126 protein-coding genes, 2 pseudogenes and 3 riboswitches (2 of these 131 only partly in view) are annotated in these 113,130 nt (G+C 36.3%); of the genes and pseudogenes, 46 read left to right on the top strand and 82 right to left on the bottom strand.

All coding sequences use genetic code 11. The annotated features are described in order from the left end of the window. The 4 genes from ACFVR1_RS10035 to ACFVR1_RS10050 all read left to right on the top strand — a co-directional run. Window positions 1-693 carry the end of an ABC transporter ATP-binding protein gene (locus tag ACFVR1_RS10035; protein WP_387583661.1) on the top strand. Its footprint begins 711 nt before the window's first position, so 693 of the gene's 1,404 nt are visible here — the last part of the coding sequence; the start codon falls outside the window, past its left edge; the stop codon is at window positions 691-693. Then, a complete protein-coding gene (locus ACFVR1_RS10040) occupies window positions 674-1,429 on the top strand; it encodes an energy-coupling factor transporter transmembrane component T family protein (protein ID WP_387583664.1) in 756 nt (251 codons plus the stop codon). The genes ACFVR1_RS10035 and ACFVR1_RS10040 overlap by 20 nt, the downstream gene beginning before the upstream one ends. A gap of 36 nt (window positions 1,430-1,465) precedes the next feature. Further along, window positions 1,466-1,966 (top strand): DUF1697 domain-containing protein, encoded by a 501-nt coding sequence (locus ACFVR1_RS10045; RefSeq protein WP_387583667.1) that lies wholly within the window; start codon window positions 1,466-1,468, stop codon window positions 1,964-1,966. A gap of 295 nt (window positions 1,967-2,261) precedes the next feature. Next, a complete protein-coding gene (locus ACFVR1_RS10050; RefSeq protein ID WP_387583670.1) occupies window positions 2,262-2,630 on the top strand; it encodes a VOC family protein in 369 nt (122 codons plus the stop codon). Between the two features lie 58 nt (window positions 2,631-2,688). On the opposite strand, the gene ACFVR1_RS10055 is transcribed toward ACFVR1_RS10050, so the two are convergent. The 5 genes from ACFVR1_RS10055 to ACFVR1_RS10075 form a co-directional block, all read right to left on the bottom strand. After that, a complete protein-coding gene (locus tag ACFVR1_RS10055) occupies window positions 2,689-3,726 on the bottom strand; it encodes a ribonucleotide-diphosphate reductase subunit beta (protein WP_387583673.1) in 1,038 nt (345 codons plus the stop codon). 13 nt (window positions 3,727-3,739) lie between these two features. Then, entirely contained in the window at window positions 3,740-5,965 is a 2,226-nt protein-coding gene (locus tag ACFVR1_RS10060) for a ribonucleoside-diphosphate reductase subunit alpha (protein WP_387583675.1), read from the bottom strand. 282 nt (window positions 5,966-6,247) lie between these two features. Then, window positions 6,248-6,425, bottom strand: a riboswitch (cobalamin riboswitch). A 113-nt stretch (window positions 6,426-6,538) separates the two neighbouring features. Next, window positions 6,539-7,366, bottom strand: a complete 828-nt coding sequence (locus tag ACFVR1_RS10065) for an undecaprenyl-diphosphate phosphatase (protein ID WP_387583677.1) — start codon at window positions 7,364-7,366, stop codon at window positions 6,539-6,541. Window positions 7,367-7,375: 9 nt separating this feature from the next. Continuing rightward, a complete protein-coding gene (locus ACFVR1_RS10070; RefSeq protein ID WP_387583679.1) occupies window positions 7,376-7,978 on the bottom strand; it encodes a DedA family protein in 603 nt (200 codons plus the stop codon). Then, complete coding sequence (locus ACFVR1_RS10075) at window positions 7,978-9,066, bottom strand: metallophosphoesterase (protein WP_387583681.1); 1,089 nt, start codon at window positions 9,064-9,066, stop codon at window positions 7,978-7,980. Before ACFVR1_RS10075 ends, ACFVR1_RS10070 begins: the two co-directional genes overlap by 1 nt. Window positions 9,067-9,228: 162 nt before the next feature. Between ACFVR1_RS10075 and ACFVR1_RS10080 the strand changes: the two genes are divergently transcribed. The 5 genes from ACFVR1_RS10080 to ACFVR1_RS10100 all read left to right on the top strand — a co-directional run bounded on the left by ACFVR1_RS10080 (window position 9,229) and on the right by ACFVR1_RS10100 (window position 12,698). Next, complete coding sequence (locus tag ACFVR1_RS10080; RefSeq protein WP_387583683.1) at window positions 9,229-9,582, top strand: lmo0954 family membrane protein; 354 nt, start codon at window positions 9,229-9,231, stop codon at window positions 9,580-9,582. Window positions 9,583-9,595: 13 nt separating this feature from the next. Then, window positions 9,596-10,234, top strand: a complete 639-nt coding sequence (locus tag ACFVR1_RS10085; protein ID WP_387583686.1) for a PspA/IM30 family protein — start codon at window positions 9,596-9,598, stop codon at window positions 10,232-10,234. An 85-nt stretch (window positions 10,235-10,319) separates the two neighbouring features. Further along, window positions 10,320-11,021: a cell wall-active antibiotics response protein LiaF gene (gene liaF / locus ACFVR1_RS10090; protein WP_387583688.1), complete on the top strand. Its 702-nt coding sequence runs from the start codon at window positions 10,320-10,322 to the stop codon at window positions 11,019-11,021. Then, window positions 11,018-12,082, top strand: coding sequence for a sensor histidine kinase (locus ACFVR1_RS10095; RefSeq protein WP_387583691.1), 1,065 nt, complete (start codon window positions 11,018-11,020; stop codon window positions 12,080-12,082). The genes liaF and ACFVR1_RS10095 overlap by 4 nt, the downstream gene beginning before the upstream one ends. Next, window positions 12,057-12,698, top strand: a complete 642-nt coding sequence (locus tag ACFVR1_RS10100; RefSeq protein WP_387583693.1) for a response regulator — start codon at window positions 12,057-12,059, stop codon at window positions 12,696-12,698. Before ACFVR1_RS10095 ends, ACFVR1_RS10100 begins: the two co-directional genes overlap by 26 nt. 129 nt (window positions 12,699-12,827) lie before the next feature. On the opposite strand, the gene ACFVR1_RS10105 is transcribed toward ACFVR1_RS10100, so the two are convergent. From ACFVR1_RS10105 to ACFVR1_RS10130, 6 genes are all read right to left on the bottom strand, one after another. Continuing rightward, complete coding sequence (locus tag ACFVR1_RS10105) at window positions 12,828-14,291, bottom strand: M1 family metallopeptidase (protein WP_387583695.1); 1,464 nt, start codon at window positions 14,289-14,291, stop codon at window positions 12,828-12,830. A gap of 269 nt (window positions 14,292-14,560) precedes the next feature. Continuing rightward, complete coding sequence (locus ACFVR1_RS10110) at window positions 14,561-15,070, bottom strand: P-loop NTPase family protein (RefSeq protein WP_387583697.1); 510 nt, start codon at window positions 15,068-15,070, stop codon at window positions 14,561-14,563. A 3-nt stretch (window positions 15,071-15,073) separates the two neighbouring features. Then, a complete protein-coding gene (locus ACFVR1_RS10115; RefSeq protein WP_387583700.1) occupies window positions 15,074-15,538 on the bottom strand; it encodes a DinB family protein in 465 nt (154 codons plus the stop codon). Window positions 15,539-15,554: 16 nt separating this feature from the next. After that, entirely contained in the window at window positions 15,555-15,683 is a 129-nt protein-coding gene (locus ACFVR1_RS10120; protein ID WP_387583702.1) for a hypothetical protein, read from the bottom strand. A gap of 50 nt (window positions 15,684-15,733) precedes the next feature. Beyond that, complete coding sequence (locus ACFVR1_RS10125; RefSeq protein WP_387583705.1) at window positions 15,734-17,845, bottom strand: histidine kinase dimerization/phospho-acceptor domain-containing protein; 2,112 nt, start codon at window positions 17,843-17,845, stop codon at window positions 15,734-15,736. A gap of 141 nt (window positions 17,846-17,986) precedes the next feature. Then, window positions 17,987-18,679 carry a response regulator transcription factor gene (locus ACFVR1_RS10130; RefSeq protein ID WP_387583707.1) on the bottom strand — a complete coding sequence of 231 codons (693 nt, stop codon included), beginning with the start codon at window positions 18,677-18,679 and terminating at the stop codon, window positions 17,987-17,989. A gap of 438 nt (window positions 18,680-19,117) precedes the next feature. Here ACFVR1_RS10130 and ACFVR1_RS10135 point away from each other — a divergent pair, with 438 nt between their 5' ends. Then, complete coding sequence (locus ACFVR1_RS10135; protein WP_387583710.1) at window positions 19,118-19,813, top strand: BsuPI-related putative proteinase inhibitor; 696 nt, start codon at window positions 19,118-19,120, stop codon at window positions 19,811-19,813. A gap of 250 nt (window positions 19,814-20,063) precedes the next feature. Here the strand turns inward: ACFVR1_RS10135 and yhfH are convergent, their stop codons facing one another. From yhfH to ACFVR1_RS10155, 4 genes are all read right to left on the bottom strand, one after another. After that, complete coding sequence (gene yhfH, locus ACFVR1_RS10140) at window positions 20,064-20,186, bottom strand: protein YhfH (RefSeq protein ID WP_387583712.1); 123 nt, start codon at window positions 20,184-20,186, stop codon at window positions 20,064-20,066. 12 nt (window positions 20,187-20,198) lie between these two features. After that, entirely contained in the window at window positions 20,199-21,791 is a 1,593-nt protein-coding gene (gene aceB, locus ACFVR1_RS10145) for a malate synthase A (RefSeq protein WP_387583715.1), read from the bottom strand. Between the two features lie 19 nt (window positions 21,792-21,810). Continuing rightward, a complete protein-coding gene (gene aceA / locus ACFVR1_RS10150; protein WP_387583717.1) occupies window positions 21,811-23,103 on the bottom strand; it encodes an isocitrate lyase in 1,293 nt (430 codons plus the stop codon). 220 nt (window positions 23,104-23,323) lie between these two features. Further along, window positions 23,324-24,205: a DMT family transporter gene (locus tag ACFVR1_RS10155; protein WP_387583720.1), complete on the bottom strand. Its 882-nt coding sequence runs from the start codon at window positions 24,203-24,205 to the stop codon at window positions 23,324-23,326. A 103-nt stretch (window positions 24,206-24,308) separates the two neighbouring features. Here ACFVR1_RS10155 and ACFVR1_RS10160 point away from each other — a divergent pair, with 103 nt between their 5' ends. Next, complete coding sequence (locus ACFVR1_RS10160; protein WP_387583723.1) at window positions 24,309-24,539, top strand: excisionase family DNA-binding protein; 231 nt, start codon at window positions 24,309-24,311, stop codon at window positions 24,537-24,539. 49 nt (window positions 24,540-24,588) lie between these two features. Here ACFVR1_RS10160 and ACFVR1_RS10165 read toward each other — a convergent pair whose 3' ends face one another. Next, complete coding sequence (locus ACFVR1_RS10165) at window positions 24,589-25,575, bottom strand: homoserine dehydrogenase (protein WP_387583726.1); 987 nt, start codon at window positions 25,573-25,575, stop codon at window positions 24,589-24,591. Between the two features lie 128 nt (window positions 25,576-25,703). Further along, the gene (locus ACFVR1_RS10170) at window positions 25,704-26,996 is read right to left on the bottom strand and encodes an O-acetylhomoserine aminocarboxypropyltransferase/cysteine synthase family protein (protein WP_387583728.1); all 1,293 of its coding nucleotides are present in this window, start codon (window positions 26,994-26,996) and stop codon (window positions 25,704-25,706) included. 117 nt (window positions 26,997-27,113) lie between these two features. Further along, a riboswitch (SAM riboswitch) is annotated at window positions 27,114-27,229 on the bottom strand. A gap of 138 nt (window positions 27,230-27,367) precedes the next feature. Here ACFVR1_RS10170 and ACFVR1_RS10175 point away from each other — a divergent pair. Together ACFVR1_RS10175 and ACFVR1_RS10180 are read left to right on the top strand one after the other, a co-directional pair. After that, entirely contained in the window at window positions 27,368-28,018 is a 651-nt protein-coding gene (locus tag ACFVR1_RS10175; protein WP_387583730.1) for a glycerol-3-phosphate acyltransferase, read from the top strand. 9 nt (window positions 28,019-28,027) lie between these two features. Further along, the gene (locus ACFVR1_RS10180; protein ID WP_387583732.1) at window positions 28,028-28,615 is read left to right on the top strand and encodes a YdcF family protein; all 588 of its coding nucleotides are present in this window, start codon (window positions 28,028-28,030) and stop codon (window positions 28,613-28,615) included. Window positions 28,616-28,663: 48 nt separating this feature from the next. On the opposite strand, the gene ACFVR1_RS10185 is transcribed toward ACFVR1_RS10180, so the two are convergent. From ACFVR1_RS10185 to ACFVR1_RS10200, 4 genes are all read right to left on the bottom strand, one after another. Next, window positions 28,664-29,359, bottom strand: a complete 696-nt coding sequence (locus ACFVR1_RS10185; protein ID WP_387583735.1) for an SGNH/GDSL hydrolase family protein — start codon at window positions 29,357-29,359, stop codon at window positions 28,664-28,666. A 350-nt stretch (window positions 29,360-29,709) separates the two neighbouring features. After that, a complete protein-coding gene (locus tag ACFVR1_RS10190; RefSeq protein WP_387583737.1) occupies window positions 29,710-30,069 on the bottom strand; it encodes a GIY-YIG nuclease family protein in 360 nt (119 codons plus the stop codon). Between the two features lie 61 nt (window positions 30,070-30,130). Beyond that, window positions 30,131-30,427: a DUF2087 domain-containing protein gene (locus ACFVR1_RS10195; protein ID WP_387583740.1), complete on the bottom strand. Its 297-nt coding sequence runs from the start codon at window positions 30,425-30,427 to the stop codon at window positions 30,131-30,133. Window positions 30,428-30,445: 18 nt separating this feature from the next. Further along, window positions 30,446-31,201: a DUF2087 domain-containing protein gene (locus tag ACFVR1_RS10200; protein WP_387583743.1), complete on the bottom strand. Its 756-nt coding sequence runs from the start codon at window positions 31,199-31,201 to the stop codon at window positions 30,446-30,448. Between the two features lie 162 nt (window positions 31,202-31,363). Between ACFVR1_RS10200 and ACFVR1_RS10205 the strand changes: the two genes are divergently transcribed. The 5 genes from ACFVR1_RS10205 to ACFVR1_RS10225 all read left to right on the top strand — a co-directional run bounded on the left by ACFVR1_RS10205 (window position 31,364) and on the right by ACFVR1_RS10225 (window position 36,497). Next, the gene (locus tag ACFVR1_RS10205; RefSeq protein WP_387583745.1) at window positions 31,364-33,061 is read left to right on the top strand and encodes a M3 family oligoendopeptidase; all 1,698 of its coding nucleotides are present in this window, start codon (window positions 31,364-31,366) and stop codon (window positions 33,059-33,061) included. A 19-nt stretch (window positions 33,062-33,080) separates the two neighbouring features. Continuing rightward, window positions 33,081-33,488 (top strand): RDD family protein, encoded by a 408-nt coding sequence (locus tag ACFVR1_RS10210; protein WP_387583747.1) that lies wholly within the window; start codon window positions 33,081-33,083, stop codon window positions 33,486-33,488. A 126-nt stretch (window positions 33,489-33,614) separates the two neighbouring features. Then, complete coding sequence (locus ACFVR1_RS10215; RefSeq protein WP_387583749.1) at window positions 33,615-34,268, top strand: lysoplasmalogenase; 654 nt, start codon at window positions 33,615-33,617, stop codon at window positions 34,266-34,268. 36 nt (window positions 34,269-34,304) lie between these two features. Next, window positions 34,305-35,531 (top strand): peptidase T, encoded by a 1,227-nt coding sequence (gene pepT, locus ACFVR1_RS10220; protein WP_387583751.1) that lies wholly within the window; start codon window positions 34,305-34,307, stop codon window positions 35,529-35,531. Between the two features lie 12 nt (window positions 35,532-35,543). Continuing rightward, window positions 35,544-36,497, top strand: coding sequence for a DMT family transporter (locus ACFVR1_RS10225; protein ID WP_387583753.1), 954 nt, complete (start codon window positions 35,544-35,546; stop codon window positions 36,495-36,497). A 41-nt stretch (window positions 36,498-36,538) separates the two neighbouring features. Here the strand turns inward: ACFVR1_RS10225 and ACFVR1_RS10230 are convergent, their stop codons facing one another. Then, window positions 36,539-36,877 (bottom strand): DUF6054 family protein, encoded by a 339-nt coding sequence (locus ACFVR1_RS10230; protein WP_387583756.1) that lies wholly within the window; start codon window positions 36,875-36,877, stop codon window positions 36,539-36,541. A 115-nt stretch (window positions 36,878-36,992) separates the two neighbouring features. Beyond that, a complete protein-coding gene (locus tag ACFVR1_RS10235; protein ID WP_387583759.1) occupies window positions 36,993-38,186 on the bottom strand; it encodes an NAD(P)-dependent malic enzyme in 1,194 nt (397 codons plus the stop codon). A gap of 536 nt (window positions 38,187-38,722) precedes the next feature. On the opposite strand from ACFVR1_RS10235, the gene ACFVR1_RS10240 reads away from it, so the two are divergent. The 3 genes from ACFVR1_RS10240 to ACFVR1_RS10250 all read left to right on the top strand — a co-directional run bounded on the left by ACFVR1_RS10240 (window position 38,723) and on the right by ACFVR1_RS10250 (window position 40,002). Beyond that, entirely contained in the window at window positions 38,723-39,409 is a 687-nt protein-coding gene (locus ACFVR1_RS10240) for a hypothetical protein (RefSeq protein WP_387583762.1), read from the top strand. 79 nt (window positions 39,410-39,488) lie between these two features. Further along, entirely contained in the window at window positions 39,489-39,803 is a 315-nt protein-coding gene (locus ACFVR1_RS10245) for a DUF3243 domain-containing protein (RefSeq protein ID WP_387583763.1), read from the top strand. Beyond that, the gene (locus ACFVR1_RS10250) at window positions 39,793-40,002 is read left to right on the top strand and encodes a hypothetical protein (protein ID WP_387583765.1); all 210 of its coding nucleotides are present in this window, start codon (window positions 39,793-39,795) and stop codon (window positions 40,000-40,002) included. The genes ACFVR1_RS10245 and ACFVR1_RS10250 overlap by 11 nt, the downstream gene beginning before the upstream one ends. A 38-nt stretch (window positions 40,003-40,040) precedes the next feature. Here the strand turns inward: ACFVR1_RS10250 and ACFVR1_RS10255 are convergent, their stop codons facing one another. The 4 genes from ACFVR1_RS10255 to ACFVR1_RS10270 all read right to left on the bottom strand — a co-directional run bounded on the left by ACFVR1_RS10255 (window position 40,041) and on the right by ACFVR1_RS10270 (window position 42,604). Beyond that, on the bottom strand, window positions 40,041-40,580 hold the full coding sequence (locus ACFVR1_RS10255; protein ID WP_387583767.1) for a biotin transporter BioY: 540 nt from the start codon (window positions 40,578-40,580) through the stop codon (window positions 40,041-40,043). 63 nt (window positions 40,581-40,643) lie between these two features. Further along, entirely contained in the window at window positions 40,644-41,030 is a 387-nt protein-coding gene (locus ACFVR1_RS10260) for a DnaJ family domain-containing protein (RefSeq protein WP_387583768.1), read from the bottom strand. A gap of 12 nt (window positions 41,031-41,042) precedes the next feature. Next, window positions 41,043-41,495, bottom strand: a complete 453-nt coding sequence (locus ACFVR1_RS10265; RefSeq protein ID WP_387583769.1) for a PH domain-containing protein — start codon at window positions 41,493-41,495, stop codon at window positions 41,043-41,045. A 20-nt stretch (window positions 41,496-41,515) separates the two neighbouring features. Then, entirely contained in the window at window positions 41,516-42,604 is a 1,089-nt protein-coding gene (locus tag ACFVR1_RS10270; protein WP_387583771.1) for an AI-2E family transporter, read from the bottom strand. A gap of 170 nt (window positions 42,605-42,774) precedes the next feature. On the opposite strand from ACFVR1_RS10270, the gene ACFVR1_RS10275 reads away from it, so the two are divergent. Then, on the top strand, window positions 42,775-43,152 hold the full coding sequence (locus tag ACFVR1_RS10275; protein ID WP_387583773.1) for an NUDIX domain-containing protein: 378 nt from the start codon (window positions 42,775-42,777) through the stop codon (window positions 43,150-43,152). 143 nt (window positions 43,153-43,295) lie between these two features. Here ACFVR1_RS10275 and ACFVR1_RS10280 read toward each other — a convergent pair whose 3' ends face one another. The 3 genes from ACFVR1_RS10280 to ACFVR1_RS10290 form a co-directional block, all read right to left on the bottom strand. Next, window positions 43,296-44,942, bottom strand: coding sequence for an ABC-F family ATP-binding cassette domain-containing protein (locus ACFVR1_RS10280; RefSeq protein WP_387583775.1), 1,647 nt, complete (start codon window positions 44,940-44,942; stop codon window positions 43,296-43,298). 297 nt (window positions 44,943-45,239) lie between these two features. Then, the gene (locus ACFVR1_RS10285) at window positions 45,240-45,392 is read right to left on the bottom strand and encodes a hypothetical protein (RefSeq protein WP_387583777.1); all 153 of its coding nucleotides are present in this window, start codon (window positions 45,390-45,392) and stop codon (window positions 45,240-45,242) included. Between the two features lie 444 nt (window positions 45,393-45,836). Further along, entirely contained in the window at window positions 45,837-47,273 is a 1,437-nt protein-coding gene (locus tag ACFVR1_RS10290; protein WP_387583779.1) for a DEAD/DEAH box helicase, read from the bottom strand. Between the two features lie 173 nt (window positions 47,274-47,446). Here ACFVR1_RS10290 and ACFVR1_RS10295 point away from each other — a divergent pair, with 173 nt between their 5' ends. Continuing rightward, a complete protein-coding gene (locus ACFVR1_RS10295) occupies window positions 47,447-47,668 on the top strand; it encodes a DUF2187 family protein (RefSeq protein ID WP_387583781.1) in 222 nt (73 codons plus the stop codon). On the opposite strand, the gene recQ is transcribed toward ACFVR1_RS10295, so the two are convergent. Further along, window positions 47,653-49,419, bottom strand: a complete 1,767-nt coding sequence (recQ, locus tag ACFVR1_RS10300) for a DNA helicase RecQ (protein ID WP_387583783.1) — start codon at window positions 49,417-49,419, stop codon at window positions 47,653-47,655. The two genes, ACFVR1_RS10295 and recQ, sit on opposite strands and share 16 nt — an antisense overlap. 38 nt (window positions 49,420-49,457) lie before the next feature. Next, window positions 49,458-49,694 (bottom strand): hypothetical protein, encoded by a 237-nt coding sequence (locus ACFVR1_RS10305; protein WP_387583785.1) that lies wholly within the window; start codon window positions 49,692-49,694, stop codon window positions 49,458-49,460. 74 nt (window positions 49,695-49,768) lie between these two features. Between ACFVR1_RS10305 and ACFVR1_RS10310 the strand changes: the two genes are divergently transcribed. The 4 genes from ACFVR1_RS10310 (at window position 49,769) to ACFVR1_RS10325 (ending at window position 52,238) form a co-directional block, all read left to right on the top strand. Then, window positions 49,769-49,891 (top strand): hypothetical protein, encoded by a 123-nt coding sequence (locus ACFVR1_RS10310; protein ID WP_387583786.1) that lies wholly within the window; start codon window positions 49,769-49,771, stop codon window positions 49,889-49,891. 50 nt (window positions 49,892-49,941) lie between these two features. Then, window positions 49,942-51,132 (top strand): class I SAM-dependent rRNA methyltransferase, encoded by a 1,191-nt coding sequence (locus ACFVR1_RS10315; protein WP_387583788.1) that lies wholly within the window; start codon window positions 49,942-49,944, stop codon window positions 51,130-51,132. A gap of 132 nt (window positions 51,133-51,264) precedes the next feature. Continuing rightward, the gene (locus ACFVR1_RS10320; protein WP_387583790.1) at window positions 51,265-51,552 is read left to right on the top strand and encodes a hypothetical protein; all 288 of its coding nucleotides are present in this window, start codon (window positions 51,265-51,267) and stop codon (window positions 51,550-51,552) included. 344 nt (window positions 51,553-51,896) lie between these two features. Then, window positions 51,897-52,238, top strand: coding sequence for a zinc ribbon domain-containing protein YjdM (locus ACFVR1_RS10325; protein ID WP_387583792.1), 342 nt, complete (start codon window positions 51,897-51,899; stop codon window positions 52,236-52,238). Between the two features lie 87 nt (window positions 52,239-52,325). Here the strand turns inward: ACFVR1_RS10325 and ACFVR1_RS10330 are convergent, their stop codons facing one another. Genes ACFVR1_RS10330 through ACFVR1_RS10375 form a run of 10 tightly spaced genes read right to left on the bottom strand, consistent with a single transcriptional unit; the run spans window position 52,326 to window position 59,824 of the window. Next, entirely contained in the window at window positions 52,326-52,634 is a 309-nt protein-coding gene (locus tag ACFVR1_RS10330; RefSeq protein ID WP_387583794.1) for a CHY zinc finger protein, read from the bottom strand. Continuing rightward, complete coding sequence (locus ACFVR1_RS10335; RefSeq protein WP_387583795.1) at window positions 52,635-53,438, bottom strand: energy-coupling factor transporter transmembrane component T family protein; 804 nt, start codon at window positions 53,436-53,438, stop codon at window positions 52,635-52,637. Further along, window positions 53,431-54,288: an ATP-binding cassette domain-containing protein gene (locus ACFVR1_RS10340; protein ID WP_387583797.1), complete on the bottom strand. Its 858-nt coding sequence runs from the start codon at window positions 54,286-54,288 to the stop codon at window positions 53,431-53,433. Before ACFVR1_RS10340 ends, ACFVR1_RS10335 begins: the two co-directional genes overlap by 8 nt. Continuing rightward, window positions 54,273-55,073 carry an energy-coupling factor transporter ATPase gene (locus tag ACFVR1_RS10345; RefSeq protein WP_387583799.1) on the bottom strand — a complete coding sequence of 267 codons (801 nt, stop codon included), beginning with the start codon at window positions 55,071-55,073 and terminating at the stop codon, window positions 54,273-54,275. Before ACFVR1_RS10345 ends, ACFVR1_RS10340 begins: the two co-directional genes overlap by 16 nt. Further along, complete coding sequence (locus ACFVR1_RS10350) at window positions 55,074-55,895, bottom strand: SDR family NAD(P)-dependent oxidoreductase (protein WP_387583800.1); 822 nt, start codon at window positions 55,893-55,895, stop codon at window positions 55,074-55,076. It abuts the gene before it with no gap. Then, window positions 55,892-56,236: a MaoC family dehydratase gene (locus ACFVR1_RS10355; RefSeq protein ID WP_387583802.1), complete on the bottom strand. Its 345-nt coding sequence runs from the start codon at window positions 56,234-56,236 to the stop codon at window positions 55,892-55,894. The genes ACFVR1_RS10350 and ACFVR1_RS10355 overlap by 4 nt, the downstream gene beginning before the upstream one ends. After that, window positions 56,229-56,612 carry an FAS1-like dehydratase domain-containing protein gene (locus ACFVR1_RS10360; RefSeq protein WP_387583804.1) on the bottom strand — a complete coding sequence of 128 codons (384 nt, stop codon included), beginning with the start codon at window positions 56,610-56,612 and terminating at the stop codon, window positions 56,229-56,231. The genes ACFVR1_RS10355 and ACFVR1_RS10360 overlap by 8 nt, the downstream gene beginning before the upstream one ends. After that, window positions 56,609-57,760 carry a thiolase family protein gene (locus ACFVR1_RS10365; protein ID WP_387583806.1) on the bottom strand — a complete coding sequence of 384 codons (1,152 nt, stop codon included), beginning with the start codon at window positions 57,758-57,760 and terminating at the stop codon, window positions 56,609-56,611. The genes ACFVR1_RS10360 and ACFVR1_RS10365 overlap by 4 nt, the downstream gene beginning before the upstream one ends. Beyond that, window positions 57,757-59,238, bottom strand: a complete 1,482-nt coding sequence (locus tag ACFVR1_RS10370; protein ID WP_387583808.1) for an AMP-binding protein — start codon at window positions 59,236-59,238, stop codon at window positions 57,757-57,759. The genes ACFVR1_RS10365 and ACFVR1_RS10370 overlap by 4 nt, the downstream gene beginning before the upstream one ends. Window positions 59,239-59,272: 34 nt before the next feature. Then, window positions 59,273-59,824, bottom strand: coding sequence for a biotin transporter BioY (locus tag ACFVR1_RS10375; RefSeq protein WP_387583809.1), 552 nt, complete (start codon window positions 59,822-59,824; stop codon window positions 59,273-59,275). 181 nt (window positions 59,825-60,005) lie between these two features. Here ACFVR1_RS10375 and ACFVR1_RS10380 point away from each other — a divergent pair, with 181 nt between their 5' ends. After that, window positions 60,006-60,350: an AlbA family DNA-binding domain-containing protein gene (locus tag ACFVR1_RS10380; RefSeq protein WP_387583810.1), complete on the top strand. Its 345-nt coding sequence runs from the start codon at window positions 60,006-60,008 to the stop codon at window positions 60,348-60,350. Between the two features lie 205 nt (window positions 60,351-60,555). Here ACFVR1_RS10380 and ACFVR1_RS10385 read toward each other — a convergent pair whose 3' ends face one another. Further along, window positions 60,556-60,696 (bottom strand): hypothetical protein, encoded by a 141-nt coding sequence (locus ACFVR1_RS10385; protein ID WP_387583811.1) that lies wholly within the window; start codon window positions 60,694-60,696, stop codon window positions 60,556-60,558. A 78-nt stretch (window positions 60,697-60,774) separates the two neighbouring features. Continuing rightward, on the bottom strand, window positions 60,775-61,377 hold the full coding sequence (locus ACFVR1_RS10390; protein ID WP_387583812.1) for a TetR/AcrR family transcriptional regulator: 603 nt from the start codon (window positions 61,375-61,377) through the stop codon (window positions 60,775-60,777). 198 nt (window positions 61,378-61,575) lie between these two features. Here ACFVR1_RS10390 and ACFVR1_RS10395 point away from each other — a divergent pair, with 198 nt between their 5' ends. Beyond that, a complete protein-coding gene (locus ACFVR1_RS10395) occupies window positions 61,576-62,313 on the top strand; it encodes an SDR family NAD(P)-dependent oxidoreductase (RefSeq protein WP_387583813.1) in 738 nt (245 codons plus the stop codon). Window positions 62,314-62,473: 160 nt separating this feature from the next. On the opposite strand, the gene ACFVR1_RS10400 is transcribed toward ACFVR1_RS10395, so the two are convergent. From ACFVR1_RS10400 to ACFVR1_RS10420, 5 genes are all read right to left on the bottom strand, one after another. Further along, a complete protein-coding gene (locus ACFVR1_RS10400) occupies window positions 62,474-63,298 on the bottom strand; it encodes a squalene/phytoene synthase family protein (protein WP_387583814.1) in 825 nt (274 codons plus the stop codon). A 78-nt stretch (window positions 63,299-63,376) separates the two neighbouring features. After that, complete coding sequence (locus tag ACFVR1_RS10405) at window positions 63,377-64,108, bottom strand: SDR family NAD(P)-dependent oxidoreductase (RefSeq protein WP_387583815.1); 732 nt, start codon at window positions 64,106-64,108, stop codon at window positions 63,377-63,379. A 15-nt stretch (window positions 64,109-64,123) separates the two neighbouring features. Then, entirely contained in the window at window positions 64,124-65,302 is a 1,179-nt protein-coding gene (locus ACFVR1_RS10410; RefSeq protein ID WP_387583817.1) for an MFS transporter, read from the bottom strand. 65 nt (window positions 65,303-65,367) lie between these two features. After that, the gene (locus ACFVR1_RS10415) at window positions 65,368-66,201 is read right to left on the bottom strand and encodes a MerR family transcriptional regulator (protein WP_387583819.1); all 834 of its coding nucleotides are present in this window, start codon (window positions 66,199-66,201) and stop codon (window positions 65,368-65,370) included. A gap of 79 nt (window positions 66,202-66,280) precedes the next feature. Further along, complete coding sequence (locus tag ACFVR1_RS10420) at window positions 66,281-67,945, bottom strand: hypothetical protein (RefSeq protein ID WP_387583820.1); 1,665 nt, start codon at window positions 67,943-67,945, stop codon at window positions 66,281-66,283. Between the two features lie 235 nt (window positions 67,946-68,180). Here ACFVR1_RS10420 and ACFVR1_RS10425 point away from each other — a divergent pair, with 235 nt between their 5' ends. Beyond that, window positions 68,181-68,357 (top strand): hypothetical protein, encoded by a 177-nt coding sequence (locus ACFVR1_RS10425; RefSeq protein ID WP_387583822.1) that lies wholly within the window; start codon window positions 68,181-68,183, stop codon window positions 68,355-68,357. A 70-nt stretch (window positions 68,358-68,427) separates the two neighbouring features. On the opposite strand, the gene ACFVR1_RS10430 is transcribed toward ACFVR1_RS10425, so the two are convergent. The 3 genes from ACFVR1_RS10430 to ACFVR1_RS10440 all read right to left on the bottom strand — a co-directional run bounded on the left by ACFVR1_RS10430 (window position 68,428) and on the right by ACFVR1_RS10440 (window position 70,560). Then, window positions 68,428-68,742 (bottom strand): DMT family transporter, encoded by a 315-nt coding sequence (locus tag ACFVR1_RS10430; protein ID WP_387583824.1) that lies wholly within the window; start codon window positions 68,740-68,742, stop codon window positions 68,428-68,430. Then, window positions 68,742-69,083, bottom strand: a complete 342-nt coding sequence (locus tag ACFVR1_RS10435) for a DMT family transporter (protein WP_387583826.1) — start codon at window positions 69,081-69,083, stop codon at window positions 68,742-68,744. The genes ACFVR1_RS10430 and ACFVR1_RS10435 overlap by 1 nt, the downstream gene beginning before the upstream one ends. Before the next feature lie 68 nt (window positions 69,084-69,151). Continuing rightward, window positions 69,152-69,249: riboswitch (guanidine-I (ykkC/yxkD leader) on the bottom strand. Window positions 69,250-69,333: 84 nt separating this feature from the next. Then, window positions 69,334-70,560 (bottom strand): MFS transporter, encoded by a 1,227-nt coding sequence (locus ACFVR1_RS10440; protein WP_387583827.1) that lies wholly within the window; start codon window positions 70,558-70,560, stop codon window positions 69,334-69,336. 473 nt (window positions 70,561-71,033) lie between these two features. Between ACFVR1_RS10440 and ACFVR1_RS10445 the strand changes: the two genes are divergently transcribed. Next, window positions 71,034-71,450, top strand: a complete 417-nt coding sequence (locus ACFVR1_RS10445) for a hypothetical protein (protein ID WP_387583829.1) — start codon at window positions 71,034-71,036, stop codon at window positions 71,448-71,450. 52 nt (window positions 71,451-71,502) lie between these two features. Here ACFVR1_RS10445 and ACFVR1_RS10450 read toward each other — a convergent pair whose 3' ends face one another. From ACFVR1_RS10450 to ACFVR1_RS10460, 3 genes are all read right to left on the bottom strand, one after another. Continuing rightward, a complete protein-coding gene (locus tag ACFVR1_RS10450) occupies window positions 71,503-72,699 on the bottom strand; it encodes a hypothetical protein (protein WP_387583831.1) in 1,197 nt (398 codons plus the stop codon). A 308-nt stretch (window positions 72,700-73,007) separates the two neighbouring features. After that, window positions 73,008-73,697 (bottom strand): GNAT family N-acetyltransferase, encoded by a 690-nt coding sequence (locus ACFVR1_RS10455; protein WP_387583833.1) that lies wholly within the window; start codon window positions 73,695-73,697, stop codon window positions 73,008-73,010. Between the two features lie 11 nt (window positions 73,698-73,708). Further along, window positions 73,709-74,821, bottom strand: coding sequence for a mandelate racemase/muconate lactonizing enzyme family protein (locus tag ACFVR1_RS10460; protein ID WP_387583835.1), 1,113 nt, complete (start codon window positions 74,819-74,821; stop codon window positions 73,709-73,711). A gap of 90 nt (window positions 74,822-74,911) precedes the next feature. Here ACFVR1_RS10460 and ACFVR1_RS10465 point away from each other — a divergent pair, with 90 nt between their 5' ends. Continuing rightward, window positions 74,912-76,156 (top strand): transcriptional regulator, encoded by a 1,245-nt coding sequence (locus tag ACFVR1_RS10465; RefSeq protein ID WP_387583837.1) that lies wholly within the window; start codon window positions 74,912-74,914, stop codon window positions 76,154-76,156. A 519-nt stretch (window positions 76,157-76,675) separates the two neighbouring features. Here the strand turns inward: ACFVR1_RS10465 and ACFVR1_RS10470 are convergent. The 4 genes and pseudogenes from ACFVR1_RS10470 to ACFVR1_RS10485 all read right to left on the bottom strand — a co-directional run. Beyond that, window positions 76,676-76,867: pseudogene (locus ACFVR1_RS10470) on the bottom strand (Na+/H+ antiporter NhaC); the annotation flags it as partial. A 274-nt stretch (window positions 76,868-77,141) separates the two neighbouring features. Next, window positions 77,142-78,245 (bottom strand): amidohydrolase, encoded by a 1,104-nt coding sequence (locus ACFVR1_RS10475; protein ID WP_387583838.1) that lies wholly within the window; start codon window positions 78,243-78,245, stop codon window positions 77,142-77,144. A gap of 24 nt (window positions 78,246-78,269) precedes the next feature. Further along, window positions 78,270-78,464 (bottom strand): YwbE family protein, encoded by a 195-nt coding sequence (locus ACFVR1_RS10480; protein WP_387583840.1) that lies wholly within the window; start codon window positions 78,462-78,464, stop codon window positions 78,270-78,272. A gap of 653 nt (window positions 78,465-79,117) precedes the next feature. After that, window positions 79,118-80,698, bottom strand: a complete 1,581-nt coding sequence (locus ACFVR1_RS10485) for a PhoX family protein (RefSeq protein ID WP_387583842.1) — start codon at window positions 80,696-80,698, stop codon at window positions 79,118-79,120. A gap of 355 nt (window positions 80,699-81,053) precedes the next feature. On the opposite strand from ACFVR1_RS10485, the gene ACFVR1_RS10490 reads away from it, so the two are divergent. The 3 genes from ACFVR1_RS10490 (at window position 81,054) to ACFVR1_RS10500 (ending at window position 82,624) form a co-directional block, all read left to right on the top strand. Continuing rightward, window positions 81,054-81,494: a peptidylprolyl isomerase gene (locus tag ACFVR1_RS10490; RefSeq protein ID WP_387583843.1), complete on the top strand. Its 441-nt coding sequence runs from the start codon at window positions 81,054-81,056 to the stop codon at window positions 81,492-81,494. A gap of 118 nt (window positions 81,495-81,612) precedes the next feature. Continuing rightward, entirely contained in the window at window positions 81,613-81,936 is a 324-nt protein-coding gene (locus tag ACFVR1_RS10495; protein ID WP_387583845.1) for an ArsR/SmtB family transcription factor, read from the top strand. Further along, window positions 81,920-82,624 (top strand): SRPBCC domain-containing protein, encoded by a 705-nt coding sequence (locus tag ACFVR1_RS10500; protein ID WP_387583846.1) that lies wholly within the window; start codon window positions 81,920-81,922, stop codon window positions 82,622-82,624. Before ACFVR1_RS10495 ends, ACFVR1_RS10500 begins: the two co-directional genes overlap by 17 nt. 77 nt (window positions 82,625-82,701) lie before the next feature. On the opposite strand, the gene ACFVR1_RS10505 is transcribed toward ACFVR1_RS10500, so the two are convergent. The 8 genes from ACFVR1_RS10505 to ACFVR1_RS10540 all read right to left on the bottom strand — a co-directional run bounded on the left by ACFVR1_RS10505 (window position 82,702) and on the right by ACFVR1_RS10540 (window position 87,438). Then, window positions 82,702-82,935: a hypothetical protein gene (locus ACFVR1_RS10505; protein WP_387583848.1), complete on the bottom strand. Its 234-nt coding sequence runs from the start codon at window positions 82,933-82,935 to the stop codon at window positions 82,702-82,704. Beyond that, window positions 82,935-83,255 carry a YbjQ family protein gene (locus ACFVR1_RS10510; protein WP_387583849.1) on the bottom strand — a complete coding sequence of 107 codons (321 nt, stop codon included), beginning with the start codon at window positions 83,253-83,255 and terminating at the stop codon, window positions 82,935-82,937. The genes ACFVR1_RS10505 and ACFVR1_RS10510 overlap by 1 nt, the downstream gene beginning before the upstream one ends. Window positions 83,256-83,370: 115 nt before the next feature. Beyond that, window positions 83,371-84,477 (bottom strand): DUF1648 domain-containing protein, encoded by a 1,107-nt coding sequence (locus tag ACFVR1_RS10515; RefSeq protein ID WP_387583851.1) that lies wholly within the window; start codon window positions 84,475-84,477, stop codon window positions 83,371-83,373. Continuing rightward, window positions 84,474-84,863, bottom strand: a complete 390-nt coding sequence (locus ACFVR1_RS10520) for a GntR family transcriptional regulator (protein ID WP_387583852.1) — start codon at window positions 84,861-84,863, stop codon at window positions 84,474-84,476. The genes ACFVR1_RS10515 and ACFVR1_RS10520 overlap by 4 nt, the downstream gene beginning before the upstream one ends. Window positions 84,864-85,034: 171 nt before the next feature. Further along, window positions 85,035-85,724: an N-acetylmuramoyl-L-alanine amidase family protein gene (locus ACFVR1_RS10525; protein WP_387583853.1), complete on the bottom strand. Its 690-nt coding sequence runs from the start codon at window positions 85,722-85,724 to the stop codon at window positions 85,035-85,037. 248 nt (window positions 85,725-85,972) lie between these two features. Next, window positions 85,973-86,452, bottom strand: coding sequence for a phage holin family protein (locus tag ACFVR1_RS10530; RefSeq protein WP_387583855.1), 480 nt, complete (start codon window positions 86,450-86,452; stop codon window positions 85,973-85,975). A 184-nt stretch (window positions 86,453-86,636) separates the two neighbouring features. Further along, entirely contained in the window at window positions 86,637-87,113 is a 477-nt protein-coding gene (locus tag ACFVR1_RS10535) for a sigma-70 family RNA polymerase sigma factor (protein ID WP_387583857.1), read from the bottom strand. Between the two features lie 127 nt (window positions 87,114-87,240). Beyond that, entirely contained in the window at window positions 87,241-87,438 is a 198-nt protein-coding gene (locus tag ACFVR1_RS10540) for an XtrA/YqaO family protein (RefSeq protein ID WP_387583859.1), read from the bottom strand. A 295-nt stretch (window positions 87,439-87,733) separates the two neighbouring features. On the opposite strand from ACFVR1_RS10540, the gene ACFVR1_RS10545 reads away from it, so the two are divergent. The 3 genes from ACFVR1_RS10545 (at window position 87,734) to ACFVR1_RS10555 (ending at window position 89,347) form a co-directional block, all read left to right on the top strand. Beyond that, window positions 87,734-88,078, top strand: coding sequence for a helix-turn-helix domain-containing protein (locus tag ACFVR1_RS10545; RefSeq protein ID WP_387583861.1), 345 nt, complete (start codon window positions 87,734-87,736; stop codon window positions 88,076-88,078). Between the two features lie 12 nt (window positions 88,079-88,090). After that, window positions 88,091-88,546 carry an ImmA/IrrE family metallo-endopeptidase gene (locus tag ACFVR1_RS10550; RefSeq protein WP_387583863.1) on the top strand — a complete coding sequence of 152 codons (456 nt, stop codon included), beginning with the start codon at window positions 88,091-88,093 and terminating at the stop codon, window positions 88,544-88,546. Window positions 88,547-89,143: 597 nt separating this feature from the next. Then, the gene (locus ACFVR1_RS10555; protein WP_387583864.1) at window positions 89,144-89,347 is read left to right on the top strand and encodes a hypothetical protein; all 204 of its coding nucleotides are present in this window, start codon (window positions 89,144-89,146) and stop codon (window positions 89,345-89,347) included. Here the strand turns inward: ACFVR1_RS10555 and ACFVR1_RS10560 are convergent. The 3 genes from ACFVR1_RS10560 to trhO all read right to left on the bottom strand — a co-directional run bounded on the left by ACFVR1_RS10560 (window position 89,337) and on the right by trhO (window position 92,335). Further along, a complete protein-coding gene (locus tag ACFVR1_RS10560) occupies window positions 89,337-90,641 on the bottom strand; it encodes a D-serine ammonia-lyase (RefSeq protein WP_387583866.1) in 1,305 nt (434 codons plus the stop codon). The two genes, ACFVR1_RS10555 and ACFVR1_RS10560, sit on opposite strands and share 11 nt — an antisense overlap. 16 nt (window positions 90,642-90,657) lie before the next feature. After that, window positions 90,658-91,104 carry a GNAT family N-acetyltransferase gene (locus ACFVR1_RS10565; RefSeq protein WP_387583868.1) on the bottom strand — a complete coding sequence of 149 codons (447 nt, stop codon included), beginning with the start codon at window positions 91,102-91,104 and terminating at the stop codon, window positions 90,658-90,660. A gap of 274 nt (window positions 91,105-91,378) precedes the next feature. Next, a complete protein-coding gene (trhO, locus tag ACFVR1_RS10570) occupies window positions 91,379-92,335 on the bottom strand; it encodes an oxygen-dependent tRNA uridine(34) hydroxylase TrhO (RefSeq protein ID WP_387583869.1) in 957 nt (318 codons plus the stop codon). Between the two features lie 159 nt (window positions 92,336-92,494). Here trhO and ACFVR1_RS10575 point away from each other — a divergent pair, with 159 nt between their 5' ends. Next, a complete protein-coding gene (locus ACFVR1_RS10575; protein ID WP_387583870.1) occupies window positions 92,495-93,364 on the top strand; it encodes a glycerophosphodiester phosphodiesterase family protein in 870 nt (289 codons plus the stop codon). A gap of 2 nt (window positions 93,365-93,366) precedes the next feature. Here ACFVR1_RS10575 and ACFVR1_RS10580 read toward each other — a convergent pair whose 3' ends face one another. The 4 genes from ACFVR1_RS10580 to ACFVR1_RS10595 form a co-directional block, all read right to left on the bottom strand. Then, window positions 93,367-93,813, bottom strand: coding sequence for a YaiI/YqxD family protein (locus tag ACFVR1_RS10580; protein ID WP_387583871.1), 447 nt, complete (start codon window positions 93,811-93,813; stop codon window positions 93,367-93,369). An 87-nt stretch (window positions 93,814-93,900) separates the two neighbouring features. Further along, complete coding sequence (locus tag ACFVR1_RS10585; RefSeq protein ID WP_387583872.1) at window positions 93,901-94,986, bottom strand: ABC transporter substrate-binding protein; 1,086 nt, start codon at window positions 94,984-94,986, stop codon at window positions 93,901-93,903. Between the two features lie 12 nt (window positions 94,987-94,998). After that, the gene (locus tag ACFVR1_RS10590) at window positions 94,999-95,778 is read right to left on the bottom strand and encodes an ABC transporter ATP-binding protein (RefSeq protein WP_387583874.1); all 780 of its coding nucleotides are present in this window, start codon (window positions 95,776-95,778) and stop codon (window positions 94,999-95,001) included. Window positions 95,779-95,782: 4 nt separating this feature from the next. Then, a complete protein-coding gene (locus ACFVR1_RS10595; RefSeq protein ID WP_387583875.1) occupies window positions 95,783-96,604 on the bottom strand; it encodes an ABC transporter permease in 822 nt (273 codons plus the stop codon). A gap of 129 nt (window positions 96,605-96,733) precedes the next feature. On the opposite strand from ACFVR1_RS10595, the gene ACFVR1_RS10600 reads away from it, so the two are divergent. After that, on the top strand, window positions 96,734-98,056 hold the full coding sequence (locus ACFVR1_RS10600) for a M48 family metallopeptidase (protein WP_387583877.1): 1,323 nt from the start codon (window positions 96,734-96,736) through the stop codon (window positions 98,054-98,056). A gap of 430 nt (window positions 98,057-98,486) precedes the next feature. On the opposite strand, the gene ACFVR1_RS10605 is transcribed toward ACFVR1_RS10600, so the two are convergent. Beyond that, window positions 98,487-101,567 (bottom strand): AAA family ATPase, encoded by a 3,081-nt coding sequence (locus tag ACFVR1_RS10605; protein WP_387583878.1) that lies wholly within the window; start codon window positions 101,565-101,567, stop codon window positions 98,487-98,489. Continuing rightward, complete coding sequence (locus ACFVR1_RS10610; RefSeq protein WP_387583879.1) at window positions 101,564-102,730, bottom strand: exonuclease SbcCD subunit D; 1,167 nt, start codon at window positions 102,728-102,730, stop codon at window positions 101,564-101,566. Before ACFVR1_RS10610 ends, ACFVR1_RS10605 begins: the two co-directional genes overlap by 4 nt. Window positions 102,731-102,858: 128 nt before the next feature. Here ACFVR1_RS10610 and putP point away from each other — a divergent pair. From putP to ACFVR1_RS10640, 6 genes and pseudogenes are all read left to right on the top strand, one after another. Further along, window positions 102,859-104,343, top strand: a pseudogene (gene putP / locus ACFVR1_RS10615) (sodium/proline symporter PutP). 301 nt (window positions 104,344-104,644) lie between these two features. After that, window positions 104,645-105,697 carry a Delta(5) desaturase DesA gene (gene desA / locus ACFVR1_RS10620; protein ID WP_387583880.1) on the top strand — a complete coding sequence of 351 codons (1,053 nt, stop codon included), beginning with the start codon at window positions 104,645-104,647 and terminating at the stop codon, window positions 105,695-105,697. A gap of 92 nt (window positions 105,698-105,789) precedes the next feature. Then, complete coding sequence (locus tag ACFVR1_RS10625; RefSeq protein WP_387583882.1) at window positions 105,790-106,920, top strand: sensor histidine kinase; 1,131 nt, start codon at window positions 105,790-105,792, stop codon at window positions 106,918-106,920. A 3-nt stretch (window positions 106,921-106,923) separates the two neighbouring features. Continuing rightward, the gene (locus ACFVR1_RS10630) at window positions 106,924-107,523 is read left to right on the top strand and encodes a response regulator (protein ID WP_387583884.1); all 600 of its coding nucleotides are present in this window, start codon (window positions 106,924-106,926) and stop codon (window positions 107,521-107,523) included. A 119-nt stretch (window positions 107,524-107,642) separates the two neighbouring features. Beyond that, window positions 107,643-108,266, top strand: coding sequence for a hypothetical protein (locus tag ACFVR1_RS10635; protein WP_387583886.1), 624 nt, complete (start codon window positions 107,643-107,645; stop codon window positions 108,264-108,266). A gap of 62 nt (window positions 108,267-108,328) precedes the next feature. Beyond that, complete coding sequence (locus ACFVR1_RS10640) at window positions 108,329-108,517, top strand: CsbD family protein (RefSeq protein WP_387583888.1); 189 nt, start codon at window positions 108,329-108,331, stop codon at window positions 108,515-108,517. Between the two features lie 398 nt (window positions 108,518-108,915). Here the strand turns inward: ACFVR1_RS10640 and ACFVR1_RS10645 are convergent, their stop codons facing one another. From ACFVR1_RS10645 to ACFVR1_RS10670, 6 genes are all read right to left on the bottom strand, one after another. Continuing rightward, entirely contained in the window at window positions 108,916-109,713 is a 798-nt protein-coding gene (locus ACFVR1_RS10645; RefSeq protein WP_387583890.1) for a metallophosphoesterase, read from the bottom strand. Between the two features lie 24 nt (window positions 109,714-109,737). Further along, window positions 109,738-110,361, bottom strand: coding sequence for an NAD(P)-dependent oxidoreductase (locus ACFVR1_RS10650; protein ID WP_387583892.1), 624 nt, complete (start codon window positions 110,359-110,361; stop codon window positions 109,738-109,740). 127 nt (window positions 110,362-110,488) lie between these two features. Next, complete coding sequence (locus ACFVR1_RS10655; RefSeq protein ID WP_387583893.1) at window positions 110,489-110,773, bottom strand: hypothetical protein; 285 nt, start codon at window positions 110,771-110,773, stop codon at window positions 110,489-110,491. 88 nt (window positions 110,774-110,861) lie between these two features. Then, window positions 110,862-111,566, bottom strand: coding sequence for a CBS domain-containing protein (locus ACFVR1_RS10660; protein ID WP_387583894.1), 705 nt, complete (start codon window positions 111,564-111,566; stop codon window positions 110,862-110,864). A gap of 64 nt (window positions 111,567-111,630) precedes the next feature. Next, window positions 111,631-112,413, bottom strand: coding sequence for an ABC transporter permease (locus ACFVR1_RS10665; RefSeq protein WP_387583896.1), 783 nt, complete (start codon window positions 112,411-112,413; stop codon window positions 111,631-111,633). Further along, window positions 112,410-113,130 carry the 3' portion of an ABC transporter ATP-binding protein gene (locus ACFVR1_RS10670; RefSeq protein ID WP_387583898.1) on the bottom strand. Its footprint extends 182 nt past the window's final position, so the window shows 721 of its 903 coding nt (coding positions 183-903); the start codon falls outside the window, past its right edge; the stop codon is at window positions 112,410-112,412. The genes ACFVR1_RS10665 and ACFVR1_RS10670 overlap by 4 nt, the downstream gene beginning before the upstream one ends.

Below are 113,130 nucleotides of genomic sequence, written 5' to 3' on the forward strand. Positions count from 1 at the left end.
CTAATTAAAAGGAAAAGCACTAAGCAAACTGAAACTTCACTTGTTGTAAATAAAATAATAGCAAAGCCTTTTCTAAAGGAAACCACTTTTACGTTAAATCGTGGAGAAATTACTGTTCTTGCTGGTCCAAACGGTAGTGGAAAAACTACTTTATTGAGAGCACTATGCCAGTTAATACCTTCTAAAGGAACGGTACAGCCGGAGTTTTTGGGATATGTCCCGCAATCACCAGAGTTTTTATTTCTTACCAAAAATGTACGGGATGAAGTTGCTTATGGCGGTGGAAGTGATGTCAATGAGATAATGACACGGCTAAAACTCTTGCCTATAACTGATGCACACCCTTTTGCGGTAAGTCACGGCCAAAAGCGTCGAGTAGCAATTGCAGCTATGCTTTGTGATGGGAGAGAAGTTATTTTAATGGATGAACCCACTTCTGGTCAGGATGCTGCAGCTTTATTTGAATTATTTCAATTAATTGACGAGCGAGCTCGCGAAGGAACGACGTTTTTAATAGTTACTCATGACATGGAATTTACACATTGTATAGCCGATTCGGTTTTATTATTGAAAGACGGGTATTTAACTGGAAAGTTTGAAGCTGATGTTGTGTGGGACAATGAACAACTCCTGCATGACCACCACTTACTCTCCCCGAAAGGAGTGTTACGTCATGAAAAATGCTTTGCATAAGATGAATCCTTCGGTAAAGTTTTTAGTGATTACAGTTTGTATGTTTACAATGGCTTTCTTTTTTGATCCATGGACGCCACTTGTTTTTTGGGTTGGTGTAATTTTGTTGCAGCTGTTGTGTAGCCAGGTTAATTGGAAGAAATGGTTGTTATTTATGCTTCCATTTTTTATTACAGCATTCGGTTACTTTTGGACAACTATTGTGTTCGCGAAAGATCACCTAGGATCGGTTATTTGGTCGTTTGGATCTGTAGAAATTACTATGATTCAATTGGAGTATGCACTATCTTTAAGCTTTCGAGTATTAGCATTTTCCAGTTTGTCTCTATTATTTGCATTGACAACAAATCCCGTTACATTCATTTTAAGTTTAATGCAACAATTAAAACTATCACCAAAAATCGCATATGGTGTGATGGTTGGCTATCAGTTTTTACCTGTATTAAAAGATGAATTTGTTCATATTCAGCAAGCACATCGTTTAAGAGGAGTAACTAACAATAAAAATGCCTTGCAGCGGCTACTTGGCATTCGTCGAGTATTAATTCCTATGCTTGCCGGTGCTGTTAGAAAAGCAGAGCGTGCGGCCTTTGCAATGGAGGCAAGGGGTTTTACCGGAGAGCGGAGAAGTAGTTATTTCCAGGTGATTTCTATCGGAAAAGTGGACGCGGTTATGGCAGTTTTATTTTTATTCGTATTAGTTTTAAGCTGTACGAACCCGTTGTGGCTTCGTTAATATAGAACTAGATATATTAACTGAGGAGTGATAAAGATGTCATTTGTTGCTTTACTTCGTGGAATTAATCTAGGCTCTAGAAATAAAGTAGATATGAAGTCATTGAAGGCGCTTTTTGAAGAAATGGGCTATGAAAATGTGCAGACTTATATTCAGACGGGGAATGTTATTTTTGATAATGCAGCTTATGATGTGCCTGCGATTGAGACTGCGCTTCTTAAAAAATATGGTTTTGAAATACCGGTCATTGTTCGCACTAGAGAAGAGTTGGAAGAGATCCAAAAGCATCCAATCTTCTTGAAAGATCAAGTATATATTATGTTTTTGGCGCATGAGATTTCGGATGAACAACAAGCATTACTCGGTGAATTAGTCGAAGATGAATTTGTTGTGTGGAATCGTAAAAATATCATTATTAATCTATCGAAAAGCTATCACAAGACCAAGTTTACAAATAATTTTTTCGAGAAAAAGCTTGGAATGGGTTCCACTGCACGAAATCAGAACACAGTAAATAAAATATTGTTGAAAATGTGAATAGCTTCCGCTTTATCAAGAAGATTCGGATGCCATTTGAAAATATAGTCTACAAAGCGTAAAAGGTTTCCCTAGTAATGGAGGAAACCTTTTTTCGACCGATTATACCTATTATTCGACCGATGTTTGGGGAATACGACCGATTATGCTAACTATTCAATCGATTATCATGAGTTTTCGACCGATTGAAATTGTTTATAAGTATTTTTAATAGCAAATCATAATTACAATAAAATTTCCAAATACCTCTCTTTACGTTAAGCTTAAACTAGAACGAAACAAGGGGGAATTTATCATGTCATTTATTTTTAAATCGATCGACCATGTTCAATTAGCAGCTCCTAAAGGTTCAGAAACAATAGCGAGAAAGTTTTTTGGTGAAATACTAGGTTTTCAAGAAATAGAAAAGCCAGAGAAGTTAAGAAAAAAAGGTGGCGTATGGTTTCAATTCAATACTTATCAAATTCATATAGGTATTGAAGAACCATTCACACCTGCCAAAAAGGCGCACCCTGCATTTGAAGTTGAAAATCTAGACGCACTAAAAATGCATTTAAATCAAAACGAAGTTAACTTCATGGTAGACACTGATTTACCAGGAGCAAATAGAATTTATGTACACGATCCATTTGGCAACCGAATTGAAATTTTGGAATGGATTTAACAAAAAAAAGCGTTCAATTAGCCAAAATGACTAATTGAACGCTTTACTTTCTCTTTATTTATAGATCATCAAATCCGTTATCTTGTACATTCACTTTGACGTATTGGCGGGACTTTTGCTCGAAGAAGTCGGTTTTTCCTAAATCTACTTCTTCATAGGCTTTGATCCATTTCAATGGATTTTTGCGATACTCTGGGAATGGTCGATCATAGCCAAGTTGGTTGCAGCGCACATTGGCGTAAAAGTAGATGTATGCTTCGACATCTTCAACATCCAGACCATCTATTTTCTCTCCAATAACTTCACGTGCCCAATCGACTTCAAGCTGTGCAGCTTCTCGGAAAATTGCTTCTACTTCTTTACCTCGCTCAGGCGTATTATATTCTGGATATTCCTCCAACAATTCTTGATAAATCTTCACGAATAAATCAACATGAAGCTGCTCATCTCGATTTATATAGTTAATCATTGTACTTGTTCCTACCATCTTTTGATGTCTTGCAAGATGATAGAAAAAAGCAAAACCTGAATAGAAAAATAACCCTTCTAAAATAACATCATACACAATCGAACGCAGCATGCTGTCTATAGTAGGTTGCTCCGCAAACTCTTCGTAGCCTTTCAGTACGAAGTCATTTCGCTTTTGCAAAACTGGCTCAGTGCGCCAAAAAACAAATACACGATTTTGCTCATCTTTTGATACTAAACTAGATAACACATAAGAATAAGAGTGGTTATGAATTACTTCTTGCTGTGCCAAAATGATCATAAGTGCATTCAAGCTAGAATCAGTTAAAAAGTCAGCTACTTTTCCAGCAAAGTCCGTCTGTATACTATCTAAAAGCGCAAGCAGTCCGATTATTTTTAAAAATGCATCTCGCTCTGCTTCATTTAACTGTGAAAACTGCTTAATATCATTACTCATATTAATCTCAAATGGTGTCCAGAAGTTCCCGAGCATTTTTTTATATTTTGGATACGCCCAACTAAATTGTACATCGTCCCAGTTTAATATATTCGAGCTTTGGCCGTTAACAATACCTGTCGAACGGTTCGGTGCTTTTTTATCCATTAATTTTCTTTTTTCTAGTTCCATGATAGTTTCCTCCTTAGCTTGAACAAGAATCACAATCTACTAATTCAACCGAAGTAGAGCGGACGTAATAGGTCGTCTTTAGACCGCTGTTCCAAGCATCCAAGTGTAAATCTAATAATTCTTTTGCTTTAATTGTATTTTGTACGTATAAATTTAATGAAACACCTTGGTCAATATGACGTTGACGAGCGGCATTTTGTTTTAGAGTCCAGTGTTGATCAATGAAGTAAGCGGATTTATAAAACCAAGTCGTTTCCGAATTAAGATCTGGCACAGTTACTGGAATTTTGTAATCCTTCTTCTCTTCGGAGTATGATTTTTGGAAAATCGGATCGATACTCGCAGTACTTCCAGCTAAAATAGAGGTTGATGAGTTAGGTGCAACCGCCATTAAGTAGCCGTTACGGATTCCATTTTCGGCAACTTGCTCACGCAATTCATTCCACGCTTCGCTCTCGTATTGACGTTTTTCAAAATAAGCTCCTGTTTGCCAATCCGACCCTTCAAATAAAGGATATGCCCCTTTCTCTTTCGCAAGCTCTACTGAAGCTTGAATTGTTAAATAGGCAACTCTTTCATATAACTTGTCGGCGAACTCCACTGCTTCGTCCGCTTCCCATCGGATACTATTCAAAGCAAGCAAATGATGCCAACCAAATGTCCCTAGTCCAATCCCACGATATCTAGCATTTGTACGTTCCGCTTGTGGAATAGGAATCATGTTCAAATCAATCACATTATCGAGCATGCGCACTTGTATTTTAATTAAGCGCTCCAATACATCCTCAGGAACTGCTCGTCCTAGATTAATAGATGACAAGTTACAAACAACAAAATCCCCCGCTTTACGTTTCGTCACAATTACATCATCTTCTAATTGAATTGATTCAAATGAAGTGGCACTTTGATTTTGAAATATTTCGGTACATAAATTACTGCTATACACCATGCCAGCATGCTTGTTTGGATTACTACGATTGACTTCGTCGCGGTAAAACATATACGGCACACCCGTTTCTAGTTGAGAACGCATAATTCGTTTCATCAAGTCAATTGCAGGAACGGTTTCACGAGATAATCGGCTATCATACACGCATTCCTCATATTTTTCTCGGAAGGAGCCTTCTCCACGTTTTTCATCATAAAAATCCTCAAGTGAATAGCCTTTTAATTGACGAACTTCATGTGGATCAAATAAATGCCATTCTTCCCGTGCGCTCACTTTTTCCATAAATAAATCCGGTAAGCATACACCTGTAAAAATATCATGCGCACGAAGTCGTTCATCTCCGTTATTCAAACGTAAATCTAGGAAAGTGAAAATATCTTTATGCCAAACATCTAGATAAACAGCGATTGCCCCCTGACGCTGACCTAATTGATCCACGCTTACTGCTGTGTTATTTAGTTGTTTAATCCAAGGAAGTACACCACTCGAAGCCCCAACGAATCCTCGGATAGAAGATCCACGACTTCGAACTTTCCCCATATACACACCGATGCCACCACCAAATTTTGATAATGTCGCTACGTCTGTATTACTATCATAAATTCCTTGAAGACTGTCATCTACTGTGTCTATGAAACAACTAGACAATTGTCCATGAGGCTTCCCTGCATTTGAGAGTGTAGGGGTTGCTACTGTCATATACAAATTACTCATCGCCCAGTAAGATTCCTTAATTTTAGCAAGACGATTTTCTTTCTCGTCCTTCATAAGTGTCATTGCAATGATTAGCCAACGTTCTTGAGGAAGTTCTACAATCGATTTATCGAAGTCTTTTGCAACATAACGATCGAGTAATGTTTTTAATCCAATATATGTGAATAAAAAATCTCGTTCTGGCTCAATTATTTCCGCTAATTGTTGTAGCTCCTCCAAAGAATATGATTCTTTAATACGTTTGTCATACAGACCTTTTGCAACTAATGCTTGTACATTACTTGCAAACTTACTGTAAACTGCGTCTGGTGTTGTTTTTCTATGTACTGCTACCTTTTCATATACATCAGCTAAATGAATACGAGCTGCAACAAATGTCCAATAAGTTTCTTGCTCATCTAAAAAGCTTAATGCTTCAAGTGACATCGACTTGGACCAAGCAGAAGTAGCGCCCTCTGGGAACTTTTTCATCCATCTTTCATGCGATTTGATAAGTGGAGCAATATTATCCTCTCCAAATTCTTTAATTAGATTATGTAATACCTCTTGTTTTGTTGTATTTGAAATTATTGTCATATAAACTCCTCCTTTTTATGAATGTGGTGCTTGGGCTTGGTTATGTGGTGCTCAATACTATTTATGTGGTATTCGCACTGGGTTATGTGGCGCTCACACTTGACTATGTGATACTCGACCTGAGTTATGTGGTGCACGCACCTGAAAAAAAAACAAAAAAGCGATGCCCCAAGCCTCTTCGGCTGAGTCATCGCTCATATTAAAAAGTAGGAAACAACAAGACCTATCTATCGGCTGAAAGAGAGTCTATCGCCCCCACCTCTCAACCCCCGAAGAAAGTGTTGCTTCACCGATGAAGAGGCAGGTCTACTGGCTCGTGTTTCATCCTTCTGTCGACCTTCCCTCGATTGCTCGAAGTGGTTATTTCAACAGTTGTCCACACTTACAGTTGCGGGGACAGCTTCGGCTTTTACCGAATTCCCTTTTAAACCATAAAGGTACCAATTCATCGTTCACATACTATATATTGTGTTTTATGTACTAATACAATCTAACATATTGTGTTTAGTGTTGTACATAGGAACAAAGTCTACATACAAAAGGCAGACATAAAAAATGCCTGCCCACTCTTTTTTACATATATACGATGATCGCCAGCACTACCGCCAACACGATACGATAAATCGCAAATGGTACTAATTTGATTCGCGATACCAATTTTAAGAAAAACTTGATGGAGATAAGGGCGAATACAAATGCACTAATAAATCCTACTATATAAAACCCAATATCATCCATATTAATTTGTTCCCAGTTTTTCAATACAGAAACTAAGCTTGCTCCAGCCATAATAGGAACTGCCATAATGAATGTAAAATCTGCCGCTGTTTTATGACTCATCCCGAATAGTACACCACCGGAAATGGTAGCTCCTGATCGAGAGAACCCTGGCCATAAAGAAAGACACTGTACTAAACCCACTTTAAATGCTTGGCCATAAGAAATCTGATCCAAACTAACAATGGATGGTTTTTTCGGTCCAAACTTATCCGCAACTATCATTAAAATAGCTCCGGCCACAAGACTAATAATTACGTATTCTACGTGAAATAAATAATCATCAATAAAATTTTTAAAAGCAAATCCTAAAACAACTGCAGGAAGCATTCCTACAATCACATGTAACAAATTGAATTGCTTACTCGACTGCTCAGTTTCTATTTTATATAGTCCTACTAAACTAAACAGTCTTTTCCACATAACCACTACTACAGCTAAAATTGATCCTAGCTGTACGACAATTTTAAATGTATTTGCTGAATACATCCCTAAAAAAGTCTCTGTTTTGAGCCACATATCATCCACAATAATCATATGACCCGTGGAAGAAACAGGAGCAAATTCTGTCATACCTTCTACAAACCCTAATATTAATGCCTTTATTAACTCTAAAAATTCCATAAGATCTCCTTAGTCACGTTTTTTGAAATACCAAACTAAAAATATAATACCAACTATCGCTAAAATAATATACACTAAATTGGAGTAAATATCCATATACGCTACAATTTCATTCCAATTTTCTCCAACTGTTGCTCCCACCGAAACTAGCACCGTATTCCAGATTAGAGTCCCTAATGTTGTAAATAAAAGAAATAAGCTAAAGCTCATTTTCGACATCCCTGCAGGAATCGAAATTAGACTTCTAACAAGTGGAACTAATCTCCCGAAAAACACGGTCCAAACACCATATTTTTCAAACCACTTATTTGCTTTTCGAATATCTTTAGTCGTTAGTCGTAAAAGCTTACCATACTTCTGCACAATTTTCTCCAAACGATTTACATCTAATAGTGATCCAATCCAATATAAAATAGCTGCTCCACCAACAGAACCAGCAGTTGAAGCAATAACAATCCCTAACCTGGTCATTGTTGTAGTTGTCGTCATAAATCCACCTAGCGTTAAAATAACTTCTGAAGGAATTGGTGGAAAAATATTTTCTATTAGTATTAACAAAAATACGCCTAGATAACCAAACTGACTGAGCCAGTCCGAAATCCATGCTTCCATTATACTTTCACGTCCTCTAGGTTAATATGAACAGACCATAGTTCCGATTGACTACCTAAACGAATTGGAGGACCCCAAAATCCAAATCCAGATGAGACGATGGCGTGCAGGCTCCCTTTTTGTTTATAGCCATAATCCAGCTCGAATAACTTCCTTGTGAATAAATGATTTGGCCACATTTGTCCTCTATGCGTATGACCAGACACGTGAAAATCTACTCCTTCTTTTTCAGGAATAAGCAAATTTGATGGCGTATGATCCATCACAAACCAAGGAAGGTCACGTTGGTTTGGTACTAATTCGGAAAGCTGTTTTCTTTCTTTATTCGTCAAGTCTTCCCTACCCGTTAAATAAAACGAATCTTCCACTAAAATAGTTTCATCTAATAACATGCGGACATTAGATGCTTCCATCTCCTCCACTAAAAGTGGAATTTTTTTGCCATAGTATTCATGATTTCCGAGTACCCCATATACACCATACGTTGAAGTCAGTTGCTTCATCACTTCGGACATGCCATTTTTAACAAACCAAATTGGATCATCATCCACTAAATCGCCTACTAGTAATATTAAATCTGGTTGTTCTTCGTTTGCTTTTTTCACAAATCTTTTTAAATGTGTTTTATTGGATAATAAACCAAGATGAAAATCAGATGCTACGACTACTTTTAATAGGGTAAGATTTGAATCCCGTTTAGCCATTCTAATTGAAAGTTCACGGACTACTGGCGTATAAGCATTATACGTTCCTTTTATGAAAATAAGCGTCAGTAAGATAAAAACAATCCAACCTATCATTTTTAACTCACTTGGGAAAATCCACGTTATTAAAGTGGCTATAGGAAAAAGAATTAGCCCGTATTCCATAATTATCATCCAATAAGATCCCACTATACTAAAAAACCGCAGACTATGATTAATTCTTCCAATGATAAATCCATATGCAATAAGACCCCATACAATACCAAAGAGCCAGTAATTTATAGGAAAGAATACTTCTAGCCAGGTGACAACCGTCCAACCAAAATAAAATACAATTGCAGAATACAAAAGTATTGCTAATGTTGCAGCGCCGATTCTTTTCATTTTTCATTTCTCCAATTTATGTATTTTCTGTTAGTATAGCAGATTTTCTAGTACCACTCTCTCCTAAGCCTCAAGACCGAGACGAAAATCATGTTCTAGCCCGTTTGGATAAGTTGGTGAAATTGATAAGCTATGTATACAAACGAGAGGAGGAACAAACACATGAAAAAATTTGGTTTATTAGTACTTGGTATTATCGCTGGAATAGTAGCAGTTGCAAGCTTAGGTAATCTATTAGGTCTTGCCGTATCTGCGTTGGTCGTTTTCGCGGGGCTACATTTTTACTTGAAAAGCGATTCTACGTTTTTGAAAATCTTTTGGGCAATTGTAGGAATTTGCGGTTTATTTTCAGCAGTTGCAAACATACCTGGTTTCTTTGGAATACTAGCAATCGTTGGTGTTTGGTATGTTGTAAAAAAATGGAACAACCAATCAGTTAGTTTTTCGTCACCAATTGTAAAATCCGATGACCCATTTGTAAATTTCGAAAAGCAATGGAATGAACTTTCAAAATAAGGAGGAATATAACATGACATCACTATTTAAAAGACTTAAATATTCAGTAGAGGCGGACTTACACAAGTTATTCGATAAGAAAGAAGAGAAAAACCCTATCGCGATGCTCAATCAGTACATTAGAGAAGCCGAGAAACAAACAGAACAAACAGGTAAATGGTTAGAACGCCAAGGAAAATTAAAACAGGAGCTTGAAAAAGAACTTGGTGAAACGATGCAAATGGTTGAAAAACGCAAAAAGCAAGTTGAACTTGCTACCGCTAGTGGAGAAGAAGATTTAACAGCATTTGCCCAAGCAGAATTAGATGCATACAACGAAAGAACAACAGTATTACAAAATAGTATTCTTCAAACGACAGAAGAACTTTTCGGTCTAGAGCGTAAATACGAAGAGATGAAACATAAAATTAAAGATATGAAAGTACGCCAATTGCAATTAATGGGTAAAGAAAATGTTACACGTGCTCATCACCAAATGGATCGCTTTCTGCAACCAGAACAAAAAGAAAAAAACTTTGCTACATTCCAAGAAATGGAACACTACATTGAACGTCTTGGACAAAAAATAGAAAAAGAACATGAAGTCACTTCTATGGAAAAACGTTTAGAAATGTTAGAAAAAAATGCACAACCCAAAGCGGAAATTGTGTAAACTATAGATAAAGAGGAGAAGGCATTTGTCTTCTCCTTACGTTTTATAAAAAATACATACTCGCTAGGAAGGAGGAATACCTATTATGAAAGAAAACCAAACAAACAAGCTTGCGTTTATTCTCATTTGTTTTGTTTTTCTTATGTTCATAGAGGCTACAGTTTTTGGAAATGGAAGCATTGTATTAGTCCTTCTTGGCATTGGTTTGATTTATTTTAGTTTACGAAGACGTGCACGTTTTTTATTCTGGACTGGGTTTATTTTTATTCTTATAGCTATTTTTTCTATGTGGAGTCTACGTCTTTTGCTTATTGCAATTATGATTTATGTTCTTCATAAACTTTGGAAAAATGAACCAATACGTCAAATGATACGACCATTTGATACTGTTTATAAAGAAACTCCAAATAGCATTATTCAAAACAAGCTATTTTCTGCACAAACTACACCGTTTAATGCGTATGAATGGCAAGATGTTCACGTGCAAAGTTTCTATGGGGAGCATGTGATTGATGTAACAGAGACCGTTTTACCTAAGGGCACTTCCTTTATTTCCATTCGTCAATCACTTGGAAAAGTAACAATCTATGTTCCATACGAAGTACCTGTCAGAATTCATTATGCTACGATTATTGGAGAAGCGAATATCTTTGGTCGTGGAATTCAACGTTTATGGAATCAATCTGTCGTGTTAAAAGATGGTTATTTAGAGGATGTTACTTACGCTTCGGAGCTAGTTATCACCGTTTCCACATGGATTGGGGATATTGAGGTGATTCGTAAATGAAGATATTTTTTGGGCAAGGCTTTTCTTTTTTTCTTATTTTATCATTTCTTGCTGCGTTGCTTTTATATGCTCTTTGGGGTTGGCCAAATGATTCGGCATGGTGGTCGTTACTGGAGACTACATTCGCACAAGTCCCATTAGGTGCTTGGATTATTATTGTAATAGCATTTATAAGTTTTTCTTTTTCCACAAACACACTGCTAAAAGTGCGCGATCAAGAAAAGAAAATAGAAACTAGCTTAAGACCTTTATTAGAAGCAGAAACATTTAAACCGAGCAAGAAAAAATACGCTTATTCCAAGCGACTACATGTCACGACCAATCAATTAGAGCAGCTCATTTTGACACAGCGAAAGACATTGCAACGGATTACGAATGAAAAAGCAGAAGCACAAGATAAGCTTATTCAGGAACGAATCGTGCAAGAGAGACAACGCTTGGCAAGAGAGCTGCATGATTCAGTTTCACAGCAATTGTTCGCTGCTTCTATGCTCTTGTCTACTATGGTAGAAATAGAGGAGTCGCAGAATGGAGAAGCACCGAAAACATTACTTCAAACAGAAAAGATTGTACAACAAGCTCAGTTAGAAATGCGTGCTTTGCTGCTCCATTTACGTCCAGCTGCTCTACATGATAAGACGTTGAAGCAAGGGATGGAAGAATTGCTTTTGGAACTGCAGCAGAAAGTATTCTTTACAATTCGGTACCGATTAGAAGAAGTTTCATTACCAAAAGGGGCCGAGGATCATTTATTCCGCATTGCACAGGAAACATTATCAAACACATTGCGACATGCAAAAGCCACAGAAGTCGACATATTATTCGTTCAACGAGACAATCTCGCTATTTTCCGAGTACAGGATAATGGTGTAGGCTTTGATGTATCTGACGGGAAAACGGGTTCTTATGGGTTGGATAATGTAAAAGAAAGAGCTGTTGAAATAGGGGCTACTTGCAAAGTAGTATCTGTCCCATCACAAGGAACGATCGTGGAAGTGAAGTTGCCGATTGAGAAAAGTAGAGAGGAGCTAGAAAATGATTCGAATATTACTCGCGGATGATCATGAAATGGTGCGAATTGGCGTGTCTGCTTATTTGCAAGCACAACCTGATATGGAAGTCGTAGCGGAAGCAACGAATGGGCAAGAAGCTGTTGAAATGTCACTCATGCATAAACCAGATATTATATTAATGGACATGGTCATGCCCATTATGAATGGCGCTGAAGCTACGCGTGAAATTGTGCAAAAGTGGCCAGAAGCTAAAGTAATGATTGTGACGAGCTTTATCGATGATGACAAAGTTTATCCTGCCCTCGAAGCAGGGGCTATAAGTTATTTATTAAAAACTTCAAAAGCCACTCATATTGCAGAAGCTATTCGCAAAACATTAAATGGTGATGCGGTATTAGAGCCAGAAGTGACGAATAAAATGATGAAACGCATGCGCCAAGGCTCCACCATTGAACTACATGAAGATTTAACAGACCGAGAACTTGAGGTACTGCTACTCATGGCAGAAGGAAAAACAAATCAAGACATAGCGGACACCCTTTTTATTGCATTGAAAACCGCAAAAACGCATGTCAGCAATATTCTATCCAAGCTGGAAGTGAGCGACAGAACGCAAGCAGTTATTTACGCATTTAAACATCAACTCATACTGCCGAAAAAATAACATAGTAAATGCAGAGTAAGTTGGATTATAGGATGAATGAAAAAAGAGGATGACCTAATTAAGACTTTAGGTCATCCCCTTTTGTTTCAACATTGTTTGACTTATTAACAAATGAATCTTGAACAGTACTTATTGATTAATTTCTAACCAGCCTTCTAAAAATTCACTATAGTCCTCTAGAAAATAATTATTGAAGAAAACGCTAAAAATATAACTATCTACATATTTAAATTGAAATTGATTAAAATATGCTGATAAAAATTTTAATGCCTCTTCTTGTCCTCCATGCTCTTTAAAGAAGTCCCTTAATAAAATAGGCACTTTCCCGTAAATAGTAGCAACGTAACCATTTCCAAATTCCTCATGAGGAATATTTACAATTTTTTTATTAGACTGATTTGCGGATATACGGAGTGCACGGTCAAATCCAGTTGTCTCGTCCTTATACTTATCAAATAAGTACATAGACGTTAGAAATACAGTTAAACTTTCATCCAACCAGGCGTCATTATAGGGATTATTGGACACCATATAATAAAACCATTGATGTGCAATTTCGTGAACAAGTGTATTTTCGTAATATTGAGGGTTGCTGGGTACTTCGACAACGTTTGGATACTCCATTCCTCCACCTTCAGTATTAGCGATAATATCTAGCTCTTGAGTCGGATTGTCTCCTATATTTTCTTCAAAATAAGCGAAGGCATCACTAGCATCCTTAAGAAATTGTTCAGCAATTGCGGGTTCTTTACTTGGAAAAAATAATCTTAAAGTAGTGTCATTGACTACCAATGTCTTACTTATCCAATCTTTTGGATCTAACAATGCCAAATAAAAATCTTTAATATTATCTCCTTCAATTTTCCCTACTGAAGTCGGCTTTACTTCTCCCTCATTTCCTGAACTAGCAACAATAAATTCTTTTGGGAGATCATAACTCACTACATAACTTCCAAAGCCTGTGTCATACGATTCTCCTTTAGTGTAATAATCATATATATTCCATCCATTTTGGTAGTTGGCTAACATTGGATACCAATGGGCTAAGTAATAATTGTTATCCACTCTAGATAACCTAAAACCATTCTCAGGAAGCTCTAATATATACTCTATTTTTACTTGTGTTGATTTGCCAGGCTTTAAGTAATCATCGAGTTTAATTAAAAGCTTATTTTTTGTTAACTCATATTGTACTTCCTTTCCTGATTTAGTAATTGAAGTGATCGAGACCTCTCCTGCATTTGGTAGAGTATATGGTTTATTTTCTTTCGTTAGTGCATTTGGTATAAAATCGAAACCAATATCATTCCAAGATTCTTTCGACTCATTCTTCACTTTAATTTCTGCACTAATATGAAACTTTTTATCATTATCTAGCTTAACATCAATAACATAAGAACCTTTTGCACCTGGAAGAGTACTCTCTACCATTGAAAACTTGGAGGCTTTTATCTGTTCACTTTTTGTTTTCACTACTTCTGCCGTTCTCTTTTCTTCACTAGGAAGTGCGTATACCAACAAAATTAGAACTCCTACAAACAAAACTAACCCACCATAAATAAATGCCATTTTTAGTTGCTTTTTAATCTTCATGTAATTACACCCCCAAATCTAATTTTACATCCATTTTTGGAAATTTTTAATTCATTGTTACTTATATTCCACATATTCATGAAAATCCCTTTAATGTTTCTGGTGTGAGAGGAATAGATAAAAAGACTGCTCCCGAAATATTTCATTTCAAGTATCAGAAATAGATGAGTTGAAAAAAAGGGGGTGATCATCCTTATGGAGGACGTCCTCTTTTTAATTGCTCTCGCATGCAGTTATTTCTTCACAAAAAAAGAGAATGATCTATGTAATCATCCTCTTTCTATTTGCTGCAACCACTCTTCTACTTCTCTTTCCGTTATTAATCGGTGTACTTTATGATTAAATTTATTAAACTTCATTAGAAATACTGGTTTCATTTGTTCTTCAAAGTATTTATTCCATTTGAACATTCGAAGAAAAATAGTGAATGTCGGTTTATAATTTGCTTTTTCAACTTTAAAAATCTGGCGAATGTATCGTGTAATGATTCGCAGGTTTCTTCTTCTAACAGGAATATCTAGAAAGATAATTTGATCTGCTGCTTGCAATCCAGGATCTGTCCAATCTATATGAACTCCTTCAATTACCCAATCGTTCAGTGCGACTGCATCCTGTAGCAATTGATCGCGCACGTCGATTTCATTACGAATATCTTCTAGGGAATTTCGCTTCCACACGAAATTATCGGTTTCAAAGTGTGGTACTTGAAGCTTTCTAGCGACTTTTCTAGCAAGTGTTGTTTTACCACTTCCTACAGAACCTATAATATAAATTTTCATCATTTACTCTTGAGTAGCACGATTTATTGCATGAATAATTCCAGCATGGATCCCTTCATGCCAAACCATAAATTGCACAATGGCTTCGACAGTATCCATTTGATGAATTTTCCCGATTGCCATTGGTTCTTTTAATGGATTTTGCATATTATTTTCAAGTGCTTCCTTGATTCGTTCAGGCTGTTTTTCTAGCGCACTTATCAGCTCTTCTATTGTTGGGGGTTCTACTTCCCAGCTATCTGGATTTGTTCCAGGAACAAAAAGAGGTGCCCACTCCTGATGCACAATGTCATAAGAAGGAATTGCTCGCTTTGTAAGTGATTCCATTGTTGCAAACACATGCCCTATGTTCCACCGAATTGTATTATTGAACCCACTTGGCTTTATATCATAAGCGGCTTCATTGCTCTGTTTAACTTTCCCTAATGTATAAATTCGTGCGAAGTTTAATTGATTTAAAGTTTCCATTATATACATCTCCTTTTTATGTTCTTCCAACTATTTTATTCTTTATTCCAACTATACCATGAAAAATTCCAACTAAATGCTCTAAAACTCCAACTAAAGCATTCATTTTTCCAACTAACCCTCTCAAAATTCCAACTAAACTCATTTTCTCCCAAATTAAAAGCGAGAAACCCTAGGACAGGTTTCCCGCTTTTGTTACACTGTAGCTATCTTTACAGTTGCTTTAAATAAATCTCCGTCTACTTCCATTCGTAGACTGCCTCCATGTAAATCCACAATGGATTGTACAATTGCGAGACCAAGACCAGATCCATCTGTATTGCGGGATGTGTCTGCTCGTTTGAATCGTTCTGTTAGTTCGTTGACATCATTGCCTAGTTCATACTTCGCTATATTTTTAATAACGAAAACAGCTTCCCCGTCCACTTGATCTAAATTGATATACACTCGAGTGTTTGGGAGTGCATATTTCAATGTGTTGATGATTAAGTTGTCTAGCACTCGCCACCACTTTTGTCCGTCTACATAAGACATAATTGGTTTTGTACCGATTGTCACACGGTATTCAAGTCCTGATTTATCAATCTCCTCTTGGTGCTCTGCAATTGCTTGCTGTAGTAATTGCGTTAAATCCACTTTACGTTTATCCAGTTCCATATTGCCTGAAGCCATTTTGGAAACTTCAAATAAGTCTTCAATCAATGTTTTCAAACGCATTGACTTTTTATCTAAAATCGAAATGTAGGATGCTCGCTCTTCATCCGTAATACTTGGATTTTTCAATAAATCGGTATACGTTATGATCGATGTTAGTGGTGTGCGTAAATCATGACTGACATTTGTGATTAGTTCAGTTTTCAATCTCTCACTTTTTGCTTGTTCGGTATGAGAAGATTTTATTCGGTCACGAAGCTTATTTAAACTTGCTGCATGATCTGCAATCGGTGACTTTCCTTTTACGTCCACTTCATTTCCAATAAACCCTCTAGCCATTTCTTCCGTTTTTACGATGATTCGGTTTAGGTAGGACATTCTTGATAATAAAACAATAAGCACTGGAATGCCTATTAATAAAGTTGCCGGAATCCAAACAAGTATAATTGCTGGTTGCAAAAATACGAGCATTGTTCCGAATCCCCAGAAGAACACAACAATTAGCATGATTAACGTTTGAACACCGATGGAACGCTTTAAGAAAAATCCTTTCAGGGATTTTCCCCAGCTATATATCAAGCTCTGTTTCCAATTAATCTTTCCAAAACCAGATCGGAGCCATCTCCATTGATACAATGTGAAACCTGTAAAAAGAATTGCGAAAAGACTTGTGAAGATTGGAAGGTCCCATCCTTTATAGTAAAAAATATTCCCTATTAATTCTTTTGTAGCCGTAATAGCTACAAAAATACTTACGAAAAACAAAACTACACGAACATCTATCGGCAAGCTACTATACTTTTGTTCCCAATCCTCCTGTTGAAATTTCTCGCTACTTTTTCTCCATAGTAAAACAAAAGCGATAGCAGCAAAAATACCAGCTATTAGTACTCCATAAAAAATTCGTTGATTCGTTAAAAAATATTTGTATTGATAAGCCCTGTGTCCACTTAAAATACTATCGTTTGAAATTGCAACTGTTCCTTCAAAACGCGCCCATTGATTCCCCATTAGTTCTTGAACATCCCAAAAGTTATCAACATTTTCATACGTAATTCTTTCTTTTAAATAACCATATTTACTTGAGTACTCTTTATGAAATGCATTTTTTGAAGTTGTATCACCACTTGTATATCGCTCGCCTGTTTCCACATTTTTTAGGTCATAGTTAAAGTCATCATTGTCATTCAAGAAGTCATTTTTAGCTCTATCGATTGATTTATAATAAACGTCAACTTTAGCTTCCTTTTCTAATCGAATCTTTTTTTCTACATAACTATCATCATGAAAATTCTTCGTGATATCCTCTATTTTTTTATTACGCTCAGCAATCGATGCCTCATCGGTACTATTTTCATATTGTGATCTGATAGAATTTAATTGTTCATCCAAATTTCCATATCGATTTCGATATTCCTCAATCTCATCAGCTGTCACTGTTATATTTTTCTTTACCGCCTCTTTATCTGGAACCGCTATAACTAGAAGAACTATAGATCTTTCAAATTGGGATAACTCCGCTTGAAAATCGTTACTATTAAAGTAACTCGTACCTATAAAATTGCGGCTCTTATCTGTCAGAGTAAAAAGTGCAAACATCGTTATAACCGCTAATATGCTAAGTAAAACATTTTTACCTATAGATTGCTTCATCCTGCAACTCCCCCTTTCATATTTCGAATGATTTGAATAAAGTTTTGGCTAATTTCAACAACCGGTATCAAATTGACTATGCAATAAGACAAACAAATCACGCCACAAATAATTGCAAATAAAGACAAATAGACACTCCACTTACTTGTCGATTTTATAGCCAACGCCCCACACCACCTTCAAGTATCTTGGATTTTTCGGATCCGCTTCAATTTTTTCGCGTATTTTTCGAATATGGACTGCTACTATGTTTTCTGCGTTATAAGCGGGTTCATTCCAAACGCGCTCATATATTTCATTGATAGAAAAAACCCGTCCAGCATTATTCATAAGTAGTTCTGTAATTTTAAATTCAATTGGCGTCAGTTTAACACTTTCACCTTCAACCGTAAGTTCTTTAGCTTCTTGATTTAATGTCAGTCCGTCAACTTCTATAACAGGTTGCTGTCCTTGGTATGTCCCTAATTTCGTGTAGCGTCTAAGCTGTGATTTTACACGTGCTACCAGCTCCATTGGATGGAAAGGTTTCGTTACATAATCATCTGCTCCAACGGATAATCCATGAATTTTATCCGAATCCTCCGCCTTTGCACTCAGCATAATAATAGGAATATTTTTTTGCTCTCTTATTTTAAATGTCGCCGCAATCCCGTCCATTTTCGGCATCATAATATCTAGAATAATGACGTGGACTTCATTTTCTTCTATTAATCGCAATGCTTCTAATCCGTCTGCAGCTTTTAGAACGTTATATCCTTCATTTTTCAAGTAAATTTCAATACCATCTCGAATATCTTGGTCATCGTCCGTTACTAATACCGTAAACTGTGTCATATTCTTACCTCCTTTATCTGCTCGATGAGTGTTCCCTCATATTTCTTATGTTTCTTATTGTACCCCTCATTTCTTAACATTCCAGCAGGATAAATATGAAGAATTTCTTAAGAAAATCGTTTTTTCAATTTCATAATTAAAACTTAGATCATAAGAAACGAACAATATTAAAGTTAAATGTGAGAATTTATATAATATACTCTTCCAAAATTAGCATGATTTCCGCTTTCCGCGGGGTGAGCGATGAGCCATCACCGTTGGAGTCGCCGCCTGTCGCTCCAAACAATAAAATAACTATTATTCGTGTTTTAATAATTTAATGCAATTTATGAGATTAACTCAAATAAATAGATAAGGGAGAGCAAGTCAAAAATAGCTACCTCTAGTGTAACTTTTTATCCAAATAATGGTCTAATACTTAAACAGGAGGTGCAATACATGAGAAAAGCAAAAAGAGTTGCCTGGATTTTACTACTATGTACTCCGCTAATCGTGTTGGCAAGCTGTGGAACAACTAATGTTGGCACTACAACGGGGAGCGAAGGGAAAAATGAAAGTATAACAACTAGACTTGACCTAACAGCAGATGGAGAAGGATCTTTTATTATAAAAAATGAATCAAAAAAGGAAACTATTCTGACCTCGTCGAGTGGACAGCAAATTGAGTTTCAACTATTGAATGAAGCGAAAGAAATAATGTACACATATTCAGCAAACAAAATGTTTATGCAGGGTATAGTGGAGAAGAGTCTACAACCAGGGGAAGAGTGGATTATTCCGCTAAATCTCCAAACAGAACTTGCAGGGGTACCAGCTGGAACTTATAAATTGGTCGTTTGGTCAACGGCAAACGGACTTAATGACCTTAAAATTGAGACCACTTATAAATGGGCTGGGGCTACTACTGAAGCACCTAAAAAACTTGTTGTGGAAAATCAAGAAGTTATCTATATCGGACAACAAGATCTTCATTCCATCGAAGTAGAAAATCTTGAGGGCACAACAGAAGCAATCCGACTATCCGAAGTGGCAATCCCTTTCTTTGAAGGGTTAGAGAAAGGAAAACATATTATTGTAGAATATGTAGTAGAAAATGAACAAAAAGTTATTCAATCTGCACGGATTGTGGAATAAAATGCTACAAAAAAGAATCGCAAAGGGTATCAGGCTCCGAGTTTAAAAGGAATCTGATACCCATCTTTTTTTCTGAAACAAAATGCATGTTTATGTAACTAAGTAGTATTTGCACCTAAAACGGAAATCCGCGATATTACTTAATTCTTTAAAGTACTATGAACACTGGTTTCTCAGTACGGTAATCCATATGCTTTCTTATCTAAGCCCCATCCCTCCCTAGAAGGACAGGGCTTTCATCGAATCTGGTTTATTCCTCGTTCCTACCAATACAACGCTCACATTCGTAAAGGGATGACTCTACTTGCTCATCAATAACACAACCGCATTCACGACAATGTTTCGTGTTTACTTCTTGAGTAGTTGTTTTCATGCAAATCACCTCCTATAGTTTTTCGTAGCCCGGCAAGGTTAGAAATTCAACAAAATCTTGTTCACTAATTAATGAAAGGAATAACTCAGCCGCTTCATCAAAACGCCCATTGGAATAGTTTTCGCTTCTGAAAGTTCCTTTCAATTTATCTAGTTCTTCCTGCAATATTTCTCGTACTAGCTCCTCGGTAATTTTACGACCATCTTCTAGCTTTCCTTCTGGATGACGAATCCACTGCCAGACTTGTGTTCTGGAAATTTCAGCAGTCGCAGCATCTTCCATTAAATGATTAATCGGTGCTGCTCCATTTCCACGTAACCAAGAAGAAATATATTGAACACCTACGTTACAGTTTAAACGAAGACCTTCTTCTGTAATGGAACCTTGAGGAACTTCCAATAAATGCTCCGCTTTTACTTGAACGTCTTCTCGTTTACGATGAATCTGGTTTGGAGTAGGCATATGCTCATCAAATTCTCCCAATGCTACGGGTACAAGACCAGGATGAGCAACCCATGTTCCATCGTGGCCGTCTGTCACTTCTCTACGTTTATCTTCTCTAACTTTGGCAAAGGCAGCTTCATTTGCAGCCGCATCCCCTTTAATCGGAATTTGTGCTGCCATTCCCCCAATTGCTGGAGCATTTCTACGGTGACATGTCTGTATACATAGTTGAGTGTACGCTCGCATAAAAGGTGATGTCATTGTTACTTGACTACGATCTGGCAAAATTACATTTGGTTGATTGCGAAGCCGTTTGATGTAGCTAAAAATGTAATCCCAACGACCGCAATTCAAGCCTGCCGAATGATCCTTTAGCTCATATAAAATTTCGTCCATTTCAAACGCAGCCATAATTGTTTCGATTAGAACGGTCGCTTTTATTGTCTTATTTGGAACCGCTAGCTGTTGCTCAGCAAAATGGAAAATGTCATTCCATAACCTTGCTTCAAAACTGCTCTCAAGCTTTGGCAAATAAAAATAAGGACTAGTTCCGCGAGCTAATAATTCCTTCGCATTATGGAAAAAATATAATCCGAAATCAAAGAAGCTTCCAGCAATCGCTTCGCCATCAATGAGCACATTCTTCTCGAGCAAATGGAGGCCCCTTGGACGGATCATCAGTACCGCGGTTTCTTTCTTTAAGTTATATTCTTTTCCGTTTTCTTGCTTAAAAGAAATAGTTTTGCGGACAGCATCTCGCATATTTATTTGTCCTTCAATCATATTTTTCCAAGTTGGTGAAGTTGCATCTTCAAAGCAAGCCATGAATGTTTTCGCGCCAGAGTTTAATGCATTGATGACCATTTTACGATTAACAGGACCTGTAATTTCCACTCGGCGATCTTGTAAGTCTTCAGGAAGAGGAGCAATGGTCCAATCTCCTTCTCGGATTGCTTTTGTTTCTGGAAAAAATTCTAGCGTAATTCCTTTGTCTAGCTGTTGTTGGCGTTGCTCTCGAGTTGCCAGTAATTCTTTTCTTCTTTCATTAAATAAATGATGAATCGAAACTAAAAATTCTAATGCTTCGGTTGTTAATATTTCTCGACTTGCTTCTGTTTCCTTTCCTACTATTTCAACCTTTTTAGCAGTAGTTTGTTCCATTTATCATTAACCTCCTACATTAAGTAAATTGTGCAACTTCTGTAGAGCCTTTCATTGCTATAGTGGATGAGGTTCCACCAGAAATTATTTTAGAAACTTCATCAAAATAGCCTGTTCCTATTTCCCGCTGATGCTTCGTTGCCGTATACCCCTTCGCTTCATTTGCAAATTCTGCTTGTTGAAGCTTTGAGTATGCAGCCATACCGTTCTTTTTATAATCATGAGCCAATTCGAACATGCTGTGGTTTAATGAATGGAATCCAGCAAGTGTGACAAATTGGAATTTATAGCCCATTTTCCCCAACTCTACTTGGTATTTTGCGATTGCTTCTTCATCTAAATTTGCCTTCCAGTTAAAGGACGGGGAACAGTTGTATGCAAGCAATTTTCCAGGAAATTGTGCATGAATTGCATCTGCAAATTGCTTCGCTTCTTCTAAACTTGGATACGATGTTTCACACCAGATTAAATCAGCATAAGGCGCATACGCCAAGCCCCGTGCGACTGCTTGCTCGATCCCCGGCTTCGTTCGAAAAAAACCTTCAGGCGTTCTTTCTCCTGTGAGAAATGCTTGATCTCGAGGGTCGATGTCACTTGTTACCATATCTGCTGCATCAGCATCTGTACGAGCGATTAATACAGTTGGTACACCTGAAACATCTGCTGCTAGACGAGCCGCAACTAAATTACGAATCGCATTTTGTGTAGGAAGAAGCACTTTCCCTCCTAGATGACCACATTTCTTTTCAGAAGCAAGTTGATCTTCTAAGTGAACGCCTGCCGCTCCAGCTTCAATCATCCCCTTCATTAGTTCGAACACGTTTAGTGGGCCTCCGAATCCAGCTTCCGCATCTGCGATAATTGGTGCGAACCAGTCGAAATGCTCTTCTCTTCCTTCTGCTTGGTCGATTTGATCGGCGCGTTGTAGTGCTTGGTTAATACGTTTTACAACTGCCGGTACACTATTTGCCGGGTAAAGGCTTTGATCTGGATACATTTGACCCGCTAGATTTGCGTCTGCTGCTACTTGCCAGCCGCTTAAGTAAATTGCTTGAAGTCCTGCTTTTACTTGTTGTACAGCTTGATTTCCCGTTAGAGCTCCAAGCGAATGAATAAAGTCCTCCGTATGGAGTAAGTTCCATAAACGTACTGCCCCTTTGCGAGCTAATGTATGTTCTATTTGTAATGATCCACGAAGCTTAATCACCTCATCTGGAGAATATGGGCGGTGGACCCCTTTCCAGCGATTTTCTTGACTCCACTCCTTACGCAATTGTTCTGCTTGCAGTTGTCTAGTTACCACATGCAACATCCTTTTCATTTTTTGAATGCAATTGTCTAAAAAACATCAATCAATTATTGTTTTATAACAATTTAATTCATTTAAGTCTAATATATAACAGGTGGTCGTTTTTTGTTTGGGTATTTGGCTAAGTTGCTTGAAAAGAGGTTTTCTAGAATTCAGTTTTGCCTCGGTACAGTCGATTAGAATATAAAAAAAGAGATCTGCCATTTTATCAGCAAATCTCTTTTTAAATCTCGACAATTACTTTATTATTCGATCTACTACCAACTGTCAGAACAACAATACTCCCAAGCAGCAGTATAATCCCTATCCACGACGTCATGCTAAGTACTTCTCCCACGATGAACACTCCTAACAAAGCCGCTGTTGTCGGTTCGGCTAGGGACAAGGTTAACGCTGAAGAAGAAGGAATCTTATGGAGTCCTCTTCCATATAACACATATGCCACACTCGTCGTCGCAAGACCTAAGTAAAAAATGATACTTACATTCCCTGCATTCAGTAACCAGCTAACATCGTACAAAAACCAAAATGGCAACAATAATATAGAACTAACCGAAAAAGTCATTGCTACAACCGGGATTGTTTCTTCCTTTTGTAAAAGGGATTTACTAGAAATCGTGAACATTGCAAATCCAAATCCTGCTACAAGGGAATACATAACGCCGACTGGATTGATTGTAATTTCACCTTTGTTCATAAATAAAAAGATGCACCCTATTAGAGCGAAAGCTGTTGATATTCCCCAAATTCTTGATGGTCGTAATTTCAAAAACACCCACTCGATTAATCCCGAAAATACAGGAGCACTTCCTATTGCAACAACGCTCGCAATTGCCACTCCCGTTAATTTAACGGAAGAAAAAAACAATAGCTGAAACAAGGAAATACAAATAGCCGCATATAATGTTTTTTTCCATGGCCATGTTTTAAATTTAATTTTTTTCAACAGAATCATAATTATTAAAAGTGAGAAACCACCTACTGTAGAACGTCCAGCACTGATAATAAAAGGATGGGCACTATCCGGTAAAAATGTTTGCGCTGTTCCTGTCGTGCCCCATAAAATTGCACCTAGTAATACAAATGTATATGGTAAAACAGACACACTTTCTCACCCCTTCCGGAATTCTTTCATTAACTTTCAATATAGCACATATTGAGATAGTAACAATCGTATCTTATACTAATAATGATAGGAGGCATTTACCTTGTATATGACAGTGGAAGAAACTGCAAATTATTTATCAATGCCTATTGAACAAGTAAAACGGTATATTGCGGAAAAAAAGATTCGTGCTATTTTCGACGGAGAAGACTATTACGTAAATAGCGCTCAATTTGAAACACATATGCAGCAAGTTGAAGAAATAAAACGCCAGATTGACGAGTGGCGAAACACGCCGATTCCAGATGATATTGACGTGAAGGACGAGGACTAATACACAGAAAAAAGGGCTTTCTCCAATTGAGGGGAAAGCTCTTTTCATTTTAGATTGTAATCATAAACCCCGCTCGTTTACCAATAATCTCTGCATAATCTTCTACCATGACACTTGCAGTTGGGTACATACCTGCTCCAGGTCCTACTAATGTTAGTGTGCCGATATAGTTTGTATCTAGAGAGACCGCATTGTTTACTCCTTCGATTGCATATAAAGGATGATCTGGGCCAACTAGTTGGGGACCTACGGATGCGAAGAGCTCTCCGTTTTCATCCTGCTCAATTTCTGCAACATGGCGATAACGTAGCCCTTCTTGTTTCGCTTTCTTTACATCTTCTAATGAAATGCCGTCAATTCCAACTACTCGCACATCATCCCAATTAGGCTGTTTTTTAAATGCAAGCGCACTTAATATCATCAGTTTACGGAATGCGTCTTGACCTGAAATATCATTATATGGATCTGCTTCTGCATAGCCTAGATCCTGTGCTTCTTTTAATGCATCATTGAACTGACATTCATTTAGACGCATTTGCGTCAAAATGTAGTTAGAAGTCCCGTTTAAAATTCCTTGAATTCTTTTCACTGAATTTACTTGAAGTAAGTTTTTCAACGTTTTAATAACAGGGACTCCACCAGCTGTTGTTGCCTCGTATCCAATAAATACACCACGTGATTTTGCTCGTTCATGAAGGGGAATACTGTATTTAGAGAACATCACTTTATTTGCAGTAATGACGTGACATCCTTTGTCGATTGCTTTACATAAATACCCATAGGCTGGTTCTTCGTTCACGATAGCTTCAAATACAACTTGAAGTCCTGGAATATTAATAATATCCTCGAAATCATCTGTTACAAGTACACCAGGTGTTGGGATTCTTTCTTTCGATAAATTATTTACGAGAATGGCACTAATTTCGATATCCAAACCTAGTGATTTTTTTAGGTCTTCTTTTTTTTCATTCACAATGTGATAAATTCCTTGGCCTACTGTTCCGAAACCTAGAATTACTGCTTTTATTTTTGCCATACTTTCTCCTCCAAATGAATCTGCACAATTGAGCTTCCATATTCATAATCTAATAAAATATCGAATCGTATTTTCGACTGGCTATTTTACATATTGTAGACTATCTTTGCCCAATTAACAACAAAATTCTACCTAGAGAGGACATTTGTACTTTGTATAAGTACTTTATCAAGTGCATTTTGCAAATCTTCTACTGCTTCTAGACCTACCGACAAGCGGATTAAGTCCTCTGTAACACCTGATTTCACTAAGTCTTCCGGCGTCAGTTGTTGATGAGTTGTAGACGCAGGATGGATAATTAATGATTTTGCATCACCAACATTTGCTACATGCGACCAAATTTCAATATTGTCAATAATATGTCGGCCTGCTTCTTTGCCGCCTTTCACCCCAAAAGTTAAAATAGATCCAAAACCATTATTTAAGTATTTTTGTGCAAGTTCATAGGATGGGTGATCCTCTAATCCAAGGTAGTTAACCCATTCTACGCCCTCATGATTAGATAGATATTCTGCTATTTTTTGTGCATTTTCATTGTGCTTTGGTACTCGCAAATGAAGTGTTTCTAAACCTTGTAAGAAAGAAAATGCTGCTTCCGGGCTTAAGGAGGGGCCAAAATCACGTAACAGTTGAACACGGAGTTTAATCGCAAACGCTACGTTTGGAACATCAATTCCATATCGTAAGCCATGATAGGTTACGTCTGGTTCTGTGAATCCAGGGAATCTTTCGGAATCCCAATTGAAATTTCCTCCATCTACAACTACTCCCCCGATTGTTGTTCCATGTCCGCCAATCCATTTTGTTGCAGAATGGATGACCACATGTGCACCATGTTTAATCGGGTTTGCACCATACGGGCTTGCAAATGTATTATCCACTAGCAAAGGTACTCCTACCTCATTTGCAATTGCAGAAACTTTCTCTACATCAAGTACATTTAAGCTTGGGTTTCCAATAATTTCAGCAAAGAATCCTTTTGTTTTTTCCGTCACCGCTGTGCGGAAGTTTTCTGGATCTGTTGAGTCAATAAACTTTACAGTAATACCGTAACGCGGCAATGTATGGGCAAACAAATTAAATGTTCCACCGTATAAGTTTTCCGCTGCAATAATTTCGTCGCCGGCTCCAGCAATATTTAAAATGGAAAATGCGATTGCTGCCATTCCAGAAGAAAGCGCAACTGCCGCTGTCCCTCCTTCAAGTAATGCAACTCGTTGTTCAAAGACGTCTACTGTCGGGTTTGTGATTCGTGAATAAATATTGCCTGCTTCCTTCAATGCAAATAGATTTTGAGCATGCTCTGTATCACGGAATACGAAAGAAGTTGTTTTGTGTATCGGCACTGCACGTGAACCTGTAACTGGATCTGGTTGTTGACCACCGTGTAAAAGAAGTGTTTCTGGTTGAAAATTTGTCATTTTGAATTCCTCCTGTAAAGTAGTTTAGATGGACGCTTATGGAGGCGGGAGAGGAGTGTTAGAACAAACAAAACCCCTCTTCGCTTAAGAAGAGGGGTGCAATTTCGCATGTTCCTCCTCTTATCTTCCAAATTCATAACCTGAATTTGTAGGATTTAGCACCTTTCCAAGTTCAGAACTTGTTGGTTGCCGGGCATCGTAGGGCCTAGTCCCTCCGCCACTCTTGATAAGAGTATTAGATTTAGTTTTCCATCTTGTTACACAGTATAAGATTCTAGTAATCAATTAGTCAAGTATTTTAATAAAAAATTCTGAAACTTCTTTATTTCTCAAACGTTACATGTAATAGAGAAATTTTTAGGGGTGTTTTAATGACAATTTGGATTATTTGCGTACTAATTATTAGCTATCTAGTCGGAGCAATTCATGGTTCGAAGGTTGCTCAATTTTTTAGTGGAGTCAATATTAAAAATGAAGGGCTAAAAAACTCTGGTGCTTCTAACGCAGCAATCGTTCTTGGAATGAAATATGGTATTTTAGTTGCACTAATTGACATTTTGAAAGGGGTAATCGTAATTATCGGTACCCGCTATTTCATGCAGCACTTTGCTTTATTCTCCGATGTTGAACAGGACTTATTAATTTATATAGCGGGAGCTGCTGTTATCTTAGGTCATAACTTCCCCATTTACACTCAGTTTAAAGGTGGAAAAGGAACCGCTTCTATCATTGGCATATTATTTGCTATTTATTGGCCTGTTGGACTGATTGGACTTTTATTATTAGTAGGTACGACTTTTTTAACGGATTATTTATTGATCGGTGTATTTGTTTTTTATTTTGTATTTGTGGGTGGGACTATTTGGTTTTCAGAAGGGTATGCCCCTATTGCAATTGCTTGTTTTTTATTCATCATGGCACTTGTTTTGCATATCGAAAATTTTCGCCGTTTAGCATCTAAAGAAGAACCAAGAATTTCAGCATTTTTAAGGAGAAAGAAGCCCTCTATTGGAATGAAATGAGTGAATTGAATGAAGAAAAAAATGAGGTGGATTGTGCTTATTCCTCTATTTGTCATTGCTTCTGGAGGATTTGGTGTGTGGATGCTTACGAGTAAATGGCTAGCGGAGGGACTTGAACCTAAAGCAGATGGAACCAATGAGTATGCAATCGTGCTTGGTGCAAAAGTAAAAAAAGGAAATATCCCTTCCCTTGCATTACGGTATCGGTTAGATTCAGCGCTAAAATATGCTACAGAGAATCCACATGTGAAGCTTGTGTTATCTGGTGGACAAGGACAGGATGAAGATATTGAAGAAGCCGTCTTTATGAAAAATTTTCTCTTGGAACAAGGGATTGCGGATAAACGTCTCATCGTAGAAAATCGGTCTACCTCTACTTATGAAAACTTGCTATTTTCTCAAGAGTTGCTGCCCGAAAATGTGACGTCCGTGACAATTATTACAAGTGACTATCATCTACATCGAGCGAAAATGCTTGCAAAAAAAATAGACTGGGACGCCGATGTCGTATCAGCAAAAACACCGAAAAGTGTGGAAATGAAATTGCGAATGCGTGAGCGAGCCGCGCTCTTGAAGACTTATATTGTAGGGAAATGACTCCGAATTTGTTCGGAGTCATTTTTTTGTTTGCTTTTTATTAGCACTTTAAGCTGTCTCTTTACCGCTATTTTTAATGTGGTTTATGATTGATGCATAAACGTCTGCTACCATCTGAGCACCATGACTATTTAAATGAATCCCATCTAACGTGAGATTAAGTCCTCTTTTTTTGGATAACTCGTCAATTTTCGTAGCTTTCTTATAGAAGAATACATCCATCATTACCCTCATCGGATTCGTGCTAATATAATCGGAACTGTTGACATCGGCTAGACGCTTTTCAAAAAAGGTTTGCATATTTAGAAAATGGACGTTTTCATGATGAGTGGCAACTGATTCTATGATGGTAGACAATTCTTTTATTTCTTTATTAGAAACATTATTTATATCTTCGCCGACAAGTGCTGGCGTAACTACAACTATTTTCTTTGAGGATTCAAGAACTATATTAAAAACACTTTGATAATACTCTTTAAACTCAACATGATCTTTCGCTACTGGCTGTGCTTGAACACTTAGCAATTTAGAGTAGACATCATTCACACCAATCCATAAGAAAGAAAGATCATAGTCTTTTGCAAGCTTAGTCTTCGATAAACGTTTATGCAAACTTTTAACGGTCTCCCCTGGTTTACCTAGATTAACGAATGTATAGTTTGGGAATTTTTCTTCTAAAATATTATAGAATGAAACCCCAGGTCGCCCTTCCGTTAAGCTATCTCCGATTAACGCAACTTTCATTTCAATTCCTCCTTTTATAATTGACTCAAAAAGATAGTTTTCAAATCTAGATTCACTGTATAATCTACCGTCTTCTATTTATAAAAGTGAATTCATTCTTTTACATACTTATTAAGAATAAAAGCTTATCGGGAAATATATTTATAGTTAATTTTACAGAAAATACAAAACATTTTAAATACTGTTCACAATAATGTCATTTAAAATATGGGAGTAGATAGCTCTCGTTAAAACGGGGATTGCTCTCGGATGTAGGTGGAATGCTCTCACATCTGCAGGAGTTACTTTAGGAAAGTAAAGATTTTAATTTGATTAGGAAGAAAAGGCTTCCTTTGAGCATGGAAGCCTTTTTAGTATCGAGAAATTTTAGTATGGTAACCATTCTCCCCATATGGTTGTAGTTGTTCCAACCATTTATCTAATAGTTTTTGTAGTTCTTTCTTCTCGTCTACGTATTGATTTTCTGAGTTTTTTAGTATCTCAACATGTTCAATTTCAAATGCATCTTCACCAAATTGTTTCCACTCCTCTTGGAGTTTTCGATTTGTATGAGTACCTGTTTCTAACGTAAATTTCGTTCCGTTTAATGTTTTGAAGTTACGTGTAGATGCAACGAATTTTTTGCCGTTTTGCTTATTTGTGATGACATAAATTCCACCTTCCACTTTTACTTCTTTATATTCTTGTTTCAATTCTTTTTTACGATCCATTTTTCTCCACCCTCTACTATCGCCTTGGCGAATTTATACTTTATTTCAGGACTAAATGAAGTTAATTTTTCACCCAGTACGCACTACCATCATCTTTTCTGTCTAAAAATCCATACTCAATTAGATAACGTCTTAAAGTGACAAAATCAGCATATAAATCTTTAAGTATTGCATTTATTTCTTTTTCACTATATGTTTTTTCTAATTCAACTCGTTTGATGATTACACTTAGTGTTGCTAATTTTAGCTTTTCTTTTTTCGGAAACTTTATTAGTGGTCCATCAACGCCTCTCGGGAAAAATTTCTTTTCTGCTTCTTCTTGCTCTTCTTTCGTTATTTTGTACCGATCTTCTTTCATTTGTTTTAGTCCTCTACTTTAGTTTTTCACCCAGTACGCACTGCCATCATCTTTTCTATCTAAAAATCCATACTCAATTAAATAGCGTCTTAAAGTGACAAAGTCTGCATATACATTTTTTAGTACTGCATTTATTTCTTTTTCACTGTATGTCTTTTCTAATTCGAATCGTTTGATGATGACACGAAGAGTTGCTAGTTTTTGCTTTTCCTTTTTAGGAAACTTTAGAAGTGGTCCATCGACGCCTTCGGGGAAAAATTTCTTTTCTACGTCTGCCTGCTCATCTTTCGTGATATTGTATCGATCATCTACCATTGTTGCTGTTTTATGGAGAGGTAGGAATGTAGGAGCATGGTCATCTTTTTCCTTCAATAATTCCATCATTGTGAAAAATATTTTAGCTTGTCGCTCTTTTTCCTTTAAGACAAAACGATGATTTCTAATTGTTGAACTGCTGCCGATGTTCAGTTCTGTTTGTATTTCTGCATCACTCTTACCTTCGTAAAATAATCGAAGTAAACTACTTTGATGATCTGTTAATCCTGTAAGTTTTTTATTTAGGCCAATTAGATAATGAAATACAGATCCATGCTCCGTATCGATATGTCGTTTCATATAACGTTCCGCCTCAAATAACCGATTTTCAATAGGGTAAATAATACCTTTTTCAATCGTTTCTCCACATAATAGGCAAACAAAAGATTCACTTCCTTCTATATACCCAACTTTTAATTGTTCTGCATTTGCATTCCAAAATAACTCCGATATTTCCACGCAACAAACACAACCTTTTTTTGTTTACTATTTTATAGACATATTAACCACTCGTCTATTATAAGTCAATTAAAAATTTTAGTTGCAATATATCAGAAAATAATGAACAATTGAATTGATAACGTTTCGAATTACGAAGAAACGAACAGGAGGAGAAACTCATTGGTAACATTTAAAGATTACGAATACAAACGACCAAATTTGGAAGAAGACAAAGTAAAGTTCCATGATGCTTTATCAAAGTTTAAGGAAGCATCTTCAGTAGAAGAGCAAAGTACAGCAATTGAAAAATTGAATGCACTTCGTAATGATTTTTCAACGCAAGCTAATCTGGTTTACATTCGAGCATCTATTGATACGAATGATGAATTTTATCAAAAAGAACGAGATTATTTTGATGAAGTAAGTCCAGAAGTAGAAGAACTCGTTACGGAATATTACAAAGCACTTGTCGCTTCTCCTTTCCGTAAAGAATTAGAAGAAAAATGGGGTAACCAGTTATTTGATCTTGCTGATTTTCAAATAAAAGCCTTTTCTTCTGAAGTAATTTCTCTTATGCAGAAAGAAAATAAATTGGCTTCTGACTATTCTAAGCTTGTTGCTTCCGCACAAGTTGAATTTAATGGGGAAACTTTGACACTTGCCCAACTTGGACCATATGGTGAATCAACTGATCGAGAAGTACGTAAGAAAGCAACAGATGCAAGAGCAGGTTTCTTCCAAGAGCATGAAGCAAAGTTCGATGATATTTATGATCAGCTTGTAAAAGTTCGTCATGAAATTGCAACTAAATTAGGATATAAAAATTTTGTGGAGCTTGGGTATATTCGTATGAATCGTATCGATTACAATGCGGAAATGGTAAAAAAATTTCGTGATCAAGTTCGTGATTTTATCGTTCCTGCTGCTTCAAAATTATACGAGCGACAAGCGAAGCGTATCGGGTTAGATGAACTAAAGTTTTACGATGAATCGCTTAAATTCTTGACTGGAAATGCTACACCACAAGGATCTCCAGAGTGGATTGTGGATAATGGAAAGAAGATGTATGAAGAGCTGTCACCTGAAACCGCAGAATTTTTCCAATTTATGATTGATCGTGATTTGATGGATTTAGTAGCGAAGAAAGGGAAAGAGTCTGGAGGATATTGTACTTTTATTGATAATTACGAATCTCCGTATATTTTCTCTAACTTCAATGGAACTTCAGGAGATATCGATGTGTTAACACATGAAGCAGGTCACGCATTCCAAGTGTTTACGAGCCGCAATATCGGAATTCCTGAGTACATTTGGCCAACGTTCGAATCTTGTGAAATTCACTCGATGAGTATGGAATTTTTCACATGGCCTTGGATGGAATTATTCTTTAAAGAACAAACCGATAAATATAAATTTGCACATTTGAGTAGTGGACTTCTATTCTTGCCTTACGGTGTAGCGGTAGACGAATTCCAACACGTCGTATATGAAAATCCCGAAATGACCCCTGCTGAACGTAAAGCAGCTTGGAAAAAAATCGAAGAAATCTATTTACCTCATCGTGATTATGATGGAAATAGCTACTTAGAGGCGGGTGGCTTCTGGCAACGCCAAGGGCATATTTATTCTAGCCCATTCTATTATATTGACTACACATTAGCGCAAATTTGTGCGTTCCAATTTTGGAAGCGTTCAAGAGAAGATCACGAATCGGCTTGGAAGGATTATTTACACCTTTGCCAGTTAGGCGGCTCAAAATCTTTTACTAAATTAGTAGCTGATGCAAATTTAATTTCTCCATTTGAAGAAGGTTGTGTTGAATCGGTTATTGGTTCAATAGAAGAATATTTAAATAGTGTGGATGACTCTGCTCTCTAATAGAGAATGGAACGGTAACATGTTAAATCCAGCCGGTTTTTGGATTCGATTAGGTGCAAATATTTTGGATGGTCTCATCATCGGAATTCCACTAATGGTTATTAGTTTTATCATTACGGGAGAATTTCCTGAAACTTGGTTGTCAACGGTTTGTGAAAGCATCTATGCATTGATAGTACCTCTTTTATGGTCTGGATATACAATTGGAAAGAAAATAGTCGGCATTCGAATTGTGAAAATAGATGGTTCAAGTATAGACTTCTGGACAATGCTAAAACGAGAAATTATTGGCGGTCTTGTGTATGCACTTACATTTGGAATAGGAACTATCGTTAGTATATGTATGGTTGCCCTACGAGAAGACAACCGAGCAATTCATGATTTTATCGCAGGTACTTATGTAACTTACAATCCTCCTGAATATTGAATTACCCTAGAGCAAGCATCTTCTAGTTCGGATGCTTGTTCTTTTTTTATTTTATATTCGCATATACTATTGCAGGATATTTTCTACCAATAACGAATATAAAGTAAAAGGGGTGTCATTATTTTTATGTGGAACAAGATTATTAGCATTTTTATTGCGGTGATGGCTATTATTTATATTTTCTTCATTCCGGATGACCCAGTAATAACTAAAATAACGTTTAAACTTATTCCAATGCTATTGATAATCTTGTATGCATTGATGCAATCTGCTGGAGAGTCCAAAAAATATAAAATTCTTATTATGACTGGCCTATTTATTTGTATGCTTGCAGATGGTTTGATTTATTGGTTTATTGTTGGCCTTATTACATTTTTAATCGGGCATATTTGGTATATTGTTGCGTTCCGCCATATTAAAACATCAACTATTCCAAAGTGGGCTGCTATTCTTCTTATTTGTTACGGAATTGGGATGGCTTTTTGGATTGCTGGAACTCTTTGGACAAAAGGAGATTTTGTTTTAGCCGCTGCTGTCATTCTATATATTATTGTTATTTTATCAATGGGATGGAATGCATTTCAAACAGCTAATAAATTCGCAATTATTGGTGCCATTTTATTTATGATTTCGGATTCTGTGCTTGCCATTAATCGATTTATTATAGATGTTCCTTTTTCGGATGTCCTTATTATGATTTCCTATTACGGAGCTCAGTTCTTGTTTGCATATAGTATTCATGCTCATTATTCCGCAACTCGAAAGAATCTGTTAAAATAAATGTAGGCTTTTTAATTTGAAAGGGGATTTATTCTCATGAAAGAAACATTAATCGAGCGTTTAACTCGCTATGCAAAAATAGACACACAATCGAATGCTGCAAGTCTTACTTGCCCATCAACAGATGGTCAATGGGATTTACTTCATGTATTAGAAAAAGAACTTGCAGAAATCGGTCTAGAAGAAATTACTTTAGATGAAAATGGTTATTTATTCGCTACTTTGCCTTCTAATACAGATAAGGATATTCCGACAATTGGATTTTTAGCTCATGTCGATACTGCAACTGATTACACTGGGAAAAATGTAAACCCTCAGCGTATTGATAGCTACGATGGTCAAGATATCACACTGAACGAAAACACAGTTATGACTGTGAAGGATTTCCCTGAGCTTAAAAATTACGTTGGTCATACACTTCTTACTACAGATGGTACAACACTATTAGGTGCGGACGATAAAGCTGGAATTGCAATTATTATGACGGCAATGGAATACTTCGTTCAAAATCCAGAAGTGAAACACGGAAAAATACGTGTAGCATTTAATCCTGATGAAGAAATCGGTCGCGGACCACATAAATTCGACGTGGAAAAATTCGGAGCAAAATTTGCTTATACAATGGACGGTGGACCTCTTGGTGAATTGCAATATGAGAGCTTCAATGCAGCAGGTGTTAAAGTTGTAACGAATGGTACGAGTGTGCACCCTGGCTCTGCAAAAGGAAAAATGGTGAACTCTATTACAATTGCTATGAAATTCCAATCACATATGCCAACAGACGAAGTTCCTGAGAAAACAGAGGGTTATGAAGGGTTTATCCATTTGATGAATGTTAATGGGGATGTAGAGAAAACGGAACTTAGCTATATAATCCGCGATCATGACCGCGAAAAATTCGAAGTGAAAAAGCAATTATTCCTGGATACTGCTGAAAAGATCAAAGCAGAATACGGAGAAGGTGCTATTTCTATTGAGTTAAACGATCAATATTACAATATGGGTGAAAAAATTACACCAGTTATGGAAATTGTAGATGTGGCTAGAGATGTTATGGTTTCACTAGATATCGAACCACTTATTATTCCAATTCGTGGTGGTACAGACGGTTCCCAGCTTTCTTTCATGGGTATGCCTACTCCTAACGTATTTACTGGCGGAGAGAACTATCATGGTAAATACGAATACGTATCTGTTGATGTTATGGAGAAAGCAACAAAAGTAGTAAAGGGTATTATCCAATCATTTGAAAAACAAGCTTAAGTAGGTGTTTAAATGCGTGAAATACTTCTTGGTGTTTTAGCCTCTTTATTTTTTGCAGTAACATTCATACTTAATCGTTCAATGGAATTATCGGGAGGAAGCTGGCTTTGGAGCTCTTCCCTCCGTTACTTTTTCATGGTCCCTTTTTTATTAGTCATCGTCTATTATCGAAAAGGGTTATCTACTATGTTTAAGGAATTAAAAACCGCCCCTGTTCCATGGTTAGTTTGGAGCTTCGTCGGTTTTGTGTTATTTTACGCACCGATAACTTTTGCAGCTGGATATGGACCAGGATGGTTAATATCAGGGATGTGGCAATTTACGATTGTTGCGGGTGTTCTCCTTGCACCATTATTCAAGTTGAAAATCGAGAATCGAATTATTAAACAAAGAATTCCTGTTGTATCACTTTTTATATCGCTTGTCATTTTAATAGGAATTATACTAATACAAATTCCAAATACAGAATCAGTAAATATGAGCATGATCCTTTTAGGAATCCTCCCAGTAATCATTGCAGCATTTGCCTATCCACTAGGAAATCGAAAAATGATGGGGCATTTAGAAGGAAGACTAGATACATTTCAGCGCGTTTTAGGCATGACCATTGCATCGATGCCGGCTTGGATATTAATGGCTGTCTATGCCTTTTTCACGGTCGGATTACCTTCGATAGGTCAAGTTTTCCAATCTTTAATTGTTGCTGTCAGTTCCGGAGTAATAGCTACTATTTTATTCTTTATGGCAACAGATCGAGTTCGTGACCATCAGGGTAAACTTGCAGCCGTAGAAGCAACTCAGTCCACTGAAATTATTTTTGTTATTATTGGAGAAATGTTTTTACTCCATGTTCCTTTGCCAGCCCCAACTGCACTCGTTGGCCTTGGAATAATTATTCTAGGAATGTTTTTACATAGCTATTATACGAAAATCTTAAATACGAGAGTTGCTTTGAGGACCAAATAATAATACAAAGTGCAGAGTTTTGTAACTCTGCACTTTTTTTCTTAAATCATATATGCTTCTAGTGCTTTTTCCACACTATTTACAAAACTTCCTCCAGCTCCCCAGTCGAAACGAAGAAATACTCCCTGTCCTGCTCCTGATGAAGCGGCATGCACTTTCGTATTATTTTCCAAATTATCGATAGTAATAGTTAGTGAAGCACGATTGCTTGTGCGCATATAGTATTTTTCTAAAACACAAACAATGACTTGATGCTCGCCAACAACCCGTTCATATACGTCTACAATTGCTCCGGAAATACTTCCTTGTACTATATACTCATGCAAAATGTCTATTGCTTCTTTTGGTGATATTGATACATAAAATTCTCGTACATCCATTTGGATCCCCTCTTTTCTTCTTGTATCTAATTTTACGTTTGACTTGAAGAAAAGTTCCTCACAAAAAAACTTCTTAAAGTGACATTTACTCCTTAGAAAGCTTTTGAATTGTTTACTATTTCAATGCTGCTTGAAATAAAATAGAGACGCCTGATTCAATTGCGGCATCACTAACAGCTTGTGCCACCGCATTCACTACTCTCTCATCAAAAACATCCGGAATAATGTAATCCTCCGATAATTCATCCTCATCAATAAGAGAAGCAATTGCTTGAACGGCTGCTAGCTTCATTTCCTCGTTTATATCCGTTGCCCTTACATCTAGCGCTCCTCTGAAAATTCCTGGAAAAGCTAAAACATTATTCACTTGGTTCGGATTATCAGAACGTCCAGTTGCAATAACTCTTACACCCCACTCTTTTGCTAAATTATATGCAATTTCTGGATTTGGATTTGCTAAAGCAAAAACAATCGAGTCATCATTCATCGCATCAATTATATCTTTGGTTAAAAGATTCGCTACCGAAACACCGATGAACACATCTGCACCAACCATTGCATCTTTTAATGATCCCCTTAATCCTAGTGGATTCGTAATACTAGCAATGGACTCTTTTATAGGGTTCATACCTTCTTCACGGCCCTCATAAATAATTCCCGTCGAGTCACACATAATAATTTGCTGATACCCAAGTTGTTGAAGGACTCTTAAAATAGCCATTCCTGCTGCACCAGCACCATTAATCACTAGTTTCAATGAATGAATCTCTTTGCGGACAAGCTTCACTGCATTTTGGAGACCTGCGCCAACTACAATAGCTGTACCATGCTGATCATCATGAAATACAGGTATATCTAATTCTTTACGAAGACGATCTTCTATTTCAAAACAGCGTGGTGCAGAAATATCTTCTAGATTTATAGCTCCAAATGTCGGACTCAATGCTTTTACAATTTGCACAATCTCATCTACATTTTTTGTATCCAAACAAACTGGAAAAGCATCAACGTTCGCAAATCTTTTTAACAAAATTCCCTTCCCTTCCATAACTGGTAATGCTGCTTTTGGTCCGATATCACCAAGTCCCAAAACGGCTGTACCATCTGTCACAACTCCTACTAGATTACCCTTCATCGTGTATTCATAGATGGCAGAAGAATTATTTTTTATTTCCAAACAAGGTTCTGCTACTCCAGGAGAATAAGCTAAACTTAAATCCACCATACTCTCTATAGGAACCTTTGAAACCATTTCCATTTTTCCTTTATAACTTCGATGCATATTTAATGCTTTCGTCTTTAAATCCATTTTCTCACTTCTACCTCCTTAGATTTCCATCAGCTTCTATCTAGCTATATATTCTGAAAATTATAATGATTCTGTTCGTTGAAGTCAATTTAGTGAAGACTTGCACAAAACAACTAATTACAACATCCTCTTTTGGTTATATTAGGGGCGTATAACTACCATTTACGGGTATATCGAACGGACTTAGGGGCAGATAACTACCGATTACGGGTATATAAAGCGGACTTAGGGGCAGATAGCTCTTTTTAAGGGGCTTTCAACAAACGTATGGCCAGATACCTAATATCCAGTGGTTTTTATTAATGAATATATTATTTCCACAAAAAAATCGGCAACCATTAATGGCTGCCGAAATAAATGTATGCACTGCACTAACTCAACTTTGAGGGGGTTAAGTGTGCTATTGATCAGCCACAATTTGGAGAAAAGTCGCTGGCAAGAATATTCTCAAATTAAGAGTATTTCTCTATACGATAATGATAATCATTTTCATTTAAAATGTCAACAATAATTCAAAAAAATTGTATACTATTCTTATGACAACTTTAACGAACGATCAAATTCGACAACTGAATAATTATAGTGTCTATTTGGAACCATCAGGATCGCCAATTTTTCATGCGAAAAACGTTGAGAACGCACTTCCCATTATTAAATTAATTTCCGGAGCACCAAATGATCCGATTGCAGCATCCTTTTTTATGCGAAGAGTTGGAATGTTCATCTCGATGCAGTTTTATATGATGACTATGTATGATGAAATTTGGGATGGTCCACTTGAATCAATACAATTTTTCGCTATAACTGAGTATGGTAATAAAACAATTAGCACGTATATACCGGAAGAATACTTTCGAGAAGTAAAGGATGATCGTGCGAAAGATATTCAACATGTTTGGGAACATCAATGCTTCTCCATTATCCAACAGCTCCGAGCGCAGTGCAGTATATCTCCAATGACACTTTGGGAAAATGTGTTTGGTTATCTACTGTGGCATTACTACGTTTTTTTAGAAAATCCTGTTATTGCTGAACAAGCTAAAATTGATTGGAATTTATTACAAGATGAGACTATATGGAAATCATTTACTTCAAAATCTCATTTGGCTAAATATTTGAGAGGACAACATCCTGCTAAATTAATGAATACAACAGTCCGTACTACTTGTTGTTTTTCAAAAGATATTCCTGGATTACAAAAGTGCGGATATTGTCCAAACTAAATTTATCATTTTTTCATGCATGTTTAATCATCCTTTGGGAATAGCTAATAAGAGTCTAATATTAAAGGAGTGAGGAAGCTTGGGAAACAAGATAGATGAACGTGTCGAGAATAAATTAAATAGTATCGGTACTGAAGAAAAAGAAGAAATACTAAAAAACTTTACTTCATTTAAATCCTATTTAGCTGGCAAAGTAGCCGCTGGAGAAAAAATAGGCTTAAGTGAAGAGACATTAGCTAAAGCAACTGAAAAAGTAGCTGGTTATTTAGCCACTCATGAAGAACCTCGAAATCGTGAACAACATCTTCTACAACAACTATGGAAAAGTGGAGACAAAGAACAACAACATGCACTTAGCCATATGCTCTTGAACCTTGTTAAAAATGAAGGATAAAGGTCCTAAGGATGCTAAAGGTCCATTTTTAGACAATCCAGATGGCGTCCGAACTACGAAAGAAAGTCTATTCGATATGCATAAGGATATGCAAACTGTAGATGCCATTCAAGTTGAAGAACTTAACATGAAAGTGCAAGACGAAAACTACCACCACCACACAAAAAATCGTTCTATAAGTGAAGAACGATACCCCTAAAAAAAGAATGAGCTCCGAACCACCTCGGAGCTTGTTTTTTATATTAATTTTGCAGCAACTAAACGATTTCTTATAACAACCGCCAACAATGCTGCAACAATAGCCTTTGCAAGATCCGGCAATATAAACGGCATCATTCCCCCTTTAAAAGCACCATTCCAAGGAAGATCTACTACAACCTTTAACCAACCTGTACCAATCAATAAAATTATAAAAACTGCAATCATATTTGCAATAATCGCTTGTACTTTCGTATGGCCAAATTTCTCAAGATACCACCCTATGAATAAAGTAGCAGGTATAATTGCAATTAGATAACCACCAGTTGGACCTAAGATAATTCCAAAACCACTTTTCATCCCTGCAAATACAGGTATCCCAACTAATCCCATTAGTACATAGATAATTACTGCTAACGTTCCATATTTTTTCCCTAGGATAGTTGCGGTTAGCATGACCGCTATTGTCATTAACGTAAATGGAACTGGTGGAATTGTAATCATTATCTGCGCTGCAATGGCAATAATTGCGGCAAATAGCGAAGATACAATCATCATTTTCAATCTTTCATTTCTCATTTTATTTCCCCCTGATTAAAACGAACAACAGTGTCTCTAAGAAAAAGAGACACTGTTTGTATTTTACCATCTATTACTTGCTGCTTCGATTGATTCTAATCTGACCGTTCCTTTTTGCATAGGAGGCGGACATGATTTATTGTAAGCTATAATCTTTTCGTTTACTTTTGTTACTCGGAATTGTAAATCACTGTTTTGCCCGTTCGCGTATTTATCGGCAATATCTTTTAATTCATCGCGGATCTCATGTTGTAGCTTTAACCAATGTGGCTTGTATCCTGCGTCCTTAGCAATTTTTTGAAAGTGCTGAAATATGTCTCCAGAAAAATATTCATCCGACAGTGGTTTTCCTGTACCTTTTAGATTATCCATTCCGCCAGTCTTTTCATAATTCCTTAAAATATCTCCGATTAAATCGTTACTCGGTTTATTGAAATTTTCATTATCCATTAGCCTTTACCCTCATTTCACAATATGAATATGTGGCGCCTTTTCTAATAAAATCTCCAAAAATACTTCTTGATTTTCAGGCGAGATAATTACACTTCCCATTGTCGCTTTTTTATAATGAATCTCCAACGCATCTTTGGAGGAAAGGATTCGGTATCCAACGAGAATATTTGATGTTGGATTCACTTTCGTAATATCCTCAAAAGGGATATTACTTCGGAACAATCCACCACGTACAATTAAAGAATTTTCTTTAAACGTGTATACGATATCTAAGGAAACCCATAAAATAAATCCTTCACACAATAGAAAGATTACAGACGTAATCCAAACAGCCTTCATATCAGGTGCTTCCATAATAAACAGTTCAACTACTACCGGCAAAAGTGTTGCCAATGCAATTAGGACACTAGCCACCATAATTAGTATTATAAAAGTACGATCTCTCTTGGATTTAAACGTCATGCAATCACCTACCTACCTACCTATATAGATTCTGTGGCAGCATCCTTTATTCCTTCCCGATGAGCATAAATGTTTTTTAGTATCGATTTTACTACCGCATAAGTAGGAACACCTAAAATAATTCCCCATAATCCTGCAATATTTCCTGCTGCTAAAATTATCGTAATAACCGTTAATGGATGAATATCTAATGATTTCCCCATTACATTTGGAGTGATGAAATTACTTTCAATTTGTTGTGAGACTAGCATTACAATTGCAACATAAATAGCCATTTTCGGCTCTTGAAGGAACCCTATGATTAGTGCGGGAACTAATGCAATATATGGACCTAAAAATGGAACTACATTCATCATCATTCCGAATAATGCAAGTAATAGAGAATATTTAAGCCCAATTGCAAAATATCCAATGAACAACATTACACCTACTAAAAAGCTAACGAATAGCTGACCTTGTATATACGACCGCAATGTATCGTCTACATCCGATAATGTTTTTCGAATCCATGTTTTCTTTTCTCCTTTAAAAAATTGGGCGACAAAAGGTGAAAATTTTTCGTGATCCTTCAGCATATATACAAGGAAAAACGGCACAAGAACAAGTAAGAATAGTCCTTGGAACACACTTTGAACGAATTTTACTAGTAGCGAACCTGCCACTACTGCAATCGTATCAATCTTTCCAGTTGCTTCTTTTATCGTTTTTTGTATCGGCTCCGGGAGATCAGTAATCCTATCTTTTTGAGAAATAGTATATTTCGTAAAGTCCTCTATCTCTTTCACAATTTCTGGTGTATTTTTCACTAGTGAATTCACTTGATTTGTTAGAGGTGGACCGATAAGTGCATAAAATCCCCAAGCTATTAAACCAATAACTACGAAGATGGAAATGATACTTGACCATCTTGGAAATTTCTTAGACTCTAACCATTTTTGAAGTGGTCTAGCTAAATAAAACAAGACACCACCTATTAATAAGGGCATAAATATTGCTTGTGCAACAATAACTAAAGGGGAAAAAATACTTTTTACTTCCCTAAACATAAAAATTATTAACAACGTAAGTAGTACTGCTACACCTACTTGAAACCAACGCTTATTTGCCACCTAACGCTCACATCCTCAGCTTATTTCTAATTCTCTAATAGTTATACGATTCTCATTGATTGAAGTTTCACTATATCAAGTTATCTTACCATTTTTTTATTGGACACTGATAATAGAATTATACTTGAAAGGATAGCTTACTATGGAATACTACAAAGAGTTACGAAAGTATGTGGGACATAGCCCGCTTATACCTTATATTAAATGATAAAAATGAAGTATTACTACAAGATCGAGTTCACGACATATTCGGATTGCCTGGTGGATTAATGGAGCTTGGTGAAAGCCTAGAGGATACTGCTCGAAGAGAGGTTTTAGAGGAAACTGGATTATCTGTTGGAGAGTTAAAACTATGTCATGTATACTTAGGACCAGATTATTATTTTGAGGTAGCAAATGGCGATACTTTTTACTCAGTTACTGCTGTGTATAAAACAAGAGAATATAATGGTGATATTTCACCGGATGGAAACGAATCGATTAGCCTTCAGTTTTCCCACCAAACAATTTACAAGAAGGTATCATGGCATCTTATCGAAAATTTATAGAGGACGAGCTGGAGGTTTAAATTAACCTCCAACTCTTTTTGTGGTGCTCATACACTTGGTTATGTGGTACTCGTAGTCTCTTCCTAGTCCATTTTTAATGAAAACGAAACATCACAACCTTCTCTTCATCAAAGTGTTATTATCTAGGCAAAAGGCTTGCTACTTTTTTGCGATTTATTCTCAACATAATCATCATAGTTGCCGTTATATACAATTGTGCCCGTAGAAGTAAGTTCCAACATTTTATTAGCTAACTTATTAAGAAAATAACGGTCATGAGAAATGAAGAACAATGTACCCTCATAATTCATGAGTGCTGTTTCCAACACCTCTTTACTGTACAAATCTAAATGATTTGTCGGCTCATCTATAATGAGTACATTGGCTTCTTGTAACATGAGCTTAGACAGTGCAACACGAGCTTTTTCACCACCACTAAGGGAAGATATTTTCTTAAACACATCTTCGCCAGTAAACAGGAAATTTCCGAGTACAGTACGAATTCTAGCCTCTTCAATATGAGGAAACATACTCCATACCTCATCTAGTATTGTGTTATTGGGATTTAAAGTAGATTGTTCTTGATCGTAGTAACCAATGGTAACTCCGTTCCCCCAAGTTATTACGCCACTATCTGGTTTATATTCATCAATTAGCGTCTTAAGTAGTGTAGACTTCCCAATACCATTTGGACCGATTAACGCCACCTTCTCGCCTCGGCTAAGTTGAAAGCTGATATTATTTAATAGAGGCTTTCGTTCGTTATCTACTCCGAAGTAAATATTGATATCGCGAACCCGTAATACTTCTTTATGAGACGTTTTTTCTATTGAAAACGACATTTGTGCACGTTTTAAGTTTTTGAGAGGTTTATCTATACGTTCAATTCTTTCAAGCTGCTTTCGTTTGTTTTTTGCACTTTTAGACGAAGTTGCCATGGTGATATTACGTCGAATGTAATCTTCCATCTTCGCAGTTTGTTCTTGCTGAATTGAATATTTCTTAGCAAGAATTTCACGGTTTTTCTCTTTACTCTCAACATATTTCGAATAGTTACCTGTGTACCGTCGTGCTTCTGTTCGCTCAACTTCATAAATAACTGTTACAAGCGAGTCCAAAAAGTAACGATCATGTGAAACAACGAGGATAGTACCAGGATATGAACGTAAATAACCTTCTAACCAAGCCAAAGTAGTAAAATCCAAATGGTTCGTAGGCTCATCAAGCATAAGTAAATCCGGCTGTTCCAACAGTATTTTAGCAAGAGCAAGTCTTGTTTTCTGACCTCCACTTAACTTATCAATGAGTGTGTCATGAGAAAAATCTCCAAATCCAATCCCTTGAAGCACACCACGAATTTTTGCTTCAATTTCATAACCACCGTGGTCCATAAACCAGTCAGATTTTGTTGCGTAACGATTCATCGTTTTTTCATAATTCTCGGGATCAGTCACTAAAGAAGGTTCACCCATCATCCTCTCTAGCTCTCGAAGTTCTTTTTCAACATGGAGAAGATCAGCGAAGACACTCAACATTTCATTCCAAATTGTATTATCCATTTGTAGTCCACTGTTTTGACGCAAATAACCAATTTTTGTTTCTTTTCCAATATAAATTTCCCCATCTTCGTAAGGGATATCCCCAGCTATAATCTTTAATAAGGTTGATTTTCCAGCACCATTCACTCCAACAAGACCAATCCGGTCACCTGATTCAATTTTCATTGATATATTTGAAAGTATGGGATCACCTGAATAGCTTTTACTAATACTATTTAATTGAATTAACATTTATATCACTCTTTCTTTGTAAATATTGGCCAGCCTTTTTTTGAATCTCATCAAACAGGAGGCCATAAAAACATACTCATCTCAAATTCTCTCCTTTAGAACACAAAAAGACGCCGAATAAAACCGGCGCCTAAGGATTGAGTAATACTTTATCCAAAATACACAAAATCATTTAGAGATATTCTGTAAATTTTGCTTAAGAACACAAAAAAGACGCCGAATAGAACCGGCGCCTAGTAATTGCTTACTTAGTACTTAATCAAAATGTTAAAACCATTTAAGGATATTCTACAAATTCTATATTAAGAAGACAAAAAGCTTCCGGTAGCTGTTTTCCATATGAAGTTTGCTTAAAAAAGGGCAGACTGGTCCCATTGTAAGCAAATCTCCAAGCAACATATATGACTTTACTTCTTTTTCCAATGCTGCATTTACAGAAACAGTTTCCATCACTCTTTACCTTCTTTCTTACTTAATAGTCTCAACTATTATAATATATATTGATAAAAAAACAACTTATTTAAGATTACCATCATTAACCGCGCCCTAAATATAAAACATAACTCTATCTGTGAAACAACTGATCTTATTAAAATGAAAATATCGAGGAATTCAGAGATTATGTGGTGCTCAACACCCGTTATGTGCCACTCACCATGGGTTATGTGGTACTCAACACCTATTTATGGTGATTGCCTAGGGTTATGTGGTACTCGCTCTTGGTTATGTGGCGCTCAACACCTGTTATGTGCCACTCACCTTGGTTATGTGGTACTCAACACCTATTATGTGGTGCTTGCCTTGGGTTATGTGGTACTCGCTCTTGATTATGTGGTGCTCATCCCTTAAACATACTAAAAAACCGAAGAAGGCACTAGACCTTCTTCGGTTTTTTTATTTATGCGCAATATGCACTTTAAGTAGTTTGCCTTTTACCGTTGTGTTTCTCATCGTTTTTAATACGAGAGGACCTTTGCCATTTAGGATTTCGACGTAAGTGACATTGTCTTGAATCGTAATGATACCGATGTCATCAGCGGAAACTCCTTCTATTTTTGCAATTGTTCCTACGAAATCGACTGCGCGAAGTTTCTTTTTCTTGCCGCCGTTGAAATATAATTTAGTGATGTTTGCGTTTAATTGTGCACCTTTTGATTCTTTAACTTCTGGTTGTTCTTGCATTTTCAAATCAAACGCTGCACGATTTTTTGCAACTGCTTCCTCAGAGAATTCCGCTCCTGTAGGAATCTCAAAGCCAATATAACTTTCAATTTCCTTTACAAACTTGTCCTCATATGGAGTTGCAAGCATAATCGATTTCCCACTACGACCCGCACGTCCTGTTCTACCAGTTCTATGCACATAGCTTTCTTTTTCAAGTGGCACATCATAATGAACAACATGTGTAATGTCTTCAATATCAATTCCACGAGCTGCAACATCTGTGGCAATTAAATATCGGAAATCTCCTCGACGGAAATCATCCATTACCTCAAAACGGTCTTCTTGCATCATTCCACCATGAATTTTGTCTGCTGTATACCCTTTTTCATCTAACACATCCACCAGTTGTTCTACTCGTTCCTTAGTACGACAGAATATGATACAACTGTCAGGGTTTTCGATAATAGTTAGTTTTTCAAGGAATGATAGCTTCAGTTCCTCCACCACTACATACTTCACATGCTCAATATCTGGAGCATTTTCTTCGGCAGCATCTATCTCAATAGATACAGCTTGCTTCATGTATTTACTACTTAGCTTTTTAATCACATCCGATAAAGTAGCTGAAAATAACATCGTAGTACGTTCTTTTGGCAATAATTTAATAATTGATTCCACTTGCTCTAAAAAGCCCATATTTAACATTTCATCTGCTTCATCAATGACAAGGTATTCAATTTTGGACACATCAAGTGTTCCTTTTTCGATATGGTCCAGCACTCGTCCAGGTGTCCCTACAACGATATGTGTTTTTTGCTTTAATGCTAATTTTTGTTTGGCAAAAGGTGATTTTCCGTACAAGGCAAGTCCTTTTATTCGCTTATAACGACCTATATTCGTTATGTCTTCTTGTACCTGAACAGCTAGTTCTCTTGTAGGTGTGAGCACTAATGCTTGTGGTTTGTTTTCTTCCCAATCGACAAGCTCACATAACGGCGTCGCGAATGAAGCGGTTTTTCCACTACCTGTTTTAGATTTCACAAGAATATCTTGTTTCTGAAGGGCAACCGGAATAACCTTTTGTTGTACTTCTGTCGGCTCTGTGTAGCCTAATTGTTCGATTGCGCGTAATATTTTTTCGTCTAAATTTAACTCTTTAAAATGCACTATTCATAATCTCCTCTTTAAATCTTATTTAATCGCTGAATATTTATCATTCTATATGTTTAAAATTGTAGAACTTTCGACAAATAACCTCTTTAACACATTATAACAGGTTAACTATGGTATAATTGAAATATCGCTTTTTGCGTGAATAAAACTAGAAAAGAGGTTAACACATGAGTTTCCAAAGACAAACAAAAGAAGTTTCTGACTTCGTAGCAGCAAGGTCAATTGATGAAAAGATCTCTTTTACACGTAATGATCACGAAGTTCATGGTACTATTTTCAAAATTTTAGAGCAGTCGGTTATTGTCGAAATTTCTACTGAAGATGCGAAGAAAATTAATGTTCCTTCCAATTTAACAGTAGTATCCCATAAAAATTATACTGTGCTATAAAGACTAATTTCCTCGAGAAAAACTTTTCCATATTTCTCTTGTTTATTAGCACCTACACCGTGTACATCTAATAATTCTTCTTCGGTTTGCGGGCGCTTCACACACATATCTTGTAGTGTTTTATCTGAGAAAATAACAAATGGTGGTACACCAGCTTCGTCCGCAAGTTTTTTCCGAAGCACTCTTAATCCTTCAAATAATGGATCATTTTTCGCAATTTGTTTCGTTACCGCTACTCCTTTTCGCATCACTTGTCTTTCCCCAAGTAATACATCCTTTCCTGCATCTGATACATAAATGGTCGGCAAGCTTCCATGATTGACTAAAAGTAAACCTTCCGAAATCATAAATTCCATTAGCCCAGAAACTTCTTTTAACGATTTATTTTTTAATATTCCGTAAGTAGATAGTTTCGTAAATCCAAAATCCATTACTTTTTTGTTTTGCGAACCAGTTAACACTTGAGCAGTAATTGTTTTCCCAAACTTCTGTCCCATTCGAACAACACAAGACAAGATCATTTGCACCTCTTTTGTAACATCAGACATTTCCCTTGTATCTGTACAATTACCACAACTACCACACGGCTCTCCATTTGGTTCTCCAAAATAATTTACGATAAATTGTTGTAAACAATTTTCCGTATGGCAATAATCGACCATTCCTTGTAGCTTTTCCAATTCTTGCGGAATTCTTTCACGGTCCAACGCTTGGTCAATTAAAAATCTTTGTGTCTGCACATCTTGTGATGCATACAACACGACACACTCACTTGGTAATCCGTCTCTTCCAGCTCTTCCTGCCTCTTGATAATAGCTTTCCATATTTTTAGGCAGTTGATAATGAATTACATATCGTACATTCGATTTATCGATCCCCATACCGAATGCATTCGTTGCAACCATTACTTGCGCTTCATCCGTCAGAAAACGCTCTTGTTCTTTATTACGAAATGCCTCAGGAAGACCTGCGTGATATTTCGCAGCGCGTACACCAACCTTTATTAGCAACTCATGTAGAAGATCAACTGTCTTTCTAGTAGCTGCATAAATAATTCCTACTTCTTTCGCATTCTTTTTAATAAAGTCTTTCAAAAATCGATTTTTGTCTTGTCCTAGCACAACTGAAAAAGCTAAATTTGAACGAGCAAATCCTGTTATCACTGTATTATCTTGTTCAATTTGAAGCAATCGACATATGTCCGCTCGCACATCAGGAGTAGCTGTGGCAGTTAAAGCAAGTACGACTGGGGCTTCCTCAAAAACTTCCTTTAATCGATGAATTGCACGATAGCTCGGTCTAAAATCATGTCCCCATTGGGAAATACAGTGTGCTTCATCTACTGCAATTAATGGCACTTTAACGCGCTTTAGTTGACTTAGAAAGCTTTGTGATTCCAATCGTTCAGGTGCTATATACAGTAAACGATAATGCCCATTTTGTACTTCGTCCATCGTTTCTCTTACTTCTTCTGCAGTTAATGTACTATTAATAAAGGCTGCTGGAATTCCTGCCTGTAATAATGTATCTACTTGATCCTTCATAAGTGAGATTAATGGTGAAATAACAATTGTCGGCCCTTCCATCAATAAGGAAGGAATTTGATAGCAAAGAGATTTACCGCCACCAGTTGGCATTACACATAAACTTGATTTGTTTTCTAACACATAGTTTATAATGGTTTCCTGTCCTTCTCGGAACGAATCATATCCGAAATATGTTTGTAATAACTGACGTGCGTTTTCTAACAATTGAGTCACTCCTCCCTTAAGAAAAAAGGGTAAACAGATTACTTTCTGTTTACCTTCTTGTTTTTTAACACGTTTTTTGTTGGTTTTGGATCTATTTTATCAATATCTGATCCTAGTAGAAAATATCCAATAATAGAGGATACAATTGCTGCACCTGCAATGATTAGTACTTTATTTATAATAGTTACTTCATTATAATCATCTTGGTTTAGAATAAACGTTGCTAGCACAGCAACTACGACCATAATAGGTACGATGACTTTAGATTTCTTCACAGCGAACTTCCTCCCTATACTTACGTATAGTATATTGTACCATAAGAATATAGGTAGAGAGGAGCGAACCACATATGGAAACAACAGCTTTTATATTTGCCATTATTGCATTTGTATTCGCAATCGATGCGACAAGCAAATATAACAAACTGGAAAATAGAGTGAAAAAGCTGGAAAATAATAATTCGAGCGAATAAGTGAACTACTATGAGATAATGATTAAAAATGAAACTTGAGGATGACAATGATGACAAATGAAATAGATGTAAAAGTTAAAGATGCACTTGCACAAGATCTACAAAAAGGAGTTCCTATTCTTTTAAAAGATGGGTTCCATGAAGCTGATTCTTTAGAAGAAGGTTCTATTTTGAAATTACAAAACCCAACAGGCAAATTTATAGGAAAAGGCTATGTTGGAATGCAAAATAAAGGGATAGGTTGGCTTCTGTCGAAAAATGAAACCGAAAAAATTGATACTTCCTTTTTTCAAAAGAAAATAGCTTCAGCAATCAAACATCGTGCGGATTACTATAGTAGTAGCGATACGACTGCTTTCCGTGTATTTAACGGAGAAGGCGATGGAATCGGCGGTCTAACAATTGATTATTTCGATGGTTTCTATTTATTGAGCTGGTACAGCGAAGGAATATATTCCTTCAAAAAAATGATTATAGAGGCAATTGAGGCATCAGTTTCGTATAAAGGAATTTATGAGAAGAAACGTTTTGATACAAAGGGTCAATATGTGGAAGACGATGATTTTGTGAAAGGTGAACGTGGTGAGTTTCCACTAATAGTGAAGGAAAATGGTCTCAATTTCGCAATCTATTTGAATGACGGAGCAATGGTTGGTGTATTTCTTGACCAGCGAGACGTTCGGAAAAAGATACGTGATGCTTATTCAAAAGGAAAAACTGTATTGAATACTTTTTCTTATACTGGCGCTTTTTCTGTATTTGCCGCAGCTGGAGGTGCAACTAAAACGACCAGTGTCGATCTTGCAAAACGAAGCTTAAGCAAAACAACAGAGCAATTTGAAGTGAACGGAATTGATGTAGAGAAACAAGACATCATCGTGATGGATGTTTTTGATTATTTTAAGTATGCTAAACGAAAAGAATTAGCTTTTGATGTCGTAATCCTTGATCCTCCAAGCTTTGCACGTTCGAAAAAATACACATTTAGCTCAGCTAAGGACTATACAAAATTGCTAAAAGACGCAATTGCAATTACCGAGAAAAATGGAGTTATCGTTGCATCTACAAACAACGCTACCTTTGGTATGAAAAAATTTAAAACATTTGTGGAAAAGGCTTTTAAAGAAAGTAATCGTAAATATACAATTGAAGAAGAATTTTCACTTCCAAGCGACTTTAGAACATCTCCGCTTTTTAAAGAAGGAAATTATTTGAAAGTACTGTTTATACAAGCAAAATAATGAAATAGAAAAACGGAGCGATGGATAAATTTTCATCTGTTCCGATTTTTTATTTTGGAACATATATCTTGTTTTTTCGTCTGAATAATTAGATTTATACAAATTGTATTCATGCTTGGAAGGGGGTATATAATGATCAATGCAATTGCTCTTGCAAGTTTAATTCTTTTTGGAGGCTTATTTCTAGGGTTTATTTTGACTTTGAAAAAGAGCATTAAAAGAAAGCTGATCATTTGGGGACTTATTACCATGTTTATTATTACACCATTTCTCGGTTGGATCATCAGCATTATTGTTGGTATTATAGAGGGAGATGGATTTGCAGCCGTTGGAATGATGATGTTGCTGTTTCCGCTCTTTTTTGTCATTGGATTAGTTTTATTGATTGTAGGGATTGTTAGAAAAGAAGCCCTTCCATAATTGGATAATGTGTACCCATTAGAACTACTCTCTAATGGGTTTTTATTTTGACCCATTTTGGAAATGCATTCGTATTAAGTGTAATTGGACACATCATTTATTAAGTTACTTGGCAAATGCTTTTATCCTAGCAGGATTTTCGTATTGGGAAAATAAATATGGAACAGTTTCGTTAGTTTTATTTGTGTTTGGTTTTTAATTTATGTACAAATATGTATGCCATTTGCTTTCACGATTTACGGGTAGTTTGTCAATTTAGATATACTATGGCACTATATAAGCATACATAGGAATGCATATATGTTTAAAAAGAGAAGAGAACTATTGAACGGAGGAAATGAGCTATGTCGACTTTACCAAATTGCCCAAAATGTAATTCAGAATACACTTACGAGGATGGCAGTCTTTTTGTTTGCCCAGAATGTGCACACGAATGGACTTTAGAGGCAGAAACTGCAAATAGTGAAGAACAGAAGATAGTAAAGGATGCAAACGGAAATATCTTAAACGATGGCGATTCAGTAGCCATCATAAAAGACCTTAAAGTAAAAGGAAGTTCATCGACCTTAAAAATTGGTACTAAAGTTAAAAGTATTCGTTTAGTTGAAGGGGACCATGATATTGATTGCAAAATTGATGGTTTTGGTGCTATGAAGTTAAAATCGGAATTTGTAAAAAAAATCTAGGTTTAGGTAACGTATATTTCGATATTCAAAAGTAAAACTCCCAAGAAGGAATTCATTCACTTCTCGGGAGTTTTACTTTTAAGCAAGTCATTCAAAATAAATCGGGTAATGAGCCGCACATCTCTCATTGAAGGTTGCCTCACAATGCGGACAATTATCCGTTTGCATATACTCATGAATCGTCAGCTCTGTATGGCAGCTACCACAAAGGATTGCCAATTCGTCAAACTGCTCTTGCGACCAACGTTCGATCGTATGGTCAGCCTCGTCCTCATGGCATTTATAGCAAGGATAGTATCTATTGCAACACTTAAACTTTATGGCAATAATATCTTTTTCTGTATGATAATGCGTACAGCGTGTTTCATTGTCCACGATAGCACCATAAACTTTCATCTATACTCCCCCTAACTTTATTAGTAGCATTGTTAACACAAATAAAACGGCCACAGCACCCACTATGGAATCGATTTGTCGAAATTGCAATAGCTTATATTGAGTTCTCCCCTTGCCTTTTCCATAAGCTCGCGCATCAATTGCATAGGTGAGCTGTTCTGCACGTTGAATAGTTGTAAAGAGTAGAGGAATTAATATTGGAATATAAGCAAAAATACGTTTTGGTAGCGATAATGCTGACATATCATATCCTCTTGCTTTTTGAGCCAAAAGAAGCCGATCAAGCTCCTGCAAGATCGTTGGGATAAATCGTATGGCAATGACTATCATTAATGAAAACTGTTCCACTGGCACATTGAATTTTGACAACGGAGCTAGTAGTTTTTCAAGACCTCTCGCTAATTCAAGAGGCTTTGTCGTTAACGTCAAAACAGAAGCTAATAAAACGAGTAAAATAATTCTCCCGACAAAGCGTATCCCATTTTCTAGCCCCTCTTGGGTCACCTCCATAAATGACCAAGACCAGATGATTGTCCCTTTTGTGAGTAGCGTATTATATACAAAGGTAAACGTCAAAATAAATAATAATGGCTTCAGACCTCGTCCAAAAACTTGCAGCGGAACTTTGGATAGTAACAATATTCCAACAACAAAAAGACTAGCAACTACATAACTAGCCACCGTCTCTAATGTTAGGAAACTCAGCATAATAATAAAGATACTTAAAATTTTCGTCCTTGGATCTAATCGGTGAAACACGGAATGCGTCTCCAAATATTGACCTATTAAAACGGTATTAGACATTTAGAAGCCCCCTTGAACTCCAAAGCGGCATAATTTTTTCAAGAATATCCTGCTCTCTGCAACTTGCAACTTCAATCTTCTGTCCTGATAATTTCTCCACCAACTTTAGAAATTGTACCGATTCCGGTAGCATCAAACCTAGTTTCTCTAGTAATGAAGACTGATCCAAAAATAAATGATTTGTGTCAAACTGTCCAATTAGATGTCCCTCGTGAAGCACGATGACTTCATCCGAATATTCAACGACATCTTCCATTCGATGGGATACGAAGATTATAGTCCGGTTTTCTCGTTGCTGCCATTCTTTTAATAGCTGCAATAGAGTTGTTCTGCTGACTGGGTCGAGACCTGCTGTCGGTTCATCCACAATAAGAAGCTTCGGATCCGTCATCAGCACAGAAGCAATTGCTACACTGCGCTTTTGTCCTCCACTTAGCTGGAACGGGGCTAATGGAAGCATTTCCTCCGACAAGCCTAATTGCGGTAAAATCTTTAAAATAGCCTCTGTAATTTGCTGATGTGAGAAGCCCTGGTGCTTCAGTGAAAAGGCAAGCTCCTTATAGACCGTTGTTTCAAATAGCTGATGCTCTGGATATTGAAAAACGAAGCCGATTTCCTGAATGACTTTTAATCGTCCTTTGGAATCTTTTTTTACGGGCTGCTGATGAATTAAATATTCACCATCAATGGAGGGAATCAAACCCTTTAACACTTTGACGAAAGTAGACTTCCCAGCCCCTGTTTGTCCAATAACGGAAATCCATTTACCTTCTTGAATCGTACAACTGACATTGTTTAGAGCCATTTGATGGGCATAGTTCACACATACATTGTTTAATTGATAGACCATTGTGAACGAATCCCCTCTTTCCAATCTGCACTAATTGGCGCTTCAAGTTGGAGTGTTTGATGTAAACGCACTGCAAATGGCAGCTGTAGCTGAAAATCCTTTACAGGTACTGTTTCAAAAAAAGTTACTGGGTCGCCATCAAATTTAAGACGTCCTTTATGTATAAGTAAAATGCGTTCGGCAGATAGAACCTCCTCCATATGATGAGTAATGTGAATAATTGTCATGCCTTGGAGATGCAGTTCATGCATTATAGATAGAACCTGTTCCCTTCCCTGAGGATCCAGCATAGAAGTCGCCTCATCGAAAATAATAATTTGTGGACGCATTGCCAAAATAGCCGCTATCGCTACTCGTTGCTTTTGACCACCAGATAGCTGATGAGGCATCGCTTCTAAATAATCCTCCATATGAACGGCTTGTAACGCATGATCCATTCGACTTCTCATTTCTTCCCTTGGAATGCGAATGTTTTCCAATCCAAAAAGCACCTCATCCATGACGGTTGTGGTGATGAATTGGTCTTCTGGATTTTGAAAAACAAAACCTATATGTTGATGGATTTCGACCAGGTCAGATTGCTTTGACGTGTCTAGTTGTTGAAGTTTTACAGTGCCTTCTTTTGGTAGTAACAGTCCATCCATTAGTTTAGCAATAGTGGACTTCCCACTCCCATTTGCTCCAACGATCGCCACAAACTCTCCTGCTTGAATCGTAAAGCTAACATCCTCTACAACAGGCTGCCCTTTTTTATAATAAAAATGAACATGATCAAATGTAAGCATTTATTCACTTCCTTTTTGACTTTTCCACTTGGTAAAAAATGTACTTATGTTATCCTCGGAAAATGAAGGAACAGGCTTTTGCCACTTTGTCACTTTTGAACCGTTCACACCAAATATTTCACCAGTTAAATCTTCATCTTGCTGCGCTAGTAATGTAACGACAAAACGAGCTATATCATCTGCCTCTCCCACTTTCCAAAATTCCGGAAATGGCTCGTTTTTACTTTCATATTTCTTTTCCACATGTTCTATTACAGGTCTGGTCATATCCGTTAAAGCAGCAGGTGAAATAGCATTCACCCTTATATGATTGCGTTTTAGTTCAGCCGCAAGCGTCCACATCATACCGAGCAATCCAGCTTTTGCTGCACTATAATTTACTTGCCCAATAGAGCCCATTAAACCGGCTGTAGATGTCATTAAAAGTATGTCACCACCACTTTTTTGCATATGTGGAACTACTCGTTGGATGCTATAAAAGGCACCATTCAAATGTACATTTATTACAGACTGCCATTCTTCATCCGTCATACGTATACATTTTTGATCATGTAAATTACCAGCGTTAGGAATTAGTACATCTATACGACCATATCGAGCCATGACTGCTTCAATCATTGCAGTGATTGCGTCAGGTTCTGCGACATCAGCAAGATATCCCATAGCCTCCCCGCCAGCGTGATGAATTTCTTGAACCACTTCATCGATTAATTTTTGCTTAGTGCCATTTACTACGACTTCATAGTTAGTTTTCGCAAGATGAATGGCGATGCTACGCCCAATGCCCCTAGTAGAACCTGTAATGATCGCTACTTTTTTCATTGCTCCAACTCCTTTACTGAAAAAGATCCCGAAGCAATTACGTCACCTGTTTCTGCTGTAACGGTCACCTCAATATTACAGTCACTGGACTTAAAATCAAAAATCGCGAAAGTATCCACTAAAAGTGGCTTTTGAAATTTCATATCATATTCTGTAATCCATTGCTTTGGATGATCTGCTAAATAAAGTGATTGTGCTAGTCCCATGATATACATGCCATGTGCGATAGGGCGCTTGTATCCAGCCCTTGTTGCAGCTTCATTGTCTATATGAATGGCAGCCGAATCTTTGGAAACAACTGCATATCGCTGGATAGCTTCAGCAGTAACGTATTTATTCATATTGTTCACCTACTTGGATTAATACGGTCTGCGCTGCGACAATAAGGTTCCCTTCACATTTACACTCTAGCTTATGTGTAAAAAAAGTAAGCATGCCCTGCTTTCCTTCCTTTTTATCTACCTTCATTAAGGTTAATTCGCAATCTAATGTCATTCCTGCGATAACGGGAGACTTGTATGAGAATTGCTGAGTCCCATGAATCAATGGTGCATCATTCTTTAGCCAAGGAATGTCGAATGCTTGCCAAAAAATAATGGGCATTGTCACCGGTGCAATCAATTTGCCATGGATGGTTTGCAAAGGAGACTCGATGCTTTGAGCATAGCGAGAAATCCACTCATCGGTCACGTAAAGCTGTTCATGTAGACTATTCATTCGACTGACTCCACTAGCGTTGCGAGACCTATACCTCCGCCAATACCCAGTGTAGCAATGCCCTTTTTGTATGGATTATGTAGCATTTCTGCACATAGACGCGTCATTAACATTGCACCAGATGCGCCAAATGGATGCCCAATTGCCAGTGCACCGCCACCGCGATTCACCTTATCTAGCGGAATTTGAAGTTCCTTTAGTGAAGCTAACACTTGTGAAGCAAATGCTTCATTAAACTCCACCACATCGATATTATCTATAGTCAGTTTCTGACGCTTTAGCACCTTTTGTACAGCGGGAATAGGACCGATGCCTAAATAATTTGGATCTACCCCTGCTGCCTGAGCATCTACTATTCGCAAAATAGGCATAAGGTTTAGCTCACGGCATTTTTCAAGTGACATCATTAATACAAGCGCAGCACCATCATTGAGTGGACATGCATTCCCAGCAGTGACGGTACCATGTTCCTGAAAAACAGGCGGAAGTTTTGACAACTTTTCTAAACTCGTATTAGACCTTGGGCATTCATCTTCTGTAATCCAATCTCCCTTAACCTGAAGAGGCACAATCTCTTGATCAAACCGTCCAGTTAGCTGGGAGTGAATGGCTTTTTGATGGCTTTCCAAGGAAAATCGATCCTGTTCTTCTCTTGATATAGCATATTTTTTTGCGACATTCTCAGCGGCAATACCCATATCTGGATCACCATAACTGTTTGGGGTGAAATGAGCACGCGTATATAATTCTGGGACACCCATTAGTGTTTGCGGCTTAGCCATTTTCCAAGGTGCTCGACTTGTACTTTCGACCCCACCAGCTAAATAAACCTCACCTGCTCCACTTTGAATTAATCTTGCTGCAATATTGATCGCTTCTAAACCAGATCCACATTGCCGATCGATCGTAACACCTGGAACCGTGACAGGAAGACCTGCTTCCAGCGCAGAAACTCGTGCAATATTGCCTCCTGGACCAACTACATTACCAATAATTACATCATCAATTATGTCTTTTGGTAAATTTACTTCTGCCACAATATGCTTAATGAGTGGTGCTAGTAATTTCTCCGGTTCAAGTGTGCTTAATTTGCCGCCGATCTTTCCTATTGGCGTGCGTTTAGCTAAGACAATCACAGCCTCTGTCATACTTTCACCTTCTCCACATAATCTTTCATCGCTTTGCGTGCCAACTTCCCATTACCCGTATAGATAAAGTTATCCACCGTTATGAGTTGCTTAGGAGCTTTGTAGCTAGCTAAATACTGATGACAATAATCCTTTACTTCTTTTATTGTTAAACGTTGTCGTCCATTCCACTTCACGATTGCTGTTACCTGTTCTCCCCAATATGCATCGGGAACCCCAAGAACCATCACTTCTTGTATAGCTGGAAGCTGAAGGAGTACAGATTCTACTTCTTCTGGGAAAATGTTAAGACCACCAGATACAAGCATATTTTTCGCTCGACCCGCCAAATACAAATAACCATCCCCGTCCATATACATATAATCTCCAAGAATGAGCCAACCATCTCGGAAAGCAGCCATCGTTTCCTTTGGCAAATGATGATAGCCTAAAAACATCATGTCACTTCGAACGTAAAGCTGTCCAATTATTCCAGTCGGTACTTCCTGAAAATGTTCATCGCGAATGGATACCTGAACACCTGAAAAGGGTTTGCCTACGGAATTGGATTTGTTTTCTTCGTAGACATCCAAATAACTGATATAACTCGCTTCAGATGAGCCGTAAAATTCATATAAATTCGCCTCTCCAAATATCTCCTTGGCTCTTTTCTTCGATTCCTTCGACCATTTGGCACCGGAGCTGATTAACGCTTGAATTTGCGTTTGCCCCGGGACAGCCTGTTGCATCATCGACTCAATCATCGTTGGCACGACAAACAAAATGGCATTTGGATTCTGTTTGCAAAGCATTAATACCTCTGTTGCATTAAATTTATGTGTTATATGAAAAGTAGCACCAAAATACAAGCTCTGCATTAAGGCAAATAACGACAAGGACTGAACGAACGGACCTGGCGCTAATATATGTTCCATAATGTCAAATTGGAATGCCTCATTCGTCGCTTCAAAGCTTTTAATCCACGACGAATGTGTACGCATATACCCCTTTGGTATCCCTGTTGTTCCTGAGGTGAAGCCGAGAAATAGTAATTCGTTCGTATCATCCATTTCAGCTATAGGTATTAAACTAGCTAGCCAGTTGTCATAGGAGTCTGTTTCCTCCGTCGAAAAGGTCAGCGTTTGAATCTCACTATCCTGCAAAGTTAGATTTGTTGCGAATGCAGGCTCTGCAAAAATCATTTTTGGTTGACATTGCTGCAAAATGGCGGTCACTTCATTTGTGCTCCATTTTGGATCTAGAGGAATGGGAATACATCCAGCATAAATAGCACCCAAAAAAACCTCTACAAATTCCATGCGATTCGTTGATAATATAGCAATTTTTTCATGCACACAGCCATTTTGTTGCAAACCATGCGCAATTTTTTTCATTGCCATTACTAAATCCGAATAGGTACGAGAATCTCGGCCATCTGTTAGGGCAATTTTGTTTGGTTGCTCTGTTGCATAACGTAGTATTGGTTCTGCTAGATTCATCTTTTCCTCACACCTATTTCATCATTTCCGTATATTAGTTGTTCAATTTTTGTTCAATCGGACTAACAGCTTTTAGTTGTATAGCAATAACAGCTACGATAATCGCTTTGATTAAATCTCCTGGTAAAAATGCAGTAGCACCGACAAGCCCAGCCCATACAGATGTATGCGTGATCATAGCCATTACTGGTGCACCAATTAAACTAACAAGTACAACACCAAAAATAAAGTTAATAACGATCACTTTCCACACTTTTAACGATAACCATACTTTTTCTATAGCAAATCCGATACAAAATGCGGCAATTGGCCAGCTTAAAATGTATCCTGCGGATGGCCCTACTAACACTGAAAGACCACCACGTCCTCCTGATAATAAAGGTAAACCTAAAGCAACTAATACGATAAATAATACTAAGCTAATTGCACCTGTTTTCTTTCCTAAAAAGCATCCAGCTAACATGACGCCTAGTGTTTGTGCTGTTATTGGAACCGGGATAAAGCCCAGTGGAATTGGCGGAATCATGCCCAATACTCCTATTAATGCAGCGAATAATGCGGCAAATACCATCTCTTTTGTTGTCATCTTATATTTCTCCTGTCGTTATGTAAGATTATGAAAAATTTCTACTAGAAGTCGACATCTATGTATTAGATTTATCATAGCTTGCAATTTTATTTGTGTAAACACTTTTTTATTTTTGGTTAACACATTTTTGTTTAATTAATCGATTATAGGTAGTTATATCAAAAAAGAGGTGAATAATATGCAGCCAGAAAGCTCTACGCTTGAACTGAAGCAGGAAATTACTGAAGGATTAAAAAAAGAAATCATCGAATTTGCCAATACGAATGGCGGAGAGGCATTAATTGGAATTTATGATGAAACAGTAGTTGGTTTAGAGAACGCAGACAAAGATTTAGAAATCATTAGTAGCATTCTTAGGGACAGTATTAGACCCGATATTCTTGTGCACACATCTGCGAAAAAAGAGTCTATTGAAGATAAAGAAATCATAAAAATCGATATCACACGTAGATCAAGAAGTCCATATCACATTGCAAGTAAAGGAATGAAACCATCCGGCGTATTTATACGGCACGTCCGCTAGCTCTGCATCGGACGAAGCTATTCGTCAAATGATAATTGAATCAGATGATACTCATTACGAAAACTTGAGATGTATCAATCAATCACTAACTTTCAATGAAACAACCTCCTTATTTACGACCGAGGGAATTTCTTTTGAAAGAATGCAGCCAAGGACATTAGGAATTATTAATGCGGAAGATTATTTTACTAATTTAGGATATCTATTATCTGATCAATGTGAGCATTCTATAAAATGCACTCGCTATAAACGCTTCTTTATAATCTTCTTCGGACTTGCTTTCTATTTTAACTTGATCGACCAACCAAAATGCTCGCTCATTTTTAATCAGATTAAACAGTTCCATTCATACCCCTCCTTATCTTCATTACGGTGCCATATTCTCATTGAATTCTAAATTATTCCAAGGGCCGTAAACCAAATACTATTTCCCTACATACTTAAATGAATAAATATGTGTTTTTGATAAGTCAATCACCTCTTGGATAAATTCCTCCTGGGATGTATGGAAGTCGTTTGAAATCCAATGGATGATAAGTCCGTAAAAACCATAAGATGTATAACGTTTAAAATAATCCATATTGACGGGTATATCATTAATCGTTTTGAAGATAAATTGTTCATTGTAAATTTTGGTGATCGTCAATGGTAATTGCGTATGTAAACCCGGTAATGTGTCTTCATATTTAATAAGTTCAAAAAACTGGCGATGTTCATAAATATAAGTCACAAGATTAAAGGAGGGAATATTCAACTTCGTCGTATATACTTTTTGTCCACGAACATATGGCTTCCCAACTGAATCTTCCAGACCTTGAAGTATTGAATTAAGTAAATCATCCGCTAATTCTATTTTATCTTGGAAATGCAAATAAAAAGTACTACGATTGTATGCAGCTCGATCCACAATATCTTTCACCGAGACAGCATGATAGCCTTTTTCTTTTATCAGTTCGATAAAGGCTTGTTTTAAATGTTCTCTTGTCCGATTTTGTCGTTGTGAAAGTTCATATTGTTCATTGCTCATGAATTAACCTCCTGAAAATAGACGAATCCATTCGGAATGTCTACTAGTTAGACACTTAATGATTTACTAATGATTGTTTAGTGAGAGTAAAGGGTTAAAATGAAATTGTAAGGAAATAGTCCAACTAGTCACTATATTTATCAATTATAACAAACATACAATTGCACTCGTGCAACATTAATTATGGAGGGGATTCACATGGGTAAATTACAAGACAAAGTAGCGGTCATCACAGGCGGTGCATCAGGTATTGGTGCAGCAACAGCAAGACTTTTCGTTTCAGAGGGTGCAAAAGTTGTACTAGTAGATTTAAATGAAGAAAAAGGAAAAGCTTTTGAAGCAGAACTAAAAGCAAACAACGCCGATGCAATTTTTGTGAAAGCAAATATTACAAGTGAAGAAGACGTACAAGCTATTTTTAAACAAACAATTGAAGCTTTCGGTAAAGTAGACATCGTTTTCAACAATGCAGGAATTGGTCGTGTACATCCATCACATACGCTAGAATATGCTGAATGGCGCAACACGGTAAATGTTGACTTAGACGGCGTATTTTTAGTCGCACGCGAAGCAATTCGTGAAATGCTAAAATTGGGTGGCGGCTCGATTGTCAACACTGCCTCTATGTATGGCTGGGTTGGCTCACCTGGCTCAGCAGCTTACAATGCAGCAAAAGGTGGCGTTATTAACTTAACACGCTCACTTGCACTGGAATATGCAGAGCAAAATATTCGTGTAAACTCATTATGCCCAGGCTTCATCGACACACCGATTATTCCCGAAGAAAGCAAACAAGTGTTAGCAACGATGACACCGATGAAGCGTCTTGGTCAAGCAGAAGAAATGGCAAAAGCTGTACTATTCATGGCTTCTGATGATTCTTCATTCATGACAGGTAATAGCTTAACAGTTGATGGTGGATATACAGCTCAATAATAGATCATTGCATAGAAAAAACCAGACAGATTAAACTTTGTCTGGTTTTTTATTATAATTACTTCATTTTTCAACTTTCCCATTGAAAAAGAAAAGTGTAGATTTCAATAAGATCCCCAAGAAAAATAACATATTCTTCTTGGTATTTCCCTATGTTTTATTAAACCTCTGCTTGTACTTCTTCCACAGTAGCTTCTACTTCAGCACGAGTCATTTTTTCTTTTCCGCTCTTCAATGCTTTTAATGTTTTGTGTGCAAGTGCGAGTGGTAGCTTGCAAAATAATACGATATTTTTTCGATGAATACTCTTGATGTATTCGTCTGCTTTAGCTAAATTGCCTTCCGCATAGTGGAACATATCTTCACGTGTCCATCCTTCTGGAAAGAACTGCACGCCACGTTCGCTATCTTCGTCTTTATTACGCAAAATATTTACCGCTTGAAGACCTCTTCCGTAAGCAATTGCAAGGTCCCGATCTGTGTCAATGTCTGCACTCCACTTCCATAAGTCAGAAAGCATTACGCCCACAAGACCTGCTACATAATAGGTATACTCATCCAGATCTTCTTTCGTTTTCACTTGCCAGTTTTTCTCTACCCATTTGGCCATTCCTTCTGCCATTTCACTTGTAGATTCTTTCACTTTCTCTACTAAATCGGTCGGACAAATGGCAAGCCAATCTCCCAATCTCAATGAAACTTCTGGTAGTATTTCTTTGAATGGCTCTACTAATTGTTCATATTCTTTTGTATCAAATTCGGTAGTTAAAAGCATTTTGCTAGTCGCAAGAAGTAACCGTTGTTTCTCTTGTGATCCTAATGCTTCATGATCCTCTATTTCATCTATTGCACGCATGCATAAATAAGCAGAAGCAACCGCCTTTTTTAGTTTCGGTTCTAAAAAAGTGATTGGAATATAAAACGTTCTACTTGTTTTTTTTAGCATATCCATTGCTTCTTTTTGTAAAGCTGCTACTTCACGCACCATTAGTCCTCCATTTCACACTCAAATACTCTATATACTATTGTATCGGATTTTCGTGAAAAGACAAAACGACTACCCCTATAAATTGCGCAGATCAGTTAGAACTTCTACTTTATAAAATTGATCACTTTCGATAAAGCTAATTAATTTTTCTGCTACATCTTTTGCATTGCTCAGTTGTCCAGATGCTTTATATTCTTTAAAACGATCTACTGAAGGAAATGCACTGGTGGACGATTGACGGATTGTCTTTTGCATATTTGTATCAATGATTCCTGGTGCAATCGATACTAATCTCACCCCGTTTGTCTTGTTCGACTCTTCTAAATTTACAGCTTCTGTAAATCTATCGAGCCCTGCCTTTCCCGCACAATAGCAGCTCCAACCTTCAAGAGCATTTCTACCAGCCCCAGATGATATTTGAACAACTTTTTTAGGCATATTTTTTGTAGCTAATTCACTGATGAAAGCACTTGTTAATATCATCGGAGCTGTCAGATTAACAGCAATACTTTTCGCAATTAGATTACTATTTATCTCTCCAGCCATCCCAATCGGTTCAATCGTTCCAGCATTATTGATGAGTGTAAAAGAACTTGCTTCAGAAGATGCTTCTTTTATAATTTCATTCATCATATCAGTAAGCTTTGAGGTTTCTGTTAAATCCAATAAATAATGATGATAGCGATGATGATCAATACCATTTTCTTTTCGTGCAATTCCATAAACAGTATTTCCAGCTTCTAATAATTGATTAACTAACTCTAAACCTATTCCACTCGTCGTTCCCGTAACAATATAATTGTTCATTTTTCCATCCATCCCTTAATTAATTTTTCGCTCTTTCCAAAATAAAGTGATTACAAAGCTAAATGCAAGCACAAACATTGATAAGACGTAAGGATAATCGATATTCACGTCAAACAAAACTCCTGCAATACCAGGACCTATAATATTTCCTACACTCGTAAATGTGGAGTTTAAACCACCTACAAACCCTTGCTCATTGCCTGCTATTTTAGATAAATACGTTGTCAACGCAGGACGTATAATATCAAACATTAAGAAAATGACAAATGTCACCACTAATATCGACCAGTATGCTGACACTTTAATCATAGCAAATATGAATACAGTCGATACGGCCATACAAAATTGGATCAATCTAATTTCACCTATTTTTCCAACAATACGATCAAATGATAAAACTTGAGCAATGACACCTAAAATTCCACTAACTGTAATAATTAAAGCAATATCTTTTGGTGTAAATGCGAATTTATGATCGACGAAAAGAGAATAGACGGTTTCGAAAGCCGCCAAGCCAAAACTAGATACAAGAATGATCATCATAGGGATTAAATAAATTGGTTCTAATACTTTTCGGAACCCTTTTTTTGCTCGAGGTTTATCTGTTTTTTTCGTTTCTATTTCTGGTCTTTTAGGCTCTTTCAATATGATTAAAGAGAAAATAGATCCTAAAAACCCTAACGCTGCTGCAAAAAAGAAAGGAGTTCTTGTCCCATGTTCAGCCAAAAAACCACCAATTCCTGGGCCTATGATAAATCCTGTACTTATAGCCGCTGCAACGTACCCCATCGCTTTTGGTCGTTCCTTTAAAGAGGTAATATCCGCAACAAAGGCTGTCACTGCCGGCATAATGAATGCTGCACTAACTCCACCTAACATTCTAGAAATATATAGTACCTTCACATCCTGTCCAAACCCAAAAAGCATTTCAGACAAACCAAAAAGAAGCATACCAATAACAATCATTTTTTTTCGTCCAAACGTGTCTACCCATCTCCCAGCTATTGGGGATACTAATAATTGAATGAACGCAAAAGCTGCCATTAAGTAACCAATTGTAGTTCCTTCTAGGTGCATCTCCCTCATCAATGTTGGAAAAACAGGAATAACTAGTCCTATCCCTAAAAATACAATAAACAAATTCACTAGTACTAAATATATTGTCTTGTTCAAACCACTTTTTTGTATAACCATTTTCAAACTCCTAGCTAAAATTATGACTTCTGTTTATAAAAATAAACCCTATAGTAACTATAGGGTCAAGTAGCTATTTGTATTTTGAGCTCGACTAAAAATTCGTCTTCTTTTGAAGCTGTGGAGTTTATTGGCATCCAAACATCATAAACGACTGGTACTACCTTTATATGATGTTGCTCCAAATAATCAATTAATTTGTTGTAACAATCTTCATATACATCATCTATTAATGCAAACGTGATACTGAGATAATCCCCTGCTGGCAACGAGCTGATTTCTACCTCCTCAGAATTACTAGGTTTATTATCTTTCACAGTATGTGTAAATAAATAATCATAATTAATTTCTTCCATGGATTTATACCTTTTTAAACTAAATGCCCCACCATACAATGTATCAAATACACTTCCCACGTCTTCCAACACTTTACTTATAAGTCCATACTCCCTGTTAGGTATATCATGTACGCTTATATTCGACGTTCTTATTTTCACTATTTTCTGTTCTGGCATTTTCTTAATACATACAGTCATTTTGTTCGACTCTAGGACAAACGTCTGAATTTGTTCTTTTTTTCTTTGCAATACTTCTTTAGTTTCTAGTAGCCTTTGGAATTCTTGGTCTATTCTATCCTCTTGGTCGGCAAGGTACTTGACCAATTCTTCAGGAGTCAATGTGAGTACCGATTTCACTTCCTCCAACGAAAGACCAAGATACTTTAGAGTTTTAATAATGTCTAAGTAATATAATTGGGTATTTCGATAATATCTATACTTATTATTGGGATCAATTTCTACCGGCTTAAATAAATTTATTTGATCATAGTATCGCAAGGTTTGAATCGATAAGTTACTTAGTTTGGCCACTTCTCCGATTGTTAAATAATGAACTTTCACGTAATCACTCCCTTGTAGGTATATTATAAAAGCCATCCTAGAAAACTAGGATAGCTCAGACTACTTATACTCTCTTGTTTTAATTATTCTCAATTCCTTGTATCGTTACCTCTTTAACAGGTAAGAATAGCTCTCCTGTATTTAAGAACTTCACTTGCACACTATCTCCTTCTTGCATATAAACTGCTAGTGGAGCTACTTCAGAAGATACAATATAGCTTTGTTTATTGTTCAACAAAAAAGATACTTGTGTAAAGTCACCGACACGTTCCTTGAATACACGTAAAACAGTTCCCATTACAGACTTTTCTTCTGCATTGGAGCTTCCATCAACAGAGCTTCCTCCACGTTGAATCGCAGTTTTATACAACTTCAACGCTTCATTTGGTGTATTACCGTAAACCGAGATTTCGGGATTTGCAGCAGATACGATGAAATAGTTTTGTAAGAACCCATTCGAATCTAATACTGGTGTTAACCAGCTAGCCTCTCCGTAAAAATTGTAGAGAACAGGCATTTCCCCCGACCATTTCTTTTCGATAAATTTCTTTTCAATAATTTGAAGTGCACCTTGGGAATCCATATAAGAGTCTTCGAGGTTCCCTGTGTAGTAAGTCGCTTTTCCAGTTCGACCATCTGTTAATGAATAGCCAAGCATCGAATCGACGCCTTCTTTTGGACTTGTAAAATCAGTAAAGTAATACATTCTACCATCTTCACCGAAGATTGGACTAACATTCGCTTCAGTTCCTTCGTCTGAAGGAAGTTTTACGTCTTTTTTACCAACAATACTATTAATAAAGCCATGTACATAATTCCCGAAATAACTGTTTTGCAAGCTAACAGCTTCTGGTGATACAGCTCCATCAATAAAAGCTGGTACATCATCTAACTTATAAGAATCTGTTTGACCTGTAGCAGGATCCACAACTATAATCCCATCCACATCAAAGCCATTCCGAGCAGAGATGAACTTCCCATAAGAACGAATATAATAAGGTTTTCCATCCTCATTAATTTCTAACTGAGGCTCTCCATAAAAAATCTTAGTTGGGTGCATCATTCGCATATGTCTTTCCAAATTTTTATGAAGGAATGAGGATGGGGTGTAACTCATTTCTGCTTTTACAAACTTTGGATTATCGGAAGAATCTGTTGCACTCATCGTAAAATAACCAGGAGTCACATCTCCATTCATCCATTTGAAAAATCCAGAAAATTCTACAGGAGCAATATATACATATTCATCTTTTACTTTTTGAATTTGTAAATTACCCAGTTCATAGTAACTTGTGTTTGGAACTTGCCCAAATGCTTTTTTCATTTTATTTCGTGCAAACTTAGGCGGTACGCTCGCAGGTGTTTTTGTTTCATCAAAAGGTTGAATTTCCACCTGTTCGTTCATTTTAGCAATTTCATATTTTTCATTTGCATTCCAAACCGGCGCGGATAGCATGAAAACAGCAACTGCTAAACTTCCTAAAAATAGCACACCTTTAACTTTTTGCTCTTTCCCTCTTGAAATACTTGTTCCGGCAAACGTAGTAAGAACAAGCAAAGGCCATAAAGCTATCCAGTTACGATCCAAATTCGTCACATAATATATAACCGATAATACGATAAAAGCTAAAATCGCTAGACCAATGACGGAAGACATCGTACCCTTTCCTTTTACCGTCAATGGTACGACTAATAATGCAGTAAGAACTGCTACTATTGCTGAAATAATAAAAACAAACGTCATTTAATCATCCTTCTTCCACTTTTTCTACACTCTATTATACGGTTAAAAAGAGTAATAGTTTCAGAATTAAAAACGGTTGGTTGTTATATGAATTTTCTGAAACAAGATCGATATTATGTAGTATACGTGGTACACTAAATACAAATATCAAAAACCATATATAAACATAATTGGGTGATCTAAAACTTTCAGTGATAGGTAAGATACACATAAATACTAGTAAGGAGGAAAACACATGAAACCGATAACTGGTTTATATATAATTATTATTTTAATGAATTTTATTACATTAACAAATATTACACTATTCAACGGGGAATGGAACGGTATTGCAATGTGGCTAAGTACAGGTTTATTTATTGCTGGAACGACATTGTATTTATTAAATCGAAAGCAAAAGGTTACGGAGTGATTACAGAAGAAATCAATGGAGGAAACACCTAGTTAATAAGCTTTCTAACTAGGTGTTTTATTATGTACCCTTAGGAAACCAGTTTTAATCCAATTGCTGCACTTAAAACCATCCCTATAAAGACGATTCGTTTCCAGTCTTTCGATTCACCGTATAAAAGCATCCCTAAAATAGCTCCACCAGATGCCCCGATCCCTGTCCAAATCGCATACGCTGTTCCCATAGGTAGTGTTTTCATTGCATATGCAAGAAATAGAAAACTTCCTCCAAATCCTATAAAAAGTAAAGATAGCGATTGCCAACTACGTTCCTTATGCAATTTGTTAATCATGGTGACACCGAACATTTCAAACACTCCTGCTACAACGAGAGAAATCCATGCCATTATAACTCATCTCCTTCTTGGGCTTTGTCATTTGTAACTAGCTTCAGCCCAACTACACCTGCTAATAATAGTAATATCAATATAATTTTAGTTACTTTAAATGATTCTCCAAACAATAAAATCTCCGAAATGACAGTACCTGCTGTACCCATCCCTACAAAAACTGCATATACAGTTCCTACTGGAAGTTTTCGTCCGGCCATAACCATTAAATAGAAACTGATGATAATAGAAATAACAGTTCCTGACCAAGTCCAGAAATCACTTGCATGTTTTAACCCGATGACCCAAAAAACTTCAAAAAAAGCAGCAATAAAAACTTTTATCCAATCAGTATTCATCTAAATAACTCCCTCTTTCTAATCTTCAAATAAAAACAAAAAAGCCTAAGGGACAACTGTTTAACAGTTTCTCCCAGGCTTTTATCCTTCCGTGACACAGCAAGCTGTGAGTTTTCTCTCGGTCTCGGACCAACTCACTCGTTGCGGAACCCTAGAAAACGTTTAAATATCTAATTAATTTACATTATACAACTTTTAAAGACTTACGCAAGGATAAGAGAATTCATCATGGGGCATAACATATTTTCTTCTATCCCACGAAGATTTTAATATCTTTCTCCTTTAATGCAAAACCCTTTTTCCAAGAAAAGAATACGAAAAGTGAAGCAGTAAATAATAATCCACTAAGTATGATAAAGCAATAAATAATTAGTCCAGTTGATACCATTCCCGTAAAAATAGCGAGCAGTACAATTCTGAAGAGTAGTCCGATTGACCGAAAAAGACTATCAATTCTTCCGATTATTTCATTAGGGATTTGGTCCATCAAGAAAGAATTTCTGGCGACTCTTGCTCCACTATTTCCTATGGCAATAAAGAACATAAGTGATAAGTATACAGGAACATTAGCAAATACAATTAAGGAGATTGCAATCGTGTAAGTAATAACGCAGTATATGATTGTTTTTTCATCCCCAAATTTCCTAGCAATAGTAGGCACTATTATCCCCGCCATTATTGCCCCCATTCCATAAATCATACTTTGAGTGCCATATAAACTTCCAGAAGCTTTTAGCACATCTGTTAAATACACAGGAAATAAGTAATTCGTAATCATTACTCCGATAAATGGCATGATAGAAAAAAATAGAAACAAGAACATAGACGGTCGTTTTAACATATACATTAAACCTTCTGTACCTTTTGACTTAGGGATTTTTTTAATGTTACTAATACTAGTTTGAGTATACGGCAATTTTAAATAAAAGTAGATTGCAGCACCATATGTTAGTGCGTCCAGTAGCAATATGTATTGTATATCCCAAATAGATAATAAAATACTTGCTAAGCCTCCAGCAATTACGCTAGAAAGCTGCCCTTGAACTTCCATTGTTCCATTTAATGATTTGTACTGATCTTTGTTAAAGATTTCTTGATTTAACGCGAACATAGTAGGATAAAAAATGGTGTAATACATACTCCCTATCATGTAAATGAACATATAATGCCAAACTTCATAGGATAATCCCAAAAAACCGATTAATGAAAAAAATAACAACAATACAAAACAAATGATTTCACTCATCAACAGTAATTTCTTTCGAGACATTTTATCAACTAGATTACCGATAAATGGTGTAACGATGAAACTAATAATTGTCATGCATATCGTTACATAACCAAATACCCTATCTCCATTTGCACTTGTCACGAGCATCCATGGTATTGCAATCATAGTTATTCCAGATCCAATAGAGGAAGAAATATTAGCAAAAATAATTAATCGGAAGCGGGAATCATTATATAAACTTTTCATAGTAGTGCACCCCTTAAATCATGAAGAAACTTCATTAATATTCTTATTATTTTTACTATAATAGAAAATTCCTATTCCGAATTCAGTCATAGGTCTTGATAAGAACTCATTCAAATTACTGAAATTCGTGAATACATTATTTAAGGTAGCTAAATAGGTGCAATAAGAAAAAACGCAAGCTCCCTTTAAGTCATCTTGTCTTCACTAATTCCTAAGTGCTTTGGACGAAAAATTTGCTCCTGCGGTAACTTGTCTAAAAAAAATTATTTAACATTAAACGGAACTTTCTAATTATCCATTTAAAAAACCTCTTTGTCTCAAAGCTCCCCAATACCACCTGAAGCTGAAATAATATTTTATCTCTATTGGATAATATAAGTTCGTTAAATTATATTGTTGGATTAATTGTAATGTATAACCAATTTTAACGTCATTTATGTTAATATATAAAAAAGAAAAATAGGGGGGAAATAATGAAAAATAAGAAAACTGTAGGCATCTTAATTTTATTATTATTCGCTATTCTTTTTATAATTTTGCAGTTCACAAAAACTATAGAAGCTAAAGATCTTTTAACGGAAGAATTTTTTTCTGATAAAACGCATATAATTGTCGAAAGAATAATTGATGTTAATTTCGAAGAAATTAATCTTTCAGAAAATCACGAGAAAGAATTAGTTTCACTGTTGGAGAATGCAGAATTGAAAGAGGTTAAAGAACAAAATCGGCCTACGCCTTTGGATGCAGAATATAGAATAGTTTCTAAAGAAGATCAAATTTATATATTTGTTGAAGAAAATGTAATTGTATTTCCTAAAAGAAATAGTAAGGCTTATAAAGTTATAAATAATAATAATTTTATAGAGGAAATTGAAGAAATCTTAAAATAGAAAGAGAGCACTCAAAGTGCTCTCTTTTTCTATTATTGCTCTAAAACTTCCCTTATTTCTTCTTATTAGTAAAATAATTTATATACCCATCTGATACTTGATCGGTTGATCCATACACTTTTTCGATTGCCTTAGTTGTTCTCTCTGAAAGTATTTGAAGTTTATGTTCAGATCTACTGTCAATATATGGTTCATTTATTAATTCTTTTACCATCGTCATAAATTTATCAAAGCCCTGAGTTTTAATTAAGTAATCGGTAAGCAAAAAACCTAAGCCATAAATTTCAGACGTGTTGTTGTAATCCAATTTGTTCAAGTCATCTATCGATAAAAAGACCAAATCCCTATTTGATAGTAACTTCTGCTCCCTATACGGTAAATTATTTAAATTAATTAAAGGTTTACCTGCTGCATCTTTTTCTACTACATGCTGAAGTAAGGTTGCGAAACCCTCTTGAATGTATAGTGATACGTTATCGTTGGAGAAATCAGAAAGCATATTATGGCCTAACTCATGTGCAAGGGTACTGTAGGATGCAGACGGTTCAATCATGAGTTTTAGCGACTCACCTGTCTCATTCCAACCAGTTAGTCCAATCCAAGGTATAGTGGCAGATACTTGTTCCCTAGAATCATAAAGTTTTATCGTTACATCCTTTGGATCCCAACCAAATTCATTATTATATAGATGAACAATATCACTCGCCTCTCTTAACACAGTCAAAGCTTGCTCTTCCATGTCTGAAACATATAACACAGCAATATCCCCTTCAGATATTTTCTTGAAAGGTACATCATCAATTACCCATTTGTTATTTAATTTAACAATTGAGTATATAACTTTATTTTGAGTTCCCTTGTCTTGATATTTCATGTTTACAATTAATTCTATAATCCCTTTATCTGACGACATTAGATTTACTTCTCCAATGTTCACGGAAAAAGTATAGCCTTGTTGCTTTTTAAAAATCGCCTCTTCCATCCATCTCTTTTGCTCTTTATAAAACAGAGAATTTGCATTGTTTTGAAACTCTAGAAATCCTTCTTCATCATTATTATCTATAGCTTCAAGCATTTGAACAAATTGCGCCTTGACCAACTCGCTTTCATCAGTCACTATTTCTTGATTATCAACAGTCTCTCGGTCATCTATTGATTCGAAACTTTCTTCTTCTATTTTGACTGGTTCTGGAGCACATCCATAAAGAATAATTACAAGGAAACCTATTAATTGTATAAATTTTTTCAATATACTACCCCCAGTTTCAACAAATTTGATGCTTCTTTTCGTTCTAATTATTAAGATCGCTTGAAATTAAAGATACAAAGTGTTACTTTTCCCCCTTTCATTACATTGTAAGGATCTACTGGTTCATCTTCTGGGCTGAGTACAACCTCTACTTGTAAATTAATCCCCTCCTATAATAATTTCTTACTTTAAATATAACAGAATTTTCATAATTATTGGTTATTTTTCAGTATATTTAAAATTTAGATGAATTGTATAAAACAAGAAAACACCTAGTGAATTAAAATCTCACTAGGTGTTCTCTTATTTTATAAATACAACCCTTTTTCCTCATACGTTACGTACCAAACATCATCTTTTTGCAAAATGCTCGTTCCGATCCAGCCTTTTTCAAGTAATTGTTGTTGTTTTACAGTATCACCCATATTAATCACCAACACCTCGGTACTGGCTTCACGGTCTTCATGGAGCTTTTTATAAAATACGTAGCGTAACATTTCACCGTATTTCTTTTTCAGTGCACCAATGACCATCCCTTGGCTTAACTTGTCTTTTAAGCTAGCAATGTTAAATGGCGCTACTGTTGCGCATACATGTGTATATGGTGACGCATCTAGAAGCTCCATTACGATATTACCAAGTTTTTTTTGCAAACCAAATCCTCTATATTTTGGATGAACATTCGTAATTTCTTGATAGACAACTTTGTTTAGTTGCTCTGTTTGAAGTCCAATATCATATCCTAGATGATGTTCATCTATTTCCGGTATAGCTAATGCACGGAATGCAATTAACTCTTCCTCCACAAATACGCCAACCATTAGATGATTTGAGATAGATTCTACGTATTCTTCCTTTGTTAAAGGTGATAAGAAATTATTGTTTGCGATCGTTTCTAAAACTATATCCTGAACGCGAAAAATATCATTCACATTATCTATTGTTAGCTCTCGTACAACATATTCTTTTTCACCGAGATTTCCTTTCCATTCCTTCATCTAAACACCTCTTACTTTGTTACTTTCGTAGAAAACTCTGTTAGTTCTTGTAAAATTGTTTCATCTACATCTACACCTAAACCAGAACGTTCATTTAGTTTAATAAAAGGAACGTCATAATGTAAGTTACCAACATCTTTTGAGAATTTAAGTGGCCCAGTTAATTCTACACTAGTAAATGCTTTTTTAGAAAATGCAACATGGAAACCGGCTGCGGATCCAATAGAAGACTCAACCATAGATCCGATTTGACATTCGATTCCTGCCATTTCTGCCATATGTGCAAGCTTCATCGCTGGGTAAATGCCTCCGCACTTCATTAGTTTAATATTTACTTTATGCGCTGCTTTTTTCTCGATCAATTCACGCATATCTCGGAATCCTCTTAATCCTTCGTCCATCATAAGAGGGGTGCTTGTTTTTTCTTTCACTTCCACCATTCCATTAAAATCATCTGCAACAACTGGTTGTTCTAACCAATCTAGTCCAGTATGCTCTAGCTGACGCATTGCTATAATTGTATTTGCACTGTTTTTCCAACCTTGATTTACATCGACACGAATTGCAATATTTTCTCCCACTTTTGCACGTACTGCTTGAATACGTTTTACGTCGTCTTGCACTTCTGTTCCGACTTTCATTTTAAAAGATGAATAGCCTTCTTTTATACGTTTTTCTGCTTCTTCCGCCATCTTTTCAGGTGTTCCGATACTTAAAACATGCGTGATTGGAAATTTTTCATGATAGCGGCCGCCAAGTAATTGGTAAACGGGAACATCTAATTTTTTCCCTACTACATCGTAGCATGCAATATCAATTGCCGCTTTGGCTGCTGGTGCTTGATAAACCGCTTTATCCATTATTTCATGCAATCGTTCAAATTCCATTGGATTTTTTCCGATTAATAGAGGAGCTAATGTATTTTTAAGCATTGCGTATGTACTTTCCCACGTTTCTCCGGTTACATGCTCATCTGCTACAGCTTCCCCGTATCCGACTAGCCCATCCTCTGTTGTTATCTTTACAATAATTGAAGGCATATCTTCGTATGTATGATAGCTAATGATAAATGGTTCTATTAGTGGTAATCTTATTGCATAAATATCAACTTCTTTAATTTTCATTATATTTCCCTACTCTCTTTACAAGTTTTTAATTTCCCGGTATAGTCGTCGTTAAATAGTCGTTTAAAAATTAAAAAAAGAGGTGCACGGATGATTACACGCATTGCCGTCTTAGGACCCAGCAATTTTATCGAGCATTTAAGGCAATTTGAACATGAACTAATTTCTATCCGTTTGGATTATTATATCTATAACATACCCATGGAAGCAATGGATATAGTGTCCAAAATTAAACCCTGCGATGCTGTGTTTTTTTCTGGCTCCCTTCCATATATTTATGCTAAGGAAGCTAGAGAGAAATTACCTGTTCCGTCTCATTATTTAAGGCAAGATGAAACTGCTATTAGTACAACACTTTTGTCCATTTGCTTTTCTGAGTCTATACCTATCCAACAGATTTCTATCGACTTAATCGAACCAAGAAGCGTTAATAGTGTTTTGGAGGATATAGCGCAAATGGAACAACATCCATATATGATGCAAATTGATTCTGGTTTTAATTTGCAGGAAGTCGTTTCTTTCCATTCCAAATTACAAAAAAATGGTGAAACCTCTTTAGCAATAACTAGTATTCACGCAGTTTATCAAGAATTAAAAGAAAAAAATATTTCTGTCATTCGAATGATTGACCCTAAACGGTCCATTTTAAAGGGAATTGAAGAGACGAAATCCATGGCCCTTCTTGCCAAGAGCCAATCCGCTAAAATTGCTGTTGGCTATATACAATTAAACGACAGTGCATCATTGTCAGAAGATCTGTTAAAGAAAATTTTAGGATCTATACAAGCAACTGCCGTGTCAGTAGAAGAGAATTTATATGTGTTATATTCTACACAAGGCGACATACAGGAAGCATTGAAAAGCAATACATTAGAAACATGGTTTGAACTCGCTACTTCACCACTATATATTGCATTTGGATTTGGTAAAACAGTTATAGAGGCAACACAAAATGCTCGTGATGCACTAGCCTATGCAACGGAGAATACTGCTTACTTAATAACTGACCAAAAGGAATTGTTAGGGCCTTATCCAAACAATCAAAAACGAGTAAATCTAAAGACAAATGAACCTAAACTCGCACTGTTAGCGAAAGAAACAACTCTAAGTCCTGCGAATTTATCAAAGGTGATGCAGTTCAGTCGTTTTCATAAATCAACAGAATTTACGGCCTCTGATTTAGAAATCTATTTACAAGTAAGTAGACGTACAACGGAACGAATCTTGAAAAAACTAGTAGATCATGGGTATGCTCGCATTGTCGGTGAAGAAATGACCTACCAACAAGGACGCCCCCGTGCGATTTACGAACTAAATTTCCCGACTTATTTATAAATAAAAAACACATCGCTAAATCTCTAAACTATCAGGCTTTTGAACTTCATAAAAATAGTTCCAACTTTAAATTGGTCTCGACTTTTTCAATCTGGTTGCGAATTCAGTAGATTTGGTCTTGATATGTTTAAAATTGGTTGCGATTTCCACATAATTGGTCTCGATGTGCTATTTAATGTAAAATATTCACCGTCTTTTGCATTTTAAATTTTTTAGAAAACCGCCTTTAAGTGCATCTTGTCCTTTGCATTCACGAGTGCTTTGGACTAAACACCCACTACACTATTACCGTTAAATTTAGAGGAGTTGGAAGTGACTGCTTCACTTCCAACTCCTCTATTTTCGGTTATCTTGTGGCGGATGTTTGTCCGTCGCTCTTTTTGAATGTAAGTGGACATGGTACATTCTTTCCTACTCTTTTAAAGGCGTCCGAAGATACAATTTCGGACGCGGCTTCGCTTCTTTATCAATCGATACTGCCTATTTTTTCTTTATCCACATGCACTATTGAATTTTTGATTAGGCTTCTATTGTTTCTCTCTTTTTAATTTCTACCATTTCTGCTTGTGAAAGTTTTTGAATCGTGAAGCCAGTTAATACATACATAACAGATATAATTGGCACAACGAAGTTTAAAACTGCATATGGAAAGACAAAAGTAAGTGTTCCACCATCTTCTAAAGCTCTTGATAGATTTTTAGATTTAAAACCGAACTACGCTAGTTTAATACCCTTGTACATCATCACATCAATATCATTCCAACTAAACCCAGGCTACCATTGCCGCAACAGAGGATCCAATTATTAATGGAATATGTGGACCTTGATCCAAACCAACTACCGGTACAATCATACTTTCTATCATAAATATTAGAGGTATTATAGCTTAAATTAAGGACATCTCTTTTTTGGCAACTTTTTCGCTTTTATAATTAACGTTTAATAGTCGCTAATAGATTTATGATTTAGGCAAAGTGATTGCTGGTCATTCTTTTTTAGAAATATTTGAAAGCGTTTGAGCTATCACTTTGGCACCAATTAATAGTGAATTGTGATTAAACGTCATGTTTGGGTGATGTAATCCAGGTGCAAGATCCGAACCAATCCCTATCATTGCAGCTTTTACTTCTGGATGTCTAATCGTATAAAAATGAAAATCATCACTTCCAGACGTAATCACTTCTTCTGCGAGATTCTCAGTACCTACGACTTCCACAATCCCTTGTCTTGCGATTGCAGCTGCTTCCATTGAAACCTCTGCTCCTGGTGTGATGTCTTGCCATTCCCACTCAATTTCTATTTCAAATAGATTTTGTAATGCTTCTAAGTCTTTTTCTATTTGGTCTTTCATTTTAAATAATATTTCATTTTTTGCAGCTCTAGCATCGATTGAAAATGTAGCATTACCTGGAATGATATTTGCATTCTCTCCACCTGCTTGTATTTTGGTGAGCTTTGCAGAATAGGATTCAAAAGGCGAAAAGTATAGATTTTTTAAAGTTTGATGAATTGCTACTGTCACATCAATTGCATTTTTACCTTGATGTGGACGTGCCCCGTGCGCATCAATTCCTTTTATTTGACCTTCCAAAAACATTGCAGCTCCGTGATGGATTGCTGGAGATACTTTTCCAAAAGGAAGCTCTTCAATTGGTCGTAAATGTACACCGAATAAGTGAGTTACATCTTCAAGTGCCCCTCTATCAATCATCGAATTAGCACCGTTACCTTTTTCTTCTGCTGGTTGGAATATAAATCGGATACGTTTGTTCAGCTTTTCATTTTTTATTAGTAATAAAGCTCCCAATACCATCGAAATATTGGCATCATGTCCACATGAGTGATTTGCACGAAATACGCCATCAACTTCTTGCCAAAGTGCATCTATATCTGCACGAACTGCAATGACTTCTTCACCCTCTCCGATTTCTGCTAGTAGACCAGTTACATCGTCAAATCGACGATACGGTACTTGAAGCTCATCCAATATTTCAGCGATTTTGTTCGTTGTTTCATATTCTTTCCAACTTATTTCTGGATTTTCATGAAAGTGATTAAACCATTGTAATATTTGCGATTCTACTTGCATTTCACTTACACTCCTTTTCTATAATTATCCAATAATTTCACAAACCCTACCAACTTTTCCATCCGTTAATCGCACTTTTATACCATGTGGATGAAAGGACGAATTCGTTAATAAGTCCTTCACAATACCCTTTGTTTTTTCACCTGTTCGTTGGTCTTTTTTCAATATGATATATACTTCTAGTCCAGGTTTAACATCTTTTCTATTTTGTCCATTCATATGGATTCACCTCTTTTTGTATCGTACCACTTTCATGCTATACTTACACCACTTTGTAAAATATGGTGCAACAATTCTACAAACTCAATAATACCAGCACTTTAATATGTATCGTTATTTTTATCTTTACAATATAAGGTAAGTTAAAGCATATTTTTGGAGTAAACAATGGTGGCGTATGTACAGGAATGTGTAAGTATGATTTGAATAAAATAAAAAAGACCCAATCATGGTTAGAATGGATCTGTTTTCACTGAATGTAGTCAATAATACAAATAACGTTTTGATGATTCTCGTTATGAGATAGTATTTATTGGAATAATTTACGCTATGGCGGACGCTCTTCGTGAGCATAGCTTTGGTCTCCTCGTCACTGCGTTGAAGGCACTGAAAAAGTGTCATTCTAATAATTTGCAAATAAATTATTAATACCTACTTCCCTGATTTAGCGCTCTGGCATTCGCTTTCCGCGGGGCGAGCGACGAGCCTCCTCCTTCGCTTCGTGCGGGGTCTCGTCTGTCTCGCTATTCCCGCAGGAGTCTCATGCTCCTGCGCAAGCTCGTCGCAAATAAGTCTCATGCTCCTGCGCAAGCTCGTCGCAAATAATATTCGCCGCCGCACTAAATCCTCTTTTTCTTTAAAAAAGCCCTTTATTATTGCCTTGTAATTGCAACTACGGATGGCCTTGGAATATTGCCAAATGGCCACTTGCTAGTGGGATTGTTAACATCCACACTCTCTTCACCTGGATGCTGGACAGACATAAAAAGTGTTTCACCATCAGGAGCCAGCCATGTCCCTGTTAATTCCGCCTGTATTGGTGCAGATGCAAATTGCATTGCTTTCCCACGATATGGCCCTTCTGTTGGAATCATATATAATCCGTTGTTACGGAATGGTCTATACGCTCCTTTATTGATCTTATCAGAAGCGATATCAGTGCATACCCACAAATTCCCTGATTGGTCAAACATCAAGTTATCTGGACAAGCAAAACCACTTTGAGGACCTCCAGATGTAAAAATTTCATATCCAAATGAGGTACTCTCATGGTTATTGTCTTCTGGGAACATGCGATATATCTGCCCGTAATAGTTTCCGTGCGCTATGTTATTTGTGAAAGCAATAAAAACTGAACCATCCCGTGGATGAATTTCAATATCCTCTGGACGATCTAGTGGGGTTCCGCCTACGAGCTTTGCGGCATCACGTGTGTTGACCAACACTTCCCCCTGTGTTTTATACTTTTCACTTAATTTAGGTGTTTTATTAAGATCAAGAGGAATCCACTTATTTGCCCCCATATCCGCCACAAATAATGTACCTGTTTCTAGGAGACTACTATTCTGATTCCCTAGTTCTGGCCGATAAATGTCATCACTTACAAATTTATAAATGCACTGATCATTAGTGTCATCACCACTGTAAACAACAATCCGACCTGATTTCCCAAGTGTCATCACTGCATTCTCGTGTGCGAACCTACCGAGCATTGAATGTTTTTTAGGGATTGATTTAGGATCATAAGGGTCAATTTCAACCACCCACCCGTAATGAGTAGGATTTAACGCTGGAACTCCTGGTGTTTCCGACCAATCCTGTACTATCTCCGCATAATTTTCTTCTCCAGAAAAAGCCGTATTCCAAAGTGTTTTTCCTCCCGAACAGTTAGCAAATGTTCCGATGACATGAGTAACCCCATCTACTGCTCCATCCCCTTTAGCGGGACCAGTTAAATTGATTGGCGTATTGGCAGTAATTCTTCGATTATATTGAGAACCTTTAACTATTGACCACTTTCCTTCTATCCCTTTTCGGATGTGAATGACGGATCCGCCAAGGTTGTATTTTTCCTCAGCAATTTGCTGCGGTGTCCTTTTTAGGCCATAAGGTTCTTCCTTGTATCCACTTACGAAAATACTCAGATTTCCAATGTACTCATGATTGACCCATAGGAGTCCTTCATTTGGGTCGCTTCCAAAATAACAGATAAAATCATTATTAAATCCGAATCTTTCACCATTCCCTAAATCCTGCCCCCAAGTCGCTACAATATCGTACTTGTAGCCAATAGGAAGAATAAGCTGATCCAGATTTGAATGTCCGATTGGACTAAACTGTGAGAACCTGGTCCCATAAGGATTTCTTAAACCCTGTTCCATCAAAACGTAAGGATATTGTTCATATATATTTCTAACAAACTGTTGATAATAGGGTTTATAGTAATATGTCAAAACTAAACTCCTTTCTCAAAATACTTATATGTAATCGATTATATATATGAGCAACGCCAAAAATTTATTTCTTAAAACCAAATTCTGATTGGAAAATTGAAGGAATGCTGAATGAGTATCTCGTATCATGAGTCCTTGTTCCGTTAAACGGTCAGTGTATTATTCTCAAAATCAATGTTTTTGGTCATGTACTGAAGGATTATAGGTAAATGTAGTAGTTTCATTTGCTGAAATTTTATCAAGTGGTGGCGTTTTTGGGGCTGCTTCTTCATGAATGTGCATCAACGATCTTTGGAAAATGCCTTAAGTACGTGCTATACTAATGAAGGATTTATTTGAAAAAGGAGTGTTTTAAATGGCGAAAAAAGGATATATTTTAATGGATTCTGGGGATAAAATCGAATTTGATTTATTTCCAAATGAAGCACCAAACACAGTAGCAAACTTTGAAGAATTAGCAAACACAGGATTTTATAACGGCGTAGTTTTCCACCGTGTTATTCCTGGTTTTGTAAGCCAAGGTGGCGACCCAACTGGTACAGGTATGGGGGGAAGCGGCAAAACAATTAAATGTGAAACTGCTGGAAACCCACACAAACACGAAGCGGGTAGCCTTTCAATGGCACACGCTGGTAAAGATACTGGGTCAAGCCAATTCTTCATCGTGCACGAACCACAACCTCACTTAAATGGTGTTCACACTGTTTTTGGTAAAGTAACAAGCGGTCTTGAAGTAGCAAAAGCTATGTCAAACGGCGCTAAAATGGAAAAAGTAGAAGTATTCGACGCAGAATAAAAATAATTAATTGCCGCTTCCTCCAATAAAGGAAGCGGTATTTTTTTCTCTTTACAATTAACAAAATATTAAGTATTATCATCATATAACTAAAAGGTTATATGAGTTGGAGGCTATTATGACGGATATTTATCGGGCAATTGCAGACCCAATACGTAGAAAAATACTAATTTCATTGTCCAATAAAGAATTAACTCAATCCGATATTGTGGCTCTTTTTGCTATCTCTCAACCTGCTATAAAGAAGCATCTTTCCATTTTACTTGAGGAAAACTTGATAGCAGCGAGAAGAGAAGGAAAGTACAGTGTCTATCGTTTGAAGAAAGATGTTTTTAAACTTCATTACCAGAAAGTTCAAGATGAACTTGGCAATATTCTAGAAAATAAATTAGAAAGTCTAAAATACTATTTAGAGGAGGAAAAGAGTGGAGAAAATCATTAATTCAGTGAAGAGAGAAATTTTCATTAAAGCATCGCCCGAGAAAGTTTGGAGTGCTTTGACGATTAGTGAAGAACGAAACAGATGGGAAACGAAGAACTGTGAGCTTGATATTAAAATAGGCGGTAAAATTAGTCTCGATTATGGCTGGGGTGTTAGTTATGTCGGTACAATTATAGAATTGGAAGAAAACCAAAAGTTGGTGCTTCAAGGGGAAGATAGTGATTTAACAATTTGGAAAATAACTCCTCAAGATAAAGGATCATTAGTATGTATAGAATATACGGGTTCTTGGGCAGGTGATATTGGTTTGATGCAAATGGAAAATATGTTATTTGGAACATATCAATTCATGCTTAATTTAAAAAGTGTATTTGAAGACAATATTGATTTACGAGTGAATTTTTGGAAGAGTTGGATTGGCGTCTTGCATCGAACATCAAGATTGGAAGAGGTATCGGGAACAAAAGTCGTGAAAGTGGAACCGAATACACCAGCTGACACTTATATTTTAGTAGGAGATATCATAACTCGTGTAAATGATATCGGTATATTCTCTTATGATGATGCAGAAAAAATCATTTCAGAATTTGGACCAGAAAAAGAAATACGTATTGAAGTAAGTCGTAACGGATCTCCACATACATTCACCTTGAAAACAGTACCTTTTGGGCAAACTAAGCCGTCTTAAACTATACAAGAAAAGCAGCTTCCAAAATCTAAGGAAACTGCTTTTTGTTATGTGGCAAGAAAAGTATCTATTAGTCACTACTTTTCTTTTTTATAAAAACGCTCACCTGTCTTGGAATTATAATATACTCTAGTCTTCTCACCAGTAACAGGGTCCAGATTAACTTCATCTGTTTGCTCAAAACCTTTAGGAACTTCTTTTCCATGATTGCGATTAAATCGTTTGTCATAAATAAAGTATCCAAGCAGAATACAAACGAGAACTGCTATAATTTGTACAATATAGATGCCTATTACAACAAAGATTCCCATTATAGTTTCTCTACAACTACCGCTGTTCCGTAGGCCACAATCTCACTCATATTTTTACCAATCTCACCTGAATCATATCGCATCATGACAATCGCATTGGCATTCATCTGGTTAGCGTTTTTAATCATACGATCCATGGCTTCTTTTCTTGAATCCTCCAGCATCGCGGTATATTGCTTGATTTCTCCGCCAACTAATCCTTTTAAACTTGCCATAATATCCCCGCCAAGGCCTCTACTTCTTACAATTAGACCAAATGCTGGGCCTTTTACTTCAACGATTCTATAACCTTCAATTTTTTCTGTTGTTACCACTAACACATTAATCGCCTCCAGATTTTATTTTAATTTGTTTCTTATAAAATTTTCCCCATTCTTATAGAAAGGTAACAATCATCCGAAGAGGTCAAATATAAACATTATAATTTAACTTAACTTATAAACTAAATGCAATTACTAAAATGATGATAATCGGGACAAATAGAACAATCCAGCTGAGTGGTCGACCATAATTAATTGTCCAACCAACTCCAAATCTTTTTTCAACGAAAATACTTGGATCGTTTTTATTAATGTAAATCAAACCGCCTTTCCAGTACTTATCATCGTCTACTGCAATTTTATCTTCTACACTAGAACTTGTTCCTCCAACTTTCAATCGTGATCCGCTTTGCCCAACCTTCACTGTATAAATACCTACTCCAACAAAGGTTATCACTAAAAAGACAATTGGAAGCGTGAACATAATCCATGGAGATGCAATTTCGGGATGAATCGTCTGTAAATGCAAATAACCCATCAAAAGCGTTGTTATTAACGTGATGAATAATGCAAACCAGCTTGTATATTTACGAAATGCAAGTTGCTGTGCAACGGAAGTTTTTTTATTTGAAGGATTGATCTTAGCTCCAGAAAACTTCATCCCTTCACTCATCATAAGGAACATTACTTGCATCACTAGTAAAATTAGCGGCATCGAAATAACACTGAAATACGTTTTTTCACTAAATGCATCGGGTTGTCCGGAAGGTCCCCAATGTGTAGGAATCATATCCGGCATTTCTGGATATTTCATAAATGTATACACGATAAGACCAATAGTAACAATCATCGGAATGATAAATACGATTCGCGGTACTAAACGAAGCTTTTCTTGAAATTGCAGATCCACTACGCGTACTTCATTTTTTCCTGTTGTCCATCCTTGTTCTGCTTTTAGTTTCTTCACTCGAATATGCATGATGAAATAGTAGCCGATGCTAATAAAAAGAGATGTAAATTGAACTCCTACACTTACAAGAGCTAGTGTTTCTTCATTCGGTTTTTGTGTAATTGCCCAAAATAGATACCCTATTAAAATGACTAGCCCTGTTATCAGAACAATATTCGTATACCTTTTTTTCAAATGAACGATAGCTTTTTCCTTTGTATACTGTTCTGGTACATATACGCCAAAAACTTCAGTTTGCTTCAAAAATTTTGGTGTAAAAGCTTGTAGTACGGTAATAAATAAAAGAATAAATCCAAATAAGAAAATAATCATTTTTCCCCCTCCTTAATGTTTCGAATGAGCTCATGAACCATTTCTACCATTTCTTCTTCGGAAAGCTTTAATACTAGCCCCTCTGCTAGTAGTGGTCTTATTTGATCTGCTATTTGTTGTTTTTGGTTGGCAGATGCTTTAGATATTCCACTTGGTTGTATAATAACGCCGGATTTTGCGACAATTTGTATGAACTCTTTTTCCTCTAGATAATGATATGCTTTATTCACCGTATGCATATTCATCCCAAGATCTGCTGCAAATGCTCTAACAGATGGTAAAGAGTCCCCAGGCTTTAATTCTCCTCTTACCATTCCTTCAATTAATTGCTGAGCAAGTTGTAAATAGATTGGCACAGTGGAATTAGTTTGTATTTCAATAAACATGACACTACCTCCTACTTACGTTTGTTCTACCAATAGTATAACACATTTTGTTCTATATGTGATAGAGCATGAAAAGAAAAATTCAATATAATATTATGTTTTAACTCTCCTTTTTTTGCTAATCCAACAAATAAAGCCCTGCCCACCTAAGTGAGCAGGGCTAATTATTATTTATTTCACTCTCAACACTTGTCCTATACGAATTGTATAATTGGCATCAAGCCCATTCCAATCCTTAATTTGTGGTATAGTGCTCCCATAAGCCTGACTTAGTGAATATACAGTGTCACCGCTTACTACAGTATGATAAACTGCTGTACTTTTCTTTGAAAGATTGAAACACTTTGCGATTCCATTGGCATGACCACGGGCAATTGATTCAATGAAAGATGCTGTTTTCAACTTTGTCGCATCATTCACATTATCAATAAACCCATTCTCCGTCAAAATAGCTGGCATATTTGATTCACGTAACATATGAAAGTTTTCCTGTTTCTTGCCTCGATCAGTGTAATTTACAAGGTTTAATATTTCTGTATGAATTGTACTCTGATAGGTTGTAGTAGGTGCGCCAACACCGGGATAAATATAATCCTCATAGCCTGTCCCACCGCCTGCATTAATGTGAACTGAAAGGAGGAAATCTGCCCCCCAAGCGTTGGCTGCATTTGTACGTTCAGGCAATGACAAAGTCTGATCTCCTGTTCGACTCATTAAAACACTTACATTGTTATATTCAGCAACTAAAATATCTTTGACTCTAGTGGCAATTTGCAATGTTAGATTTTTCTCCTGTAAACCATTTCCTACTGCGCCTGAATCCGTCCCACCGTGTCCTGCATCAATAAATACTTTTACCATAATTATCACCTCATATTAGTTTTGAATTGCTAGAATAGAATGCTTGCTTGAACGCACCTTTGAATATCACATTACAATCACCTCCTCAAAAGAAAAAGCCACCCGAAGGCAGCATATTTTGGTTAGACAATATTCATTGCAAATTGACTATCAGAGTATTTTTTTGTTTTCTTTGGATTTTACTAGCATGAAAATTTTGCTATTTTACTCCTAATAATCTCTTTTCCGATTTGTGATCGCTTTTCAAATCATTTGCCTTCCAGATCTTTTTTGCGTTTGGATGAACGTGAAATCTTTGTTTCAATTTCTTCTTTTACCCATTCGGTTAACTTAACTAATAGCCATTCTGGGACCCACTGTCCCCAACCAGCCCTGATTGAGTTAGCAGTCATTGATTGAATTAATTGGTATAAAACTCCAAAAGATAAAGTTCCAAAGAATACACCTGGCACTCCCGTAATCATATCCATTAGATGCCCTCCAGCAGGTAGCATTAATATAAATAAACTACGAAAAATACCATCAATTCCGTACTTGCTTGCGTATGTATTATCTTTTTTGGCTGATCGTGTGCCTGAAATCCAATCCATGACATTAAAAAAGGTAAGAGCGGTCATTGTATATATAACAACTTCTCCTTTACCATAAAAAAATTCAAATATGGGAATGAATAATGCTCCAAACAGCAAGGTAAAAAATTTATCCACTGAAAATAACCATCTTTCCATTTCTTCACCCCTTTTAATTTCAATAATAAAAAAGCGCAAGCGCCTATGTCTGTCCACCCAGGCAAATTACTCTTTTAAAAGCGGACGAAGATACAATTTCGTCCGCGACTTCGCTTCTTTATCAATCGGTACTGTCTACGAATACACTCTTCACTACTAGGTGGGTAGATACGTCAAGTGTACGTCAAGAAACGAGCATTTTGACTTTATCCTTTGCCCGATCAATATATTGCTGCACTGTTCGCTTCTTTAAATTTAATTCCTCTGCAATTTCTGTGAGACTCATACCATATGCCATATGCATTAAATAGCATTGTCTTTCTCTATGAGAAAGCTCAACTAATATATTTATTATTTGATTTTTCTGTTCTTCACTTAACACACTTTCCTTTGTATCCAATTCAATAGTTGGAAATAAATCCATATCCAACAATGCACGTCGTTGATATATAGATCTTTTATCCACACCATGTAGATTACCTGGTCGTCTACCTTTCTTCATCCATTCAAGGGAATAGGACATATCTTCAATCATGCTATTGATAATTTTGATATCTGCATTGTCTTTAGGATTCATTGGGTCTAATTTTTCTTTTAAATGCTCCAGTTCTTTTTTATGATACGAATACTCTTGAATTAATTTATCAGCCCAGTTCAACATTACAATTACCTCTCATTCTCTTATTTTTTTCTAAATAAAAAGAGGACAACAAATGACTCAGCAAAAACGCTGAAATCGTTTGTTGTCCTCCAGATAACTGGTGGGACTTTGTTTTTTTATATACAATTTAAAAATCTTCTCCTTCATTCCATTTAACTCGTACTACTTTTCCTTGATGTGTCTTAATTGTTGTATCAGCAAAATGAGGTAACTCTGTTAATTTCGCTTTCCCTTTACTCAGTACTATTACACAAGGCAATGGCAATTTTGTTGTATTGAGATATAAGATTCCTTGGGAGTCTATTTCTAGTTCCTTCATTCTCATGAAAGTCAGTCCCTCCTAAATAATTGGTTTGGACAGTTAATATTACTGTCCGTAGCTACATTTCAATAATGAATATAAGTAACTTTTTCATTTTCCTAAAACGGAATTTCAGTAAAGTATTATCCAACCTATGTTCCGTTTATCCAACCTAAGTTCCGTTTACGGAACAACATTAGCATATTATTATTTTAAATCTATGTCAATGATTATTTCCTAAAACGGAACTAAAAGTTGCATTTCCGGAAATTTAGTAATAGTATATTACGTATAGATACTATTTAAGGAGATAACAACAGTGAATAATTTCGGCGCACTATTAAGAGAGCTAAGATTGAACAGAGAACTAACAATTGAACAATTAGCAGATTCTTTAAACGCTAAATATGGGAGTAAAATTAGTAAAAGCTCAATAAGTCGTTGGGAAAATGGAGAAGCTGATCCTAAATTGGAGTTCGTTCGGTTACTTGCAGACTTTTTTAAAGTTCCAGGACAGTACTTTTTAGGTGAAGTAAACCCGGAGAGAGCAGATGAGAAAAAAAATATCGTAACTATCGCAGCTCACATTGATGATGATGTAACAGAGGAAGAAATGAAAGATATTAAAAAATATATTGAGTTTATTAAATCGCAGCGCGGTTAATGAGGTGTTTATATGACATATGATCGACTGATGATGGAGTATCCACATATTAAAATAATTGAAAAGGTATTACCTAAGGGGCTACCCGGTTTATATTACGATAACGTGATTGAAATTGATATATTAAAAAACAAATATGAGAAGCATTGTATATTAGCAGAAGAGCTTGGTCATTACGAAACAACTTACGGCGATATTACTGAATTGAATGATTTGAGAAGTATCAAACTAGAGCAAATTGCACGCAGATGGGGTTATGAAAAAATTGTTTCTTTGGACCAGTTAATTGATTGTTATGTAAGGAGCCAAACAACATTAGAGGAAATGTGCACTAACCTTGAAATAACACCTGAATACTTAAAAAGTGTAATTGATTATTATATCGAGAAATATGGTCTTTTTAAGCTACACAAGGAATATAAGATTACTTTTGATCCACTTGATATTAAAAGATTAGAAAGTAATTAGGAAAACGTAGTGGAATATAAATCTTTCACTCTCTATGCAATAACTCCAATGCCTTTAAATCTGTCTTGAAAGCTTCGCACATTTTACTTGGAATCGCTTCAGTTGCAAGTCGACTGTTTGGATTAACTACTAATACTTTTATTCTAAAAAATCTTCTCTACGCCATCTATTATAAAATTCCCTTATTTTTATGAGTACAAATTAAAAGATAAGAAAAACCGGGCAAAAAGATGCCCGGCCCTTTTAACAAGAGAAATTAGAAATGGTTGATTTCCGCTATGGCGGACGCCACAAATCTTTTCTGCTACGAGTAACCGCAGGAGCAAAATCTTTTCTGCGACGAGCTTTGCGCAGGAGCAAGGGAAGCGGCTTGATGCCCCCAGGAAAGCGTCTATCTACAGCGGAAATCAACTTGTTCATGGCATAAAAATTGATCATACTCTCTTATTCTTTAAAATAGTCCCTAAAGTCAAGGAGACATTTAGGGACCATTTATTGCAGTATATAGAGCAATTATTATTCAACCGCTTGGAATAAATAGTATGTTTATTAACTTTATATTTGTTATACTACATATAATTAAAGGAGTGATAAATATTGGTTGAAATATTGATATTTTCCATTTTCCCAATGATCATATTAGGATCACTTGGTTTGGGAGCATATGCTACGGTAAAAGAATATCAAGTAAAACAGAAAAAATTAGAAATTGAAATGATGAAACTTGAAAACGAAGCATTTTTATTAATTGAAAAGAAACAAGCACTATTGGAAGAATCAAAAAATCATTCTAATAGTTAAGATATTGTTTTCCCTTTTCATAATAAGCTACCTTCTCATGTTCAGGAACCATGCCTCCTCCAGTTGCCCATACAATATGTGTAGCATTCTCTTGGTTAAACCCTTTTTCAGCTAGATGAATAGGTCCTGTCATTCCAGCAAGTGCAGATGGTTCTAGCTGAATTTTTTCTGTATCTACTAAAAGTGCTAGTAATCGATACATCGTTTTGTCACGTATTGTGTAGCTACCATCTATTAACTGTTCTAATGTTTTACCTACAAATCCAGATGGTCGCCCAACTGCTAGCCCATCCGCATCTGTTTTATTGTCTAAACCAATATCACTTACAGCTATATTTTCATGCAATCCTGTCATAAGGCCAAGCAGCATGCAAGGAGAGTGCGTCGGTTCTGCGAAAAAGCAATGGACATGATCTCCAAATAATAACTTCAAGCCGAATGCAACACCTCCTGGACCCCCACCAACTCCGCAAGGTAAATAAACAAATAACGGATTTTTCTCATCTACTTTTTTCCCTTGCTGCTCCAACTGTTTTTTCAATCTACTTGCCGCAACTGCGTATCCAACAAATAGATCTGTTGAATTTTCATCGTCGATAAAAAAGCATGTCGAATCTTTTGCTGCTTGCTTTCTACCTTCTTCTACAGCAATGCTATAGTCCGAAGCGTATTCGATGACTTTTACACCTTTTGCACGAAGCATGTCTTTTTTCCATTGTTTCGCATCGCTAGACATATGCACTGTAACCTGAAAACCAAGCTTCGCACTCATAATCCCAATACTTAAGCCTAAGTTTCCCGTTGATCCAACTGCAATAGAATAGCCTGAAAAAAACTGTTTTAGCTCTTTATTTGCAAGAACCGCGTAATCATCCGTCTCCTTCAACAAACCTTCTTGAATTGCTAAAGTCTCCGCAAGTTTCAGCACTTCATAAATTCCACCTCTTGCTTTAATGGAGCCTGAAATCGGTAAAGCATTGTCGCATTTTAATAGTAGCTCACCATCAAAGTCAGTTTGGAATATTTTTTTCATTGCAGACGCCATTGTAGGAATAGCAACAATCGGAGACTCAATAATGCCTTTTGCTTCTGCTGTCTCTGGAAAAGCAATTTGTAAATAAGATGCAAAGCGATCTAATCGATCGCTTGCATCTTGCACCATTTCATTTGTGACAGTTATTTTTTTTATTGCTTCTTCAGCGTTTATTAGATTCGGATTCATCCAAATAACTTCTTCGGTATTTTGCATATTTTTTATTAAAGGAAATTTCTCTAAAAGTTGTTGATCGTTCATTTGTGTCATTCCTTTTCTATTCTAAACTCATTACATGGGTAGTGTCAGGTGATCGTTCCTCAAATGCAAATCCATTGGCACGATAAAAGGCATCCGCTTTAGCAGATTCAGTTTTCGTTGTAATCTCTTTAAACTGCCCTTTCGCATCTTCCGATATGGCTTTGCATAGTTGGCTTCCAACACCCTTTCTACGATGTTCTGGTAAAATATAAAAACGATGTAGTCGAGCAGATTGTTCCCCCGGACCCGTTATGTTTCGATTTAATCCACCAATAGCTACTAACTCTTGGTCTTCCCAAACTCCGTATAGAGCCTCTCCTTGTTCACTGAACCTATTCGTACCATCCTCATATTCTGATGCTAGTCTCGATACGAATCGATATCCTTCTTTTTCGCTTTCTTGAATTAGTTTGGTTACGTCGACTTCTTTCAAATCTGAAATTTTCTTCACTTCGATTGCCATATACGTTCCCCCATTCTATTGTTAAAAACGAACTCTAGTTAAACTTCGCTACAAGTACGGAAATTCCCTTTATTACAGAATTGTTACTGGTGCCTGGCACCAGTAACAATTCTGTAATAAGCTTATGTATTTAGAAGGCTTTCAATTAATAAAAAACATACAATGTGAATACAATAAGCCCATACTGGATAGATGGTGGGTATTTGAGAGTTTGTTCTCATTAAACCCAAAAAAATCCCACGCTATTCAAAGTAGCGTGGGATTTCGGTGATTCTTATACCATTTCTTTAATTGCAGCTAATCTTGCTTCTACTTCTTCTTCGGATAAGTTATGTTCTACAATATAGCGGTTGCGTGGGTGTACGCGGCATTCATCTGAACAGCTACGTAAATATTTGTGTTCGTTTTCTTCTGAGCATAGAATTTTGTCATTACAATCTGGGTTTGCACAGTTTACATAACGTTCACATGGCTCACCAGTGAAGTGGTCTTTTCCTACTACTACATGCTCCACTTGGTTGATTGGAACAGCAATACGCTCATCAAATACGTACATTTGTCCGTCCCATAGTTGTCCACGAACTTCTGGATCTTTTCCGTAAGTTGCAATACCACCGTGTAGTTGTCCAACGCCTTCAAAGCCTTCACGAACTAACCAGCCTGAGAATTTTTCGCAACGAATTCCACCTGTACAATAAGTTAGCACTTTTTTACCTTCGAACATTTCTTTATTCTCAAGCATCCATTCAGGTAAATCGCGGAAGTTGCGGATATCTGGACGAATCGCCCCTCGGAAGTGTCCTAGGTCAAATTCATAGTCATTACGAGCATCGATTACTATTGTATCTTCTGCTTGCATTTGTTCGAAAAATTCTTTTGGAGAAAGATACTTCCCAGTCAATTCATTCGGATTAATATCTTCTTCTAATCCTAAATGTACGATTTCTTGCTTAGGACGAACATGCATTTTTTTGAATGCGTGCCCTTCCGCTTCATCTATTTTATATACCATGTCCGCGAAACGTTTGTCCGCTTTCATCATGTCGATGTATGCGTCGGTTTGTTCAATTGTTCCCGAACATGTGCCGTTAATTCCTTCGTCGGATACTAAAATACGCCCTTTTAACCCAAGTTCTTTACAAGCAGCAAGATGTTCTTGCGCAAATGTTACTGGATCTTCAATCGGGACATATTTATAGTAAAGTAATACTCTGTATGCATGTGTGTCCATTTTTTACTCCACCTTTATTAAATTTTGTCCATCCGATTTAATATATCAAAAATGCGGGCATTTGTTAAATAGATAGTTTTCTTTTTATTATCAAAAAACGCAAAGGTAATAGAAAATCTAGAAGTCAAATACATTATTAATATCTTGAAAGGGGTTTTTATGCGAAAGCTATTCATTATTCCAACATGTTTCCTTTTAATGATTGGATGTTATGGCAATGAAAAAAGTATAGAACCTCTTTCCACTGAGAGTTTCTTAATCATTGCACATCGAGGTGCTTCTACATATGCGCCTGAGCACACCATTCTTGCTTACGAAATTGCACAACAAGCAGATGCAGATTATATTGAAGTTGATCTACAAATGACCAAAGACGGTGAGCTAGTTGCTATGCATGATGAAAAAGTAGATCGTACAACAGATGGTAAAGGATTTGTAAAAGAATATACATTAGACGAATTGAAGCTTTTAAATGCGGGAAGATGGTTTAATAACAACTATCCTAGTTTAGCAAATAGTGAATACAAATATCTAAACATCCCTACATTGGATGAAATTTTCTCTTATTTTGGAGACAGTGTGAATTACCATATTGAAATGAAATCACCTGGTATATACGAAGGCATGGAAGAAAAGCTAGTTGCACTTATAAAAAAATATAAACTAATTTATGTAGATGAAGAATTCCCAAAAATTGTAATTGAATCTTTCGATGGTAGGAGTTTACTAAAAGTTCATGAACTAGAGCCTAAACTTCCTCTTATCCAGCTATTTAGTTTCAAAGAGGAAGCAGCCCTTTCCATACAGGATTATAAACGTTTAAATACTTACGCAAGTGGTATTGGGGTGAACATTAGCTCTGTCGATAAAGATTTTATTCAGGAGGTTAAACTAAACGGTTTGCATATTCTCCTTTATTCCATTTCAAGTGAGATAGAAATGAAACAAGCAATAAATTTAAAAGCAAATGGTGCTTATACAAATAATCCTGAGATGGGAATTAGAGTACGTAGGCTGCTAGAACAATGATTTCAATTATTTAATGCATGCTCACATAGCCTTTGAAAATGCATTTCAAAACTTTCATTATCTTCCTTTTGACGCTTTCTAGGACCTTTTAAACGGCCTCCAGCCTGCCTAATTTTTTTCGATATATGACGGCTATTTAAAAGCTGATCAATATTTTCAGGTGTATACCAACGTCCATTCTGATCGATTGCAAAACCTTTTTTAGCTAATACCATTGCAGCTAGCCCGTAATCTTGCGTAACAACAATGTCTCCTTTATTCACTCTATTTACTAATACAAAATCGACTGCGTCTGCACCTTTTGATACCATTATCGTTTCCGCACCTTCACGTTGCATATAATGTGCTGTGTCACATAGCAATGTCACCTTTAGTCCAAATTTTTTTGCTATTTCAATTGTTAAGTCTACTACCGGACATCCATCTGCATCTACTAAAACACTTACCATCCTATGCACCCCATTTAACATTCGATATTTCCCATTGTATCCTATAATGCTCATTTTATAAAAAAACGCCCAATGTTTATTGGACGTTTATTTCTTATATTTCCCTAGAATTTCTACTGCTTTTTCTGTAATAGACGTATCTACTGCTTTGTCGAAGTCTACGTCTCCACTGATTGCTCCATTCGCTTTATATGCATCATACTGTTTCACAACGTCATCCAAAAACATTTTCCCATCTGGATCGAGACCAGTTACAAAAACTTTTTCCCATAATGCTGGATCTTTTAAGGCTGTGTACTTTGTCATAATGTCGATTACTTCTGCTTTTCCTTCTCCTTTAAAGAACGCATCATTATAATCCCGTACTCCTTTTAAATATGCCGTCATGAAGCGCAAAGATACATTTTTTTCATCATTCATAAATTTTGGTGATCCAAGTACCATTGCAATTTGTGATTCTGGAGCATAATCGGTCGTATCTCCAAAGCGAACATGAAATCCATTTTCTATTCCCTTTGCAATCAAAGGCTCAATTTGAAGTGCTGCATCGACTGAACCATTTTCAATAGCTCCTAACATACTTCCAAAATCTCCAAGCAAAACAAACTCAACATCGTCGGTTGTGAGTCCAGCATGCTTTAGCATTTCCCAAAAAATGTATTCGTCAATTGAATTTTTGGAAGAAACTGCGATACGTTTGCCTTTAAAGTCTTTATATTCCTTAATTTTGTCCTTCATTTCGTTTCCAATAACAAATGAAAAATAGGATTTCCCAGGTACATTATGCCCTTTATCTGCAATAATTTTCACGTCTATTCCTTGTGCTATCGCATTAAAGAACGACGCTGTCGATACTCCTCCCGCAATATCTACATCACCAGATGCAAGGGCCGGTAACATTTCATCACTATTTCCAAACTGAGCAAATTCTACTTCAATATTATAGTCGGCAAAATATCCCTTTTCTTTTGCTATATAGAAGCCTGCTCCAGATGCCGCTCCATCCTCTGCGATAACTACTTTCACTTTCTTTTCAAGAGGAGCCAAGTCGCCGGAAGGATTCTTTTTATTTACTTCATCATCCATCCCATTCGTACTTACTTTTTCTTTGGAAGAACACGCACCTAATACTAAAACAATCGATGCGAGTAAAATCAACCAACGTTTCTTCACAGATTTCCTCCCTTATCTTCTTGATCGCTGTACTTCTTGTTGCAAATGATTCCAAATAGTAATGAATTGCTCAGCCATCTTCGTATTAGCTCGAACTTGTTCCATCGTTCTTGGTCTTGGTACAGGTACAGTGATCTCTTTTATAATTTCTCCTGGATGCGCACTCATTAAAACGATGCGATCACTCAATAACAATGCTTCATCAATGCTATGGGTAATAAATAACACCGTCTTCTTTGTTTCAGACCAAATTGAAAGCAGTTCATCCTGCAAAATAAATTTATTTTGTTCGTCTAATGCTGCAAATGGTTCATCCATGAGCAAAATTTCGGGGTCATTTGCAAATGCTCTAGCAATGCTAATTCTTTGCTTCATCCCACCCGAAAGCTCTTTAGGGTAAAGTTTGGAAAATTTACTTAAACCTACTTTTTGCAAATAATAATCTGTTTGTTTTCGAACAAAATCCTTGGGTAAATGCCGCATCTTAAGCCCAAACGCAACGTTCTCCTCCACTGTTAACCAAGGAATAACCCCTTTTTCTTGGAATACCATCGATTGTAGTGGCCTTTCGTTAGTATCGGAGTCAATTGTAAATGTACCTGAGCTTGGTAATTCTAAGCCTGCTAATATTCGTAGTAGGGTTGTTTTTCCGCAACCACTGGGTCCTACTAAACAGACGAATTCCCCTTCTTTTATTTGGAGTGACACATTTTTGACCGCCGTTACACTGTTATTTTTCTTATAAAATACTTTTGTTAAATTTTCTATGGAAATTTTCACAATTTCACTCAACTACTCACCTCCATGGGACGATTTTCTTTTGCAGCCCACGTAACAAAAGGGAAAACAGAAAACCAAAGGATGAAATGAGTACTAAACCAACAAACATTTCCTTTAACATAAATGCTTTATAAGAAGTCCATATTAAATACCCAATTCCTGAAGTTGCTCCCATCATTTCTGCAGCAACAATTGTGAGTAATGCAATCGCCTGCCCCATCTGAATTCCTTCTAGCATTACAGGGAGGGCACCAGGCAAAGCTATTTTAAAGAAAAAATCATTTGGACTTGCTCCGTAATTTTTTGCTACATCTAGATGTACTTTTTCAATATTTAATACACCAGCAACAGTATTAATGACAACTGGGAAAAATACGCTACCTGCAATCGTTACTACTTTTGAAAAGTCACCAATTCCGAAAAGAATAATAATGATTGGCATTAGAGCCAGGGTAGGTATTGGCATGAAAGCCATAACAATAGGAGAGATAAAATGTCTAATTGGTGCATACAACCCCATTAATAAACCAATGATTACTCCTGGGATCACGCCTAATAAAAAGCCTACTGCAATTCTATATAAAGATACCGATATATGGGTCCATAACAATCCGGTAGCTGCTAGATCGAAAAATGTAGATATTATAGCTGAAGGTGGAGGGAAAAATCGAATATCAAGAATACCGGTTCTAGAACAGACTTCCCATAGTAACAGAATGAATATTGGAGAGATGATCGTTAGTAGTTGTTTTGCCCGTTCTTTTACTTGTTGTTTCTTCCATTCCTGTTGTTCCGTTTCATAAGGATCATAACGTATGACCCCTTTTTCATCGCGCATTTTTCACCACCTCTTGTAAAAATAATATGTAAAATAGGTGAAATGTGTGAAAGTCATGAATATTTTGTGTTGACTGCTATCACACCATTTGTTAGATTAATTAAGTATTTCAAGAGGGGGAAACTACTATTGTCATCTAAAGAGTTAAGATCTAATAGAGAGATGCTCTATTTTATATTGAGCATTATTTTTAGTGTACTATTGTACATATTCGCTGTCGCTTCTTTATTTGGAATTGCTATTCTATTAATAATTTTAGTCGTACTATTATATGCAAATGCCATTATGCTAGGTTCTATCCGTGGTAATGGGATACGTATTAGTGAGAAGCAGTTTCCAGATGTATATGAGCGAGTAGTAGATTTGTCTTCTAAAATGGGGTTAAAGAAAGTTCCAGATGTATTTGTAATTCATTCTGAAGGTGCATTTAATGCATTTGCAACAAGGTTTCTTGGAAGAAACATGGTTGTCATTTATTCAGAAGTATTCGAGCTTGCTAGACAACATGGAGAAGCAGAATTAGATTTTATCATTGCTCATGAGCTTTCTCATGTGAAACGTAGGCATGTATGGAAAAGTATATTAATCGCACCTGCACAATTTATTCCATTTCTTTCTCAAGCATATAGCCGTTCATGCGAATATACTTGTGACACTGAAGCAGCTTACTATATACAAAATGGGGTAGCAGCAAAAAAAGCACTTACAATTCTCGGTGTTGGGAAAAAGCTTTACAAAGAAGTAAATGAGGATGCCTATTTAGAACAAATACATACCGAATCGAATGTCGCAGTTTGGTTGGGTGAGGTACTATCAAGCCACCCGCTTTTACCCAAGAGAATACAAGCAGTAGGTAACTTCATGCAAATAGAAGGAACACCTAAGTATTATTCAAACTCAACAAAAATTGCACTAGGTATAGGTGCATTACTGGGAATTTTCTTTACAGTGTACATTGCAGCAGTTGTTCTTTTTACTACTGGGATATTCACCTATGCAAATTTATTCTCCGGAAACATTTTAGGAGAAACATTTACAGGAGACTCTTACTTTTCAGACACCTCACAAACTCCTTTAATGGAAGCAGTTTCAGATGCAGATGAGAAGAAAGTAAAAGAGCTTATCCTTAATGGGGTAAATTTAGAGGAACAAGATTCAGAGAAAACTACCGCACTTCTTTGGGCAGTATACGATAACGATGATTCTATTGTAGAGTTATTGTTAGATGCGGGGGCTAACCCAAACACATCCGATGATTATTCGAATGCACTAACCGCTGCATTATATAACGAAAATTATAATATGGCATATCTTCTTTATGAACATGGTTCAGATCCTTCAATCTTAGACTCTGAAGGTGATTCTGGCTTTAACATGCTTGATGTTGACAATGAAGAAGACTTTTTAGCATCACTTCAAAATTATATAAAGAAAAGCCCGAGCTCCCTTTAGCGCATCTTGTTGTTCTAAGTGTGCTGATCATTAGAATACGAGAGGAGCAGGAAGAGATATCGTCACTTCCTGCTCCTCTTTTTTCTGTAATCTTATTGCGAATGTTTACCTTCTTGAATTTGTGCAGACAAGGTGTTCTTTTAATAGAGTCCTAGGATATATGTTCTGCGTTTATTAATGAATACTCTCAATTTTTCTTTAGACTTTGAAAGAATTCTATTACTTGAGTTAATTTCATATATGAAAACACAAATAATAATTATTTTATTGATTGGATCGGCAGGCGGTGATGGCTCATCGCTCACAGGCAGAAAGCGTCCTCCTGCAGCGGAAATCATGCTAATTTATGAAGAGTATATTATACATATTCTCATATTTCACTTTAATATTGTTCGTGTTTTATAATCTAACTTTTAATTATGAAATTCATTCACTTAATAACAAATTTCGTCTTACTATAACCTGCTTTTAGTTTCTCTACTTCCAAAATTGCAGGTATTGCTGCCTTCAACTCCGATACATGAGATATTACGCCAATCATCCTACCTGATTTTTGTAAATCAATTAATGTATCAATTGCTTTATTTAGAGATTCTTCATCCAAGGAACCGAAGCCCTCATCTATAAACATCGTATCAATTCGAATGCTTCCTTGGAAACTTTGAATGACGTCTGCCATTCCAAGTGCAAGACATAGAGATGCGTTGAACTTTTCACCACCAGATAGTGATTTCACGTCTCTCATTTGACCAGTGTAAGCGTCGTATACATCTAGGCCAAGACCACTTTGTTTACCATGTGTTTCTTGCCGTTCACTTCTTATTAAATAATACTGTCCACCTGATAAATGCTTGAGTCGTTCATTGGCTGCTTGTACAATTTGTTCTAAATATTCGATTTGCACATACCGTTCAAACGATATTTTAGAATGGTTTTGACCTCTAAGCATGTCATACAAATCAATAATTAGACTTAATTGCTGCTCTAATTTAGAAATTCGAGAACTTGAAGATGTAATTTTTTCTTCTAATTCAAGCCCTGCTTTTTCATATCCCTTAGAGCTGTTCATCATATGAAATGCTTCTTCATAGGCAACTTTTAGTTTAACCAACTCTTCCGCTATTGGAGCTAATTCCACTTTTGTTTTACTAATAAGCTGCTCCTGTGCTTCTTTTACTTGCTCTTTAAGGGTATGAAGTGTTTGGAAGTATAGATTGCACTGCTCCTTTAAAGTTTCTCGTTTAAGTTCAGGCATTTTTGCCTCAATGAACAACTCTATAGTATCGAATCCTGCTTTTTTTAATGCCTCTATCAATTGTACATACGCTTTTTCTCTTTTCTCCTGGGCTTCTTGTGCTCCTTCTGCAGCATGCTCTAGCGTAAATAGTGCTTTTGTAAAAGCTTCTGTCGCAGACTTTTGTTCTTTTTGTACTTGATCCCAACTATTTTCTAACTGTTCTTTATACTCTTTTGCATCTTTTATTTGATCTCTAAGTTCTTGTAATGTCGATATGTTTGCTGGAATGGATGCTTTTTTAGATTCATAAACTGCTTTTGCTTGCTCTAACAAGCTTTTTTGTAGTTGATAGGAATTCTCCGCTTTCTTTTTATTCTGCTCCGACTTTTCTAAATTTAGGACGCTTTCTTTATATGGTGCTCGTAAGCTGACTAGCCTGTCTTTTTCAAATCGAAGTCTACTTACTTCTTGTTCAAGTTCTTCTACATCTCTTTTAAGAAGATCAACTTCCTCAATAGATAATTGGAGTTCCTCAATCCGTACTTGCATCATATCTAGCGTTTCTTGTGCAGTTTCTCTTTGGGAACGAGCTTTTAAGAAACTTGATTCTTGCTTATTTAACTGACTTTTTATATTTTGCATATCTTCTTGATTTACAGCATGAGCTTGTATTTCCGAACCTTCTCTTTTATGTTCCTTACTTCCGCAAACCGGGCAAGCTTCTCCTGCTACAAGTTTGGAAGCAAGGATGCTTGCTTGGTTATTCATCCATTTATTTTCTTCTTCTTTATAAACTCGTAGCATTTCTTGAAAAATGGTATTTCGTTTCGCTTCTTCTAATATTAAGCCTTGTACATGCTTCTCAGTCATTATTAATTCTTGTATAAAATTATGTTTTTCTTGCAAATAAGAAAGCTGCTGAACTTGGTTGTCTAAAGGTTCTACCTGTTCTTCTAGCATTTCTATTGCTTCTTTTAAGGATGTACATTTCTTTTTTTCTTCTAAGAATAGGTTCGTTCTTGTTATTACTTCATTGTTTAATTCTTCGGTTCTCATTTCTAAACCAGTCATTTCTATTCTTTTTGTTTCTAGTTCTTCAAATAATGGTAGTAATGTCTTTAACTGCGTAAGGGTCTCGACACTTTTTTCCCGAGCTTCTTTTCTATTAGCTTCAATTGTATAAGCAATTTCCACTTTTTTAACCGTTTCTTCTGCTACTATAACTTTTGTTTTCGCCATTTTATGCAGCTCAGATTTATCTTTGGCTTCTTGCTTCGATTCTGCATAATAACCTTCCACTGTTTCTATCGTACTCGCTCGTTCTGCCGCTTCTAGTCTCTTTTGCTTGTCGGCATATTCCGTTGCTTGTTCTAAGAGGTTTTTCAGTCTTTGTTCTTTTTCTTCCAACTCTATAAAACGGTGATTTACCGCTTTCGCTTCATGATAAGTTGCAAGTTTGGTTGCGTGTTTATCATATGCTTCGTTGTAAGCAATCTCATCTGTTTGTATCTTATCTTTGTAAAAAATGGTTTCTTCTTTTAATGCTTCTACTAGCTGATACGTATTAAAACTACTGGACTCAATCAATTCAAATACGCTAGACTCTCGAATAGGAAATGAAGCAAGTATTTGCTCTGTGTAACTATTTCGAGCTAACTCTTCTTTTTTCAACTCAGCTTCTGCAATGAGCTTTTTATCCTTCAATCTCTCGTTAAACATTTTATAAGGCTCTGTCTTGAAAATTTTACGTAAAATAGCTTCTTTGTTTTCCGTTTGAGAAGTTAGTAGTTTTCTAAATTCACCTTGAGGAAGCATTACTATTTGGCTAAATTGATCTTGCGTTAGTCCAATAATTTCTTCTACTTTTTTGTTTATTTCGGATACGATTTGTCTATCCACAACTGGTGTTTCCCCTGAATCCACTATTTCAAAAAATTCGTATCTTTCTCCTGTTGCGCTTTTGTTTCCTTTTTTGATATGAGAAAGTTGTCGTAAAATCCGGTACACACGACCATGCATTTCAAATGTTAGTTCCACAGATGTATGAATCTCATCCGTTGCAAAATCACTACGCATCATTTTTGTGTCTTTTCGATCTTCTCCGCTCCCATATCCATATAATGCAAAGCATATCCCATCAAATATAGTCGTTTTTCCCGCCCCAGTTGCACCTGAAATAACGAATAATCGATTTTGCTGTAACTCTGTAAAGTCAATTGTTTCAGTTGATTTGTACGGACCAAACGCAGTCATTTTTAGCTGAAGTGGCTTCATGCTTTGATCCCTCCCTCACGTTCTTCTATCATTAAATTCTCTAATACTTCTTTAAACAATCTTTCCGTCTCTTCAGTCGGCTCTTTTCCGCTAACTTCCGCATAAAATGCTTGGAATAACGTAAAATCATCCGTTTTCCGGCGACTTAATTGTTCCTTTTCTCCTGACAAAGCAGTGGGATGAAATGCCTTTCGTTCAACATGCATCGCATTTGGATATACAGTTCTTACTTGCTCCATTGGTGATAGAACCGGCGTTTCATCGAGTAACTTTACAAACACAAAATCTTCACTTAATGGCTGTTGTAAGATGTCTTGCATATAGCCTTCCACTGTTCGCATATCACGATTAGGTGTCAGTAATCGTTTTTCAATGATGACATTTCCTACCTTATCTAAATCGACTATATAAAAACCTTTTTTATGATGTTCTTCCGAAATGGAATATTTCAATGGTGAGCCTGCATACCGTATCGTTTCATTCAATACAAAATGTGCTTGATGAAGATGTCCAAGTGCCGTGTAGTGAAAGTGTTTAAACAACCCAGCTTCCACATACTCTGCCCCGCCAATAGCAAGTGGTCGTTCAGATTCACTCGTGTTTTCCTCCTGCTCACCATGTGGAGTAACAAATGCATGTCCAACTAACACATGTCTTTTTGTTGGATCTAGCTCTTTTTCGATTTCCTCTACAATTCTTCTCATTGCTTCTTGGTGATTAGTCACTGTTTCATCCTCAAAGAGATGACGTACTTGAGATGGATCTGTGTATGGGATTAAATGAAAATGTACTTCTCCAAATTCATCTTTTAATATAACGGGTTTTAATTGTTTATTTAATTGACCTACTAAATGTAATCCTGTTTCTTTCATTAGCATACTGCCAAAATTTAGACGTCCCGGACTATCGTGATTTCCAGCAATACTTAATACAGGTGTATTTCGCTTTAATACGATTTCATCTAGTATTTCATCTAATAAGTTCACAGCTTCTGTCGGAGGAACTGCACGATCATACAGATCACCAGAAATAATAACTGCATCTGGCTTTTCTATATCAATTGCTTCCAAAAACTGATTTAACACAAAGCGTTGTTCTCCCGTCATATATACACCTTGCACGAGTTTTCCTAAATGCCAATCTGCGGTATGAAAAAGTTTCAATGGAAAAGCCCCTTTCGTAATCTGATAACACTATTTTATCATTAGAGAGTCGCCAAAAAACAATTGTCAGAATAATTAATGCATTTCTTTGTTTGGAATGATATGATAAATATGGGAGGAGGATGGTTATGTCATCAGAAACTTATCAACTTACTGCCATAGTTATCTATATGGTCGCAATGCTAGTTATCGGTTGGTATTCGTATAAAAAAACTGCGAATTTAACGGATTACATGTTAGGTGGACGTTCACTTGGTCCAGCTGTTACTGCATTAAGTGCAGGAGCTGCTGATATGTCTGGCTGGTTATTAATGGGGTTACCTGGAGCGATTTATCTTTCCGGGATGGGACAAGCTTGGATTGCAATTGGTCTTACAATTGGAGCGTATTTAAACTGGTTATTCGTTGCCCCAAGACTACGTGTGTATACACAAGTGTCCAATGATTCTATTACAATCCCAAGTTATTTAGAAAGTCGTTTAAAACAATCATCTCGTTTATTACGTATAGCTTCAGGTCTCATTATTTTATTATTTTTCACGTTTTACGTATCTTCAGGTATGGTAGCAGGTGGCGTATTCTTTGAGAGCTCTTTTGGACTTGATTATCACACAGGTCTTTTAGTTGTATCTGCAGTAGTTGTGGCATACACACTTTTTGGAGGATTTTTGGCGGTTAGTTATACAGATTTCCTTCAAGGTCTTTTAATGTTCCTTGCATTAATATGTGTACCTATTTTCGGAGTATTTTTGACAGGTGGATTGGGAGAAACAGTTGATACAATTAAATCCGTAGATCTAAAACATCTAAGTCTTTTCGCAGGTACCACTTTCCTAGGTGTTATTTCTACAGCAGCTTGGGGTCTTGGATACTTTGGTCAGCCTCATATTATCGTTCGCTTTATGGCAATAAATTCTGTAAAAGAAACAAAACAAGCACGTCGTATTGGCATCGGGTGGATGATTTTAAGTTTAGGTGGAGCAATTACCACTGCGTTAGTCGGTGTTGCTTACTTTAAGCAAAATCCTGGTGTCACTTTAACAAGTCCTGAAGCAGTATTTATCGCTCTAGGACAAATCATTTTCCATCCGTTTATCGCCGGACTAGTACTTGCAGCAGTTTTAGCAGCAATTATGAGTACAATTTCTTCTCAACTAATCGTAACTTCTTCAGCATTAATCGAAGATTTATACAAAGCAATTATTAAAACGGATGCATCTGATCGAACATATGTAAATTATGGCCGTATTGCTGTACTTCTAGTTTCTGTAATTGCTGCAGTTCTAGCTTGGAGTGAACATAAAACAATCTTAAAGTTAGTATCGTTTGCATGGGCAGGTTTCGGAGCAGCATTTGGTCCAGTAATTTTACTTTCTCTTTACTGGAGAAAAATTACTTCAGCTGGTGCTTTATCTGGAATGGTTGTATGAGCTATAACTGTTGTAATCTGGGGTTCTATTGAGTCTCTTTCAACTAAATTATACGAAATCGTTCCTGGTTTCATTCTTTGTTTAATTGTAACTGTTCTTGTTAGTTTACTAACATACAAACCAAACGCTGAAATCGAGAAAGAATTTGATGAAACATTGCGTTTATTAAAACGTGATCGCTAATAAATATTAGTAGCTGGCCGATTTTCGGTCAGCTTTTTTTAAAGACAAGAAAGTATATAAATGTGCCATTTTAACCCAGTATTCATGGTATTTTTCATTACTATTACATAAAAGGTTGATCTCCGCTCCTAGGGGCAATCATCTAGGCAATATTTGTTTCAAATTCGAGACCTATTATTGCTTACGTACTAAACGACCTATATGACACTTGTCATGTTTATGACTTGACGTTTATGCCTACTCCTAAAATCAGCTTCTCTTTATAGTTATGGTAATAGTTCTTTTTAGGAGGAATAACATAGTGAGTAGAGAAAAAACACTTGAATTGCGAAAAAAAATAAAACCATTTGAAAACTCCGAGTTGAAAAAGAGTATTTTTCAAATTATAAATACGATACCACCATTCTTTATCCTTTGGTTCTTAGCTTACTTAAGCTTAGATATATCGGTTTGGTTGACAGTTGCTCTATCAATCGTCGCTGCAGGATTTGTCGTTCGTATTTTCATTATATTTCATGATTGTACTCACGGATCTTTCTTTAAAAATAAGAAAGCAAATAGTATTACAGGTACCGTTACTGGAATCATTACAATGTTTGCTTATGAAAAATGGAAACGTGAACATAATATCCACCATGCTTCAAGTGGAAATTTAGATAAACGTGGTGTCGGCGATATATGGATGATGACTGTGGAAGAATATGTACAAGCTTCCCCGATTAAACGACTTTCTTATCGATTGTATCGTAATCCAATTGTTATGTTCGGTTTAGGGCCAGCCTTATTGTATTTAGTAACTAATCGAGTTAATCGTAAAGATGCTCGTGCAAAAGAACGTAACAATACTTATTTAATAAACGTTTCAATTGTTGTTCTTTATTCACTTATGATTTGGTTAATTGGATGGCAAGCATTTTTAATCATTCAAGGTACGATTCTTTTCGTCGCTGGTTCATTTGGTATTTGGTTATTCTACGTGCAGCATCAATTTGAAGATTCTTATTTTGAAGATGAATCTGAATGGGATTATGTAAAAGCTGCGGTTGAAGGAAGTTCATATTACAAGTTACCGATAGTACTACAATGGTTAACTGGTAATATTGGTTTTCACCATGTGCATCATTTAAGCCCAAGAGTTCCAAATTACAATTTGGAAAAAGCGCATGAATCAACTCCGCCTTTACAAAAGGCAACGACTATTAATCTACGAACTAGCTTACAATCTATTCACTTCCGCTTATTTGACGATAAAAACAAAAACTTTGTAAGCTTTAAAGAGATTAAGCATTTAATTAAGAATTCTAAACGTGCGGTAAAAATTAATGCTAAAAGTACAAGTCTTGAAGGAAAATAAACTTCACGAAAAACCATTCCTATTTAGACAGGAATGGTTTTTTTTCTATATAATAGGATAAATAGAGTACAACCAAAGTAGAGGTGTAGTAATTGACAAAATGGTATCAAATCTTCCCTAAATATCCGTGGTTGAGCATTTATGCGTGGATTATTTTTTGTGTTTTTCCTTTCTTCTTTATTTTCAAATCTTCTAGCTTATTTGAAATTATTATTGGTTTAATCTTATTGCTATTATTTTTTGTTGTTTATCGTTTTTCCTTTACTTCCAAGGGGTTGCTTCTTTTTATATTTGTTTTTGTAGAAATCTCCATCAGTGTAACGATGACTTTTTTGTATGGATATATCTATTTCTCCATCTTTTTATCTTTTTTTATCGGAAATATTCAGCAACGAGCGAGCTTTTTTGTAATTTATAGTATTCATTTGGTAGCAATGATTGTAGCAGTCATCATTGGTTTCTTTACACAAATGAACCTTTTCCTCTCCCATTTACCTTACCTAATCATTTGTTTAATTGGGGTTATTTTATTGCCATTTAACACATATAACCGAAACAAACGAGAAGTATTAGAAGGACAGTTAGAGGATGCCCAAAAGCGAATTTCCCAATATATGATTATAGAAGAAAGAGAACGTATTGCACGTGATTTACACGATACTCTTGGACAGAAACTTTCCCTTATTGGGCTAAAAAGTGATTTAGCTAGTAGACTAATCGAATTAAATCCGGAAGCTGCCAAAAATGAAATCAATGATATAAATCAAACAGCTCGATCTGTCTTAAAAGAAGTCCGTGAACTTGTAACTAATATGAGAGGTACCAAGCTAGAGGATGAACTATTTCGTGTGAAACAAATTCTTCTTGCAGCACAAATTACTTATAAAATGAGCGGTACTCCTAAACTAGTTAGAACCCCTCTGCTCGTAGAAAACGTACTAAGTATGTGCTTAAAAGAAGCTATAACAAACGTTGTAAAACATAGTAACGCTACTTTTTGTTCTATTTCGATCAAACAATCTGCGAAGGAAACCTTACTCAAAGTACATGATAATGGTATTGGTTTAGATTTGAAAAAGGATTGGTCCAACAGCCATGGCCTTCGAGGAATTAAAGAACGATTAGAATTTGTAAATGGTAGTTTAGATATTCAACTTAATAATGGAACGACCCTTAATATTTGCGTGCCTAATGTAATTCAACAGACGAGACAGGAGGAATAATGAATGATTCGAATTGTGATAGCAGAAGATCAAAGAATGGTGCTTGGTGCCCTTGGTTCACTTCTAGATTTAGAAGAGGATATGGAGGTTGTCGGAAAAGCTAATAACGGAGAGGAAGCTCTTCAGTTAATCCATCAGTTGCAACCTGATATTTGTATTATGGACATCGAAATGCCTGTAAAAAGTGGGTTAGATGCTGCAGATGAATTAAAAGATGAAAAATGCAAAGTCATTATCTTAACTACTTTTGCTAGATCGGGCTATTTTGAACGCGCTCGAAAAGCTGATGTAAGTGGGTATTTACTGAAGGATAGTCCTAGTGAAGAGCTTGCTAATTCGATTCGTATTATTATGGACGGTAGACGTATTTATGCTCCCGAATTAGTTGATATTGCATATGAAGGGGATAATCCATTAACCGACCGAGAGAGTCAAGTGCTTGAGTTGATTGCAGATGGAAAAAACACTAAAGAAATTGCAAGTGAGCTCTACATTACTACTGGAACTGTCCGTAACTATATTTCTGTCATACTAGATAAATTAGATGTAGGCAACCGAATCGAGGCGATTGCACGATTTAAAGAAAAAGGTTGGTTTAAATAAGTTTTCATTCTGCTTAAAGTAAAACTTTAAGCAGTTTTTTTATTTTCCCCAGTTTTCTAAAGGTGAAAAGGATATACATAAATTATAATAGTAATTCTGTAAAGGAGGGAACAATGCACATGCACAAAAGGGAGATACAAAAAAAGTACGTAATCATTTTCCCTTTTATAATAATTTTAGGTGCTGGATTGATGTTTTTTAGCACTCAAACAGATGAAGGAATAGCATTAATTAAAAAAACTAGAGATATCTTTGTTCCGCATAAACAAATTACACAAAATGTTGAAGGTAATAATGAAATAACAGATGTAATTCTTCAAGAAGGGAAAGAGGCGGAATATGTTATTTATATTGATGAAGAGAGATACAAATTCGCGAGAGGCGAAAAATTAGATGTAGTTACAACAAAGGAACTTCTCGAAGAAAAATACCCGGAAGTTTCCATGACTATTGAGCAATTTAAAAATATATCGCCACAAGAAATGGTCGACACTTTGGAAACAAAACTTGCTGCTGAATATACCAAGATTTCGGAAACCGAATTCGTTACAGAGCCAGTAGAAGGCTTTATGTTGCATGGCATTAGCGGCTCCAAATGGAATAGCCCTGTTACAAATGTATACGTGATTGATAATAAAAATGGCGGAAGCTTTGTTATAACAGAAAAGTACTTCCTAGAAGCATCGGAAGGTCATGGAGCAAGATTCAACTCCATGCTTAAGCAGTTTAAAATTATAGAATAAGTTTCATAACTCCTCAAAAGGGTAAATAAATACTAGAACAATAATTTAGAGGAGGAATTTGATTGAGTGGATTATCTGACAAAGTAAAAGGAGCAGTAAACAAAGCAAAAGGTGAAACAAAAGATCAAATTGGTAATGCAACTGGCGATACAAAGTTAGAAGCGAAAGGTAAATTCGATAAATTAAAAGGCGAAGCTCAAGAAAAGATCGGAGAAGCCAAAGAACATTTCCACAATGACCATAAAGATTGATGATAGGAAAAGCATTAAGCGCACTTTAAATGCCTATAGTCTTCACTATTTCCTGAGTGCTTAGTCTACACTATTACCGTAAGAGTTATGGATCATGAAGTGACTGCGTCACTTTACGATCCATTTTTTCCGGTAATATTGTGGCAGATGTTTGGCGTCGACCTCTTGGAATTTGTCATGACATGATGCATGTGGATTGGATAACGAAAGATAAGATGCTGTCCTACTCTTTTAAAAGTGAACGAAAATACAGTTTCGTCCGCACAGCACTTCTTTATCATGGAAGCTAACTATTTTTTTCTACTTACACTTGCCCAAATGTAAACAAAGGAATTTTGAGGAGATGGCCTGATGCTTACCCCCTGGAAAGCGTCTGTCTGCAGCGCGGAGAGCATTTCTTATTTAGCGTGTAAGACTACAACTACTAGCTCAGGTGTATTGAATACTCTCAAAGGAATAACACTATTTCCAAGACCTCTACTTACAATCATTTTCGTATCCTTCTCTTCATACAAACCTGCCGTATACTTTGGAAATAACCCTTGTCCTGGTGCTACTAACCCTCCCAAACCCGGGATACGAAACTGACCACCATGTGCATGCCCTGAAAAAACAACATCTAATCTATTCTCTACATAATCTTGAAAGGTTTCAGGTCGATGAGAAAGTACTAAAGTAAAATCTTCTGTTTTCTTAAACTTACTGAGAGCATCTTCGACAGATACTCCGCTTAATGGATCCTCAATTCCAATTATCCGAATTCTCTCGCCATTTTTTTCTATTATCTGCTCTTTATTTGATAATACATTTACACCTAAGTTAGAAAGCTCTGTTTTAATATGATCCACATCATTAGTAGCGATTTCATGATTACCTGTCACATAATAAATAGGAGCAAATGATACAATTTGCTCTACTACTTCTAAACTATTTTTTAAATCATATCGGTTACTATCTATTAAATCTCCTGTTATAAAAATTAAATCTGGCTTTTCATCCTTCACTTTCTTTACAAGCTTTGATTGATGTTTTCCAAATGTTGCATCATGTAAATCGGAAATTTGCACAATCTTCAACCCATTAAAACTAGCAGGGATTTTATTTGACTCCACTGTAATCTCAGTTGTTTTAATAGTCTTATTTCCGGTATATAGTATTGCAGTTATCACTATTATTACTACTATCCACTTTTTCATTTATTTTCTCCTAAATTATAGATCTCATTCTGGACTCATAATTCCAACTCGATAACCAATATATTTACTTTCAATAAGTTCATTAAACGCAAATAAAGCAGTATCTCCAGTTGTACTTTTTGTAGCCCCAACAGGCAACTTATCTCGTTCGATGATATAGGCTTTCGTTGCAACACCACTAGGCAAATAAGTCGGACAAACAATTGTCCAGTCTAATGTCGATTCTTTTAACATTTCATATACTTTATGATGTTCTTTCGCTGCAACATTTGATTTACGTTTTGATTCAGATGACTCATAACGAAGAAGATTTTGATTTACACGACTCGTTAAAATACCAGCCGTCCCAATAGTGACGACTCGTTTGATTTTTTGTTTCTCCATAATAGAAATAATATGTTCTAACGCATCTGTTAATACAGTCGTTTGATCAGTCCCCAGAGTACTCATGACTGCATCTGCACCTTCTAGTGTTTTTTCTACATCAGAAAATACTCTTGCATCCCCTTGTATTAAGGTTAAATTAGGATGTGGTTGGAGCTTTTCTGGAGTTCTCACGAGTGCTGTTACTTCGTCATTATTTTCAAGTAATAATGACAGGATGTTTTTTCCTACACGACCCGTCGCTCCAAATAATGCAATTTTCATAAGAAACAGCTCCTTTTACATTATTATATCAAGATGTTTTATTTTCCACGAAAATAAAAAGTATTTCTGTAGATAACTACAGAAATACTTTTTAATGTCGATAATTGTTATTTCCAGGGAAATAATTTTAGTAATTATAATTCATAATGTTATAGAATAACGCAAACATAGCACCATAAAAAATAATGATCAAGACAATACTAATTGCCATCCATATAAGTGATGCTCGTGCATAATTGCGTCGAGGATCTGCATTTCCAAAACCCCAAACAAAGAGCATTACGATGTTTACGATTGGTATGATCATAATAAGCATCGTGATTAGCCACTCGCCTATTGACATTTCACTTGCTGTTTTATGAACAACGTTATTTTGATATTCTTGTGTTTGTACCGATTCATTTGATTCCATAATAAATCCCCTTTTCCCACAATATGTTTCTTCTCCATTTTACTTGAAAACTCTTGAGAATAGTCCTTTTACGGAAAAGTTTATACTATTATTTTATCCTCATCATACTCATAGGAGTAACAATACCTATTAGTTTCACATTAGGCTTTCCATCTTCAGTTATGAGAAGGGCTTCCAAACGCCTTCCCCTAGTTATACCATTTTTAAAAATTTCCAATGCTTCATACACAGACGCATGTTGTTCAATAAATTGATGGTTTTCTTTACTATTTTCATGAGCAAGTATCTCGCCTAATGTTGTCTTTTTTCTAGAAAAGGATTCCGAATCTACTGTACTTGCGAGCCACGTTGTAATTCCCACTGGTGTGATAAGGCCTTTGAACTCCATTCCATCATACACGGGGAACTGATTATATTTTTTGTCCTTAATCACTTTCAATGCATAACTCAAAGTATCTGTTCTTTGAAATGTCGTTACTTTCGTTTGAAACATATTCCCAACAGTTATGGGTTTAGTAAGAGCAACTTCTATCTCTTCCATTTTTAATACCACATCTTCATGTGGCTCTGCAATAGCATACTCCGTTGAGGTACGATGATGAACAATAGCGTTTCTTAGATCGCCGTATTCGCGCAGATCTGCCTCATATCTTCTAATAACCGCATTCTTTTTTTTCGCAATGTCAATTAATCGAAAAAAGGCAAGATGATCCTGGGACCCTATTATTTCCTTCATCAATTGGTCTATTCGATTATAAGCTGTTATAAATCGATCTGAATTGCGAGCTGTCATCTCTTCTAACCTCGATTTCACCTTGGTGTAGTGTATTGGCTTTGTTCAAATCCGCTAAATTAAGTTATATCTTCGACTTCGAAACATTCTTTTTAGCAAAATAAATTGCTCCCGCAAGAAGTGCGACTATTGCTATTAGAGTAATACTCATACTCCAAATAAATGGCTTCATATCGATACTATCATTTAATATTAACCCTGCATACATTGGAAGCTTCCAAGGAAATATAGTCCAATATTTCCCAATTAAAGCATCAATAATTTGCACAAATAACACAAGAAAAAGAGAAACAGCAGAAGCAATTCCTGTCGAAAATGCTGCACTTGAAAACAAAATAATACTAATGACAAATAATAGCCATAAAATATAAGTTCCTAGGAATCCCAAAAACAGACTTGCATCGACTGTTCCAAAAAGGACATACGTATAAAATAAATTTGCTAATAACCCAAGTACCACGCTACCAATTACCAGGATGCACATGATAACTAATTTACTATACACATAACTGGAGTATCGTATTGGTCGAACGTATAGAAGCGTTGCTGTGCCATTTTTTCGCTCCCTTGCAACTATTCCAGCAAATCCAAGTACTACGACGAGCATTCCAATAAACTGATATTGACTAATCGTTGACATAACTACCTGTTCTGGGGTTAGTTCAGGGAACTGAAGAACTGTTCCCTCTGGCATATTACCTACTGTACTTAATATTTGAGGTAAATAATAATTCATTAATGGCTCTGAAATACCAAATAGTATAAACACTAAAGGAATCCAAAGGATTTTAAAATTCCGTACATTTTCACGCCACTCTTTTTGGAATAAAACAGAAAAATTACTCATCCTTTATTCACCACCTGTAAAAATATTTCTTCTAAACTAGCAGATGCCCGTTCTACTTTCGACAAGTTTAAATTGCTGTTCGCAAGTGTATGCAATATTTCGTTCATCTCCGGTTTTGCGTCTTCTATATGAATAAAAGCAATTGAGCCTTCTTGTCTTGCTGACCAAGGTGAGTTTCCTACAAATTTAGCCGCTTCATCACTAGTAGAAAAATACATTTTGTAAACAGGATTAGCATACTTTTCACGCACTTCTTTCAAAGAGCCTTGTTCAACTAACTGCCCATTTCTTAAGAACAATAATTGATCCGTCATTTCTTCCGCATCATTTAAAATGTGGGTAGAATACAAAATAGTGGTTGTTGCCTGCAATTCTTTCAATAAATTCATAATTTCTCTTCTGCCAATTGGATCTAGAGCAGACACTGGTTCATCTAGTAAAAGCAAAGCTGGCTTATGAACAATTGCTTGTGCTAGGCCCAACCTTTGTTTCATTCCTCCTGAAAATGTACCTATCTTTTTCTTTTTAGCATTTTCGAGCCCTACAAATTCAAGCGTCTTTTCTGATTCTAATTTTGCAATTTTAGTATCTACTCCACTCAACCTCGCAGCCATCTCTGTAAATTCAAGTGCAGTTAGCCATGAATAAAATTGAGGATACTGAGGAAGGAATCCTATTACTTTTCGGAAATCCCCTGTTATTTCCCCATCCATTTCA

It is taken from the genome of Psychrobacillus sp. NPDC058041 (genome assembly GCF_042885655.1).
GTDB lineage: Bacteria > Bacillota > Bacilli > Bacillales_A > Planococcaceae > Psychrobacillus.

What these genes read in the sequence shown, in the direction of transcription:
- ACFVR1_RS10325 (WP_387583792.1), top strand. Translation starts at nt 51,897, where the DNA reads ATGTCGACTTTACCAAATTGCCCAAAATGTAATTCAGAATACACTTAC.
- ACFVR1_RS10465 (WP_387583837.1), top strand. Translation starts at nt 74,912, where the DNA reads ATGATTACACGCATTGCCGTCTTAGGACCCAGCAATTTTATCGAGCAT.
- ACFVR1_RS10360 (WP_387583804.1), bottom strand. Translation starts at nt 56,612, where the DNA reads ATGAATAGTCTACATGAACAGCTTTACGTGACCGATGAGTGGATTTCT.
- ACFVR1_RS10320 (WP_387583790.1), top strand. Translation starts at nt 51,265, where the DNA reads ATGATCAATGCAATTGCTCTTGCAAGTTTAATTCTTTTTGGAGGCTTA.
- ACFVR1_RS10650 (WP_387583892.1), bottom strand. Translation starts at nt 110,361, where the DNA reads ATGAAAATTGCATTATTTGGAGCGACGGGTCGTGTAGGAAAAAACATC.
- ACFVR1_RS10580 (WP_387583871.1), bottom strand. Translation starts at nt 93,813, where the DNA reads ATGGTAAGTGTTTTAGTAGATGCAGATGGATGTCCGGTAGTAGACTTA.
- ACFVR1_RS10225 (WP_387583753.1), top strand. Translation starts at nt 35,544, where the DNA reads ATGCGTGAAATACTTCTTGGTGTTTTAGCCTCTTTATTTTTTGCAGTA.
- ACFVR1_RS10275 (WP_387583773.1), top strand. Translation starts at nt 42,775, where the DNA reads ATGTGGGACATAGCCCGCTTATACCTTATATTAAATGATAAAAATGAA.
- ACFVR1_RS10180 (WP_387583732.1), top strand. Translation starts at nt 28,028, where the DNA reads ATGAAGAAAAAAATGAGGTGGATTGTGCTTATTCCTCTATTTGTCATT.
- ACFVR1_RS10250 (WP_387583765.1), top strand. Translation starts at nt 39,793, where the DNA reads ATGAAGGATAAAGGTCCTAAGGATGCTAAAGGTCCATTTTTAGACAAT.
- ACFVR1_RS10350 (WP_387583800.1), bottom strand. Translation starts at nt 55,895, where the DNA reads ATGAAAAAAGTAGCGATCATTACAGGTTCTACTAGGGGCATTGGGCGT.
- ACFVR1_RS10515 (WP_387583851.1), bottom strand. Translation starts at nt 84,477, where the DNA reads ATGATTATTTTCTTATTTGGATTTATTCTTTTATTTATTACCGTACTA.
- ACFVR1_RS10505 (WP_387583848.1), bottom strand. Translation starts at nt 82,935, where the DNA reads ATGGGAATCTTTGTTGTAATAGGCATCTATATTGTACAAATTATAGCA.
- ACFVR1_RS10535 (WP_387583857.1), bottom strand. Translation starts at nt 87,113, where the DNA reads ATGTTGAACTGGGCTGATAAATTAATTCAAGAGTATTCGTATCATAAA.
- ACFVR1_RS10105 (WP_387583695.1), bottom strand. Translation starts at nt 14,291, where the DNA reads ATGAAGATTAAAAAGCAACTAAAAATGGCATTTATTTATGGTGGGTTA.
- ACFVR1_RS10165 (WP_387583726.1), bottom strand. Translation starts at nt 25,575, where the DNA reads ATGGCAAAAATAAAAGCAGTAATTCTAGGTTTCGGAACAGTAGGCCAA.
- ACFVR1_RS10210 (WP_387583747.1), top strand. Translation starts at nt 33,081, where the DNA reads ATGTTAAATCCAGCCGGTTTTTGGATTCGATTAGGTGCAAATATTTTG.
- ACFVR1_RS10100 (WP_387583693.1), top strand. Translation starts at nt 12,057, where the DNA reads ATGATTCGAATATTACTCGCGGATGATCATGAAATGGTGCGAATTGGC.
- ACFVR1_RS10230 (WP_387583756.1), bottom strand. Translation starts at nt 36,877, where the DNA reads ATGGATGTACGAGAATTTTATGTATCAATATCACCAAAAGAAGCAATA.
- ACFVR1_RS10215 (WP_387583749.1), top strand. Translation starts at nt 33,615, where the DNA reads ATGTGGAACAAGATTATTAGCATTTTTATTGCGGTGATGGCTATTATT.
- ACFVR1_RS10260 (WP_387583768.1), bottom strand. Translation starts at nt 41,030, where the DNA reads ATGGATAATGAAAATTTCAATAAACCGAGTAACGATTTAATCGGAGAT.
- ACFVR1_RS10565 (WP_387583868.1), bottom strand. Translation starts at nt 91,104, where the DNA reads ATGGCAATCGAAGTGAAGAAAATTTCAGATTTGAAAGAAGTCGACGTA.
- ACFVR1_RS10240 (WP_387583762.1), top strand. Translation starts at nt 38,723, where the DNA reads ATGACAACTTTAACGAACGATCAAATTCGACAACTGAATAATTATAGT.
- ACFVR1_RS10330 (WP_387583794.1), bottom strand. Translation starts at nt 52,634, where the DNA reads ATGAAAGTTTATGGTGCTATCGTGGACAATGAAACACGCTGTACGCAT.
- ACFVR1_RS10110 (WP_387583697.1), bottom strand. Translation starts at nt 15,070, where the DNA reads ATGAAAATTTATATTATAGGTTCTGTAGGAAGTGGTAAAACAACACTT.
- pepT (WP_387583751.1), top strand. Translation starts at nt 34,305, where the DNA reads ATGAAAGAAACATTAATCGAGCGTTTAACTCGCTATGCAAAAATAGAC.
- ACFVR1_RS10070 (WP_387583679.1), bottom strand. Translation starts at nt 7,978, where the DNA reads ATGGAAGCATGGATTTCGGACTGGCTCAGTCAGTTTGGTTATCTAGGC.
- ACFVR1_RS10050 (WP_387583670.1), top strand. Translation starts at nt 2,262, where the DNA reads ATGTCATTTATTTTTAAATCGATCGACCATGTTCAATTAGCAGCTCCT.
- liaF (WP_387583688.1), top strand. Translation starts at nt 10,320, where the DNA reads ATGAAAGAAAACCAAACAAACAAGCTTGCGTTTATTCTCATTTGTTTT.
- ACFVR1_RS10075 (WP_387583681.1), bottom strand. Translation starts at nt 9,066, where the DNA reads ATGAAAAGAATCGGCGCTGCAACATTAGCAATACTTTTGTATTCTGCA.
- ACFVR1_RS10365 (WP_387583806.1), bottom strand. Translation starts at nt 57,760, where the DNA reads ATGACAGAGGCTGTGATTGTCTTAGCTAAACGCACGCCAATAGGAAAG.
- ACFVR1_RS10635 (WP_387583886.1), top strand. Translation starts at nt 107,643, where the DNA reads ATGCACAAAAGGGAGATACAAAAAAAGTACGTAATCATTTTCCCTTTT.
- yhfH (WP_387583712.1), bottom strand. Translation starts at nt 20,186, where the DNA reads ATGAAAACAACTACTCAAGAAGTAAACACGAAACATTGTCGTGAATGC.
- ACFVR1_RS10190 (WP_387583737.1), bottom strand. Translation starts at nt 30,069, where the DNA reads ATGGATCGTAAAAAAGAATTGAAACAAGAATATAAAGAAGTAAAAGTG.
- ACFVR1_RS10435 (WP_387583826.1), bottom strand. Translation starts at nt 69,083, where the DNA reads ATGAATACTGATTGGATAAAAGTTTTTATTGCTGCTTTTTTTGAAGTT.
- ACFVR1_RS10235 (WP_387583759.1), bottom strand. Translation starts at nt 38,186, where the DNA reads ATGGATTTAAAGACGAAAGCATTAAATATGCATCGAAGTTATAAAGGA.
- ACFVR1_RS10130 (WP_387583707.1), bottom strand. Translation starts at nt 18,679, where the DNA reads ATGACACAGTTTACGGTATTAGTAACGGACGATGACCAAGATATTCGA.
- ACFVR1_RS10410 (WP_387583817.1), bottom strand. Translation starts at nt 65,302, where the DNA reads ATGGTTATACAAAAAAGTGGTTTGAACAAGACAATATATTTAGTACTA.
- ACFVR1_RS10595 (WP_387583875.1), bottom strand. Translation starts at nt 96,604, where the DNA reads ATGCGCGATGAAAAAGGGGTCATACGTTATGATCCTTATGAAACGGAA.
- ACFVR1_RS10645 (WP_387583890.1), bottom strand. Translation starts at nt 109,713, where the DNA reads ATGAAAAAGTGGATAGTAGTAATAATAGTGATAACTGCAATACTATAT.
- ACFVR1_RS10540 (WP_387583859.1), bottom strand. Translation starts at nt 87,438, where the DNA reads ATGAGAATGAAGGAACTAGAAATAGACTCCCAAGGAATCTTATATCTC.
- ACFVR1_RS10055 (WP_387583673.1), bottom strand. Translation starts at nt 3,726, where the DNA reads ATGGAACTAGAAAAAAGAAAATTAATGGATAAAAAAGCACCGAACCGT.
- ACFVR1_RS10475 (WP_387583838.1), bottom strand. Translation starts at nt 78,245, where the DNA reads ATGCAAGTAGAATCGCAAATATTACAATGGTTTAATCACTTTCATGAA.
- ACFVR1_RS10420 (WP_387583820.1), bottom strand. Translation starts at nt 67,945, where the DNA reads ATGACGTTTGTTTTTATTATTTCAGCAATAGTAGCAGTTCTTACTGCA.
- ACFVR1_RS10345 (WP_387583799.1), bottom strand. Translation starts at nt 55,073, where the DNA reads ATGCTTACATTTGATCATGTTCATTTTTATTATAAAAAAGGGCAGCCT.
- ACFVR1_RS10295 (WP_387583781.1), top strand. Translation starts at nt 47,447, where the DNA reads ATGAGTTTCCAAAGACAAACAAAAGAAGTTTCTGACTTCGTAGCAGCA.
- ACFVR1_RS10530 (WP_387583855.1), bottom strand. Translation starts at nt 86,452, where the DNA reads ATGGAAAGATGGTTATTTTCAGTGGATAAATTTTTTACCTTGCTGTTT.
- ACFVR1_RS10425 (WP_387583822.1), top strand. Translation starts at nt 68,181, where the DNA reads ATGAAACCGATAACTGGTTTATATATAATTATTATTTTAATGAATTTT.
- ACFVR1_RS10405 (WP_387583815.1), bottom strand. Translation starts at nt 64,108, where the DNA reads ATGAACAATTATATTGTTACGGGAACGACGAGTGGAATAGGTTTAGAG.
- ACFVR1_RS10120 (WP_387583702.1), bottom strand. Translation starts at nt 15,683, where the DNA reads ATGAGTTTAGTTGGAATTTTGAGAGGGTTAGTTGGAAAAATGAATGCT.
- ACFVR1_RS10445 (WP_387583829.1), top strand. Translation starts at nt 71,034, where the DNA reads ATGAAAAATAAGAAAACTGTAGGCATCTTAATTTTATTATTATTCGCT.
- ACFVR1_RS10310 (WP_387583786.1), top strand. Translation starts at nt 49,769, where the DNA reads ATGGAAACAACAGCTTTTATATTTGCCATTATTGCATTTGTATTCGCA.
- ACFVR1_RS10560 (WP_387583866.1), bottom strand. Translation starts at nt 90,641, where the DNA reads ATGAACGATCAACAACTTTTAGAGAAATTTCCTTTAATAAAAAATATG.
- ACFVR1_RS10195 (WP_387583740.1), bottom strand. Translation starts at nt 30,427, where the DNA reads ATGAAAGAAGATCGGTACAAAATAACGAAAGAAGAGCAAGAAGAAGCA.
- ACFVR1_RS10490 (WP_387583843.1), top strand. Translation starts at nt 81,054, where the DNA reads ATGGCGAAAAAAGGATATATTTTAATGGATTCTGGGGATAAAATCGAA.
- ACFVR1_RS10115 (WP_387583700.1), bottom strand. Translation starts at nt 15,538, where the DNA reads ATGGAAACTTTAAATCAATTAAACTTCGCACGAATTTATACATTAGGG.
- ACFVR1_RS10315 (WP_387583788.1), top strand. Translation starts at nt 49,942, where the DNA reads ATGACAAATGAAATAGATGTAAAAGTTAAAGATGCACTTGCACAAGAT.
- ACFVR1_RS10520 (WP_387583852.1), bottom strand. Translation starts at nt 84,863, where the DNA reads ATGTTTATTGAAATACAAACTAATTCCACTGTGCCAATCTATTTACAA.
- ACFVR1_RS10480 (WP_387583840.1), bottom strand. Translation starts at nt 78,464, where the DNA reads ATGAATGGACAAAATAGAAAAGATGTTAAACCTGGACTAGAAGTATAT.
- ACFVR1_RS10495 (WP_387583845.1), top strand. Translation starts at nt 81,613, where the DNA reads ATGACGGATATTTATCGGGCAATTGCAGACCCAATACGTAGAAAAATA.
- ACFVR1_RS10380 (WP_387583810.1), top strand. Translation starts at nt 60,006, where the DNA reads ATGCAGCCAGAAAGCTCTACGCTTGAACTGAAGCAGGAAATTACTGAA.
- ACFVR1_RS10080 (WP_387583683.1), top strand. Translation starts at nt 9,229, where the DNA reads ATGAAAAAATTTGGTTTATTAGTACTTGGTATTATCGCTGGAATAGTA.
- ACFVR1_RS10575 (WP_387583870.1), top strand. Translation starts at nt 92,495, where the DNA reads ATGCGAAAGCTATTCATTATTCCAACATGTTTCCTTTTAATGATTGGA.
- ACFVR1_RS10185 (WP_387583735.1), bottom strand. Translation starts at nt 29,359, where the DNA reads ATGAAAGTTGCGTTAATCGGAGATAGCTTAACGGAAGGGCGACCTGGG.
- ACFVR1_RS10265 (WP_387583769.1), bottom strand. Translation starts at nt 41,495, where the DNA reads ATGACGTTTAAATCCAAGAGAGATCGTACTTTTATAATACTAATTATG.
- ACFVR1_RS10605 (WP_387583878.1), bottom strand. Translation starts at nt 101,567, where the DNA reads ATGAAGCCACTTCAGCTAAAAATGACTGCGTTTGGTCCGTACAAATCA.
- ACFVR1_RS10125 (WP_387583705.1), bottom strand. Translation starts at nt 17,845, where the DNA reads ATGAAGCAATCTATAGGTAAAAATGTTTTACTTAGCATATTAGCGGTT.
- ACFVR1_RS10460 (WP_387583835.1), bottom strand. Translation starts at nt 74,821, where the DNA reads ATGAAAATTAAAGAAGTTGATATTTATGCAATAAGATTACCACTAATA.
- aceA (WP_387583717.1), bottom strand. Translation starts at nt 23,103, where the DNA reads ATGTTGCATGTGGTAACTAGACAACTGCAAGCAGAACAATTGCGTAAG.
- ACFVR1_RS10095 (WP_387583691.1), top strand. Translation starts at nt 11,018, where the DNA reads ATGAAGATATTTTTTGGGCAAGGCTTTTCTTTTTTTCTTATTTTATCA.
- ACFVR1_RS10665 (WP_387583896.1), bottom strand. Translation starts at nt 112,413, where the DNA reads ATGAGTAATTTTTCTGTTTTATTCCAAAAAGAGTGGCGTGAAAATGTA.
- ACFVR1_RS10355 (WP_387583802.1), bottom strand. Translation starts at nt 56,236, where the DNA reads ATGAATAAATACGTTACTGCTGAAGCTATCCAGCGATATGCAGTTGTT.
- ACFVR1_RS10375 (WP_387583809.1), bottom strand. Translation starts at nt 59,824, where the DNA reads ATGACAACAAAAGAGATGGTATTTGCCGCATTATTCGCTGCATTAATA.
- ACFVR1_RS10525 (WP_387583853.1), bottom strand. Translation starts at nt 85,724, where the DNA reads ATGGTAAAAGTATTTATTGATGCAGGACACGGTGGGACGGATTCAGGC.
- ACFVR1_RS10255 (WP_387583767.1), bottom strand. Translation starts at nt 40,580, where the DNA reads ATGAGAAATGAAAGATTGAAAATGATGATTGTATCTTCGCTATTTGCC.
- ACFVR1_RS10395 (WP_387583813.1), top strand. Translation starts at nt 61,576, where the DNA reads ATGGGTAAATTACAAGACAAAGTAGCGGTCATCACAGGCGGTGCATCA.
- ACFVR1_RS10175 (WP_387583730.1), top strand. Translation starts at nt 27,368, where the DNA reads ATGACAATTTGGATTATTTGCGTACTAATTATTAGCTATCTAGTCGGA.
- ACFVR1_RS10085 (WP_387583686.1), top strand. Translation starts at nt 9,596, where the DNA reads ATGACATCACTATTTAAAAGACTTAAATATTCAGTAGAGGCGGACTTA.
- ACFVR1_RS10660 (WP_387583894.1), bottom strand. Translation starts at nt 111,566, where the DNA reads ATGACAGCTCGCAATTCAGATCGATTTATAACAGCTTATAATCGAATA.
- ACFVR1_RS10285 (WP_387583777.1), bottom strand. Translation starts at nt 45,392, where the DNA reads ATGGAAACTGTTTCTGTAAATGCAGCATTGGAAAAAGAAGTAAAGTCA.
- ACFVR1_RS10455 (WP_387583833.1), bottom strand. Translation starts at nt 73,697, where the DNA reads ATGAAGGAATGGAAAGGAAATCTCGGTGAAAAAGAATATGTTGTACGA.
- ACFVR1_RS10550 (WP_387583863.1), top strand. Translation starts at nt 88,091, where the DNA reads ATGACATATGATCGACTGATGATGGAGTATCCACATATTAAAATAATT.
- ACFVR1_RS10430 (WP_387583824.1), bottom strand. Translation starts at nt 68,742, where the DNA reads ATGGCATGGATTTCTCTCGTTGTAGCAGGAGTGTTTGAAATGTTCGGT.
- aceB (WP_387583715.1), bottom strand. Translation starts at nt 21,791, where the DNA reads ATGGAACAAACTACTGCTAAAAAGGTTGAAATAGTAGGAAAGGAAACA.
- ACFVR1_RS10060 (WP_387583675.1), bottom strand. Translation starts at nt 5,965, where the DNA reads ATGACAATAATTTCAAATACAACAAAACAAGAGGTATTACATAATCTA.
- ACFVR1_RS10045 (WP_387583667.1), top strand. Translation starts at nt 1,466, where the DNA reads ATGTCATTTGTTGCTTTACTTCGTGGAATTAATCTAGGCTCTAGAAAT.
- ACFVR1_RS10040 (WP_387583664.1), top strand. Translation starts at nt 674, where the DNA reads ATGAAAAATGCTTTGCATAAGATGAATCCTTCGGTAAAGTTTTTAGTG.
- ACFVR1_RS10390 (WP_387583812.1), bottom strand. Translation starts at nt 61,377, where the DNA reads ATGAGCAATGAACAATATGAACTTTCACAACGACAAAATCGGACAAGA.
- ACFVR1_RS10065 (WP_387583677.1), bottom strand. Translation starts at nt 7,366, where the DNA reads ATGGAATTTTTAGAGTTAATAAAGGCATTAATATTAGGGTTTGTAGAA.
- ACFVR1_RS10370 (WP_387583808.1), bottom strand. Translation starts at nt 59,238, where the DNA reads ATGAATCTAGCAGAACCAATACTACGTTATGCAACAGAGCAACCAAAC.
- trhO (WP_387583869.1), bottom strand. Translation starts at nt 92,335, where the DNA reads ATGGACACACATGCATACAGAGTATTACTTTACTATAAATATGTCCCG.
- ACFVR1_RS10135 (WP_387583710.1), top strand. Translation starts at nt 19,118, where the DNA reads ATGAGAAAAGCAAAAAGAGTTGCCTGGATTTTACTACTATGTACTCCG.
- ACFVR1_RS10440 (WP_387583827.1), bottom strand. Translation starts at nt 70,560, where the DNA reads ATGAAAAGTTTATATAATGATTCCCGCTTCCGATTAATTATTTTTGCT.
- ACFVR1_RS10340 (WP_387583797.1), bottom strand. Translation starts at nt 54,288, where the DNA reads ATGGTCTATCAATTAAACAATGTATGTGTGAACTATGCCCATCAAATG.
- ACFVR1_RS10280 (WP_387583775.1), bottom strand. Translation starts at nt 44,942, where the DNA reads ATGTTAATTCAATTAAATAGTATTAGTAAAAGCTATTCAGGTGATCCC.
- ACFVR1_RS10655 (WP_387583893.1), bottom strand. Translation starts at nt 110,773, where the DNA reads ATGGAATCAAATGAATCGGTACAAACACAAGAATATCAAAATAACGTT.
- ACFVR1_RS10630 (WP_387583884.1), top strand. Translation starts at nt 106,924, where the DNA reads ATGATTCGAATTGTGATAGCAGAAGATCAAAGAATGGTGCTTGGTGCC.
- ACFVR1_RS10170 (WP_387583728.1), bottom strand. Translation starts at nt 26,996, where the DNA reads ATGACAAATTTTCAACCAGAAACACTTCTTTTACACGGTGGTCAACAA.
- ACFVR1_RS10385 (WP_387583811.1), bottom strand. Translation starts at nt 60,696, where the DNA reads ATGGAACTGTTTAATCTGATTAAAAATGAGCGAGCATTTTGGTTGGTC.
- ACFVR1_RS10335 (WP_387583795.1), bottom strand. Translation starts at nt 53,438, where the DNA reads ATGTCTAATACCGTTTTAATAGGTCAATATTTGGAGACGCATTCCGTG.